The sequence below is a fragment of the Sphingobacterium sp. 2149 genome (assembly GCF_031455655.1).
GTDB lineage: Bacteria > Bacteroidota > Bacteroidia > Sphingobacteriales > Sphingobacteriaceae > Sphingobacterium.
This window is the reverse complement of record NZ_JAVDTD010000005.1, coordinates 1-115,343: the sequence shown is the minus strand read 5'-3', so window position 1 is coordinate 115,343 and position 115,343 is coordinate 1. Positions and strand designations below refer to the sequence as shown.

Below are 115,343 nucleotides of genomic sequence, written 5' to 3'. Positions count from 1 at the left end.
ATGGTTGTTTCAGCGTTCAATCTATGCCATCGGCGGGAACAAAGACTTTTCCGCGGACAATGTTTAATTTATCATCCTTTTCCATTTGCTTCATTGTCCGGATGATTGTTTCTACTCGTAGTCCAGTCATATTAGCCAATTGTTGGCGTGTAAGCATAAGTCGGTTGCATTCCTGACAAACGAGTCTTTTGCTTTCATTTAATTTGTGAATCAGATTGGACAGGATTTCTTCAGGTGAGCGATTGTAAATTAATTTGATCATGAATAGTTTAAAGTGCAGCTCACGGGCGATCTTTTGTGAAATTACATGATGTAGATGACCGTATTCATGCATGATTTCGAAGAATTTTTTCGAACTGATCTTCAACAAAGTACATGAACTGTCTGCAATTGCTGTTACTGTATTCAGTCCGTTGTCTAATATGGCCACTTCACCAAATCCCTCGTTGGCGCAGATCACGTTATGGAGGACTTCTCGACCGTCGGACAAGAAATTAGAAAGACGAACTCGTCCATTTAATACCTGATAATAAAATAACGCCATGCTGTCCTCGTGAAAAAGTATTTCACCAACATCGGCATGTATGGTGCTCGCTCCCTTTTCGAGAAGTATTACGCTTGGAATCATCGTTCGACATTAGTTAAAATTAACTATACGGAATAAAGATATAGCATCATCGAAAAATAGATGTTGATGTTGGTCACAGGAATGAGTGATTAAAATCAATTTCTATTTAATGTGTTTATATATAGTGTTTTATGTCTTTTGATCGGTGGTTTTTTTGAAGCTAAAGCACTTTATGATTTGCCTCATAAAATAGCTACAACCTTCCCCTATACCTTTGGATTACGTAAAACACAATCAAGTTTGAACACAAAACCAAAATAAGATGAGAAAGCTAATTGTATGCTGTTTGATGGGATTATTTATCTACTCCTGTTCATCAAACAATGGCGAGAAAAAAACAGTTGCCAACAGTGCGAACGAAACTGGAGCTACGGCAAATGACGCCAGTGGATATGATCCACACCGAGGTGAGGGAAAATTTGACCAGGTTGAAATCGGTGAACATTTGGATGCGCCAATGGCCGCAGCCGGAAAAATGATTGTTGATTTAAAATGTGCTTCCTGTCATAAGCTTACCGACGAAAAGCTGGTAGGACCCGGGTGGAAAGGCGTGACACAACGGAGAAAGCCACAGTGGATCATGAATTTTATCACGAACCCTGATCCGATGATCGATAAGGATCCTGAATTACAGGCACAACTTGAATTATGTATGGTCCGAATGCCCAACCAGAATCTAACGGATGAGGAAGCCCGAAAGGTATTGGAGTTTATGCGACAAAATGATGGCGTAAAATAATAGAGCTGAATAAGAATCAACAAAGCTGCATAGGTATTAACCTTAAAATAAGAATAGAATGACTTTAACAAAATACATATTGACGAGCTTAATGGCGAGCGCAATGTTGTCGACTTTCCATGCCTGTAAACCCAAAGGAGCGGGATCCGCCGTGAGTGGCGATGCCGCGGAGAAGGTGTATGTTGCCCCAGGGAAATACGATGAATTTTACAATTTTGTATCTGGGGGATTTAGTGGACAGCTCTCCGTTTACGGACTTCCATCCGGCAGATTATTGCGTGTAATCCCCGTTTTTTCACTAGACCCTGAAAAGGGCTGGGGCTTTAGTGAAGAGACTAAACCGATGCTCGAAACGTCCCATGGCAATGTACCCTGGGATGATTTACACCATGTGCAGCTTTCCAAAACAGATGGAAACTACGACGGTCGTTGGGTATTTGTCAATGCTAACAATACCCCCCGTATTGCCCGGATCGATCTGACAACTTTTCGTACGGCAGAAGTCCTCGAGCTCCCGAATAGCGGTGGAAACCACTCCTCACCTTATATAACTGAAAACACCGAATATGTTGTCGCAGGAACCCGATTTTCGGTACCGCTTGACGGCGAGTCTGGCGATGTACCTATCAATACCTTCAAAAAGAACTTTCGCGGAACATTGAGTTTTGTCAGCGTAAGCAAGGATAATGGCAACATGGAATTAGCTTTTCAGATTGAGACACCCGGTGTAAACTATGACCTGAGCCGAGCCGGTAAAGGGACTTCTAATGGCTGGTTTTTCTTCTCCACCTACAATACTGAACAGGCAAATACATTGCTGGAAGTTAATGCCTCCAAAAATGATAAGGACTTTATATTAGCCGTCAACTGGAAAAAAGCCGAAGAATATTTGAAAGCCGGAAGGGGGAGAAAGGTAACTGGTTTGAAGTATGCCCATAACACTTACGACGAGAAGTCCCATACTGCGAAGACAACATTCAACACAGAAACTGTCGTATTGAAGGCGGAGGAACTGGAGGGGCTATGCTACTATATTCCTTGTCCTAAATCTCCGCATGGTGTCGATGTTGATCCTACCGGAGAATACATCGTAGGATCGGGTAAATTGGCTGCTGTCATACCTGTATTTTCATTTGCTAAAATGCAGAAAGCAATCCAGGAAAAGCAATTTGAAGGTAAATTCGGTGGGATCCCAATTATAAAATACGAATCTGCACTGTATGGTGAAGTACAAAAACCTGGTTTAGGCCCACTACATACGGAATTCGATGGTAAAGGAAATGCAATTACCTCATTCTTTGTGTCCTCCGAATTGGTCAAATGGAATATTAAAGATTTAAAGGTGCTAGACCGAACACCAACATTTTACTCAACAGGTCATTTGATGATACCGGGAGGAGATACCAAAAATCCAGACGGCAAATATGTTATTGCGTATAATAAAATCACGAAAGACCGCTTTCTTCCTACTGGACCTGAGTTGGCGCAGAGCGCCCAATTGTTTGATATCTCGGGAGACAAAATGCAGTTGTTGTTAGACTTTCCGACGATTGGGGAACCGCATTATGCGCAAGCTATTAAGGCTGAGAAGGTAAAAGATAAAAGTGTGAAAATCTTTAAAATTGAAGAAAACACCAGCCCATATGTCGCCAAAGGAGATAAAGATGCACGCGTCGAGCGTAAAGGTAATCAGATACATGTATACCTGACATCCATCCGTTCACACTTCACGCCGGATAATATTGAGGGCGTACAGCTTGGCGATGAAGTCTATTTCCATGTGACCAACATTGAACAGGACTGGGATATGCCACATGGTTTTGCTGTCAAAGGTGCAAAGAATGGTGAATTGCTCATTATGCCAGGAGAGACACAGACGTTGAAATGGATTCCGGATAGAGTAGGTGTGTTTCCTTTCTACTGTACTGATTTTTGTAGTGCGCTACATCAAGAGATGCAGGGTTATATCCGCGTATCAAAAAAAGGAAACAACGTTCCGCTGATTTATAGTTTAGGAACTAACCAACCGCAAGAGAAAACCAATTAATGCAACCTATGATGATGAAAACTACAAGTCACATGTCAGCAGTACATCGGATTCTATTGATCCTAAGTGGTCTGGCCCTGGTAGCGGTCATCTTCCTACCCATCTGGCGTATTGAGCTCGACGCAGCACAATACCCAGAAGGGCTAGAACTACAGATCTATAGCAACAAGTTGGCCGGACAAGTTGATATTATCAATGGACTGAACCACTATATCGGGATGAAAACGCTACATGCGGAAGATTTCATAGAATTTAAGGTCTTGCCCTATATCATCTTATTTTTTGCGCTTGCTTTTTTGCTTACCGGTTTCGTGCAGAATAGAAAACTGCTCTATGGCTTATTCTTTTGTTTTCTGCTTTTTGGAGTCGCAGCCCTGGTTGACTTTTATATCTGGGAATACAACTATGGGCATCAGCTCGATCCATCTGCACCGATAAAAGTTCCCGGAATGTCTTATCAGCCACCACTGATCGGATACAAACAGCTTTTAAATTTTGGCGCCTATTCTATACCTGATATCGGGGGATGGATCTTTATACTCTGTGGAATTATCTTGGCCTTTTGTACAGTGCGGGAGTGGCAAAATAATAAAACCCTAAAACTAAAATCATATGAGAAACTATAAATTATTTGCGTTGATCTGTAGTAGTATATTGCTGGTTCTATGTAGTTTGCAGGCCTGTCAGGGCAACAATAAACCCAAGCCTATTAAATACGGTAGCGAGCAATGTGCCCACTGTAAGATGACAATAACGGACGCGCGTTTTGGTACGCAGCTGCAGACAAAAAAGGGACGGGTCTTTAATTTTGATGACGTACAATGTATGATCGCCTTTGTCAAAGGGAACTCGGTCAAAAAAGAAGAGATTGCCGTTTATTACCTGCCGGATTATGTTAGCCATAAGCTCGTACCGGCTGAAGGTGCATATTATCTCAAAAGTGAAGCCTTGAAAAGCCCAATGCGAGGCAATGTTGCTGTATTTGAAAAACGGGTGGAACTGGATAAGGTCAAAGCAGAGATCGGTGGCACGGTGATGACCTGGAATGATCTGTGGAAATAAATGAATAACAATGAAGAATCTAGCTTTAGCGTTGTACTGTGCAATGGCTTGTCTTTGGCTCGTAAACGTGCCTGTATCGGCGACAACCATCCAGGTAGGAAAGGGGCAGTCGGTCAGAACAATAAAGGCTGGCTTAGCACAAGCGAAATCAGGTGATACCGTTTTAGTAGCGGCGGGTGTGTATAAGGAGGGGAATATTGTTATTGATAAGGCAATTTTCCTGAAAGGCCTAGGAAAACCTGTGCTGGACGGCGAGAAAAAATATGAACCGCTCTCGATCAAATCACCGCAGGTTACTGTTCAAGGCTTTTTAATACAGCATTCGGGACATTCTTCCATGAATGATATTGCCGGTATTAAAATTTACAATACAGCGCATATCAAAATTTTTGACAATGAGCTCGTGGACAATTTTTTCGGGATTTATGCGCAGAATGCTACAAACGTTGAAATACGGGGCAATATCCTCAAAGCTTTTGGTACAGCGGAGCAGCTGATTGGTAATGGTATTCATGCTTGGAAATCAGATAGTTTAAGTGTTGAAAATAATGAAGTGTCTGGACATAGGGACGGTATTTATCTTGAGTTTGTGACCCATACTCGAGTACAGGGCAATCTTTCTGAAAAAAATCTGCGCTATGGTCTCCATTTTATGTTTTCCCATGAGAACAGTTACATCTCAAACACCTTTCGCAGCAATGGTGCAGGTGTAGCTGTTATGTATACCAAGCATGTCCATATGGAAAACAATAATTTCGAAGAGAATTGGGGCGATGCCGCCTATGGATTGTTGCTCAAAGATATTTCCGATAGTCAGATCATCAACAATCAGTTTAGCCGCAATACCACGGGTATTTTTATGGAAGGATCGAATCGTATCCATATTGAACATAACAATTTTAAGAGCAACGGATGGGGGCTCAAGATTCAGTCGAGCTGTATGGACAATGTGCTTAAAGACAATAATTTTCTTCAGAATACCTTTGATGTTGCCACCAATGGTACCCTTACACTCAACAGCTTTGTGCATAACTATTGGGACAAATACGAGGGATACGATCTGGACAAAGACGGATTTGGGGATATCCCTTTTCGTCCCGTAAGCCTATTCTCGATGATGGTTGAGCGCTATCCTTCGGCGATGTTACTTTTTCGAAGTTTTATGGCTATGCTGTTTGACCGGACTGAAAAGCTATTACCAAGTCTAACACCCGAGGGGCTTAAAGATGATAAGCCTCGCATGAAATCAATAAAAGTATGATTAGTATCCAACAGTTAACGAAAAGCTTTGGCAAATTCAAGGCATTAAAAGGCATTGATCTGACCTTGAATGGCGGCGAATGCGTTGCCTTAATTGGCCCCAATGGCAGTGGTAAGACTACTTTGATCAAGTCTGTCCTAGGTATGGTCATGCCGAGTGCCGGACGGATCACTTTTGAAGGACAGGACATTGGACAGCAATGGGCTTATCGGAACCATATCGGCTATATGCCGCAGATCGGTCAATATCCTGAGAATATGTCCATCAAACAGGTCCTGGATATGATCAAAGATATCCGTAAACAGCCCCAGGCGGATTCGGATCTTTATCAGGCTTTTGGCGTGGACAAGCTGTTGGAAAAACGGATGGCAACGCTTTCCGGTGGCACAAGACAAAAAGTAAGTGCCTGTATCGCATTTATGTTTGACCCCAAAGTACTCATCCTGGATGAACCTACAGCAGGACTGGATCCTCTGTCTACCGAAATTCTCAAGGATAAAATCAAAAAAGAAATCGGACGCGGTAAACTGATCATCATCAGTTCCCATGTGCTTAGTGATCTCGATGAATTTGTATCGCAGATTGTCTTTCTTCAGGAAGGAGAGCTGAAGTTTCATAAGAGTTTGCAGCAATTAAAAGAAGATACAGGTACTGAAAAGCTATCTAAAGCAATCGCTTATTTGATGCAGAACCGCGACCTGTCTAATTAGAGAAAAGATGAATAAAATTATACGCTACGTTTTTGTGGATCTCTTGCGCAACAAGACCATTTTATGCTACACCATATTACTCTTTGTACTTTCCATGACGGTCTATAGCATGGAGGACAACTATGAAAAGGGATTACTCAGTCTACTGAATATTGTGTTGTTTGTAGTTCCGCTGATGAGTATCATTTTTTCAGGCATCTATATCTACCAGAGTTCCGAGTTTATCAATTGCCTTGTCAGTCAGCCTTTGCAACGGCAAAGCATTTGGGGCAGCCTGTATGTGGGTCTGGCAGGTGCACTTAGTTTAGCTTTTTTTATTGGCGTTGGCATACCAACTTTTATCTATGCATTTAGCTCTTCGGGAATTACTTTGGTCGGTTGCGGACTGTTACTTTCTTTGATTTTCGTTTCGATCGCGATGTGGACATCTGTATTGATCAGAGATAAGTCGAAGGGGATAGGATTGGCAATTTTGCTTTGGCTTTATTTCACGCTGCTTTTTGACGCACTGGTGCTTTTCATCCTATTTCAGTTTGCGGATTATCCCATCGAACATGGAATGGTTGCACTGTCCATGCTCAATCCCATCGATATCTGTCGCATCCTTATTTTATTACAGGTCGATCTATCCGCGATGATGGGCTATACAGGGGCGATATTTCGGGATTTCTTCGGTAATACATTCGGCATTGCGATCACCCTGTTGGTCATGTTGCTTTGGTGCATCATTCCCTTATGGCTATCTATTCGCTATTTTAAGAAAAAGGATTTATAATAATTTATTTACCATTTAATACTATCATCATGATTAAATCACCTTTATTGGAGGTTTTCAATATTGAACCTCGACTCAAACACCCGACCATATTTGATCATTTCGATGCCCTGGATTCAGGTGAGTCATTTATTATCAAAAACGATCATGATCCCAAGCCGCTCTATTATCAGTTGCTGGGTGAACGTGGAAAGGATATCATTTGGAATTATCTGGAATCGGGCCCTGAATACTGGCAGGTTCGCCTTGGCAAACCGCTGGAAAGCGAAACACTAGAAACCGTTGGCAATATTGCGGCCGCGGATATCCGCAAGGCCCAAGTTTTAAAACAGCTCGGAGTAGATTTCTGTTGCGGTGGTAAGCAGACGCTTAAGGAGGCTGCTCATAGTATCGGTCTTGATGAAATCGAATTGCGCAAACGGCTTAATCAATCCGAAGATCTTCCTATATCCGGCCCGCCGTTAAATTTTAAAGATTGGGATATCGATTTTTTAAGTGATTACATTAAGAATGTCCACCATCGGTATGTCCGAGAGAAAGGACCGGTTATCCAAGAACTCGCACATAAAGTGGCCGATGTGCATGCACAGCAACATCCCGAGCTGATCAGCTTGTCCAAAGAACTCGATGCTTTTCTTGATGACCTCTATCATCATTTGGATAAAGAGGAGAAGCTGCTCTTTCCGGCAATCAAGAATGAACAAGAATTGACCAGCAAACAGGTGGATCAGCTCATTCAATTTTTGATTTCAGAACACGAGGATTCAGGAAAGGAACTTCAGCAGCTGCGCAAAATTACCGAAAATTATACATTGCCAGCCAATGCCTGTAATTCCTACACGTCATTATTTTCACAGATCGAATCATTTGAATCCGATCTTCTGCAGCATATCCATCTGGAGAATAATATTTTATTTCCAAAGTTGCTCGCGAGCTACGGTGTTCAAGTGAATTAAAAACTAGAAAAGCCATGCGGATAAACCAGCATACCAAGATTTCAGAACTCATCAGCTATAATGTCTTGAGCATTGAAGCCATTGCCGCTATTGCCAAACCCTTGCGCAAGATCCGTATTCCGGTCTTGCGTCGAATATTGGCCCCTCGGGTCTCCATAGGCGAAGCAGCAAAAATTGGCGGATGTTCGGTTGCAGATTTTCGAGCTGCGCTGGTGCCGCTCGGCTTTGTTTGGATATCAGATGAAGCCGAGAAAACCATAAATTTATTCGATGCAGTAGAAAGGCCAAGTTGGATGGATGAAGCAGCAGTGACGGTTGTATTCGATGTGAGACCCCTCTTGGAAGTGGGGCAAGATCCGTTAAAAGATATTTTTCAGTTGTATCGCTCACTCGCCGCAGGGGGGATTCTTTGCATCAGCAATTCATTTGTCCCCACTCCATTGATCAGGCGAATGGAAGATCGCAAGGTATCAAGCTATACACACGAATGGGCGGAAGGCGAATTCAGAAGTTACTTTTATAAAAATGATACAGCTCTGTCCGTTCAGCCTGCTGAGGACGATTATATTTCATTTGTGCCGAAGGAACTTTTTGAGCAGAAATTAACGAGCCTTTCTCCGCTTCATCTGGTTACATTGGATGTCAGCGAACTTCCTATGCCACAGCCGATGGAATTAATTCTTGAGGCCCTTACCCAACTGAAAGCCGATGATGTGGCTTATATAAAACACAGCAAGATTCCGCTCCATCTGCTGGAAGAACTTGATCATTTATCTTATCGTATTTTCATCTATGATCGACACCCTGGAGAGGTCCATCTGTTAATTTATCCCGTAAAATAAAATGGCCAATATTTCTATTCATAAAGCACCTGAACAATATGTCGTATTGCCATTCTTTATCACTTCAGGCATTTTTTTTCTAATTTTCACGGTCCTGATCGTCATTACCGGAGGGGGGCTCTTTGGACACCATTTTCAACCTAAAGTGCTGGCTATTGTCCACAGTCTTGCACTGGGGTGGGGGACGATGGTCATTTATGGGGCGGCTTATCAGCTGGTGCCGGTTATTTTCGAACGTCCGCTTAGCTCTTCCCGATTGGCATTTTCCACTTATATCCTGTTGACATTGGGAACCTGCTTGTTGATTTATAGTTTCTGGCATTTCAAGATCGGTTTACTCATGTGTCTTGGAGGTTTATTGATTACCCTCAGCTCCTACCTTTACTTCTATACGCTGTGGATGACTACTAAAGATGTGGAGCACCTATTTGAACTACGCCTTTACTTTACGCTATCGGCCTTTTGGCTTTGTTTTACCACAACCTTAGGCCTTTTGCTCGCCATTAATTTATTTCATGGTTTTCTAACTAAAAGTCACCTGGATATTCTAAAGCTACATGCCCACGTTGGTATTGTTGGTTGGTTTTTGCAACTGATCCTGGGAGCAGGGGCAAAGATGCTGCCCATGTTTCTGTTGGGGCGATCTGCCAAAACAAAGTGGCTCTATGTTTCGATCATTTTGATAAACCTTGGCTTGGTCCTTTTTTTATTGGACGGCTATACTCATCCTGTGGGATTAAGATCTCTTATTTTTGGAGGAATTGTGTTATTGGGAGTTATATGCTGGGCTGTTTTTATTGTAGACTGTTATATACACCGTGCACGTAAGATTTTGGATATTCCAATGAAACATAGTTTCATTTCCTTTTTGAGTTTACTTTTCGCTTTCTTCACATTGCCTATGGTTGTGCAGCAGCAGTTTGGTAGTTGGGTTAATTTATATTTCGTATGGTTATTTTTTGGATGGATAACAGGCCTTATTTTGGGAATGACTTTTAAGACGCTGCCGTTTATGATCTGGAACTGGCACTATAAAGATCTCAATGGAACCAAAAAAATACCTATGCCTAAGGAACTTTATAGTCAGCGGCTGCTTTCGATACAATATTACCTTTACCTATTGGCACTTTTTGTTATGGCCATTGCTGTGGCCTTTAAATTCAAGTGGCTACTGTATTGTGCTGCCTGGACTTGGGTAGCACTAGCCGTTGTTTATGTTTTTAATATCGTTAAAGTAGTTTTTCATCGAAGAACACTATAAATAAAGTATGCACCAGTTTGTATAATGAATGAAAGATAATATGAAAATTGATCTAACAAAACCCGAGGCCTTTGAGGAGTTAAAAGCTGTTCAGGCATTGATGCTTGTGATGGATCCCGAACTGGGAATCAATATCGTAGATATGGGTTTAATTTATCATCTTGATTTAACTGATCCGAGTTGCATTGTCGTAACCATGACATTATCTTCTGCATATTGCCCAATGGGTGACTCTATCGTTCAAGGTGTTGAAAACACATTGCAACAGCAATTCCCAAATAAAGCCATAGTTATCAATCTCGTTTGGGAGCCTATTTGGACGCCGGATCGGATTAGTGAGGAGGGAAAGATCCTATTGGATCGCGGATGATCTGATTAAGAATAAATTCAACTTTCCATACACATCATTAAAGGAGTTCCCTAATCGCTGGTCTGCGGCCTGAGGTTTGTATGCTACCGTAAATATTTGTCGATATAAATATTTAGCATTGCCTTTTTGTATGGATTAAGACCTTCGGAAACGGTTGAAATTTCCTTCTGAAATTCCGATTCTCTATTCAGTTTTCTGTATTCTCTTGCTAATTCCAGCCTAATTCTCATCTTCAAAGGCATGTTTCCAAAAGGATCAAAATATGAGTCTATCCGTGAAAAATCTTTCACCCCAGTCCAAGTAAATTTTTCATCCATTACTTTTTCCAATAGCGATAGATAGCTGACAATGCTTTGCTCAGATGAAATACGATTATTGAGTAAAGAATTTTTAGTTTCGAATAACTGTTTCTCCAGCGATTTGTTGTCGCTCAAATAGTCCAAAGCAACACCTATTAATTTTTGATTTACTTTTTTCAGTTGATGTTGCATTCCCAATAAGTTAAATGATAAAATAGCATACGCATCTTGTGTTGTAAAATGTGCCCTTATCTCTTTATCTGTTATGGTACCAAATTTATTCGGTTGAATAATTTCGTATCCATTTTCTTTCAGGTTTTTCTCAATATCATTTTTATGAAAAGCTCCAATTACAACCAGCACTGTATCAGAGCTTTTTTTAATTTCGAGTACTTTTTGTATTCGCTTTGACTGAAGAAAAGTTCGATATAAGAATAAACGTCTAGGAAAGTCGAAGTTAGTTTTTTCAGGGTAGCTTTTATACCATGAAGCAATACTATCAATATGTATTTTTTCATCTGCAAAATACAAACCATTCTCAAAATCTTTCTTCTCGGTGAATGTTGTGAAACCAAGAAATCCAGTATTTTGTCTCACAAATCTATGCACTTCTAATTCTTTTAGACCAAAAGCGAGATCTATATCCTGGTCAGAAGGCAACCAGTCTATAGGATGTAATGTGATGTTTTTTTCTATTGCGTACGGAACTATTGTAAACTGTTGTTCATACGTAAATTCATAAAAATCATTTTTTGAGAATTCTTCCGGAGATCTTTCAATGCAGATCGCAGATGGATTTACTCTGTCAATAAAAGCTCGTATAGCTGCCGGCTGCTGATTGTAATTAATGAGCTGGGAAGAATGGCCAACACCAAGGACCACAACTTTGGCTTTTTGAGCAAGAGCAAAGTTTACCGTTGTCAAAAGGTAAATAAATAATAAAATTTTTTTGTTCGTTTTAATATATACTGCTGAAATTGATTTTATCCTTTCTTATCAAACACCGATTAAGTAGTGTAAAAATACTATAATGATTTTTAGAAACTTGAGATTACGAGCTATTACGCGCAAGTTGCTAAGCTAAGAAAGAGTTACTTTTAAAGCAACCTTTAAATTTAAAGATTTTAATTTCAACAGATCTCTTACACTTTGATGATGATAGGCGCGCTAAAGTAATTTTTAAATTTGAACAATCATCAAGACTGACCTAGTGAATTTGGAGCGCGAGGGTAATACCCCATCTACGCGGTCAAATACCTGTCGGTCTCCGTATAAACCTCCCTTTGCACAATATACTTACCTGTATATTGATTTCATAGCGCATGCGGCATTTTTTTTGGAGCGTATTGTCACCATTAAGGGTAAAACTGAAGATATAAAACTATGGGCTTACAAATAAGTGAGGTAAAGGGAATAAGTACCCTGGCATTGGGAATAGGAAATACGCAATTAACATCGCTATCTTCGCTCAGTTCCAGTTTAGGTATGCAAATCTATGCGAAGATGGAAATGGGTAATCCTAGTGGTAGTGTAAAAGATAGGTCGGCTACAAACATTTTACTTGAAGCCATTCGAAAAGGTGATATTAATAACGAAACGACTATTATTGAATCTTCCTCTGGAAATATGGGTATTGCACTGGCGCGGCTCTGTAAGTTGCTTTGCCTCGATTCTTACATTGTTGTAGACCCGCATATTAACCAGCACGCAAGGAAACTTTTGAATGCTTTCGGTGCAAACATCGTCGAGGTAAATGAAAAAGATGAGAATCAGGGTTACCTCGGCAACCGTCTAAAAAAAGTGCAGGACCTTTTGGATAAAGTTCCCAATAGTTATTGGACGAATCAGTACGGTAATCCAAATGTGCATATTGCGCATGAAGGTATATTTCGTGAAGTAACCAGTCAACTCAATGCCGCCCCCGATTATATGCTGGTTGCCACCAGTACATGTGGTACAATCCGTGGCATTGCCGACGCGATTGAGAAAGCATCTGCTACCACCAAGTTGATTGCCGTTGACGCAGTGGGTAGCATTCTATTTGAAAATAAGCCGAACGCTAGAAATATTCCTGGAATGGGAGCAAGCCATCCCTCTGCGTTTTTGCAAAAACATCAGATTGATCATTATACATTAGTTTCAGATCTTGAAGCTGTAAAAGGTTGTGAATTGTTGCGCGAACGCGAAGGTATGCTCATCGGAGGTTCTTCTGGAGCGCTAGTAGCTGCACTCCATAAATTAAAAAAGCAGATCCCGACAAACTCTTCAGTAGTGCTACTTTTTCCGGATAGTGGCGAGCGCTATCTCGATACCATATACAATGAGGAATGGGTGCAGCAGACATTTAAAGAAGTATTGGTATGATTTGGAATACGCAACACATTAATCCACAACAAGACCTATATTCCTATTATCAAGAACGAGAGCAAAAAAAATTGCAGCAACACGGGGATAATACAATTGCCATTGTTGGGGGTGGGCCGAAGGGCTTGTATGGCCTCAATCATTTCGTTAACCGTGTGCGTATAGACCGAGCTACAAAATTCTATAAAGTGCTATGGTTCAACAACGATGAGCTATTTGGATGCGGCCCAAACTACAGCATACACCAACCTGATTACCTGTTAATTAATTACTGTATTGGCCATTTGAATGCTTTTCATGATAAGTATAGTCAGAAAGAAGATCAACAAAATTTTATGGAGTGGCTCAGTAAGGTGAAGTGTATAGATACAGATGTCCAGCCAACTGACTTTGCTTCGAGAGCTTTGGTGGGCTATTATTTGCAGTGGGTAGCTAAGGAGACGATGCGGCAGCTCCCCGCAAATGTCCAACTTCAGCTTATCGCAGAACCCGTTGTGGCAATAGCGGAACAGAATTCTAAGGCAAGGATTGAAACCAACACGGGGAGTTGGGACGTCGCAAGTATATTGCTCGCTACAGGACATTGTTACAATAACACGCCGCTAATCAATGAATCTGAGGTTCCAGCGGTAAGTTATATCAGAAGTCCGTATCCAGTGTCAAAATATGACGATATCGCTTCGGATTCCAAAGTAGGTATTACCGGCATGGGACTTACTTTCATCGACATTGCATTGGCCCTTACTGAAGGGAGGGGCGGCACCTTTGAGAATGGAGAATATTGTCCTTCAGGAAAGGAGCCATTGATCTATTCCTTTTCAAGAACTTCCCTACCTATACTTTGTCGTGGTCCACAGTATCAAAAAAAACGCCCTCTACATTTATTGAACGCTTCGAAGTTTAAATTATGGATGCAACAGCCAACGAAAATTGATTTTGAGAAAGATGTCCTCCCAATAATCGAGCAGGAAATCCAACTCCGTTATTATGCTGTCCAATTCAACGAGAACGACCTCGAACATCTACAAAGTTTAATCAATGCGATTCCTTTACAACACCGTTTTACATTGCACAAGCTTTTAAAACCCAACTTAACGAGTGAAGAAGAAATATTGCGTTATATTGAGGAGAATATTGAGGAGGCACAACGAGGTGAACAGAATAGCCCATTAATGGCGGCTGCTTCGGTCTGGTCTGAGATATGTCCATCTATTGCTGAATTATATTCTTCCGTAGGGTTTACCGGCAATTCGCAGCAGCAGTTGGATCAGTATTATTTCGGTGCTTTCAACCGCGTAAGCTATGGTCCACCAATTGCCAATATGGAAAAAATATTAGCCTTGGCAAGAGCGGGTATCATCCGTTTCGTGCCGTTAAAAAAGCCGACCATTCGATGGCAAGAAGTGGGGAGTGTTTTCGTCGTTTGTGACGAAAATGGGAAAGCTACATCTTTTAATACCTTAATCGATGCACGCATAGGCAGACCCTCCTTACATCAGCATAATGCTGCTTTATATGATACACTTTTGAGCCAAGGGCTAATTTGTCCCCATCAAAATGAAGCTTATTTCCCTGGTACTTTGTCCATGGACAAGCGCGGCAAGTGCAATACCTTAGCCAGGGTACCCATTTACTGCTATGGCGCGAATACCGAAGGCGTATTCTTCGACAACGACAGCTTGTCACGAACAAAAAACGATACCTCCTGTTATTGGGTAGACGATACAATCCGAACACTATAGAAATACAGCATGAACACAACATTTTTTCCCTTAACACCCATTCTGCATCCTTGGGTAAATCATCTTACCAAAGAGCCGAAAGAACTTTTTGAACGAATTGAACAATACGGATCACCAGTCAATATACATCACTTTAAGCCTCTAAATGAAAATATACATGCTTACCAGACTGTACTAAATAAGTATAATGTCATTCACAAGATATTCTTCGCCCGTAAAGCAAATAAATGCCTGCAACTTGCTCAAGCCGTGGCGGATGCCGGCCAAGGTGTGGATACCGCAAGCTTTAGGGAACTGCAGCAATGCCTTGACGCAGGAATAGCCAGTGAGCAACTCGTGCTGACTGCTGCAGTCAAAAATCGACAGCTCTTTGAATTGGCATTAAAGCATAATGTCACCGTTGTACTGGATAACGAAGATGAGTTGGAATTAGCACAGGATGTTGCCGCAATGTTTGGAAAAACCTTGCTAATTAACATACGTGTAGGAGGATTTCATGTCAATGGCCAACGATTACCAACACGTTTTGGCTTTGCTATCGATAGCGTTGCAGAACGCATTGAAGGTTTGGCAGAAATCTATCCTCACCTCAAATACAACGGACTGCATTTTCATCTTAATGGCTATTCAATTGACGAACGTATCGCTGCCATTGAACAGTCAGTACAGGTGATTGATGCATTGTATGACTTAGGAATACACACGCGATCGCTCGATATTGGCGGAGGTATCCTGATGAATTATCTTAAATCGCACCAAGAATGGTTATCCTTTCATACAGCATTACGTGAAGCCGTACTCGGCAATCGACCTGAACTTACTTACCAGAATGATGCCTTAGGTATGGTCAAGATCGAGGATAAGCTTTATGGCGAACCTACTGTATATCCATATTTCAATGATATCCATAAGGAAAAATTATTAGAGCATATTCTTACAGCCCATTCCAACATCTATGGGCTCCCAATACACCGACTCTTTACAGATCGGAGGCTGGAATTACGCATGGAACCTGGCCGTTCATTGTTGGATCAAGTAGGTTGTACGTTGGCAAAGGTGGCCTTTCGCAAGAAAGATAGCGAGGGTCGTCTGCTTGTGGGGTTGGAAATGAACCGTACACAGTTGCGTAGTTCGAGTGCCGACTTTTTATTGGATCCTCTGCATCTACCCAAACAGCAAGTCGATGATTCAGATGAGCCCTGTTATGCATATCTTGTCGGGAGTTATTGTCTCGAACAAGAGTTGATTCTCAAACGACAAATTAAGCTGCAGAAATATCCGGAAATTGGAGATCTTATCCTTTTTCCCAACACAGCGGGGTACATGATGCACTTTTACGAATCGGAAGCACACCTCTTCGAACTTGCAAAGAATGTATTCATCTAGTCAACATTTAAAGATTTCTATCAAGTAACTAGATGTAGCCCCCGAGTTCCCTGGTAGTGTGGCTAAAGCCGCTTTACTGACATTAGCAATATTTTCTTATGGTAATTGAATTTTTAAAACAAATCACAAATGCTAGTTGTCGATTATTAAACGGTGGATTAGGCAGATAAAACTTTAGGTAAGTTTAAATGAGTGTATTGGAATCGGATATGCAGTATAACTTGTATACAAATCTTTTTGGACATGCGGGGCTACTAAAGCAAGTTTATGAACATTAAAGCAAAACAGGGAAAGAGTTTTTTACAGATGGCTTACTACGGCGAAGTCGAATCATTATTGGCATTATGCTGTCGGTAACGCTTATACTTCCGGTTGTTTTTTTCGTCGGAACAATGATGGAAACGATGTCTTATGGAAAAGCAATTTTGGGTGACGATCGTTATAATGCAAGGATAAGCGACAGCTATATCTATACATTGGTTCTTTTTGGCTTTGCCTTAATGATTGTTACTCCAGTCATTTTTTTTGTAAAAAAAATGATTAATAATTATCCGCAGTCAATTAATTCGCTGTCAGAAACAAGATATGGAAAATCTGTTAAAGGTCAATAATATGGCTCCGTTTTATGAGAAATTTATGCCATCTTATATAATAAAAGAGGGTACTGTGTGCTTTTTTTATCTATTTCAGCATACTACTATTTTTTTTAAAGATATAGTCGCTATTAACGTAAAACATTCTTATTACAAGGGATATACTGCTTCAGTATATATCCAAACGATAGCAAAGACTTATCGTTTTCGCCTAATCGGTAACGTTTTTATAGTGAAAAATCTAACCGATGAAGCCGTTAAAAGCAATCCCGAGATAATTTTAAATAAAGATTGGAATATAGCATAATAGCGTGGATGTAAAGTTATTCGTTATTTATCGCCTTGCGGTGCATCAACAACCATTCATAAATCCAGGGCTCAGTTTCATAGAGGTACTGGATGCTGTGACCTTTTCCTGTAAGACGGTGGAAAATAATTTCACCATTGCACTCCTCTAGAGATTTGACTATCCTTTCTGTTTCATATATGGAGATTTGGTCATCCGCCGTTCCGTGATAGGTCAGGATGGGGATGTCTCTGAGCGTGCAAATGCGAGTAGTATCGCTATCATTTACTCCTCCACACAATGGGACAATTGCCGCAATTTTTTCGGGATGATCCAGTGCTGCAGCGTAGGTTCCATATCCACCCATACTTATTCCAGTCACATAAACGCGACGCTTGTCGATGCGGTAGTTTGAGGTTATTTCATTGTAAAGCGAGTCGAACCAATTTTCCGTAGACCAATATCTACCCTCCGGACATTGTGGTGCAACCATTACAAAATCAAATTCCTTTCCTTGATCTACTAAATACGGTAAGCCATAGATCTTCAATTTTTCAAGATCATTGCCCTTTTGAGATCCTCCGTGAAGATAGATAACCAATGGATGTGTGGACGTATCTGTATGGTAATTTTTAGGGAGATAGGTTAGGTATTTATAATTGACTTTTAGCTTTTCTTGGGCAATAGACTGTGATGTAAAGAGACCGACAACGATTATTGCGATCAGTTGAGGATAAAGATAGAACATCTTACTATAAATTTTGATGGGTTCTTGACAAGTCATACTGGAAGAAGATGAGAAGTTTACTGCAATCTATTCATGTTGTTACCGTAATATCATTCCTATCCTTTCCCGTTCTTTATCCGATAGGGGGATTGCCTGCTCAATGATGGGTAATATCTCTGCTTTACGATCTGTTTGTAGCAAGAGATCCAAGAAGCCTAAGTATGTCCTAATTAAATCAGCTTTGATACCGACAAAAGCACGTGGATTAGCAATGTAGAGCTCCTGCACCAGCTGGAGTAACTTGGCCTTACGATCGCTATCAGAATCAGCATGCCCGTAGTGGGGTAAAAGATTCTTCTGTGTGAGTTCTTCTAATTTGATATCCACCGCTTTTTCGCGGACATATTTCTTCTGTTTCCTTTCCAGCATATCACGTAATTCGGCTAAGAGCTTGCGATATACTACTTGTTGTTCTTTCTCGCTGAATAAGTTTCCTTCAGTAGATAGCGTCATATCTGACATTTCAAAACTGTCAAAAAAAGCAGACTCTACATAAACCGAATGGTGAAATTCAATAGCATTATTATTAAAACTACTCAGCAGTTTGGTTACCTCCACTTTATGACTGTTCAGGAAATAATAATAGTAACGGTCCCCAATAGAATATTTCCATCGGATATAATTAATCTTAAATACGAACGAATTCTCTTGGGGACTATATATCGTGACTGAGGTTTCATCAGTCTCCTGAATCAGCTGCTGATAGGCGATCGGATTACCATTTATGGTGATATTGTAGCCCATCTCCTTATTTAGATACAAGAACCAGCCAAATTCCTGTGCCAGAAAATCCTTAAAATCTTCCGACTCGAATGTCATAGCATTTAGGCCAAATATTCCATCGAGTAAAACAGTAGTTCCTGTATGCTCCGACTGGGATGGGAGCGATTCAGAGCTATCGTATGTTTCTTTAGTATCTCTGTTTATGGTTAATGTGTACGCTATCAGACCCTGACGCTGCGCCACCACAGTATGCCAAGTGGCACGGGTGGCAAAAAGGGAAAATGAGAATCGCCCTTTTCCCTTTTTGCCCCGTGTATAGGAAGTACGTTTGGGTTGCGCTTTCTTGAGTGAATCCAGAAAGTTGCCAAATGAATAGTCCAATGTATCCGGTGCTATCCCTTCTCCATTATCACTGATGCTAATGTGTTCGATGTAGCCAAGTTCATTACTCCTAATAGCAATGGATACTGCTGTAGCCTTAGCATCAAATCCATTCCATATATATTCAGCAATGGCTTGCTTAGCATCCTTTGGTAAACCCGCGGACTCTATGCTTGCATTTGTGATCTTTGTACTATTCTTCATGGTAATTAACCTTTATGTCAAATCTATTAAAATTATCATTTATTTTACCTTTATACTAAAATACTTACTAAAGTGAATTTAACAAAAGTCTACTTTTTTAAAGGTGAATTACTGAATAGCATAACATCATAGCAGACCCTTACTATCTAATGCTACAACTCTAAAAGTATAGACTCTTTCTGGCATAATTTTAGTCACATAGTTGTATGTTATTATAGATTTTCACCAAATTACCGATTTTAAGATTATTTTATGAACATGATGCATAAATACATGATAGTCGCATTTTTATATCTAACGATGGTGGCATGTAAAAAAAAAGATTGTTTCACACCTCCCGAGCTCGTCGTTTTTGAGTTTGTCAATCTTGAAGGAAAGAACTTAATTACAACTGGCCAACTGCATAAAGATAACTTCGAATTTCGCCAAGAACTAGGAAATCGTGAAAACAAACTCGTTGAGTATGAGATACGAAACGACGATCGCGTTATACTTCCTAAAGTGGGGTGGACTGAGGGATTTATACAATATAAATTTCTGTCGACCATAAAATCTTTTCCATTCACAATTAATACGACAAGAAATCAGAATTGTGGTGGGACAACAATTGAGCAACTAAAGCTCGATGACGTCAGCTATCAGCAGAAAGACGGTTATGTCCAAGTAATCCTCGAACGTGAATAATGCCGTTCAGCCTTCGCCAGCTAACCAATACACTAAATGTTAAAATGGAAATTTGGATCAATTATTTTTCCGTAACGTGAGCGTTGTTGATCAGGCTACGAAGAAAAGCGTCGTACTCAAAGATGGGATTTATGTTTTTAAATATGACAATCAAAACGCAGATATTTCGATAAAGTATAGCTTTATTCACGGAACGGTTACTGTAGTGAAGGGAGATGAAAGAACCAAGCATACAATTGAAAAATCAATAGCAAAAAAGTTTACAGTATATGCGGGTGACGTTTTACTTATCGAAGGTGAACGTGATATTGTTAAAGCATATTATAGAGAAGATTATCCTGGTACTGAACAAAAGCTTGAAAGGAGGGGGGCTTTGAATAAAAATAAGCATTGTGGTTTAGCGTCTCAAAAGTATACTATGAAGATGGTCAGATAGCTCATATCGCTAACATGGTGACAGGCACCTTTACTGAATTTTATGCCAATGGAAATGAGAAAAAGAAACAAAGTCCCGCGATCTATGAAACCTTTAATGAGGACGGAACATATGATAACAGTCAATATACTAAAAATAATATTCGTTACGATGACTATTTTTATTAGTGGAAATTATACAGTCGTTCTTACAAAAACAAAGATTCGCTTGAAATAAAGGAATATTATCAGTAATAAATAACTTATACCAAATGAATCACAAATATCTTTTAGTACTACTTTTTCTCACAGTATGCCAATTAGCCTCGGCTCAATTTGCAAAAATCATTGACAAAGAAGGCTATGTAAATGTGAGGAAACAAGCTACAGTTAATAGTGCGATTGTTTCAAAAATTGCTGCTGATGAAATTGTTTATGCATTTACTGATGAAACGTTTGGCGATTGGGTAATTGTTGATTATACCGACAACCATAACAAGAGCATCACTGGATATGTACACAATTCGAGAATTAAATATATCGAATCCTATAAGCAGATCCCTACTGTATTTTCTGATGAAGGCACAGCAAAATTTATGACAAAAGATATAATCGTGCAAATAAATTCAGATCGTTTCGATTATGAAAAAAATAAAGGTGATTTTTCATCGACTCAATATGATGGCTATGCCGTTGTAGATAAATTTAGAGGGCAGCAGGTCTGGGGAACAGATGGCGAAATCCCTACAAGCCATTACACCTCTATTCAAGCTACTATAAAGGGAAGATTTATCCAGATCCCAGCGAAGGAAATTGAAAACCTATTTAATGTAAACAACGAGTTTGCAACATGCTACTATGATGACTCAAATGATATTTTATACATCAGTACTGTAAACGGCGATGGGGCTGGTGGGTATGCAGTTTTATTTGAGATTAAAAAAGGTCAATATAATTCGCGAGTGGTAACCATGCCATTTTAGCAATAGCGATAAATTTACCGAGTTTTACTGACCGTTGTCTAAAGCTCATGGCGGGTGCGCGATATGAAGAGGGGATTGCATTTTTGATTATACTGCTGTTATCTTTAATGAGTTGAAACCGAATTGTCCTGTCATTTTAAAAAATCACTAACTTTGTCCAGCAATAATTGATTAGATACATACAAGAGCGCTAGAATGGTGAAGATTATGGTCGTGGAAGACAATGTACGTGTTGCTTCAAGTGTGAAGAAAGGATTGGCAAGTCAGGGCTACCTGGTCAATGTTTTTGGTGATGCGGAATCAGCGATCAAAGAAGCCAAATCTGTTGACTATGATTTACTTATCATAGACATCATGTTACCAAGAATGAATGGCATAGAGCTCAGTAAACAGATGCGTGCGGCTTACCCCAGAATTCCGATCATCATGCTCACGGCATTGGGCAGTATCGATGAAAAAATATCTGGTTTTGACGCGGGAGCCGATGATTATATGGTGAAACCTTTTGAAATACGTGAACTTTTTGCACGTATCGCTGTCTTGCTCAAGCGGCACAGGGAAATCAGTGAAGAAGAGATTCAAGGTATGCTGACCTATGATCGTATCAGTATTGATCTCCGGAGTAAGCAGGTTCATAGTCAGGGACAACTTATCAAGTTGACTCCCAAAGAGTTTGATCTCCTCCACTTCTTTTTGAAGCATAAGGAAACCATGCTCAGTAAGGATGAGATAGCACGTAATGTCTGGAGCAAAAACTTTGATACTGGAACGAATTATATTGACGTATATATCAATTATTTACGTAAAAAAATAGACCGCGATTTTTCACCAAAATTGATTCATACGAAATCCGGACATGGATTTGTTTTATCCAATAAAGAATGAAGATTGTCAATAGAACCTCCTTGGTATTTACGTTCTCGTCGGCTATCATCTTGTTTCTATTCGCGTATGCGGTTTATTTCTTTTCTGAACTAAATAGAAAGGAAGAATTTGTGGACCGGCTGCGCTATAAGATCATATGGCGCGCAGAAATTATTTTTGATGCTAAAGTACAGGAAAATCAGATCAGAAAAATTCACGAACAAAACAAAAAACTAATCAACGAAGCGCAGATTACTGTTTTCGACCAGCAGAATAGGGTGGTTTTTTCGGATATAGGCGAACCGACATATCCAGATGTTAGATTAGAGTCGATCAAAAGGTCTAGTTTTTTAACTTGGGAAAAAGGTAAAGAATTGTATATGGGCTTGAACTATCAGTTTGAGGGCAAGCCTTTTTTCTTGATCGGACATGCGTACGATCTAACGGGCTTTGCACATATGGAACGGCTAAAAAATATTTTGATAACGATCTATGTTGTTGCCCTGTTTTTTATTTTTTTCTCTTCATTTCTATTTGCACGTTATATTCTTAAGCCAATCAATTACATTATACATCAGATCAAGGATGTGTCCGAACACAACTTGAGCACGCGTGTCAGCTATAGTAATGCGAAAGACGAACTCTCAGAACTTATCGAAACATTCAACAATACGTTCAATCGGTTGGAAAAATCTTTCAACAACCAGCGCCATTTTGTATCCATTATTTCACACGAGTTTAGAACACCTTTGGCAGCTATGATCGCCGAACTGGAGTTGGCGCAGCAGCTGAATACCAATGTGGATGAGTATTGTGCCTCTATTGATAGGGCATTGCTCGATGCGAAAGAGGCTACGGTACTTTCGACAGCCTTGCTGGATTTTGCCCGGGCAAACTACGATAGTTCGCAGGTAAATTTTGAAGAAATCAGACTGGACGAAATACTGCTTGAAGCGAAATTAGTCGTCTTAGAGAAAAATAAAGAATATCGGGTGAGTATCTCTTTTGATGCAGATGCAGCAATCGACGAAGAAGAAATTTGGGTTTCTGCAAATGCCTACCTCTTGAAAGTGGCCTTTGCTAATCTGATCGAGAATGCCTGTAAATATAGTGCCGATCGGCATGCCCAGGTATTGCTCTCCAGAAATAAAACCGTAGCGAAGGTGCAGGTAATAGATCATGGTATCGGAATAGACAGCAAGGATATCCCGCATATCTTTGATTTGTTTTACCGTGTGGCGGGTACGCCTTCAAAAGAGGGACATGGCATCGGTCTCTCAATTGTTCAGCGGATTATTGAGATGCATCAGGGTACCGTATCGGTTAGTTCAACTCTCCATGTAGGAACTGTGTTTTCAGTTGAACTTAAACTTGCCTATGCAAAGGGGCTTGAATAACCTAAAAATTCTAATGGTTTTCTAATAATATCACCGCCATATTCAGCCTAATTTTGACTTATCAAAAAAAACAAAATTAGGTTGAATCATGAATAGAAAACAGCTTACCTTGGCATTGTTCCTCAGTTTGGGACTAGGTAGCGCACAGCTCGCCGAGGCGCAAACCAATGATTTTGGAAATCCAAAACTTACTCATTTCTTAAATAAGGAGCATACACGTTATATCAGCTTCAGCGGGTACGCTGAGCTGTGGGCGAGATATAGCCAGCTCAATCCGGGGAGTTTGGTAAACAACGAATCCGTTTCGAATGTATCTGATCTTTCTCTGCGGCGTGTTAGGGCGAAGATGACTTACAAGCCTACCGAAAATTTACTGTTTGTATTACAGATGGGGCCTACTAATGTAAACGTCAACAGCAAGACGAATACGTATATGGATCTCTTGGATGCCTATGCGGAATATAGTTTCAGTCCCAAACTTGCGATCGGTGGCGGCCGTTCGACCTGGCGTGGTCTTTCCCGATTTACAACAGGACCACTCAATACACTGCTTTACGATTTGCCTTTGTATGCGACATCCAATACTGGGGCGACTGATATGGTGGTGCGTGAAATGAGCATCTATGCAAAAGGGCAGTTTGGAAAATTTGACTATCGGGTGGTACTTGCCGATCCATATTCCGCCGCCAGTGCTGATCCAAAATTAAATAAGGCCACCTTTAGCAAAAATGAAGCGCGCAAAGATGTGTCAGGCTACTTCCGCTACGCATTTCACGATAAAGAGAGTAACGAAACGCCATTTAATTCGGGTACATATCTCGGTAAAAAAGATGTGCTCAGCATAGGGGCTGGATTTGAGTATATGCACAATGCCCTTTGGCATCTGGATGAACAGCAGATGACCAAAAATGACGATATGCGCAATTTTGCAGCGGATATCATCTATGATGCGCCCATCGACAAAGAGAAAGGAACTTCGATTAGTGCCTATGGTATGGCCATGCACAGCGATTATGGTCCTAACTATCTCCGCTTTGCAGGGACAAACAACCCCGCGACAGGTATCGATGCGGCCAATGCAAGCCTGAATGGTGCGGGAAATAGCTTGCCAAATGCTGGCACGGGAAATACATTTTACGCACAGGTCGGCGGTACACTTCCTTATTTCAATCCATCCAAACATAATTTGCAGCTGCAGCCAGCAGTTTCTGTACAAGTAGGGGACTACAACTCGTTGAAAGACAAAAGTCTAATTTATGATGCAGGTATTTCGCTACTGATGCACGGTAATAGTAGCCGGCTGACTTTTGATGCGCAAAATCGTCCGATCTATAATTTAAATGCTGCGGATCAAGCTGTGGTAACTGATCACAAGTGGGCATTTGTGCTTAAATATAGAATTGATTTTAATTAAATAGCAATAACATGAAAAGGAAAGATTTTATCCTTACACTAGGTACTGCTGGTGTTATGAGCTTTGCGTCCACCTCACTGATGGCAAAAGAGAAAAAAGCGAAAACAAAAAAAGTGTATTTCCACTATTTGCTTTTTTGGCTAAAACCTGACTTGTCTGCTGAACAGGTAGAAGAGTTTAAACAGTTTTTTGAAGGTCTTAAAAAGCTTCCCTATGTCAAAAATGTACGTTATGGCAAGCCTGCTGCTTCTTCACCAAGAGCGGTATTGGACAACTCGTTTACCTACAATGCGTCCATGGAATTTGCGACGCTGGAAGAACTGGAGGCTTATGGTAAACTACCGGGCCACCTCGCCCTTGTCGCTAAATACAAACCCTATTTTGAACGGATGATGGTGCACGACACGGTTTATGAATTCTAAAATTAAAACAACAAAATAATAATTTCAAAGATTACAAAATGAAAATGATATCCAAACTAGCTATTGCTTGCGTACTGGCAGCATCAAGCTTAAACGCTGTGAAAGCGCAAGAAGGTCATGGGAAAATTAAGGAGGTAAAGGTGGAAGCTGAAGGTGAAATGCCTGCGGTACGATTGATCAATAATCCAGATGGAACCTGCTCGTTTCAAAAAGGCTTTATTCCAACATTAAAACACGCCAATACGAGTACATTTTGGACAAGCAATAAGACCGAAGAATGGGAGAAAAATGCTCATCCAGCTCCAAGAAGACAATATGTGGTTACGCTAAAGGGTAAAATCAGGTTTAAAGTCAGCGATGGCTCAACTTTTTTGATCAAACCTGGTACAATTCTTTTGGCTGAAGATTTGAAAGGTACTGGGCATAGCTGGCAAATGGTTCATTCAAAAAGCTGGGAAAGATTGTATATCCCTATCAACGAGGGGGCTGATGATCTTTTCGTAGCAAAAAATGACTAATATTTATGTTGTGCCGCAGTCTGACCTGTGGCACAACATTGGCCGTATTTTTATTATTACTTATGAGCACTTATTTTCTTGAGATTTTAAAGGTTTAAAGCTTTTTAACCCATTTTCAGAAAACTTTTCTGCAAAGCGGAGATTAAAAAAGTTTAGAAAAATTACTTATTATTGCCATAGTATATAGTATACAAAGTAGTTTTACGATGAAACTAAAATCTCTCCTTGTTATTTTGGGCTTAAGCGTTTTTCTTTATTCTTGCAAAAACAAGAGTTTAATAAATTCCATTTGGAAAAATTGCGGAGATAATAGCGGACTGTTAGATATTCTTGTTTTTAACGATACGCATAATTTTGTGCGGAATGATACCATCTATCGGAGGATGGTTATTGATTCCCCAATCGCTGTAATTGATCGGATTGATACCTATTATGGCGAAAGAAGATTATATCTAAAAAGGCTCTCTGATCAAAAAAACTATAGATTTTGTGAGCAGTAATAAAAAATCGAGCAGCCTAATGGTCACTTTATTTTGTAAAGCTATATCGAGGGATGTGGCTTTTTTACGTCAAAAGGGCCTGATTCTCATCAGACCCTTTCTCTTAGCATTTATTTGTACAGTATTTTTATGTTTCCTATCGTTTCCTCTTTTTTGTTTCGTCATCCAATGTTTTTAAAGACTATTGGATTTTCACTGTACGACGCCAACTTTTATGTTGAATCTTTCTTTCGAAAGGCTGCTTGTAGCCGCTTTGTATTGGAAGAACAATAGCCAGTTTAAAATAGTTTTATTATTTTTAATAACTGTAGTTTTAATACAAAAAACTTATGCTGTTCGTGAAGTACAGGTGGGTCTAGTAAACATTCGCAGCATCCTTTGTTGTCCTCTTTTACGGATACCCGAAACGGCTGGTTTAGCTTTGCTGTTAAATGGGGCTTTCACTTACTAGAACTTTATGTTTTGCTCCCCATTTACTCAATTTTGCCCATATAGGAACCAGTTCTTTGGCAATTTCTGTCAACTCATAATCCACTCTTGGAGGTACTTCTGCATAAACGGTACGTTTTACCAAGCCATCCTTTTCCATTTCACGTAATTGGAGTGTAAGCATTCGTTCAGTAATTCCATTAATCTGATTGCGTAATTCGCTGAAACGCAATTTCCCATTTTCTAATTTGCAAAGAATAAGCAGTTTCCAACGACCACCAATTTTGCAAATGGCATAAGTCAGATCACAGCTTTCCATGATATAACTCTCATTCAACAAATTAGTCGAATTCTCTTTTCTTTTTCCCATTACTTACAAATTTGTTAGTACCATACAATTAGCTGTATACTATGCAAATTTATTGTTTCAAATTAATTTTGTTCCATCAAAATCAATAAACATGAGAAAAATTTTATTATCGATAATAATTCTTGGAACTATTTCATGTAAGACCACTAGCACAATCAAAAAGGAAACGACTATGCAACTCACACCGAAAATTAAAGAAATCTTAAGTCATTTAGAAACTATACAGGTATTTCAAGGCAAAAACCCTTTAGATATAAGCCGGAAAAGTTATGATGCGATGGCTCAACAATTAAGTGGAGCGAAAGAAGCTGTTTTCAGCATCGAGGAATTTAATATCCCTTCAAAAAATCATCAAATTCCTGTGAGATTATACCGCCCTAAAGGCAAAACATCAAATTCTTCTGCCATTATCTACATTCATGGAGGATGGTTTATTTCTGGTGGTTATGAAACTCATGATGCAATTGCTCGAAAATTGAGTAATGAAACGGAAGCAGTCCTCCTTTTTGTCGATTACCGTCTCGCTCCTGAAAATCCTTTTCCTGCAGGATTAAACGATTGTAAAGATGCTACAGCATGGTTAATCAATAATGCAAAAAATCTTGGAATTGATGTTCAAAAAATCGGGGTCATTGGCGACAGTGCGGGCGGAGCGTTGGCAACAGCCTTATCTCTCGAATTCGGAAGTCAATTAAAATTTCAGGTTTTAATTTATCCTGCTTCTGATAACTCATTAGGTACAGCCTCTTGGGAAAATTATAAAAATGGTCCAATCTTAACTAGAGCGTGGGGATTACAGGCCTGGAATTGGTATTTAAAATCGAAAGAAGACAAGACAAATCCTTTAGCTGTTCCAGTTTTAATCAAAGATTTCAAAGAAACTCCAGAAACTCTGGTCATTTTAGCACAACATGATCCATTAAGAGATGAGGGCGAGAAATTAGCCCAGAACATGAAAAATTCAGAAGTATCCGTTGAAAAAAGTTTATATAAAGACATGGTTCATGGCTTTATGCATATGGGAATTCTTTTGCCTGAAACACAATTAGCAACGAAAGAAATTGCTGAATTTATAACCAAAAGCTTAGAAAAATAGAATTTTAAGATGAAGAAGTACGCATACACAGGAGCATTAGGCTTTTTAGCTATTATAACAACTGAATTTGGTATCATTGGTATTTTGCCGCAAATAGCGGAGCATTACCAAATCGGCATTGATAAGGCTGGCTATCTGTTGGGAGGATTTGCGTTAGCGATTGCGCTTACTGGACCTTTTATGACTTTGTTGTTATCAGGATTTGACCGAAAGAAAGTGATGATGACAGCGATTTTTATTTTTCTGTTAACAGGAATTGTATCGTCATTTTCACCACCATTTTGGCTATTAATGCTTGTAAGGATATTACCTGCATTTTTACAGCCTGTTTATATCGCTACAGCTTTATCCGTAGCGGTTTCACAGGGTAATAAACGGAACGAAAATGAATTGATGAGTATCGTGTTCAGCGGTGTTGCTATTGCAATGGTAACAACTGTTCCGTTCGCTACTTATATTGCCAACATTTTTTCTTGGGAATATTCGTTTATAGTACAGGCTATCATCAGCATTGTGGCATTATTGGCTATTCACTTTGTATTGCCGGCAATGCCTGTGAGAGCAAAAAAATCTTATGGAAGTCAGTTAAAAATATTGAAAAAACCGATGTTCATTGTAAGTACATTAATGAATTTCTTTATGATTGCGGCTTGGTTTTCCACTTATAGTTACTTTGCCGATTATCTAAATAAAGCCAAAGATATGGACGGAACCATGGTCAGCTATATGCTGTTTGTATTCGGTATTATCGGTGTATTTGCTAATTGGACAGCCGGTAAACTATTAAACAAGAACATAACACACACAACTGTTTTTTTTCTTTCGGGGACTATAATAGTTCCTATACTCCTGCATTTTTCGGGAGGCAATACTATGGCTACAATTCTGGTAATCGTATTATGGGGTTTTCTATATTCTCCAAGTTTCTTAAATGCCTCTACTTATATGATTTCATCTGCACCAGAGGCGATGGAATTTGCCAATAGTTTGGCTACATCATTTGGCAACTTAGGCGTAACGCTAGGAACCACCGTAGGTGGTTTGATCATTGTGTCTAAGGGCGTACAGTTTACGCCCTGGATAACCGTTTTATTTGGTATGTTGGCTTTTTTTATGATCGGTCTAAGATCCCGATTGGAAAAGAAGCCAGCATAATCCAGACCTTAAAGGTCTGTGATACTGTTGATGCTGAAGTATGGTACAATCAGAACTGTTCTATATTCGTAAACTTTCACCTCCCCATTCCCGCCATTCACCGAGTTTTCTTGGTCATTAGTCTAAAGCCGATAGGTTAGGGGCGTATTGCGTTGTAGTTTTGAATCAACAAATAAGAAAAGATAAAAAAAACTAACACAATAAAATAAAGACATTATGAAGGCATTAGTAAAAACATTCGCAGCAGCAGCTTTAATCGCAGTATCCACTTTCGCTATGGCAGCTGAAGGACCTGGAGCAAAAGCAACAAAAACAAATGTTAACCTTTCTACAGCAGACTTCGCTTTAGCGCACTATGTGGCGGTAACTACGGAGGGCGAATCAGCAGGAGTAGAGCAATTGTTCGCCGAAGATTTTAATCAAAAGATCCAAGCTACCAACGCGCAGTCTAACAACCGTAGCGAAGTTGTTAAATCCTTGAAAAAACAAAAAGGCGAAAAGCTAAACTGTACAGTAAGCTCTGATATCATCGAGGAATCGGCAGACTATATGGTTTCTAAAGTGACTCTAAAATTTGAAAATTTCACCAAAACAGATTTAGTTACTTTGGAGCGCGTGGGCAATGACTGGAAAGTATCCAAATCAATCAATTCGTATAAATAGTATCTAATAACTAGTTGTCTACTCGGGCAAATCGGTAGCAGACAACTAATGAATAATATGTTTATTAAGGCCACGTCGTGAGACGTGGCTTTTTACGTCAAAAGGGCCTAATTCTCATCAGACCCTTTCACTTAGCGTTTATTTGTATAGTAGTTTCTATGTTTCCTATCGTTTCCTATTTTTATTTCGTCATCCAATGTTTTAGAAGACAATTGGATTTCCAAGGTGTAACGTCAATGAAATATTGGGTATTGCTCGCTATAATATCGCTTTCAAATTTGTGTTGTCCAAACCTTTGTCTTTAAAAAAAGCTTCGAATGGTATGCCATTAATTTTCTTTGTTTTATACCAAAGGTTCAGTTTTCTATTGAGCTGTTTATCGGGCATATAAATTAACTGAGCTCTTTTAAAATAGTCCAAAAAATTGCCGTTTAATATTCCATTGTCCCAATAGAACTCAAAATCTCCAATTCCTTCTACTGCATACCAGTCACTACCTTTATTTAAACCGGCACTTTTTGTAAAAGGAATGTGAGGTTCATTTGTCCAAAATCTGTCTATCATTATAGTTCGGCCTTGATTATTTAAATTTATGGTAGTATCTTTTATTATTCCCCCTTTTAGGGTATTTAACCTTCCAGTAGAGAGATAACTTTGTTTTGAAAAACTCCTACTCTGCAGATATATTCCCGCTGCATTAATTCTATATGGCTCCATATTGCCTTTACCTATAAAATAGGACTCGGTTAAGGTCTCGTTGTCAACTAAAAAATATTCATTTTTTCGTTTGATCACGATTTTATAATCCGTTCTCTTCAAATTGAGGGATGGCGTCTCTGAAAAAATACCTAAAGGTGCATAAGTTGCATAAAATATATCTTTCGCTGTGGTTCGCAACAGGCTATCCAAAGAAATTAAGTTTATATCCTTGTTAATAATGGCTTTCGAGATATTTTTCACCTCAAATTTAGACCTTGTCAGCGGCGTTAGTGTAACTAAGATATCAACGGGCAAATCTTTCCCTTCACGCTCAAAGCTTATAAAATTCTGAAATACTTTTTGATTTGAATCATCAGGAATTATGCTTTTTTTAAACAGAAAATTGTAAATAGTCAGATTTGGGAAATTGGTACTGTCGGATCCGATCTCTGCATATGTTCTTTTGCAGAATAAATGCCCATTCAATGAATCGGTTAGTTTGTCTTGATCAAATACAACATACTTGGTTTGAGCAAAGCAGTTACTAATAAGTTGAAAAGCTGATACGGCTAAGAAAGTAAATAAGATTATTATTTTGCACATGATATATTTTAATTATTTAAGAATCCATTGGGTCCTATGACACAGCTGTTATTAAACTCCATTTTTTATTAGTATTTCGTTTTTATCCAACATAGAAGGTTTATATATGTCTTTAAAAGTAATTATATTTTTAAGATTGTTCAAAAAATTCCACACACAAGCATAACTTTTAAATTTGAATTTGACCGTGTATGAAGAAGTGCTCGAAGTTCCGCCGCGCCACCTGTCGGAGAGGGAATATTTGGATAATCTTTCTGTTCGTTGCATGGATAAGAATTTTCTCCCGTATACTGATTTTCTTATATTTGGAGTATCACTTTTAACAATGCCTAAATATGAATTTTATAATGAAATATCTTTTTTCAAGTCTATCAGTTTTGTTTTTAAACTTTGCACAAGCTCAAACCTCGATTAAGACAGAACTCTACATCATTGGCACGGTGCATGATTCCTCCGCTATTTTGAGTCCAGATATGCTATTTGAAATTATAGATAAGATCAGACCAGATATACTTTTGCAAGAAAATGATAGCGAACAGATGAAAGATTACGCAAAGGAAATCCGTCTAACTTCCAACGAGCAGAATGCTACATTAAGATATCTTAAAAAATATCCTGAGACACGCAATTTGCCATTCGAATTTGAGGGTAGAAATCAGTACCGAATAGATAGGGGGATGGTGCCGGCTGATTACCTTACAGTAAAGCTTATCGATAGCTTGTATCTAGTCGGTAAGTTAAGTGACACCAATAAAGCCATCTATGAGAAATATAAAGAAGCGAATAATGCGCTGTTAAACTTTTCAAAAACAGATATAAAGACATTGAATTCAGTCGCTTTTGAAACTTTAAACAGATATAGACAAACTCTTCAGCATCATGAGGTTCCCAAAATAGCTAATTCCGAAGTGATTTTTGAAGAGAAATATGTAGTAAAGCCAAACGGTCAAAAGATTTCTTACCGAGATGGTTATCAGCTTTGGTGTAATTTTTGGGATTTAAGAAATAATACAATGGCTATTAATATCATCAAACACGCTAATCAGTATAGTGGAAAAAAAATAGTTGTCTTGACCGGAGTACAGCACAAGTATTATTTAAAAGAACTGCTCGATAAATACCAAGATGGCAGTTATCGTGTTATTGAATACTTCCAATAACATGATATATATGTTGTGGGGCCATATCGCGAGATGTGGCTTTTTTCCGTCAAAAGGGCCTGATTCTCATCAGACCCTTTCTCTTAGCGTTTATTTGTACAGTAATTTTTATGTTTCCTATCGTTTCCTCTTTTTTGTTTCGTCATCCAATGTTTTTAAAGACTATTGGATTTTCACTGTACGACGCCAATTTTTATGTTGAACCCTTCTTTCGAAAGGTAGCTTGTAGCCGTTTTGTATTGTAAGAACAGCTGTCGATTTAAAATATTTTTAAAAATAAATGTTTCGATGTTTTAAATTGACATTTTTGAAATAAGCTCTTACTGGTTAGACATTATTATCGAATTTCTAATTTAAATATCTCTTCGCTGTTTTTTCTATTAGCAATTTGATATCATCATAGCGGGCGATGCTCGAAAGCCAATCTTCAGGTATACTTTCCAGCCCATAGTACAAACCAGCTAATCCGCCCGCGATCGCAGCCCCGGTGTCTGTATCTTCACCAAGGTTTACAATAGATAATACAGTGTCTCTATAGTTGTCTTTTTCCATAAAAAGCCATAGGCTTGATTCTAGACTATCGATCACATAACCGCTGGACCTTAATTGATTATGTGTCTTAGAACGGATGTCATGCAAAATGGTGCTATTAAAATGAATTATTTCTGACTCAGGGAAATTGATGTCCGTCCAGAACTTTGAAACTTGATTCCGCATTTCAGCATAAGCCTGCTCTTTGGCCAAACCTAGCAAAATGAGTTCGGCTAATTTAAGATAGATAAAACATGCCATTGCAGCGCGTATGTGCTTATGCGTTAGGGCGGAAACTTCCCAAATTTTCTCGAATTGTTCCGACGGACTAAGTCCCTTGATCTCAAATAAAAGGGGTAATATTCTCATTAATGAACCATTGCCGTTGTCTTGTTCTTTCGCCCGATATTTTAGCAAATGTAGCTCTCCGATTTGCCCGGATCTGATAATATCTTTAAGCTCACCGATCGATTTAGCCGTGGTGATACCGATATCAAAGACTTCTCCTCTTGCTGTCCACAGCTTATCTTCCTTCCAAGCTATAAATTTTTTGGAGATATCTACCAAATCATATCCACCTAACAGCGAGTCTGCAAGACACAACGTTAAAGATGTATCATCTGACCAGGTACCCATAGGTTGATTATGGCTGCCAAATCCGATCATTTCGGTAGCTGGATTTTTTAGCATTTCTTCTTTCGATCTGAATTCAAATGGTACACCAAATGCATCACCAACCGCGATGCCAAACAATGCTCCATACATTTTATTTTTCCCTTGATTAGCAGCTGTATTAGACTGTATATTCATAAATAATTTGATCATTGATTCATATCAATATAATAAAAAATATTCACCTCCCCATTCCCACCATTCACCGAGTTTTCCCGATCGTTAATCTAAAGCAGATAGGCTGGGAGCCTATTGTGTCGTAGTTTTGAGTCAACAAATAAGAACAACAGAACTAACACAATAAAATAAAGACATTATGAGAACACTAGTAAAAACATTCGCAGCAGCAGCCTTAATCGCAGTATCTACATTCGCTATGGCAGCTGAAGGAGCTGGAGCAAAATCGTCAAAAGCAAACGTTAACCTTTCCACCGCAGATTTCGCTTTAGAGCACTACGTTGCGGTAACTACAGAGGGAGAATCAGCAGGAGTGGAGCAGTTATTCGCCGAAGATTTTAATCAAAAGATCCAAGCTACCAATGCTCAGTCTAACAGCTGTATCGAAGTGGTTAAATCCTTGAAAAAACAAAAAGGAGAGAAGTTAAACTGTACAGTAAGGACAGCTATCATCGAGGAATCGGCAGACTATATGGTCGCTAAAGTGACGTTGAAATTTGAGAACTTCACCAAGACTGATTTAGTTACCTTGGAGCGTGTGGGTAATGACTGGAAAGTATCCAAATCGATCAATTCGTATAAATAGTACCTTATCACTGGTGGTTTGCCAGTCATAAAAGACAAACCACTAGTGAATCATATGTTTATTAAGGCCAGGTCGCGAGATCTGGCTTTTTGTGTTTTATGATTGCCCATCGGCTCAACTGTTCGGTAGATGTATTCTACCGCTTACATTGGATTCTTTTCGCTCAAATAGCCCTTGAATGAAGCCTAAGTTTGTGTAAGAATTAACAATAACAGCATTATGGAAAATCAAATACTTTAAAAAAAGCACGATCCTATCTCACAAGTCGGTTAAAATAGAATTACTTCTAATCGGATAATTAAATATTGTATTAATTGTCTATATTCGAAAACGGCCTATATTCTTATGGCAATAATTTTATAAATAATCTAAATTTTATTTTATGTGGAGTTTAATTTTATACTTTTTATTTGGTATTGGCCAGCCTGCCAATACACAATTTCGTTCAGATGTAGCGACTATTCAAACAAAAGAGGTAGATGGTGATACAGGAGGAGAAACAGGCACACCAAGACCTCCAAAAGGTAAATAACAATAATTTTTTAAATTGAAATCTTTAATCTATGTGGAGCTTAATTTTATACCTTTTGTTTGGTATTGGCCAGCCTGCCAATACACAATTTCGTTCAGATGTAGCGATTATTCAAACAACAGAGGTAGATGGTGATACTGGAGGAGAAACAGGCACACCAAGACCTCCAAAAGGTAAATAACAATAATTTTTTAAATTGAAATCTTTAATCTATGTGGAGCTTAATTTTATACTTTTTGTTTGGTATTGGCCAACCTGCCAATACAAATTCATCTACAAACAGTTCTATAATCAATGTAAATGCAGATGATATTCATGATGACGGTGATGGTGGCGATAAAGGGAATCCTCCTCCTAAAGGATAATCATAATTAGTAATTAATATCAAAGATCAATCAGAACTATGTGGAGTTTAATTTTATACCTTTTGTTTGGTATTGGCCAACCTGCCAATATAAATTCGTCAGGAAACAGTTCTACGGTTAATATAACAGCGGACGATAATCCTAATGATGGCGACGGAGGAGATTTTGGTACCATCCGTCCTCCTAAAGGGAAGTAGCAGTAATTTTAATATCAATTAATATGTGGAGTTTAATTTTATACATTTTATTCGGTATTGGTCAGCCTGCCAATGCTCAGACACCGACTGTAAAGGCGGCGGTTTCATCCGAAGCGGATCAACCAGGTGATAATGGTGGTGATACGGGAACGGTTCGTCCTCCAAGAAAGTAAAGTGATTACTAAGGCTATATTTGCAAAAAATAGCCTTAGTAATTATGTCGATATCATAGGATGGCGATGTCCCAAGGTAAGCTGTTCAATCTGTTTTTGATTAGGTTTAATTTTTCTAAAATCAGGTAATCAGGAGGAAGCTGGCCAGATTCAAAGATGCTAAATTTCGTACTATAAACTTGACTAAAATGGGTATCCCAGTTTTCATTCAATTTATGGAAAAATAAACTGTCAACAGGCTGGTATTTAAGCCAATGATTGTTATTTCTCAAGCTTTTTGCATCTCTATTGGCTACATTTAGCAGCATTTTAAAAAAGTCCTCGGACTGAAGGAAATGCTGAAATTTCTCATATTGCAACAAGTAATATAAGTCGTAAACATGTTTGACCTTTTTGCTCAGATTAATAATCGGATCATCTGAGTATGAAAATCGGACAAGGCTCATGATTTTTTCACAGAATGTTCTGAATGGATCCAGTACATTCATCTCAAACGGGAAAAGCTGATATTGATTAATAGTAGCCTTTTGATCGGTTTCTTGTAATGCATCACCTATAAGGGAATTGAATGAATATTTACTATGAGGGTTGGATTCGCCCAGCCAGCTATAATCGATAGTAACAAGATTGCTTTCAGGGCAGAAGTTCTCATTATGAAGTTTCCAATAGGAATGAGCAGTTTTACGGTTCATCCCCATTTTTTTCGTTAGACCTTCTATTTGAATTTCAGGTAACTCCTTACATAGGATACTACCTATTCTTTTTAATTTAGATTTTAATCTGCTGTCTGTTTCGCCTTTTTTTCTCGCGACTACAAAATCGATATCTTCAGGAGTTCTTTTTATGAGTTTGAAACATTTTGATAGAGCAATTCCGCCTTTCACTATGATATCTTCACTTAATGAATCCTGTTGAATTAAGTATAATATAAATGTTTGCCAGTAATCTCTTTCAACGTATCTGGATTGTATATTAAGTAGATTAGAGATGTAATGAATATTTTTTTTAAAATGATAGGGTGTTTGTGTAATTCCATTGTGATACAGATTGGTGTTATAAGTAAGTTAATACAACGGTTAAAATTTTTAATTATTGGAGACTGATTAACTTCACCTCCCTATTCCCGTCATTCACCGAGTTTTCCTGAGCGTTGTTCTAAAGCCCGTAGGTTAAGGGCCTATTGTGTTGTAGTTTTGAGTCAACAAATAAGAACTAAAAACTAACACTATAAGAAAAGACATTATGAACCATCATGAGTGCTTAAAAATGGCACTCATGATAGCTTTATCACCAATCAAAAAACAAATCATTTCGATAAAAAACTTTAGTAAAAACATTCGCAGCAGCAGCTTTAATCGCAGTATCAACTTTCGCTATGGCAGCTGAAGGACCTGGAGTAAAAGCAACAAAAGCTAACATTAACCTTTCCACAGCAGATTTTGCTTTAGAGCATTATGTTGCGGTAACCACAGAGGGCGAATCAGCAGGAGTAGAGAAGTTATTCGCTGATGATTTCAATCAAAAGATCCAAGCTTCCAATGCGCAGTCTAACAGCCGTAGCGAAGTGGTTAAATCCTTGAAAAAACAAAAAGGCAAAAAGCTAAACTGTACAGTAAGCACCGACATCTTAGAAGAATCAGCTGACTATATGGTTGTTAAAGTGACTTTGAAATTTGAGGATTTCACCAAGACTGATCTGGTTACCTTAGAGCGGGAAGGTAATGATTGGAAAGTATCCAAATCGATCAATTCGTATAAATAGAATTTCGCAACTGGTGGTTTGCCGTTAATAAAAGACAAACCACTAGTGAATCATATGTCTATTTAAGGCCACGTCGGGAGATGTGGCTTTTTTTATGCAGCTAAGGAACCTATTCCTTTTGTTTCTGCATTATTCCAAATTGAACCTGTTGATTGCTGTCTGGCGTTATACTTACATAGGTGTCCCAAATATGTTTTGTCACAGCTTTTAAAGATTTATTGAGTCGGACTGGGTGATATCCCGGGCCTGTAAAAAACTCAACTTCATTGTCGATTTTTGAATACCAGATATTCCCAATGTCTTTCACCCTTAAGATGTCAGGCGGTGTGATTTTACGAAAATGCTCTAGTCTATCCTGATCTAATCCAATAACCTGATACGCTTGTGTTTTGTCTTGGCAATCGACCTGAATATATTTTTCGCCATCCCAGCACATGCAATCTTTGGGAGTCAAAAAATCTATTGTAATAAAAATAGCAATAATGAAAGAAGCAGCTCCGGTAAATCTTAAGGTATGTCTATTTAAAAATGGTTTTTTCTGCGAGCCTGATTCATTTTTATTTATTTGGCTTTCATCAACCCCCTCTGGACTAATTACCTTACTTGTGTCAACATAGTCTATATCCACATTGGTTTTCTCATGATCTCTTTTCGAAATAATAGACTCATCTTGGCTATTACCTTCTAGGTTAATAGATGTGGAGGGGCCCTTTTTAGCATCATCTTCAACAGGTGGATCATTCTTTCCGAAAGGTGGGTCATTCTCAATTTGTATAGGCTTATCATCATAATTAAGGCGAAATGGACGCGGTTGATAATCCACAAGTACAGCTAATAGTTTGACAAGAAGCTCATCTGGGTTTTCTGTTTCCCGTAAAATAAACTTCTGTAAAGCTCTTAACCATCCTGTTTTATAATTGTAGATAGCATCTTCTAAACTTTTTTCCTTTTTAAGTGGATCAAAGAATTTTTGTAAGACCTGAATATCGGTTTCTGGTAACCCTTCGGATAATCTAATTAAGCAGTAATCTCTCAAGTTTGCAGGTGAGGGGCTGGCCAATAATTCATCCATTTCTTGTTTGCTTTTCTTTTCCTCATAGAGGGAAAGAACCCTTTCTTTAAATATGTTAAACGTCGGCATAGCTACAAATTTAGGTTCTATTTCTATCAGTATTTACGGAATCCCGTAAGTCAACACCTTATCAATATATCGGTATTTACCGAATTTTTAGAATTTTATCAGTCTTTCCCGTATTGTCGGAATCATTTGATAAAAAGGGTTTTAACGACTATAACTTTGTTCTCGAAGTCAGATGATGGATCGATTAAAATATAAACTAAGATACTAATCTGATTTCACAATGAGAAGATCTCGCGGTAGTCTTTAGCCGGTTTGGGAAGCAGCTTCTGCCTCCCGCGATTGACACTCTTACTTCCCAAAAAATTCAGAAGGCCTTCTGAAAACATTTGTAGCAATCCCGTGCATGGGGCACGGGACCTACCAAGTTTTTGACTTTTAATTTTTTGAGTTATGTGGAGTTTAATATTATATTTTCTATTTGGAATCGGTCAACCGTCTAATTCACAGCCAAGCGCAGGAACACCAACAGTACAAACGGCAGATACTCCGCCACCAAACCCTGGTGATGATGGAGATGGTGGCGACAAAGGAAGTACAAGACCCCCTTTGCCATAGTTTAACTCTTAGAAATTTAAGGAGTAGTATTCACTACTCCTTTTTTGTTTGGGGTAATTTAGCGTTGCTTTATTCGCCGAAAATGAATAATTTAGGTTAAAATTTTAGCCGTGTTTAGATTACCTTTAGTCCTCTTCTTTTTATTTGCGTTTATTATATCTTGCCGACAGGAGGATAATGTAATTCCTTTGAACTCGACAAATGAGTATTTAAATAGGGCAAAGTGGTCTTTGAAAAATGGTCATATGGATAGTTCTTTTTTATATTTTGAAAAAGCTAAAGAGCAATTTTTATTAGCGAAGGATGATTTTAACGCAGCTAAATGTTTGATCCATATGGGAGTTAATCTATATGAAGTTGGTGATTATTTCGGAGCCCAAGAAACTTCTCTAGAAGCAGCTAAATATCTAAACTCTAGAATCGCTGAACAGCGAGCGTTGCTATCCCATGCCTATAACAACATTGCCAATGCAACGGATGATTTGAGAAATTATGATCATGCTATTCCGTATTATCTTTTAGCGATACAATATTCCGCAAGTAGGGAGAACATCTTAACATATAAGAACAATTTGGCTGTCTGTTTAAGAAATGCTAAACGCTATCCCGAATCAATTAAGCTTTCCGAAGAAATCTTGTCAAAAGTCCCGAGTGGAACAACGGACTACGCCAAGTTTTTAAATAATTTAGCCAAAACAAAATGGATTGCAGACAACAGCTATAATCCCGTACCGGATTATCATAAAGCTTTAACGATACGGACTAGTCAAAAAGATCGTTGGGGTCAGAATTCAAGTTATGCGAGTTTAGCTAAATATTATGACCATAGAAAACCAGATTCATCTATTTATTATCTACATAAGCAATATGAAATAGCAACTGAAATAAATAGCGCAGATGATAAATTGAATGCCTTGAGAGGATTGATTCAATCAAATTCCTCCAATTCTCAACGTTATCTGTCTACCTATTTGGCACTCAACGACAGCATCCAACAAGCCCGAGCAGCGGCCAAAAACCAGTTCGCCCTGATCCGCTACGAAGTCGAAAAAAATAAAGCCGATAATCTGCGGCTGGAAAAAGAAAATGCTGAAAAGCAGAACCGGCTTGTCAGACAACGTGCAATTACAGGTGCAAGTATTTTTTTACTCCTATTAGCTGTTGGTGGAGGAACGCTTTGGTACAAACGTCGCAAGCAACGTCTCGAACTCGAAGCACAGAACCGCGTCAAAGAGACGCAGCTACATCTTTCTAAAAAGATTCACGATGTGGTCGCCAATGGCATCTACCGAGTGATGTCGGAAATCGAACATGGCGATGAGGTGGACCGCGATGGTGTACTCGATAAACTGGAAAATATGTACCACCAGTCGCGCGATATCTCGCACGATGTCGAACAGGAAACGATCACAGAGATACCTTATAACGAGCAACTGGCCAGCTTACTCAAATCCTTTGCCGCTGACCATCGGAAGGTATTAATCGCCGGTAATGATGCCGAACAATGGGACGATATCAGTAAACGAATTAAAGATGAAGTCAAACATGTGCTTCAGGAGCTGATGGTCAATATGAAGAAACATAGTCAGGCCGAACAGGTCGTCGTACGTTTTGAAATATCAGACCAACAGCTTAACATATTCTATAAGGATAACGGTATAGGAATCCCAAAAGAAAAATCGAAAGGAAAAGGACTAGCAAATACGGTTTCCCGTATTGAAAGCCTGGGTGGTAAAATTACCTTTGTCAATGAACCGGGAAAAGGGCTCAATATCACGACCGTTATCCCATTATAAAAAGACAATAATGTATGTTTAAGAAAGTACTCATTGCCGAAGACCACGAGATAGCCAACATTTCTGTGCAGAAAACCCTGCACGACCTCGGTATTCACAATACCAAATACGTTTATTATTGCGACCATGCTCTGAACTGGATCAAAAATGCGATCCGCGATGATGAACCATATGACCTACTCATTACGGATATAGAATTTGAAGATGATGATAGTCCGCAGGAGATAAAAGATGGGCTTTCACTGATCAAAGCTGTCAAACTTGTACAACCAGATATCAAAGTTATTGTCCTGACGGCCAAGGACCGTTCGTCCCTGATCAATGATATGTTCAAGAACAATGAGATTGATGGCCTTGTTCGCAAAGCGCGCCGCGATGGCCAACATCTGCGCGAGGCATTGCAAGCTGTTGATCAGAACCGCACGTACCAATCGCCCGACAGTAAAAAATTTATTCAGGAGCAGAATTCGCATGAGTTTACGCAGTTTGACCTGCATATCATTAAACTCTTGTACGAAGGTGTATCCCAAAAGGAAATGCCCGAGTATCTCCAGCAACGAGACATTCGTCCGTCGAGCCTGAGTAGTATTGAGAAACGGCTCAACCTCATGAAGGATGTACTTGGATATACTAAAAACGAACAGCTTGTTGCGTACTGTAAAGAATTGGGCTTTATATAACAATCGTCGATATTGGATTACGGTTTTCCGTAAAGACTCTTGGGGGTATCGTGCTACCTTTGTGAAAGCAAGATAAATAACGAGGTAGGATTATTTGCTGAAAACGATATCTAATGCATTCAAGATATTTAGTGCCATATTTTAACCAATGAGATGATGAGAAAAGGCTATCGTAGGATAGCCTTTATCTGTTTCGTTATTATTTATAAAAGCTGGACTTATGATTGTCCCGGCTGAATTCACTCTTTTTAATCAGCCTGATTTGAAAACGTATTGATTGAGTTTAGTGCATAGTAAGCGATCCCATTATCAGGATATTGTTTCAGAATTTCTTCGTAGAGCGCTTTTGCTTTTTCGGCTTGCCCGGCCTGCACATAGCAGAATGCAATATTACAGAGCGCCATTTCCCGATAACACATTTTTGACGCACTCAACATCGTCACTGCACGATACTTGTCTACCCATGCGTTTCTAGTAAAAAAATCAAGACTCAGCTCAAAATGTTCTAAAGCCGCTTTGAAATCCTTCTGTTTGATAGCCTTCATTCCTTTGTTATGGCTTGAGGGAATAAGCTGTTGCAACAAAATAAATAACCCAGAAAATAAAACCACACCTATGAAAATTCCATGTTTTTGGAATAGAATAGTAAAAAATGCTATAAAAACAGCCCATACCAAGATGATGATTAGTATAGCAGACTGGGATACTTGCCGAACAATAGGAACATTTGCGCTCATACCGATGAATATATTGTTGGTTTTTATTTTTCTAAAGGTATCAAAATTCTCAAGAAATTCTCTTCTTCTTATCTCGATTACCTTAAGTTTTATAGATTTTTTTATCTGATGTACCTCATGAGGTGTCTTTACGGGAAACCGTAGAATTAACCCGTAAGCATCCGCTAGATTTGCTGTCAACGTAGACTGATCGTATAAAATTAATCTAATATGAATATAAGCAAATACGGAATAATGGCATCGCTGGCTCTTTCATTGGGTCTCCTCTTTTACAGCTGTGCCCCAAAATCAATATTGATTGAAAAGTTGGAAGAACTAAGTGCGGATGGTACGCTGGATTGCCAAGATTTGGAGCAATTAACAATGTATGTTCAGCAGAATAAAGAAGACCGTTCTTTTAAAAAATTAATCAAGAATGGTCAAGCTGATAAAATAGCGATCCAAAACTATATGCGCAAAAATGCGAATAAGGCTAAACTAAATATTGATCAATGTGGAGAAGTCAAAACAGCACCCACTTTCGCCATTTATTTAGAAAATTCAGCAAGTATGGATGGTTATGTTAGTGGTGTTTCGAATTTCGAATCTGTACTGTCGGATATTCTGATAGGCCTAAATTATCATTATGATAAGAATAACATTAAGTTCAATTTTATCAACTCAGAAATATATCCGGCGGAAGTTTCTAATGTCAATACATTCTTTAGCTCACTTGAGCCCGGTAAAGCTCCTTTTAAAGTGGGAAATCAATTTGTATCCGAATTAAATCAATGCTTTGAAAAGGTATTATCGGAGACGAAGGATAACGGGGTTTCCATTTTTGTTTCCGATTGTATCTATTCCCTGGGAAAAGGACGCTCTACCCAGCAAGGCCTCATTTTAGAAGAAAATATGACCAAAAGTGCCTTTATGCAAAGTTTGAAACAATCTGATCTTTCAACCTGCATCCTTCAGTTTACTTCTGGTTTTAATGGCACATATTACGACTATAATAATCAAAAGACCAAATTACAGCATGCCGAACGACCATATTATATCTGGATCATAGGAGCGGATAATAGCGTTCAGAATCTTCTCAGCAAAGTTCGATTTGCTGACATGAAAGGTTATCAAAATAGTTATTTCCTAAAAGGGAATCATGGCACGGAGCCCTCCACTCAGTATTTATCAGGTACCAATAGAATTGGCCGAGCAGTATATCGCTCTCAGGAGCCTAAGGATATCAAGGAAATTCAATTTGTGAATGGTGTATTTCAATACAGCATTGCCGCAGATATGAGTTCTTTCCCTGATAGAATGTCCGTCCTTGAAAATCGCAATTATGTCTTAAGCCCAGGAGCGACACTCGTAAGCGTTCAGGAAATCCCGTTCAATAACCAGCCTACTTTAATCCATCAAAACGATTGGCAGCGTATTAAAGACAATAAATTCACCCACCTGATCACAGTAAAAGTTAATCAAAAGGAATTCCCTGATGAACTGACTATTGCTTATAAAAATACGATGCCCTCCTGGGTGGACCGCTCATCCAATACGGACGATTCAGCTATCAAACAAACCACACAACAGACTTTTGGATTACGTAATCTAATTCACGGAGTCACTGAGGCTTACAAAACGCATAACAACAATCAAGATATATTATTTCAAATTAATTATAACCTAGCAATTAAGTAATCATGAACGATTTATTTGCCCTATTTTATGAGAAGTTTTATTACGAGACAGACTTCTCTTTAGAAATGTTTGATAGGTTCCTCTATCAAAAGTATGCCGTCATAGCTATTATAAGCGCGGCGGTATTTTCACTGGTCTTTTATTTTTTATTGGATAGACCTCGCTTCGCTAAAATTGGACTTTGGTTTATTCTCCTCACAGTCGCATCATTTGTAAGTGCGGCATACCTGTATAATGACTGTAAATCGATCATGGAGCAGCAAAATCTTGTTTTCCCAAGTGAAGCCTATTTCGGTGTAGCCATTGGAAGTTTTGTGCTTACCTTATTTATTTTCTTTATACTCTCACTATTCCTCCGAAAACTATCTAAAAACCTTTCTAGGACACCATTTTAGTTATGCCAAAATTATACGTTTTTGCTATTGGCGGGACAGGGTCCCGTGTAGTCAAGTCATTGACCATGTTATTGGCTGCTGGTGTTTCAACAGGATACGAAGTCGTTCCGATTATTCTGGATCCGGATTCTTCGGCGGCTGACGTCGCTAAAACGGAACATTTGCTTAATGAGTACCGAAGTATTCATAAAGCTATCGCGCCTAACAACGAGAAAGTGTTTTTTAAGAACAAAATCGAATCCTTGGGCGAGGTGATAGGTGCTGTAGGGACAAATGCATTAGGTAATGAATTCCGTCTTGGAATTGAAGGGCTTAATGGCGGTAAGTTCAAAGATTTTATCGACTATAATTTATTGGAAGACGGAGGTAGTAACCAGGCTCTCGTTGATGTACTTTTCTCCGAATCCAACTTGAATCTTGATCTGGAAGTTGGTTTTCAGGGCAATCCGAATATCGGATCTGTTGTGCTCAATAAATTTACCGAATCGGAAGAGTTCAACCTCTTTGCAAATAGTTTCAGTAATAACGACCGAATTTTTATTATCTCTTCCATATTTGGGGGAACGGGAGCCGCTGGATTCCCTTTGATATTAAAAAATATCCGGCATGGGCTGGTCAATGGGAAGCATTATGATCATCTCCGTAATGCGGTCGTTGGTGCTATTACGGTTATGCCTTATTTTAAGCTGGATGGGGACAATACAGATAACATTCAAAGTTCGACGTTTTATTCTAAGACCAAAGCGGCGCTGCACTACTATCACAAAAATATTAGTGAGAGCAAAGATATCAACGCGCTATATTATATCGCCGATGATAATAACAATGTGTACAAAAATGTTGTCGGTGGTACAGGACAAAAAAATGATAGTCATTTTGTCGAGCTGGCTGCTGCTTTGGCGATCGTAGACTTTGCAAATGATGGTTCTTTAAGCACACATGAGGGGAATGCTCAGAATCCTAAATACAAGGAATTTGGTGTCAACGATCTCTCGGCGTCAAATCCGGTGATCACGTTTAAGGATCTTTCCCATGAGACCCAAAATCAGATACAGCTCAATTTGACACAGCTCCTATTTTTCTCTCTTTATCTGGAGAGTGAACTAAAAGATAAATTGACTGCTCCTTTTGCCAAAGAGACTGCACCAGTTATTGACCAGAACTTTTTGAGCTCGGTATTTTATGGAAGGTTGTTGCACTTCTTAGATCAATACCGTATCTGGCTTGGAGAGATGAAACGCAATAAGATCAGCTTTTCACCTTATAATATCGCCGAGTTAATCGACAATCAGGGCGCTATTATCGGAGTTACCCCTCAAAATGCAGATTTAATGCAGCTTGTTTCTGGTTTTGCCCAGCGGAGTAGCATATTCAAATTATTCAAGGAGAAAAGCTATGACCTGATGACTGCGGCGCTAAATGAGCATCGTAAGAAAAAATACCCGACCGTAGAAAACAAACTGATGGTTCAATCGCATGATGCGACGGCAGAAATCATAACCAAATATTTATTCTAATCAACATGGCAAAAGTTTTTAGACTTTTTGACGATACGCCAATGACGCATTGGCAATCTCGCAGCACCGACTACAGCAGTGTTATTATCGAAAAGATCATTAGTCCCGATGGAGATCAAAGTTCGATATTGCCTACTTCGATACCTTCGCCTTTTGCTCGTCTAGATTTGTTTAATACTGCTTTTCGTTACTTTAACGATGCAAATAATAGGCTTGATGGCTATACGAATAACCATAAATTGGTCAGCGACTGCCTCGATTTGCTTGAACTACTTTATAATAAGGATTCCATCAACGGAGAGTTGACAATCAAGGTGTGGGACAAACAGCGTGACTTGGCTAAGTTAACCGATTCCAGCTATTCTCGTCACCAATTACTTGGCCGTACTTTGGACCTATTTCTTAAGCAAGATGATGAAGCATTCAACTTCGATCAGCTGCATCGCATCTATATTTTTTATTTCAATCACAAGATTATCGGCGCGACATCGCCTAAAACCATGGTGTTCACATCTGCCAATGATCTGGGGTTTGCGCAGGTCACTTTGCATGACCGCAAACTATTCACTGAACCGGCGTCACTCAAAAATAGAGATGAAGATTTTATTTTCTATTTGATGGCTTTTTTTAAAGAAAATCCGTCTTTGAGCAGATATATGCCAACGTTTTATGATTACGTCAAACGCAATGTCAAGGAGAAGATGGAACAGGATAAGACTTTTGTGGCTGCAATAAATGCGCTGGATGTTCAATTTTTGGAAAATAAGACGACGATTGATGGAAATGATTATGTAGTTGAAGTATTTAATGTACCGTTTCGGACCAAAAGTGTAAAAAACATTCAGGAGCGTATCGGTCGAGAATCACAATTTTTAATCCATGCTTCTAAAACAGTGTCGGGACTTCCTCCCATGGTACTCGCGACCAACGGGAATTTAGGGATGCTGGATTATTTGTACCAGGGCGTCAAATGGGATGTCAACACCAAGGTTCCTCCTCCAGCAGACGAAATGTTGGATGTACGAATCCTTCCCGGAAAAGATGTGAAATACCCTTATTTGACTGTAGATGATTTTTTGGAACAGGATATTTATGAAACACCTTATGAGATTAATAAAGACGCTTTTTTTGATGGAAATTTCACAAATGAGTCCGATCAGCAAGGTATTGGCTATCTTCTTCCCTTAAAGAAGACATTTTTTACTTATTTCAGCGAGGAGGATCTGATCAAGCGTAGCTTCTCCGGGAAAAAAATAATTGAGATTATTAAAAAGAAGAGTTCAGTCAATGTAAAGCTGCGAATACCGATTGACGGAGGCCGCCATGTGGTCGAACTGGAGAAAAAATATGAAACTACGGATATAAATCCTCAAAAAGGCAAGATTATACCTTGTGCTAAGTATTTTCAGCTATTTCCAATTCAAAAAGCAATTGTCAATCCCAATTACTACATGCAGGTAGTTGATGGGGGGGTGAATGATTATAGTCATTCCTTTCAACTTGCTTTTGATGGGAGACAGGCTGATTTTCGAAGTATGAAAGCAAAGCGTGATAGCCGTAATGGATCATTTTATAATACCTACTATTTCAGATTTAAAGAGGACTTTAATGCCATTTCTTTCAAAGAAGAAGATAGTGATAATGCTAATTATCTCATACCGCTATGGCGGAACGAACGTCATACAGGAGGTGCGTACACCTTTGCAATTGACTTTGGAACATCGAATACACACGTAGAGTATTCAGTTAATAATAGTGCTCCTTCGCCTTTAAATCTCCCATCAGATAAGAATGGTTTCGCAACATCTTTTAATAAACTTGACACCAGCATTAGTAGTTTACATGAGATCCAAAATCACAAGGATATTGAATTCATTGTTGAAAATATTTCGAGCGAGTCGAATTACAATTTTCCGATACGCACCGTAATATTAGACTATAATAATTTTGATCCGACCAATTTCCAGACAATTCTGGATTATAACATCGGTTTTACTTATGAAAAAACTAGTATGCCGAGCCTCAATAATGTAAAGGCTATCACTAATTTAAAATGGGTAAATGGAATTGAGGATATAGAAGGTGAAGCTAGAATGCGTTCTTTTTTGGAACAACTTATCATCATGTGTAAAACCAAGGTACTCGTAGAGCGGGGAGATATCTCTAAAACCAGATTTACCTGGACATATCCATTAAGTTACGGACAGTATAAAATCAATTTGATGGCTGGCTTAATGGAGGAGCTTGCCGAACAGCATTTTGGTCCAGGGATAGAGTGCATTAAGCTTTCGGAATCTATTGCTCCATTCTATTCCATCGCAAGTACAGGTAAGATTTTGGGAACTTCAAATACCATCCTATCATTAGATATAGGAGGAGGAACTATTGATAGCGTTGTTTATCAGAATCGTAAAGTTATTACTATTTCATCCGTCCTATTTGGGGCTAATTACCTTTATTCTGCAGGCTATACTACTGATCTAAGATCCAATGGGTTTTATAGACTTGGGTCGAAGTTTTTTACGGGATTATCAAATGTCAATAGCTATCATAATTTGAAAGAAATAGGGGAGACAATTGAACAGAGTGGAAAGATTGATGATATCATCGCTTATTATTTTTCTCTCGATAAAAAGAAAGAGCTGCAAAATGTAAATAATAAAAGCTTCAATGCTTTCTTGGCGATGCATGCCAATGAACGAGCTGTATTCCTGTTTTATCTTGCGTCAATAATTTATAACAGTGTTACTGCTATGAAAATTGCAGGCATATCTGCGCCTAGCTACTTGACTTTTTCGGGTACAGGATCGAAGTTCCTGTCTATTATTGATAAATCAAGTTCAAAAGAAAGCATCGTGATCTATGCGACGGCAATTATTAATGCAGTATACGGATTGCAAGATTCTTCTGAAAAAATGAGAGTGAAAGTACTCGTCCCAGATAGTCCCAAAGAACTTACTTCTAAAGGAGCAATAAATGTTCTCGAAGAAGGAGAAGAGGTGCTTGCAGAACTTTCTATCAATAGTTTGGATGAAAAGTTTAGGAGCTATCTAGGAGACAAAGAGCAAACTATAATTTCGAATGATAATCGATTGACCTATGAGGATTTGGGAAGCCAGTTCAATGAAAGTGTATATCAAGCATATTCAGAATTTGTGTCTTTATTCTTTCAGCTACCGGGAATTAATTATAAAAATGATTTCGGTATCGATTATGATCTTAAACGGAAATTCGAAAGCATCCTGTTAGACAAGAAGGTCGCAATAGAATTCTTAGAAGCAGGTTTAGCGCAGCGTACAAAGCAAGTTTCAGCCACAGATATCGTATCGGACAATTTGTCTTTCTATATAGTGAGAGGCATGCTTGGTGAAATGTTAAATAAATTACAAGAAGATGAAAACTGGTAAAATATATAAAAGTTTAATCATACTAGGATTTCCATTGATTATGGCTCCATGTATGGTCATTGCCCAACAGGCCGGTGCACAGGGGCGAACAACATTTGTATCCGACTCGACTCTACAGTGGATCGTGATCGTATTGTTAATAACGGTATTTGTTATTTTGATGATGTTAATCTTTCAGGGAATAGGCAAGAACAAGGCAATTTCTAGATTAAATAGAAGGATTGACGTAATTGTAAATTTACAAAATAGTGAAAACCAGATGCAGCTAAGACCCCAGGTATCCTCGAGTTTACCTCGATATAACGAGGTGGCGGACGAAAAATTGAAAAATCAGCTTAATGAACTGACGCGAAAGCTAGAGGAATTGAATAAAAAGGTCGATGCAAACCAAACAAAATCTATCCAGATAAACTCTCTGGATAAACTTAATGTTGATGAAATCCAATCTGCTGATCTGGTTTTGGAAACAGTCGTTCCGCAAGATCAGGATACCCTATCGGAACCGATAACACTTTCGATCCCTCAGCAACAAGAATTTGTTTCAAATTGTATGACAGCGGGTGCCTTTCAAGAACTGCTTCCTATAAGCAAAAAGAGTAGACATACGCCTTATATTATTTCAAAACGGGAAAATGAATACTATTTCCGTTTGGATGAGTCTAATTTGGATGCGATAACAACTGCAATCCAATATCGAAACAGTTATATAGATGGCTTCTGTGAGTCCCTGAATAATTATTTTCCTGGAGCAAAATCCTTTACACAGGAATCTAAACTCGGTAAACTCCAACTTGTGGAAGGCAAGCTGCAAGTAGTAGAAAAAATAAAGATCAGATATAGTTAATAACAGATGGACTGGATACATATTATTTTAGAATTAGCGGTTGTTGGTTATTTTATTTCACAGCAAGTTAAGACAGGGATTCAGCTTCGAGCTGCCATCGTTCAATTTGGTCGTTTTATTCCATACAAAGATTATTTTAATACCCAAAGCATCACGGTTTCCAAGATTCTTTTACAAGAAGGCCGGGTTGGCGAAATTTTTGAAACTATAAAAAACGATGAACAGACCGATTCGATACCCCAAAAAGGTTCGGTACAGGTTACGCTTATCAATCCAAGTACGACGTCGGGCACCTACTTTGACAACATTATTGAGTCACTGAATATCTATTTACTAAAAAACAATGGGGGTATAGCCGATTTTAATATTGTCAAAGATCTCGTGGAGCGCAATGTGAATGTTGAAGAAGATGATATTAAAGAAACTATCAATAAGCCCCTTTATCTGGGGCTTATGGCAACCATCGTCGGGATTATTTTTGGACTATTTGCCATGTTGATTAAGCTTTGGAACACGGATAATTCAGCGACTTCAGATTTGGTCAAACAGCTTGACCTGAATGATTTCCTTTTGGCAGTGTGTATTGCCATGGTTTCCAGTTTTCTGGGATTATTTATTACTTCGTTTATCGGATTAAATTCTTTTAAGAAAGCAAAGCGGGCAGTAGAGCAGAATAAAAATGAATTTTACAATTTCGTACAGACGGATTTGCTACCCGTAGTAAGCCAGGACTTTGGTTCATCCATCACCAAATTGACTAATACCATGAACTCATTCAACCTGGAATTTACAGCTAATATCAATACCCTGAACCATCTGTTTCAGAAGAATTATGATACCTTAAAAGTTCAGGATACAGTTTTGGGTCGGCTAGAACAATTGAATGCCAATGATTTCGTTAAGATGAACGCGAATGTATTGCTGCGTCTTGAAAAAGCAACCAATAGTTTTGACAAGTTTAACGTTTTTATGGAAAGTCTCAATAGCAGGCTGTCAGAAACACGTGTACTGAGCGATAGTATAGCGAAGTTACTTGACCGCGCAAATAATTTTGATAGTATTGCACACAAGATCGATGCCCGGGTAGACGATACCAATGCGATTATCTCTTTCCTTCAGCAACAATTTTCTAGTCTAGATGCCATGTCTTCGCGGTATAAAGAGATGATTTTGCGCGTGGACGATAACTTAGACGAGACACTCAAGGTTTTTGAAAATCATGTGATTATGAAACGTGAGGGACTGACCAATCTGATTACCGAGCAGCATGATCTCTTAGAAAAGGCTTATACAGAAAATGTAACTAAATTTGATAAATTGGATCTACTGGACAATCTGAACGTGTTGCCAGCAATCAAATCTGGTTTTGATAAGCATCAATCGGACATGCGGTCAGAACAGATCAATCATATCAATACCGTAAGCAAACTTGGAGCAGAAGTAAAGATCAATAAGGAACAGATCAGTACAATCCAAAAAACGCTGAAGGAAGTCAATGTCAAGGTTTCGGACGCTTCTGACAGAAGGGAGGAGATAAACAAGTTGAATACCATATCTACGGTGCTCAGTAAATTGAAAGAAGAAGTCGAGAAAAGCAACGAGAGTATTTTTAAACGCATTTTCGGAAAAAAATAGGTCATGGCAAAAAAAGAAGGAAACAATATTTTCTGGGTCAGCTTTTCCGATCTGATGACGAGCCTGTTTTTTATTGTACTGGTTCTATTTGTTGTAACCTATGTAAACAACCGCAATACAATTATTGCCCAGGATGAACAGTTGCAGGTATACAAAGAAGTAGAGGATTCACTAATGCCGTTGAAAAATAACAGTTCATTTCGGTATGAGGATAAGTACAAGCGATTCCTGCTCAATTTTGAAGTTAAATTCAAGCCCTCTGCTTTCGAGATTCAGGAGGGCAATTTGGAAAACTACGCGGTCACGCGCGCGAAAGTCATTGATGCCGGTAAAAAGCTTAAGGAAGTACTTGATGCGGTCGTCAGATCCGCAAAGGAGCAGAACCGTGTTGATGGAGAGAAGGTATCTTACCTTGTTATAATTTCCGGTTACGCCTCCAAATTGTACAATGCGGATACCTCGCCCTTGGGACGGAAAAAAGAGTATGAGCTGAGCTATAATCGGGCCTATGCCCTGTCTAAATTCTGGAAAGCCCAGGGAATAGATTTTGAGGAGCAAGCTTACGGTGAATTGATTGATCTCCAGTTGTCCGGAAATGGCTGGGGCGGAGTGGGGCGCGATCAAGCTAATGAGGATAATAACCAACGCTTTATTATTCAGATCGTACCAAAAATATCCAATCGAAACCTCTAAAAACTTCCAAAAAAATAGCTTAAGTAAACACTTAAGCTATTTTTTAGTCTTTCTTGTCCGTCGATTTAAATTGATCAATAGCCATATTGCCGTAGCGACATCAACGATGTTCCAGATTAATCTTCCCAATGGTAACCGAAGGATGGGTTGAAACAAAATAATCAGTACGATGCAGATTATAAATTCACTGTTCCGGGAATGTCGCTTGGTTTTGGGTATATTGATAAGCTGTAGGATAAAAACCAAGCAACCAAATATGCGAAGAATGGTAAAGTAACCATATGGTAAGGGTAAGAGGGCCAATATGAGGCCGCAGATCAAGGCAATTTTTAGTGATTTCAGATTCATTCAGTGATATTTTTGGACCAAAGTCCCAGACCTTTTTCCCGCGCATAATGTTGAGCCTCCTGAAAGCGCTGTTCATATTTTACATTAGGAGCAATCGTCATCAGGATGGCATAGCCATCTTTGACGATTTTTTCATTGATAAAAGTACCATCTATTAAATAGGCATAGGCCAAGGTTCTTCCATATTGGTCGAGCGAATCTACATCAAATTCCAGTCTGATTGTTTTATGCAACAGTAGATCTGTGGCGTACCGGGATGCTTCTTTTCCGAAAACCTGCTCTTTCTTGCGAAAATAATTGCGGGGCTCCGGCGCATCTATTCCGATGAGCCGTATTTTGATTCGTTGCTCCCTGTCATCTTTGCACCAAAACGTATCCCCATCCGATACCTTTGTGACGCGGTATATGCCATTTGGAAGGTTTTTATTGTCCTTGATCCCACTAGATGAGAACCCTAACATTTTCTGTTTGCAATCTTCTGATTTGGACTGGCAGCTGACCAATGGCGATGATATCAGGAGAAGAGAGCCGAATACGAAGCTCCATTTTCGATAAGTACTTTGCATAGGACGTGTTTATTTACCTTCTTTTTCCTTTTCTTTTTTCTGCCGAATTGCGGCAACGTTCAGAGCAATAGGATTTGCCGAACATAAACGTGAGTACCTTCATAGTGAAGCCTTTCCCTTTATAACTCTTTTTTTCGTTTCCGGACTTAATTTCTTTGTTGCACCACGCGCATGGATCATACATGTTTTAATTATTTAAAGGTGAATTATAGGATCAATTATATGGCTCAAAATTAGGATTTACATTTTTCTGGATTTATGGTTTCCCGTAAAAAGCCCTCGTAGTGAGTAGCTACTTTTGGACTATCAGAAATAAATAATTTAAACGCTGTATAGCAAAATCAAATAAGCCATTTATTAAAAATTAAAAACCATGGATTTTAAAGATGAGATTCGTCAATTTGCCAAGCGCGTTGACCGACTTTTACCACAGATCAAAACAGAGGAAGCCACAAAGACATCCTTAGTGATGCCGTTTTTGAAGATATTGGGATACGATGTGTTTGATCCGTTTGAGGTACAACCCGAGTTTATTGCCGATATCGGTATCAAGAAAGGGGAGAAGGTTGACTATGCGATATTACGTGAAGACAAACCTGTTATCTTAATTGAATGCAAACATTATGCGGACGGGCTTGATCCACACAATTCACAATTGTTCCGTTATTTCCATACCACAGAAGCTAAATTTGGTTTGCTGACGAACGGCGTAGAATACCGGTTTTACACCGATCTGGTTACACCGAATAAGATGGACGAGAAACCATTTTTCGAGTTCAAGATTATGGACATCAAAGACAATGAGGTATCCGAATTGCGCAAATTCCATAAGACAGAATTTGATCTCGAAAGCATTTCCAGCGTTGCGAGCGAATTAAAGTACTTTAATGAGCTGACGATTTTAGCGATGGCAGAAATGCAGAATCCGAGTGATGATTTCGTTCGTTTTTTTGCGAAGCAAGCCTATCCAAGTGTTGTTACAGCAAAGGTTTTGGAACAGTTTACGCCATTGGTAAAGCGCGTGTTTACACAGATTGTCAATGACCAGATCGCCGAAAGACTAAAAAGCGCACTGAAAAAAGAAACTGAAGCCGAAGAAAAGAGCGCTGCAATTGCACCGACACAACCCGATGCCTTGATTGTCACCACGGAGGAAGAGATTGAGGGATACCTGATTATTAAATCTATTTTGCGTAAAGAGATCGAGGTAGGTCGCATATTTATGCGTGATAATCAGTCCTACTGTGGCATCTTACTAGATGATAACAATCGCAAACCAATTTGTCGATTCTATTTTACGCCTAATCGCCTGCGTATCGGGTTGTTTGACAAAGACAAAAAGGAGGCTAAATATGATCTAGATTCATTGGATGATATCTACAAATATTCAGAGCAGATCGTGGAAACCGTCATTAACTATTAATCAGCTGTGTTATGAAAAAGTATCTATTGTTATTTCTTATTTCATTTTTATCTATGGCCTGTAAAAAAGCTGAATCGGAATACGATACATATGGTTATGAAACAGAATGTGATGAATGTGACATTAACTATGTTGATGATCTAGGGGCTACGGTGTATGTGAATGGTCATAAAGGAACATGGAAGAAAGATTTTGCACGCTCGGTATTCACAGAGATGAAAGTGACCGTCACTGCGCGACAATCGAATTCGAATACTGTGTCTGCTCATATTATAAAAGACGGTAAGCGGCTGGTTTCGAAGTCAGGCAATTCCAGTGTTACTGTTAGACACATCGTAAAAAGTTCGGGATCAACTAAACCTGTTTCGAGCATCTGTGGTGCTCCAACCCAAAAAGGAGGACCGTGTCAGCGAAAAGTGTCAGGTGGGGGAAGGTGCTGGCAGCATAAATAAAGATTCAGGACTGAATAAAGGTTGTTCAATAAAGCCTTATTGAACAACCTTTAAAAAGCCAATTACCTACATTCGGAGAGGTTTAACAGATTATTGTTTACAGTGTATATGACTTTCTCAGTTATCTTCGGCTTTTTGTATTGATTTAGTTCGCAAAAATACAGATAGGTATGCTTTTTAAGTTCCATCCCTAAACTATTTACAACAACCTCTCCGCGATCTCCGCCTCGCCAACCACTACACCGCCTTTCAGGTACATCATCCGCTCACCACTTTTATAATCCGTGATTATGTCAAAGTGACCATTACAGGTTCTCATGCGTGAAAGCAATGCTTTCCTACCTGCCCTAAAGCCTTCATGTTTAGTTACGTCAAATACATATTTAGAGCAGCTATGCCTAAATATACACTTACGTCTTCTTTCAGGTGGGATGATCAACCAATACAACCGGATCGCGGTTAATAGGAGAGACTTCATGGCCTTGAAAATACCACCATCTGTCTTGCCGTCGTATATCCAGGTTTATTATTAAAACAACCATTTTCGGCATGTACATAAGTTGTGACGCTTTCTAGTCTTACATAGTTCCATCCTCCTGATGCACCCTGATTAATCAGGTTTTCTAATTGTTCTGCTACTTGATCCGATGTGCCTGTCCTTGGGTCTATCGATGCTACAAAAGGTACTACTTTGTATTCCATAATATCAGTATTTGATTGGGTTAATGATTTAATTAAAGCTATATAGTAAAATATTGAAAATCATTGTGTTTTGAGTTTTATTGCAATCCATTTTACAATATTGTCAATTTTAAGAATAAAAAATTACAGATTATTACGGCTTCCCGTAAAAGTTATGCCTGTGCACCCGGTGGCTAGCTACTGTATTAAAGAACATGTCAAGATGAGGAATGCTTTTGCATTTTATCTGACCTCTGGAGACTGGCTTTTACGAACCAAGATCAGTATTTTAATACACTGAGTTTTGCCAATGAGCAGTTTTACGATCCTATCAAGGGCACTTTGCAGTTTGATGTGTCCGATCTGGTGCTGATTAAGCCCAGCGGGCGAAATCAGGTCCGCTTGTAAAGGCTGAAAAACAAATTGGATAAGCAAGAGATCGATGGCATCAAAAGATCGATTTTGGCCATTGGCGATGCTCCGGTTGTCTTAGGTGACTGGCAACAATGGGTGTATTTTTTGTAGAGCGGAGGATCTCGGCGGGTCAATTCAGATAACATGATATCAATTTGAGTTTTTTATATCCATTTCTTTAAAATCAGGAATAACGGTATTATGCTTGTTTTCGAAAAGACTTACTTGTTTATATATTTCTTTATTATCGGCGAAAAACGCCGATAATATAAGTTTTGTTAAATAAATTAGTTTATGTATATTTGATTTATCGGCGTTTTTCGCCGATAAATTTAAATAGTTTAAACATGAATATGTATTCTCAGAGAAGGAAAGATGTGTTAAAATTAGTGCCGGAGGGAGCTTTGGTTACCAGATCTTGGCTACAGCAGAATGATCTCACAGGCCATGCGATCGATAATTTATTGAAGAGCCGACTATTGGAAACTGTGAAAAATGGAGTATATAAACGTGAAGGGGCAGAAGTGGAATGGGGGGATATTGTCTATTTCCTGCAGAAACAGCTGAATACAGATCTAACCATTGGAGGCCTATCGGCTTTAGAACTTCAGAAACTGACCCATTATCTCCCGATGTCTAATCAACGCTTGATTCATTTATATGGCCGGGATAATCTTCCCATATGGATAAATAACCTTACAACAGGGATCAAATTTCTTAAGCATAGTTCTGGCTATTTATTTGGTAATAGTTTTGAAGATGAAAGGCCGCTAGCATTACTTGAGTTTACTAGAGCTTTCAGTTGGAAAAATACAAAGGAAGGCTTACGTATATCCATTCCTGAAAGAGCTATTTTGGAAGTGATGAATCAAGTTCCCCAAAATATATCATTTGAACATGCGGATGAATTAATGCAGGGATTAAATACGCTTTCTCCTAGGACACTCCAAAGATTATTGGAACTGTGCACAAATATCAAAGTTCGCAGGCTTTTCTTTTACCTTGCCGAGCGTCAAAATCATACCTGGTTTACAAAACTTCAATCTGAGAAAATAGATTTTGGATCTGGTAATCGTGTGATCGTCACAGGTGGGAAACTAAATAAGAAATATAAAATAACTGTTCCTGATTTTTATGAGTAAGAAAGAAGAATATGCCGAGCAGGTCCGTTTATTGATCCGATTGTTACCTATAATCGATAAAGAAGACTGTTTTGCACTTAAAGGCGGTACGGCTATTAATTTGTTTTATAGAGATTTGCCAAGGCTTTCCGTAGACATCGATTTGTTGTATCTGCCAATGGAGGATCGCGACGCCTCTCTTGAAAATATCAGAGCTGCATTAGCGAGAATAACAGATTCCATAAAGAAATCGATTGCAGGTGCCCAAGTTCAAAATACAACACTACAACAGGATAATTCTTTACGAATAATAGTTTCACTTAATGATGTTCGTGTTAAAATAGAACTATCTCCTGTTATACGTGGAAGCCTTTTCCCAGCTGTCAGAATGGAAGTGCGACCGCAGGTTGAAAAAGAATTTGGTTATGCTGAAATGCTAGTTGCATCACACCCAGATCTGTATGCTGGTAAACTTTGCGCTGCCCTAGATCGTCAACATCCCCGTGATTTGTTTGATGTAAAACAGTTATACGAAAATGAAGGATTAACGGAAGAATTACGAAAAACATTTCTTGTATTTTTAATAAGTCATTTTCGACCGATGGCAGAACTGCTTAATCCAAACCGAAAAGATATCTCAGGTATATATGAAATGGAGTTTGCGCAAATGGCAGAAATTGAAGTTTCTTTAGAGGAGCTACTTTCTGTACGGGAGAAACTGATTGCAGATATCAACAAGGAGATGACTGATAGTGAACGTAAATTTTTACTCTCTGTCAAAAATAAGACACCTGATTGGGCACTCTTAGGATTGGAAGCAGCTTTAGTCTCGGAACTTCCTTCAGTGAAATGGAGATTAATCAATTTAAATAAAATGTCAGAGAATAAACACGTGACCGCTTACAAAAATCTAGAAGCTGTCCTATATCCTTAAAGTCAAGCTGAATATGAGAGATATGGCTTTTTTACGTCAAAAGGGCCTGATTTTCATCAGACCCTTTCTCTTAGCGTTTATTTGTACAGTAATTTTTATGTTTCCTATCGTTTCCTCTTTTTTGTTTCGTCATCCAATGCTTTTAAAGACTATTGGATTTTCACTGTACGACGCCAATTTTTATGTTGAACCTTTCTTTCGAAAGATAGCTTGTAGCCGGTTTGTATTGTAAGAACAACAGTCAATTTGAAATAGTTTTATTGGAGTAATTTTTTTTGATAACTTGAATTAAAATGGATACAGTCTTATATCATCAAAAGCTTTTAGAACACTATACCTATAATTGGGGAAAGGAATATAAGATATTGACTTGGCAGAAAGGTTTTTATGATGATTTAGGTGATCATTTTCGGATCCTGGAATTTCCCCCAATAACCGAACGCAATATGTGGATTTATGCTACTGTGGGTATGTCTTGTTTGGAAGATGAATTTGGACTCGAACTGCACATGTTTTCTGGTGAGCAAGATCAAATGCTAGTTGAATCATTAATAGGTTGCTAAGTTTATCTAAAAATGATAAAGAAAAATAAACTTAGATAGACTCAAGATAGATATTTGATGTGGTAATTTTTATTTTTATTTGTCTTATAGTGACTTAAGTTTGTCTAAAAAGTGATAGGAAAATAAATTTAGATAAACTTTTAGATATTCTAAAACACGTTTGACGTCTGCGATAGTACAGATACAGGTGGGCGGCTCTGTTTAAGCAGAGCCGCCCACCTGTATCTGTACCTTACGATTGTTTTTTTCCTTCCATGAAACTATCGAAGATAGTTTCAGTGGTGTTGAAGAACCAAAGAGATAATATCATTCCATTAAAAAGATGTCTCTTCTTTTTCTAGAAAAAAAAGTCCCTAAATATATTTGTGAATTGTGTTTATCACTATTGTAGAATATAAATTCCGATCTAATTCTGAGAAATTATATTACCAGCAAAATCTAGTTCATATACATGCGATCCGAAATCAATAAGTTGTATGCTTTTGGGTAATACTGTCAATTCTTGATGGCCATTATTATTTACCCAGATATCGCGTCCTCCAAATTGCCATTTTATTTCTCCGAGTTTTGTTATTCTTGTGATTTCGAGTTCACCATGAACGAGCAGATCATCTTCTATTTTCTGAACACTAAAATTCGTTACATAATCTACTTGTCCTGTCCATTTGAGCGTCAAGTCTGGTATATTTAAATAGTACAGTTTATTCCCAACGCAAATATAAAGCACACGCTCCTCGATTATAAAGGAGGATTCGCTCAATCCTGTGAAAACCCCGGTATGACAAAGAATATCACTAGCCACTTCATCATGACCATGCTTTACTAAAATGGCAACGTTAGATACGTTGCTATACCGATCGCAAGAATCATCGACATATACCCGGTTGTAGCGTCTGAGATTATCAGCGGATTCAACTGTATATTGGTGATCGGTATAGATGAATACTTTATATTGTTGATGGGCAATTTCAATCATTTGGACTTGTAGAAGCTTTTGCTATTAAAGATAGCAGTTAGAGTCTGATTATCGAAAATTCAGTGCATTATTCTAAGCCTTTTCACCTCCCCATTTCCGCCATTCACCGAGTTTTCCTGATTGTTGGTCTAAAGCAAGTAGGCTAGGGGCCTATTGTGTCGTAGTTTTGAGTCAACAAATAAGAACAACAGAACTAACACAATAAAAAAAGACATTATGAAAGCATTAGTAAAAACATTCGCAGCAGCAGCTTTAATCGCCGTATCAACATTCGCTATGGCAGCAGAAGGACCAGGAGCAAAAGCAACAAAAGCAACCGTTAACCTTTCTACCGCAGATTTCGCTTTAGCGCACTATGTTGCGGTAACCATAGAGGGAGAATCAGCAGGAGTAGATCAGTTATTTGCTGAGGATTTTAATCAAAAGATCCAGGCTACCAATGCACAAAATCACAGCCGTAGCGAAGTGGTTAAATCCTTGAAAAAACAAAAAGGAGAGAAGCTGAACTGTACAGTAAGCACTGATATAATCGAAGAATCTGCTGATTATATGGTCGCTAAAGTGACGTTGAAATTTGAGAACTTTAGGAAAATAGATCTAGTTACTTTGGAGCGTGTGGGCAATGACTGGAAAGTATGCCAATCGATCAATTCGTATAAATAGTATCCAATAACTGGTGGTTTGCCAGTAAAAGAAGGTAGATCACTAGTGAATCACCTATTTATTAAGGCCACGTCGAGAGATGTGGCTTTTGCAGTTTACTGATTTTCAAGAATTTTCAACAGTTTTTGATTTAAGTACAGTTTTTCCTTTCCGACTTTTACGGATTCAAGAATTCCATTCTGCTCCAATGCGATTAGATAATTTCCAACAGTTTTCGCATTTCCTAAATTGTCGTCAATCAAATTTTGACGTTTTGTATAAGGTAATCTAAATAATATCTCAACTAAATCTTTTGAATACATTTTAGGAAGTTTCGTTTTGATGTTAGTACTCATTTCCTCTATCGCTTGTGTGATTAGATTTAATCGTTTGAGACTTTTTGATGCTGTTTGTTCGATCATATCTAACATATATAAGATGTAATCTTCCCAATTTTCATTTTCTGTTACTCCCCTGAGTTTGGTATAATAATCATTTTTATTCTGAATGATGTATTCGCTTAGATAAATTACTGGAACTTCTAATAGTCCGGAAAGTTTTAAGTAGAGCAAAAGTAGAATTCTTCCAGTTCTACCATTTCCATCTACAAAAGGGTGGATTGCTTCAAACTGGTAATGTAATAACGCCATTTTGATCAATGGATCAATGTTGCTTTCTTCATTGATGAATTTTTCTAAATTAGCGAGTTTCTCTCTAATGATTGTTTCTCCACTTGGCGGTGTGTAGATAATTTCACCGCGATTGTTGCTTAGCGTTGTTCCTGGTGTAACCCGAATGGATGCATTATTTTGTTTAATACATTGAACTATTTTAATGCAAAGGTTTGTAGTAATAAAAGGTTTAGCTTTGAGTTCTTCAAGACCTAGCCATAGCGCTTTTTTATAACTTAAAACTTCTTTTGTTGATAAATTTTCAATTTTCTTGTCAGCAACAAATGATTTGTATAATTCATCATTTGTTGTAATGATATTTTCAACTTCCGAACTTGCTTTTGCTTCTTGTAAGTAAATTGTATCAAGAAATAGCGTCGGATTTGGTAAATTTAATAAAGTACCATTTAGTTGGGCCAGTACACGACCAGCAGAAATAGTTTTCCGCAGAATTTTTTTTGTTTCGATATCCTTGGTTGGTGGCAATAATGGTAAATCGTTATAGGAATATTTTCGGTCAAATTTATTCATTCCTTCGAGTGTAAATTTTACTTCTGTGTGTGTTACGAGTGTAAAAATAGTAAAAAATTACTCCTGTTTCTTGTTTAGGTTTAAAATATGCTCTTATTTTATTTCACCTCCCTATTCCCGCCATTCACCGAGTTTTCCCGATCGTTAGTCTAAAGTCAATAGGCTAGGGGCTTATTGTGTCGTAGTTTTGAGTCAACAAATAAGAACTAAAAACTAACAATATAAAAAAGACATTATGAATACGCTAGTAAAAACATTCGCCGCAGCAGCCTTAATCGCAGTATCAACATTTGCTATGGCGGCAGAAGGACCAGGAGCAAAAGCAACAAAAGCAAACGTTAACCTTTCTACCGCAGATTTCTCTTTAGCGTACTATGTTGCGGTAACTGCTGAAGGAGAATCAGCAGGAGTAGAGCAATTGTTCGCCGAAGATTTCAATCAAAAGATCCAAGCTACCAATGCACAAAGCAACAGCCGTAGCGAAGTGCTTAAATCCTTGAAAAAACAAAAAGGCGAAAGGCTAAACTGTACAGTAAGCACCGACATCTTAGAAGAATCAGCTGACTTTATGGTCGCTAAAGTAACCTTAAAATTTGAGAATTTCAGCAAAACAGACCTAGTTACCTTGGAGCGCGTGGGCGATGACTGGAAAGTATCCAAATCAATCAATTCGTATAAATAAGTGCCATCTTAAATAAATATATATGTTGTGAAGCCACGTCATGAGATGTGGCTTTTTTATGATCTATTTAATAACGAGTTGTCTCGGGGATAACGTGGTGAGTCGAGCTCAATCAGAAAAATTAAGTAGAAGGAATAGATAAATTTAGTAGAAAGATTAGGTAATTTAAGGAGAAGAAATAGGAGAAGAACATAAAGGAATATACAGTTACAATGCTCGTACAATAGGTTGTGGGCTGTTTTAGAAGGGAAAGAGTAAATATTTTAGGGAAAGGAATAGGGAAAGGAATAGGGAAAGATTAGGAGAAGAAGAAGTAGAAAATAAGTAGAAGAATTAGTAGAAATATAGGGGGGCGCCTTGTTTATAGATCTTGATTGTTCTAGAGTAGATTATGTAGTTTAATCACACCTTTCCCTCCAACACATCATACAACGAAGCATTAATAAACTGGATAGCCTTTGCCTTTAACTTACCATAGCCTGCATGGTTATGACCGAAAACATGGTTCCCGGTGATAGTTCCAATACAAACTCACGGATTTCCGCACTGCCATAAACATTTTCCAAGTTACCCGATAGCGGATAGTGTGATACCATAATATCAACTTCTACACCCAATCCACAGGGTGAAAATAGGGAAAACCACTTATACCCATGATTTGGATGCCATTGACCCTAACCGAAGAATCGTTTAGCCAATGGATTCCTTCGGGTACGAATTTTTTGCTTCGTTGCGGTGCCAGTTCAAAGGGAAGATCATGATTTCCATGGACAAATACCTTGTGTGGTATGGGAAGCCCTGCATACCTCACGAAGAAATCCGATAGCTAACCAATATCACCCGCATCGCAGATATCGCCACAATGGATGATGATATCGATTCCCTCAGGAATATCCAGTTGACGTTGGAGGCCATACCCATTAGAAAATATGAACATGTTTTGTCACGGATGGATTAATAATATCTTTTAATTTATTAAATCATTTTCGAACGATCGATAAATAGATGCTATTAAGGTTGTTAGGCCCTCTAAGTTTGTAGCCGAAGTGTCACTCTTTTTCAATTCATTAAATGGTATTACAACAAAAAGCTCGTAACCGAATGATAAATCGAATTGAGTTTTATTCGTCTTAAGAACCTTTTCCTGCCAATTTAATTCTTCTCTCCAGTTATAATCTGGTGCGAAATAATCGTCAAACAGTTTTTCTAAAGCGTTCCAATCACCTTTACTTTTTACGTTTCTTCCGGTATAATAGTGATAGTTTTCTGTAGAATATAGACCTGGTTTCTTAAAAGCGTCGTCACCTACCCACAATCCAGCAAAGAATTTTTGAAATGAGGTTAACTTTATATGATATCTTTGATTTACAGTGTAATCTATCCCATCAATTTTTAAATCTTTCGCTATACGAACTTCTTTTGAAAATATGTGCCATCCTTGTCCCTTTGTGTTACCCGCATATACAGTTATTTCTAAATTGCCATTTTCAGCTATATGAAATAAAATCTCTTGAGCCCAAGGTTTAGTGAATAATAAACCTAATCGATCACTGTAAGTTAACTTTTTAAAATCTGATTTTATGTCTAGATAATTAAGCGCTGATTCGACACGCCGACGAATGCCTGTAGTTTGATTTGATAATAGTGCCGCTATTGGAGTTTCTGGTAACCAATTAGGATTGTGGCCCTTTACAAGATTGATAAAATCTAAAGTTAGGCGATTAACCTGTCCTACTGTCTTTTGAAAAGAATACACTTTGGATGCTATTTGCATCAACTTTTTCCAATTCAAATCTACTGGAGTTACAATGTTATTAAAGTTTTCCGTGTTATTATTATTTCTAAGGATGTTATAGGCTTGATTAAATAGTTGAGCCGTACAATCTACATTATCGCGCTTAGCCTCTACTATAATTACAATTTCGTTCAATATTATGACGATATCACAAATTGGATCATTTTGTGTTAAATTAGCCTGACTTTTAAAATTTTCAATATTCATTTCAATCTCAGAGAGCGACACAGCGATTATTTTATCATAAGTCTTTATTTTCGATGAGCTTTCTTGAATATTTATATATACCCTGTTTTCTGTCTCTACATTGCTTAAAAGTAATTCAAGTTCTTTATCGTCATTGAAAATCACTTTCAAAACCTCGTGAAAAAACAAAGCGTCTTCTTGCAGGCAAATAGCGAAAGCGCGTGTTAAATCATTTTCTAGCTGGTAAGTACGCTCTTCTTTACTAAAAGTCTTAAATATGTTTAAATGAGAATTCATATGCGTTAAATAGGGATTTTTACAAAGTTTTTAATGTTTACCATAGTCTTTTCCAAAGTTCAAAAATTATAGTATTCCCATATTATCCATTTGCTTTTGGAACAATTATATGGTAACAAAATTCTTTTTTGATAAATTTTGAGTTGGTCAATAACTTTTTAAAAGTGGCAAATTTATTTTTTCTAATGTAAGGTTTTTAATAGTATAGACAGCATTACGCTATCGTTTTCTTTCAATATTGTTCATAACACCAAAGCTAACAACCGGTGTAACCTGAGTCAATACTTATTTGGTCGAATGGTTGAGATAGCTTAAGGTGTAACCTTAAATGGTCTTACAATAACTAAAAATCATTTCCGAACAGCAATAATGGATGATCACTTGCGCTTTTTAAGAATTTTCTTCTCCTAATATTGATGCTTAAAGGGAGATATTCCTATGACTATAATATTATATGACAAATTAGGTCGTCTCATAATCACTTATGAGACGACCTTTAATAATGATATTTCTGTAATTCATTCAAAGGATATAAACCTGAAAATTGATATCAGGTTCTTGCTAATGTATCGACTATAAAAATTGGCTCGTCAAAAATTTCATCATCTTCCAGATACCCAGAATAATTGGCTCCGTTAAATTCTTCTATTTCTTTATAAGCGATTTCTCGTGGTAACCATTCAACATCTATGAATGGAATGACGACCATTGTATAAATACAATCAATAATATTTGATTCACCCTGTTCAATATATGTTTTCGAAGAAAAAGGAATTTCATTACCTAATTTCCAGGCGAGAAAAAAGTTAAAAATACTTACCCAGATCACATAGACCTCTGATGCTCCAATACGTATTTCAAAATTAATCCCACGATCTTCTTTAATGAAAGGACTAAACCTCTTGATCTGATATTGTGGGAAATCGTTGTGAAACTTATCCAAAATTTTATTCACAAGATCAGGATTTTCCTGTTCGAATTTGTCACTCCTTTTATAGATATCTATTAATTTAGGAGATCCATTTTCATAGTGTTTCCAAAAGAAATCCCTATCAAAATAATTATTAATTATGTTCTTAATTTTTTCCATATATAAATTATTGACAACCTGTCATTGGTGTTTTGGCTACCGTGCGGCCGCTCAGACTCGAAGATACTTTTGCTTCTGGATATATTTTTTTTATCTGCAATACCATTTCCGCTATGAAATATACGGGAAATTTTCCTAGTTCCATTTGTCTCTTAACAGCTTTATAAGAATACTTTTTTAAAATATTATTCATAGCAGTATTGGCTGCCTCAGCCGCCACTAGTGATGCTTGCGTACTGGGTCTATCTCCGCTAACACCGATTTCAAGATTAAATGTTGATGAAACGATAGGAGTACCTGTTGTAACAACTGTCCATATATTTTCAAAATAGCTATCTGCAATTGTATTAACAGTAACACCTTTTAACGATGCTTCTTTCCACCCTGGAAGCCCACTTCCAGCCTCTACCATACTTGTAAAAGCAAAAGACTGTGGACAAATACGATTGATTAAAAGTTGCTGCTGCTGTTCAGGGGATAAGTAGTCATTTATTTCGTCGGGACTCTGGTTTGAACCTCCTCCAGGGCTACCTGCCGAAGGGGGGATATTAGAATAGTCTTTTGGTCCCCCAGACATCCACTGTTCGTAGTCATCATCTCCACCTGTCGAGCAATAAACAGCATTCAATATACCTGCTACATATGCATATATGCAAGGTTCTCTCTGGGGCGGGAAGCCTGCAATTGAACCATTACTATTGATATCGCCTTTATATTCCCTAATTATAACTTTGTTAGAAGAAAGAAATTTTGTTACAATTTTCCCTTGGAAATGTTCACGTGTAGCTTCTGAATTTGGTAGGAAAGAAATAAATGAATACCCCCATTTGTTATCCTTTTTCTGTGCTTTCAACCAAAAATAGTCAGCTAGATTTATTGAATACGTTGAGTCACCATAATAAATCGGATCTGCACTGCTTATCTTTATATATATGTTGTTTTCATCTTTAGTTACAACAGAGTCCCATTTTATATAACTTGTGAAGCTGGAGTTGAAAAAATTTTCATTGTCAGCGAGGGGATTTTGAGCGTAAAACTCCCTTTTGATTTCAACTATGCTATCGGTACTGGGAGAAAGCTGATTTTTCTCTTTGTTACAAGAAAGAATTAAAACAGATATCAGAATTGGTATAATAAGATGTTTTAATTTAAAGATAGCATGATTTAATGTAATGATGTTCTTTTTTATTATTTTGTGTTAGTGTTAATAATAGGTCTAATATAGTAATTAATTTAATAATAAAGCTTTATTTATCATTTTTTTTATCGTAATTTTTCGTTTTTATTATAAGTTTCTGTTTTTCAGTCTTTGACGCGAAGAAAATCCAATTAAGATTAGTTCATTTGATTTGGGGACTATCGCTTATTTTCATCAGATCATGTTAGATTAAGAGTTGCTTCAATCTATAGTTTTATTTCTGAAAAAAATGTTATTCAACGTTAAAATTTGCGCTTAGATTAATTTGTTTACGTATGAATCTTTCGTGAATTGGAAGGATATTTATTAACATAGTGAGCAGAAAGACCAAAAAATCGTTAAAAATTTATAGTAAATAAGAGCAAAGTCATTTCAAATTAAAGGATACCCTTCAATCATAAATTAGAAAACATCGTTAGACGATGAGGATTTCTTTTTCCGTTAGCTTATAATTCGCATAATTAAAAATAATGAATCCAAAAAGTCTATTTTGAAGTGAACATTTGACATGTTTAAAAAAGGGAACTTGAAGAATAAATGTATGTCAGAATTTTAGAAATACCACTCAGTATGAAGCAATAGTAAGCAAGATAAAAAAACACAAAGTCAAAAATTACTGCTTTGATGGCATAAGTTTTGACAATAGGTAAGGTCCGCCCACTATGGCATTTTGCAAGATGATCTGACCATTCAACCCTTTATGACTTTATACCAATTTGGTTAATTAATTAAATTTTTATATCTTAAGATTATAAATAGATCAACCATATCACTGGCTGATCTTTAAGCTATATTGATTATAAACCGATATGATTACCTACAGCACCGCTTCAGGAATCTAAAAACCCTAATGCATTATGAATTCAGCCTCTGCAGATACGCATCCAGTATTACAAGTATTTCTCAGCGATAAAATGGATACTCCTAAGCAACATTCCGATTTTTATCTGTCAGATTCGTTCCCGATCTTTAATTTCCACGAGCATATTTTCGATGACGCTACCATCAAATGCCACGAACTTTACGGAAGGAATATAACAGCACGATTCTCCAACTGCTTTATGGAGGATGAAAAAGAGATATACGCTATTCCCGCTCAGCCTATAGTCACATTTCATATACAGTTGTCTGCTGACTGCCTTACTCGATTTGTTAACGAACAAAATCAAAGTTGTTATAACGAACTAAAATGTCGGTTATTTTGGCAGAGTGATCTTTCTTTAGCATATCTATTACCGCAGACCGAATCTGATTACTTGGAACTGTATATCCGGCCGAGTCATTTTTTGGATATGGCGGATCGTCACCCCATATTTCGCGAATTGGCCAGGGAAGTTACTACAGCAAATCAAAGTTCGCTAGATTTTGTTGTAGGTAATGTTGATCAGCAACTAGGTGACTTTATCGATACTGTGTTCAATGAAATCAGGTACTATCAAGTAAGCGACCTGCGATTTACCCATCTTTGTGAATGTCTTTTGCTCCAGAGCATGGGCATTTCCGTACATGTAGATCCCTTGCCAAATGATGCGGTCAAAAGACCTTACGACAGCGCTTTTGCTCATTTGGAAGATGATGTATTTTCCGAGGAACAGAATAATTTTTTAAAAATTACTTCGCGTTGTTACAACCGGGAACAGCTCATAGAAAAGTTTTATGAAGTCAAGCAAGAATATTTAGAAGATAAAGCGTACCGCAATAGAATTAGTGCTATTAATCGGGATGTCAAAGCATGCTATGATGAAGTTATGGGCGACTCTGCCGATCTTTTGGCCGAAACCTACTTTTGGATGGCCCAACAGTTAGATGAACATAAGAATAAATTTAGCCTGACTGAAGAAGAGAATCAAACTTTGACAGAGGCGATCATTACGGTCTGCGATCAAGCTTTTGAACTTTGTAGACCTAATGCAGCTCAGCTCGAATTTTATACAGGCTACACCAGACAGCCTTATATGAGTGCTCTGGGGATGCAAGAATTTGGGCAGTTATTAAATATGGTCATCCCCAACATGGATCTGCCCCTGGATAAACTGGACGATAGTAGAGAGAGCGAAGCTATCTTAGGGCAATATCTGCGGGATCGTCTCGGCTTTTTACCCTTATCGCATATGACGGAGAAAGGTGAAGGTGACAAGCCCAAAAAAGTAGTTGAGCTTTATCATACTCTTATGCACCATATGACTGATGAATTTACCATCACCGATACATCTGACATCAGGAAGAGCGATTTAATACGTATTCTAGATCATGCCTATGAGCAGAATGATGTTATTATGCTGCTGTTGTCTGAAATCGAGCAGCTCACAGATCAGGAAGAATATGTCAAGAGCCAAAAGTTTAATAAAATATGTGCGTGGATAATAGCACTTGAGGAAGTCCTTGAGTATCGCTATAATCAACCCAAAAGCGAACAGGACGCGCTAACTACTTATTTAGTGCATGTTTATATGGCCGAAGGAAATGATAAGAAAGCTGTTGAGCGGAAAGTGCGAGAAACCAAGTCGATATATGACCAAATGGTACCGGCGCTTCTTCATGTTGGCTATGGGATAGAAACTCTGACTAAAAAGAAGATGTTTATGCTTGTGGCAGAATCATTGATTATCGCTGCTACCCAAGACCCTTTTGAGGAAAGGAAGACTTAAATATGAAAAGGAAAAATAAATTTAGAGGCACTCAAGATAGATGTTTGATGTTGGTGTTGCTGTAATTATCTATTTTATAAGTATTTAAGTTTTTCTAAAAAAGTAATATAAAAATAAATTTGGACAAAATTTTAAATATTCGAAGCCAGGACTCTTCGATAATTTTTTATTTCTGTGCTATAGCCTCAATACATTGCTCCCTTATTTCCCAGAGCTCATCTAAAGTGTATGGAATCTTATTGATCTCGATCCAGCGCGATAAGTAATCTTTGTGATATTGCACTTTAAAGTCAGTAATTTGGTCGGGGTTGATTTCGATTTCTTCTAAAAGGTCCAGCTCAAATTCGTTTACATTAACACCGATGCCAGTAAAGTCCAAGATCTGATTATGATTTCGCAGATAATTGTGAGCTTCTGGAATATATTTTAAATCATAGGTGGATAGAAGGCCTTTTATCGCAGGAGTATTTTTACTATTCATGGTAAAAATGCCTAATACAAGCCTCAGGCTGCTTTCCCTATTTTCATCCGACAATCTTTTCAATAGTGCATGTTTTGTACTGCATGTTCCGCATAACTCATCAAACACAACCAGTTCATTGTTTTTATTATTATTACGTCTATAATCGAGTTTTTCCACCCATTTACAAGCTTCCGCAAAGTTGCTTATAGCTAAATTGATGAATGATCTCGAAATCATTCCATTCATGCCTAAAATTTCAAAATCAGGTGCTTTCATTCGTTTATCGACTGATATATGTTGATGATCTTTCATGATTGGTGACATTAAAATGATAGACTAATTTAAGTAAATTTGCTGCAAAATATCGTCTGTCGGTAATTACTGTAGCGCAAACCCACGTATTTCCGTACTGCTCCAGGCATTAATTTCCCGTTCAGAGACTGGACAAGTTCTGCTGGGTGTCTGTACATTATCTATTGATGATTCGAACGTGGCACGAATTTGATACGAATCAGACTTACCTCCCTATTCCCTCCATTCACCGAGTTTTCCCGATCGTTAGTCTAATGCCGATAGGCTAGGAGCGTATTGTGTTGTAGTTTTGAGTCAACAAATAAGAACAACAGAACTAACACTATAAAATAAAGACATTATGAAAACTCTAATAAAAACATTCGCAGCAGCAGCTTTAATCGCAGTATCAACATTTGCTATGGCAGCTGAAGGACCAGGAGCAAAAGCAACAAAAGCAAGCGTTAACCTTTCCACAGCTGACTTCGCTTTAGCGCACTATGTTGCGGTAACCACTGAGGGGGAATCAGCAGGTGTAGAGCAGTTATTTGCCGAAGATTTCAGCCAAAAGATCCAATCTTCCAATGCACAGTCTAACAGCCGTACTGGAGTGGTCAAACTATTGAAAAAGCAAAAAGGCGAAAAGCTGAACTGTACAGTAAGCACTGATATCCTTGAAGAATCGTCAGACTATATGGTTGCTAAAGTGACTCTAAAATTTGACAACTTCACCAAGACTGATCTCGTAACATTGGAGCGTGTGGGTAATGACTGGAAAGTATCCAAATCGATCAATTCGTATAAGTAGTATTCAATAACTGGTGGTTTGTCAATTATAAAAAGGTAGACCACTAGTGAATAATATGTTTATTAAGGCCACGTCGTGAGATGTGGCTTTTTTATGGTTTATCTATTTTTATTTAGTACGTTTTATTATCCTAAATAATCTTGTCTGGGATTTGACTTAACTGTGAAACTAAATAATTAATGGGGACGGTCAATTCAGATTGGTTACAATTGTATTGATCAATAACGCCGTAGATTTCAAACGGTGATATATTAAAGCCTTCTTCGATGTCATTATAGTAAATTATTTGATTTCCAAATAAAGCGACCACCCAAAAGCCCCCACTTTCATCTCCAAATGATTTTTCTCGCCACTTATGAGGAGTTACTTTGATGAGATTCCACAGGTTTAAAGCTTTATAATCCATTGTCAGTTCTGCTTGCAAAATAAGAAGTCCTATTTTGTCAATTGATATCGGTGGCCACATGCTCTAAGATAATAAAAATTTTAAAGTGAGTTATCTATCTCGGAGTCTATAGCTTCATTGAATCGGTAATTCGAACGATAACTTTCATCTCCCCATTCCCGCCATTCACCGAGTTTTCCTGAGCGTTAGTCTAAAGTCCATAGGCTAGGGGCCTATTGTGTTGTAGTTTTGAGTCAACAAATAAGAACAACAGAACTAACACAATAAAATAAAGACATTATGAACCATCATGAGTGCTTAAAAATGGCACTCATGATAGCTTTATCACCAATCAAAAAACAAATCATTTCGATAAAAAACTCTAGTAAAAACATTCGCAGCAGCAGCTTTAATCGCCGTATCAACTTTCGCTATGGCAGCTGAGGGACCTGGAGCAAAAGCAACAAAAGCAAACGTTAACCTTTCCACAGCGGACTTCGCTTTAGAGCACTATGTTGCAGTAACTACAGAGGGCGAATCAGCAGGAGTAGAGCAGTTATTAGCCGAAGATTTTAATCAAAAGATCCAAGCTACCAATGCGCAAAGCAACAGCCGTAGCGAAGTGGTTAAATCCTTGAAAAAACAAAAAGGCGAAAAGCTGAACTGTACAGTGAACACGGATATTGTAGAAGAATCCGCAGACTATATGGTCGCTAAGGTCACTTTGAAATTTGAAAACTTCACCAAAACAGACTTAGTTACTTTGGAGCGTGAGGGCAATGACTGGAAAGTATCCAAATCAATCAATTCATATAAATAAGAGCCATCCCTAACAAATATATAAGTTGTGAAGCCATGTCGAGAGATGTGGCTTTTATTTTTTGCGTATCATTGTATGTCGATGGATAATAGACGATCAATTTTGAATTGAGTATATGGTACAATATAATATCAAATGGCTAACAGATAGATTTGAAAATGGAGATAGCTTCAAATTTCTCTTCTTTTGGGGGCATGCAGCTAAGCAAAATCAGGAAGTTGGAAAATTTGTTTTCAGTCAATGGTATGAGAGTCCGTTTACAGTAGATAGTATTACCTATAGGACTGCGGAGCATTGGATGATGGCCCAAAAAGCATTGCTTTTTGATGATAAAAAGAATTTCGAGAAAATTATAAACTGTATTAAACCGGGGGAGGCCAAAGAGTTGGGAAGGCAAGTTATAGGCTATGATGATCAGATTTGGAACGAACGAAAATTTGAGATCGTCAGGAACGGAAACATCCATAAATTTAATCAACATTGGGAGCTGGCAGAATATCTGTTAAAGACAGAAAATAGAGTTCTCGTTGAGGCAAGCCCCGTTGATGCCATCTGGGGTATTGGACTTGCACAAGATAACATTGATATTGAAAACATCTATTTTTGGCGTGGTCAAAATTTATTAGGCTTTGCGTTGATGGAAGTACGAGATTTTCTAGGCCAATTTGGACAATTTCAAGCACTTCAAAACGCTATGCAAGCCCTTGGTCGAAGTTTTCCGATAAGGATAGTGGCGACATGTTTTGGAGAATGGGAGCTGGAGAGGAATATTTGAGTGAATTCGGTGCTTTTTATGATAATCTGTCTGAAAGAGAACAAATGATATATCAGCTCAGCCATCCTTGTCCTTATTCATGGATGGATTTTTATTAACTTCCTATAAATAGAGTTTTACGACTGGTGGGGTTTGCCAGTAATAAAAGACAAACCACTAGTGAATCATCTATTTATTAAGGCCACGTCGGGAGATGTGGCTTATATTATTTTGAAACCAGAAAATTAGGTATACTCGGGCTCTTCTGAATTTATATCTGTGACGTGTTTCCCTGTCAGAATTTTATATTCATTCTTTTGAAGCCAGTCTTACCCCAATAACTGAATTTAATCTTTCCCGTGATTTGATTCCTAGCGATGCAGCCTATGTATCTGCTGTCAAGCGCATTATCTCTGCTATCGCCCAATACAAAAATACTATCTGTCGGAACAACGAAATCATTCATATTCTTTATACCATTATCGAACTCTTCTTTACTTTTATAGATGCGATGACTGTGTCCATTTGGAAATGTCTCTTCCAATTCAGAAAAGTTTATACCTTCTACATTTCTGTCTGCAATAAATTTGGATTTACTTAGCTTGTTATTTATCGATACAATATTGTCTTTAAGTGAGATCGTGTCATTGGGTAGACCAACTATACGATACATGAATAACTGACCATCTTCTTTCGTAAACGTAACCAGATCTCCAATTTTAGGTGTGTTTTTTTCATAGGCTTTTGTATCTGTTACAATCCAGTCGCCTACCAGAATCGTTGGATTATTGGCTGTTGTTTGAGCAATGTAAGATTGTATGCCTATCATTTTTTTCATATCAAACACAAAGGTCATTGTGGAGATAAAGATGGCGATCAATACGTAGTTATACCATTTGTTGTAAGGTTTGAGAGTATAAAATTTTTGTTTTTTTGCATTCAGTATAGCATCCACTACCATAACTAAAAGGAATGATATACCGATCGCCATAAAAATGATCACGCCGGTAAAGGAGGTTGCCCAACGGGTGACAGCAAAAATTGCAGGGATTAGATAACTTAGGGCAAAATAAAGAATACCTTTCTTTATCTGTCCATTATAGACTTGCCCTAGGCCAGGAAAAACTAAAGAAAATACACCTGCCAAAAGAGCATTTCTTGGATGTGACTGAGGTACATCAATTGTCGTTGGATCTTCCATAAAAGAATAATAGGTATAATTACAGCGTGGTGATTGACTGCCTGCATATAGGACGCCTTTCCCGGCAATAAAATTAATCATTTATTTTTTGAATGTGGCTGGCAATCCTAAAAACTTTATCAGGTATTCTGTACCGGATTCGTGCTATACGTTTACCTTCTCATTGCCGCCATTCACCGAGTTTTCCAGATCGTTGGTCTAAAGGCCGTAGGCTAGGAGCCTGCTGTGTTGTAGTTTTGAGTCAACAAATAAGAACAACAGAACTAACACAATAAAATAAAGACATTATGAACTCATTAGTAAAAACATTCGCAGCAGCAGCCCTAATCGCAGTATCAACTTTCGCTATGGCAGCTGAAGGACCTGGCGCAAAAACAACAAAAAATGTTAACCTTTCTACAGCAGACTTCGCTTTAGCGCACTATGTGGCGGTAACGACTGAAGGAGAATCAGCAGGAGTAGAGCAGTTATTTGCGGCTGATTTTAACCAAAAGATTCAAGCAACTAATGCGCAGTCTCACAGCAGTGAAGCGGTCATTAAATCTTTGAAAAAGCAAAAAGGCGAAAAGCTGAACTGTACAGTAAGGACAGACATCATCGAGGAATCAGCAGACTATATGGTGGCTAAAGTGACGTTGAAATTTGAAAACTTCACCAAAACGGACTTAGTTACTTTGGAGCGTGTGGGCAATGACTGGAAAGTTTCCAAATCAATCAATTCTTATAAATAGTATCCAATAACTAGTGGTTTGCCAATAATAAAAGACAAACCACTAGTGAATCATATGTTTAAGTTTAGTTTAGAAGCCAGATCCTGAAATCTGGCTTTTTTACGTCAAAAGGGCCTGATTCTCATCAGACCCTTTCTCTTAGCGTTTATTTGTACAGCAATTTTTATGTTTCTTATCGTTTCCTCTTTTTTGTTTCGTCATCCATTGTGTTTTGAATACTATTGGATTTTCACTGTACGGCGCCAATTTTATGTTGAACCTTTCTTTCGAAAGGTAGCTTGTAGCCGCTTTGTATTGGAAGAACACCTGTCCATTTAAAATAGTTTTATTGGAGTAGATTATTTTTGATAAATTGAGTTAAAATGGAGACAGTGTTATATCATCAAAAGCTTTTAGAACACTATACCTGTAATTGGGGACAGGAATATAAGATATTGACTTGGCAGCGAGGTTCTTATAATGATTTAGGTGATCATTTTCGGATCCTGGAATCTCCCCCAATAACCGAACGCAATATGTGGATTTATGCTACTTTGGGTATGTCTTGTTTGGAAGATGAATTTGCACTCGAACTGCACATGTTTTCTGGTGAGCAAGATCAAATGATAGTTGAATCATTAATAGTCGTAGCACATTATCATAGATTTGGCGCAAGTTTGGGACATTGGCATACCATCAACTGGGGAAGAGGGTGGCGCATGGATTCTTCTTGCTCTTATGGCCTTATTTCGCAGCCTTATCTTGACGGACCCAAACTGGAAATTCTCACCCTAGATAACAATAAATCAGTCCATTTCTATTGGTTGCTGCCTATTACTGAAGAGGAAGTAGCTTTTAAAAAGGAAAATGGTGCAGAAAAGCTGGAGGAAATATTCGAAGAACGAGGACTAAATTATTTAGATCCTTTTAGGAACACTTTGGTTTGAATGCAATAACATCCGGGGATTTAATAGTCGGAAAATACCAACTTTTCTAAAAAATATATAGCTATGAAACTACTACGAAATTTTGAATTACACGATATTCTGTTTGATTTAGAATCTGGCAAAGAGTTTAAAAATTTGGAGCCAGTCACCAATATTTATGGATGGTACAGACAGATTGAAGATGTTTTGACAGCTTTGTATGTAGAGAAAAATGAACTTTACTTTTTGTTTGGTACAACAAAGTTTCAAGTGGGAGAGGATTGCAAAGTGGAGTTGATACAACTCGTGGAAAATACGAAGGAGCTTCTCATTTACCATAAAGAAGATCTGCCTGTTAGATTTTCTTTTCAATTTGCTCCTAAATTCAACTATCCAGCGCCATTTGACTATCTAAATGATTTGGAACAAGATTGGGGATTATTCATTCAAGAAATCTTTAATAATCCAGTACGGAGGAGGAATATGATCTCAAATCTTATGGAACGACAGTAGCAAGCATTTCTTACAGTTAGTCTAAGCCTGTAAGCTCCGAGCGTATGTATCCGATCATAGGAGATATCGAAAAAAATGGGGAAATTGTTTCAAATATTATTCCTGAAATAAGGTGAAATTACTTTATAATGTAAAGTATGATAAGTTTTACCTCCATGATTTTCTCAAAATATATAATTATAGGGATCTGTTCGTTAGAAATATGCTGTTGAACGATTTAATTTTTTAAAATTACAACTATGTTCTATTTTACTTTAAGTGGGTGAGTTTGCAAGGATGTCAATGGTGGTTATGAAGAAGCTTATAATAACTGGGCAGATTGTTATGAAAGAGGCAAAGGGATTCGACAAGATTTAAAGATTAGTTATGAATTATATAAAAAAGTAGTTGAACTCAACTAGTGCAAAATCAAAATTGAAAATATTTGAAAAGGTAAATTTTCACCTCCCCATTCCCGCCATTCACCGAGTTTTCCCGATCGTTGGTCTAAAGTCGATAGGCTATGGGCCTATTGTGTCGTAGTTTTGAGTCAACAAATAAGAACAACAGAACTAACACAATAAAATAAAGACATTATGAAAGCATTAGTAAAAACATTCGCAGCAGCAGCTCTAATCGCAGTATCAACTTTCGCTATGGCAGCTGAAGGACCTGGAGCAAAAGCAACAAAAGCAAAAGTTAACCTTTCCACAGCAGACTTGGCTTTGGATCACTATGTTGCGGTAACGACTGAAGGAGAATCAGCAGGAGTAGAGCAGTTATTCGCTGATGATTTTAATCAAAAGATCCAAGCTACAAATGCGCAGTCTAACAGCCGTAGCGAAGTCGTTAAATCTTTGAAAAAGCAAAAAGGAGAGAAGCTGAACTGTACAGTAAACACAGACATCCTTGAAGAATCAGCAGACTATATGGTGGCTAAAGTGACTTTGAAATTTGAAAACTTCACCAAGACTGATCTGGTTACTTTGGAGCGTGTAGGTAATGATTGGAAAGTATCCAAATCAATCAATTCGTATAAATAGGAGCGATTTCAAATAAATATATATGTTGTAGAGCCACATCGAGAGATGTGGCTTTTTGCTTTCATTCCTAAACAATATTTCGGATATTTGGGCAAAGGCCAGTTTTTAGGTAAAAGATTTTATCATGTCGGATATTCAGCAGTTAATAACACAGATCAGAGCATTCAGAGATGCAAGAGATTGGGAGCAGTTTCACAATTCCAAGGATCTTGCGTTGGCATTGAGCATTGAAGCTTCGGAGCTTCTGGAGCTTTTCCTGTGGAAGGGAAATGAAGATGCCAGTCCTGATAAGCTGAAGAATGAGCTAGCCGATGTGCTGATGTATGCCTTATTGCTTGCCGATAAGCATGGACTTGATATCAAGCAGATCGTCGAGGACAAGATGAAACTTAACAACGAAAAATATCCCGTAGAAAAAGCCAAAGGATCTGCAAAAAAATATAACGAACTCTAATGCCCAAGCAGTTTCAGATCATTCCCTATCCGTTCGATTCCCAATTGGAGTTTACCTTGGCTCATCAGCAGCGCGATTACCTTTCCTGGCCAATCGTCTATTTTCTGCAGAATACACAAGAGGCCTACGTTGGCGAGACCACCGATATGGTCACCCGTATGAAAGCTCATCTCAAAACAGAAAATAAGCAACAGCTCAAATCTGTATCCTTGATATTAAGCGATCTCTTCAACAAGTCTGCCACATTGGATTTAGAATCCAACCTGATCCGCTACATTGCGGCAGATGGCCAGTTTAACTTATTAAATGGCAACTTAGGCCTATCTGATCACAAATTTTATCAGCAGAAGGAAATTTACTGGGAGCTGTTTCGTGATATCTGGTCCGAGTTGCGGTCACTTGGCATCGCCCGGCATTCCTTAGAATATATCGATAATTCCGACCTGTTCAAATATTCGCCCTACAAAACTCTCTCGCGTGAACAGACCAATGGGCTGAAGATGATCCTCAACTGCCTGCTGGATGATCAGGCTAAAGTCAGTCTGATCCATGGCGGGGCAGGTACCGGAAAGTCTATCTTAGCCATCTTTTTATTTAAATTGCTCAAAACCGATCTGAAAGATTTTAACAGAGCCGATTTTGACGAGTCCGACGAGGAGCTGTTTGAGCTTGTGGAGGCCGTTCGCAATAAATATGGGGAGCTCGACATAGGGTTGGTCATACCCATGCAATCCTTTCGTAAAACGATTTCCAAAGTATTTAAAAATATCAAAGGTTTATCTCCCAAGATGGTTATTGGTCCTGCGGAGGTGGCCAAGAGAAAATACGATCTCCTGATTGTGGACGAAGGGCACCGGCTGCGGCAATGGAAAAATCTAGCAGCCTATTATGGTACTTTCCGAAAGGCATCCCAGCAATTGGGATTTGATGAACTGACTTGTTCTGAACTGGATTGGATCGAACAGCAAGCCGACCGTTCCATTATATTCTACGACGAGTTTCAGTCTATTAAGCCGTCGGATGTCAACGCACAGCGATTTATCGATCTCCAGCTCAAAAGCAGTACCCGTATTGAGCGCTTGCGTTCACAATTTCGCGTCAGGGGCGGGGCACCCTATATGGATCTTATCCATGGGATCTTTAAAGATGGAGCAGCGATGCCAGCCAAACTTTTCGAAAGTGTCCATTATGATTTTAAGCTTTTTGACGATCTTGATGAAATGGTCGCTACGATCAAGAGTAAAAATGAGCAAGAAGGATTATGCCGTATGGTGGCGGGATTTGCATGGGAATGGATTTCCAAAAATGACCGCACGCTCAACGATATTGTTATTGGAGAGAGTCAGCTGCAATGGAATAGTACGGATGTAGATTGGGTCAATTCGCCCAATGCAATCAATGAGGTCGGCTGTATCCATACCACCCAAGGTTATGATCTTAACTATACCGGGTTGATCATCGGCCCAGAGTTGGATTATGACTTTACGACCAAGAGCTTCGTTGTCCATAAAGATAGATACAAAGATAAAAATGGGAAGAACTCCATTAGCGATCCTAAAGTTCTTAAAAATTATATCCTCAATATCTACCGTACAATCCTATTTCGAGGGATCCGGGGAACCTATGTCTACGTCTGTAATGATAATCTTAGAGCATACCTTTCGCAGTTTATCAAACGACAGCAGAAACAAGGTGCAGAACAAGAGGATGGGGTGTTGATCAGTGCTGTTCCTTGCGCCCATAGTGTACCTTTTTATGATTTAGCGGTTGCAGCAGGTAATTTTTCCGAATTGCAGCAAAGTGAGACTTTGCAGTATGTTGACGTTGAAGAACGCTATCAAGATCCACAACGTTATTTTGCCTGTAAAGTGGTCGGGGAATCTATGAATAAGATTATTCCCAATGGTTCGATCTGTTTATTTGAGCGCTATCAGGGAGGTTCCAGAAATGGCCTTATCTGTTTGGTTGGATCCAGTAGTTTTGAAGATCGCGATTTTGGAGCCAATTATACCATTAAAGAATATTCTAGTAAAAAGACCATTACGGAAGAGGGCTGGCAACATCAGGAAATTATTCTCCTACCCAAGTCTTCAGATGACTCCTATAGTCCCATTGTACTGAAAGATGAGGAGACGGTAGATCTTCAGGTGATCGGCGTATTTAGACTGGTGCTATAGATCTATTTTTGCTCGATTAATCAATTATATGGAAACCCGTACATTGTTATTTTTTGTCTGGCGCTGAAGCTTGCTTAAAGGAATCTTTGATGATGGATTGTAAAGCTATGGCATAGGTAATTCATTATATGTATTTCCTAGCATTTCTCTTATTACTCTTTCCTGCTCTGTTATTCCTAAACTACATAATTTATTTATTAACATATATCCACTAATTTCAGGGTATTCAAAGTGTTCAAATGTTAATGTACCGATTTTTCTCTGTGCAATATATGTGTAGGTTTTGTATCGTTGATTACTTTCTAGAGGTTCAATTGTTTTAGATGCTTTATCATACGTTCTAGCGCCTGCAAATCCAAAAGATCCAGTTGGATGTTCAGTAAGTAAAATCGGGATCACGTTTAAACATGTTATTAAAACATTTCCGATATCTCCTTTATTAGTTATCAAAGAATATTTTTTATCTGTTTTTTTATAGCATTTTGGATAAAACTTAATCGAGAAAAAATCGTGCGTATGACAGTCTGCTAATAGTACATAATTCAGTTTTGTTTTAGGTGAATAGAACTTGTATATATACGAAAAAAGATGATCGGAACCATCTTTTATGTTTTTCTTTTGTATGAATTTTAATTCATACCCTGGGAAATTAAAGTCCAATATTAAGGAATTAAGAAATTTTTAGAATTAAAATCACATGTAGATCTTTGACCAGAAGTAACTTCTGAAAAAACTTTTGACCCTTTAATGTTTAATTTTTCAACAGTCACAGTTTTTACCTCCTTAACAGAAGTCCAATTCAATCTAACCCCTTTTGGTGTTGTTTTGGTTTTCATTGCGCGTTGCATTTTCTTCTTCTTGTGTATGTTATTAATTTAATCCACTTATTAAACTACTGTGTCCTGTAAAAGGTTTAACATAGTAATAAGTATGTATTTAGAGGACACATTAATCACTTAATCAACTCTTGTACTTAACTATATAACAAGTTTAATGTATAATTTTCAAATAAACAAATCTCTAGTCTACACACCTGATGACGCTGGCACTAGTATAATTATGATTCTAATAGTGACTGTAAAATACAGATAGATACACTTTTTAGCCCTGTAGAAAAGTTTGCGCAATATTGTTGATGACCAAACATATTTAAATAAAATATACTAATACAAATAATTTAAATAATGTTACACAAAGTGTAGAGACGTTATTCACATAATAAAAATTAATTGTCAAAAATTTATGACATTATATTTATGTAACACGCTAGTCTTATTAATATTTTTGATAAGCCCAAGTCACAAGCCCTTTTTCAAAAATATCGCCAGGAAGCTTCGTCTATTTCATAGATATCGTTGAATAGTGCTTTGCACTTTTCTTCAACGATCCTCGTTCAACTCGCAGGACGGCGAGCGATGAATAATTAATTAAAAATGAGCGTGAAATGGATTTCTATTAAAAAGGTTGCTTAATATATTGAGATATAAAAATTTAAAATTAATTATACTCCAATTCATATTCTTTGTTAGCAATGTTTATAGTTGCTCTAACTTTCCATTTTTCTGCTTTTTCTTGAGTTGGGTACCAATTTCTGTTAGGACTTGAAATAACAAATAAAGCGTCATCACAACCAACAGCAACAAAATCATCTTTTCGGGGGCCTTTCATAAAAAAATCAATTTCCTTTTGATGAATTATCTCATTCCCAGTTTGAATAGGCATGTCTGTAACAAGCCCTATTTCATTAATATTTAAAATCTGCTCTATCGAAAAAGGATTGTCATTATTGTTGTTTAAATCACTTCTACTTATAAGCTCCAAAATGTTTTTATTATTATCAAAAAAATAGATTGCTTTTGCTCTCCAGTTATCAAATTCCGTTACATATGAATTCTCTGCAAAAATTAAATTTGTTTTTTGTAATATCCATTCCAATGCTTCTTCTATTTTGTTTGAAGGAATATTGAAAGCGAAATGGTATTTTGGACTGTGCTTGATATCTGTTAATTCGAAAGTCAATTTTGAAGTTCCAACGATAAATGAGATACTTTTTTTTGTTTCTTTAACTATATCAAAACCAATTTTTTGCGAGTAAAATAATTTTGTCTCCGATATGTTATTTGTCAATAGTAACAGTTCTTGAATTTTCATTTTTTTGATATGATTTGTGATTCCAGTTATTATTTAGACTTATGGAGTGAATATACAAATAGTTTTATCCAGCTTGAAGAACAATCTTTACTCATTACTTAAGAAAAGGCCTAATAGCCATACACTTTCTAATAGAATAGGGGATATTACCCGATGGATTACACATCCATATTATTCCAACTCACTTTTGTTTTATATTATACCATTAGCGTCCTAAATGTGATTTAAAAAGTGGTGGTGAATGATATAGCAGGGAATGCTATATTTAGTTTGCTAAAACAGATCACCCCCATGGTAAATATAAACGTATTTTCTCAGATTCTCTCGCTTATCGACCGCGAGCGTTTCAATTTTTTGGTGCGCAAGCATAATTCAGACAAGCACCATAAAGGTATCAACAGCTGGACACATTTGGTAAGCATGCTTTTCTGCCATTTATCGTCTGCAGATTCGGTTAGAGACATCAGTAACGGTTTGCGGAGTACAACGGGCAATATGCGCTACATGGGTATCATCAGGGTGCCCAGCAAGTCCAATCTGTCCTACATGAATGCGCATCGTGAACACGTGTTGTTTCAAGACCTGTATGTGGAGTTATTGGACAAACTCTGGCAGAAGCAGACGTATCTTCGCTCAGAACTGCGGGTGCTGAAACGCAAAGTGCTGTTGATGGATGCCACTGTGATCCCGCTTTGCCTGTCAGTGTTTGATTGGGCAAAGTTCCGAAGTGCCAAAGGTGCTGTGAAGCTGCATACGATACTGGATTACGATGGTTGTATGCCTAGCTTCGTGCATATTACCGATGGCAAAACACATGAATCCACCCTGGCAAAGACCCTATGCTTTCCCAAAGGATGTGTGGTAGTGGTGGATCGGGGTTATGTCGATTACGCCTGGATGAACGTTTTGGACAGCACTGGCTGCTTTTTCGTAACAAGGAGCAAATCCAATATGAAATATACGGTATTGAAGTCTTGGCAAAACGATGAACTGAAAGAAGCAGGGGTGATTGAAGATCAAGTTATTGCCTTAGATGGCGTCTCAGCAGCTCGGTACGGAGATAAGAAGATGCGTCTTGTGCGGATTTGGGACAGCATCAAAAATGTGGAATACGATAGTGTCCGACAATCTAAAGTCCGCGGTCAATAGATCGAGCAGATACGAAGCGGACATCAACCGTAGCTTCAATGACTTTGCCCGCCATTATAACTGTGTCATCAACCCGACTCGTAGTTACGCTCCACAGGACAAAGCGATGGTTGAGAATGCGGTGCATCTGGCCTATCAGCGTATCTATTACCTATTACGAGAAATGACTTTCTTCTCGCTGGAAGATCTCAATAGAGAAATTGCAGTACTACTGGAGCGTTATAACAATCTATTGTTCAAACGAAAAGAATCGAGCCGTATCGAGCTCTTCCAGAGTATTGAACGAGAATATCTCAAAGCCCTTCCCGCTGATACATATGAACTGAAAGATTACAAAAGGGCCAAAGTACAGAAAATGGGTTACGTATACTTTTCTCCCGAGAAGTGTTATTATAGTGTTCCATACCGGTATATCGGAAAGGAAACAATGATCCATTACACCAGAAGTCGTATTGAGATCTTTTATAATCATGAAAGAATTGCGCTACACCCGCGCAATCTGACCAAAGGCAGCTACATCACCAACGCAGATCACCTGAGCAGCACACATAAGTTCTATTCGGAATGGAGCCCTGAGTTCTTTAGAAAAAAAGCGCTGCCACATGGGGAATATGTCCTGGCATGCATCGAAAAGATACTTGCTTCCCATGATTATCCCGAAATAAACTATAAACGCTCCCTTGGAATTATCCACCTGCACCGAGCCTATGGATCCGGGCGTCTGAACAATGCGTGTAAAAGAGCATTGGATACAGATAGCTGCTCCTATCTACGGATAAAGAATATCCTGAAAAACAATATGGACAGGCTGCTTTTATCTGTGAATGAGCTTGAGCCCCAAAAACCACATATACCTTTTCACAGCAATATACGCGGTGCTTCCGCATATGAATAATAAACAAAAATCAAGAAAATGAACAATCAGACAGTTGAAAAACTACGCGACATGCGTTCATTCCTTTGGCATACATTCTCAATACGTGTCCCTGAAGCTGTTCAGTGATGATTAATTGTCTTTTATGTACTACTTTCGGCTCAAACGTGCCGGATCTATCAGGGCCTGTTTCTAGCTCAAATGTTCCGGTATTGAGACCTCGGGCAGTCTTTTTTGTCTTGCTATTTCAACGGTTGCTATTACCTGACGCTTTTTCTTCGTTCAGATGATTCTTTAGCTCACCATCCATCATCGATTCCAACAGATGCTTCATTGACGGCGCAAGGACGCCATTATTGGGAGACAAACTTTTACCTTCGTAAAGACCCTGCATGGCTTCTGCCTTGAAGCGTTCAAAACGGCGAAGCCCTCTTGAGTTCCTTTAAAAACAAACACTAACGAAAAATCAAATGGGTCTTTTTCTTTCATGACCGTGTCGTTTGAATAATTGAATATAAATAATCATATTGAATTATTCCTCTGACACGAACTATGTTCAAATGCAAGAAAAATTCGAAGTTTTTTCTTTCTTCGAGATATATCCATCAATGTATATCTATTCTGCTTTACAGATAGCAAATGCTTGCCTCACTAATTTATTGGCAACTGCTATTAGAGCTACCTTGGAAGGCTTCCCCTTTGCTTTTAATCGCTGATAGGTTTCCCGGCAAGCCTGATTATAACGAATTGCAGACCACGAGGCAATGTAAAGTAAGGAGCGCAGGTCAGAATCACCATTTCTGTTAATTGTTCCTTTTATATTGATAGATGTACCCGACTGTTGATAAGTAGGGCAAATTCCAATATACCTGGATAGCTGCTTGGGATTTTCAAACTGAGTAAAGCCGGCAGTGGAAATGATCAGTGAAGTAGCCAATGTTATTCCTATGCCCTTGACAGAAGTCAGAGACTTGATTTGTTTACTAAATTCCTCATTAGCGATGTTGACTATATCTGCTTCCAAGCCTCCAATCTGTTTCTCTATAAAGGCTATTGTTTTATCTAATGCCTTCAGACTGTTTTTATCTATCCGCGGAAGCACAGTAAAAGAGCCTCTAAGGTTTGTTAATGACGTTAATTGCTTCTTGAGCTGTCTTAAAACCACTTTTTTGTGCTTCATCAGGATAACTGCTTCTGCTGGCACCTTGTAGACGGGAGGGTGCATCTTTTCTCCATATAACGCTATCAGTCTGGCATCAACGTCATCCGTCTTGGTAACTGCCATCATCATTCTGGCAAAGTGCTTGATCTGTTTAGGATTGACAAGGCTGGCTGCTATATTCTGCTCGCAGAGCATGTAGAGCAATAAGGTGCCATAGTTTCCCGTGGCCTCCAGCACACATTGGTGATCCGCAACGGACAAAGAGCTAATGAACTTTTTTACCCCCTTTATGTCATTCGTGTACGTGTGGGTTTGGTAACCTTTTAGCTGAGGGTAAGCTGCTACAAATGTACTTTTTGAAATGTCGATTCCAATAAATTTCATAACCTTAGGATTGAACAAAAATTACACATCTAATAAACTATCGTCGCATACACAGGCTCTTAGCCTACCGAACTATTCAGTTTTTAGATGTAAAAACGCATGGGAGCAGAACGTGTCAGACGGTATTTTATACCAACAGTTCATCGGCTTTATTCCATGCGCTTTCTATCTTATTTATTCAAATGTACGACAGTTCAGATTACAGTCTCGTGAGACACGATTATTTACTTTTATACCCCCTTGAATAATTTTGGTGTCTCACTTATAATCATCCCACCCACTTGAAACTTTGGGGTTTCGTGAGTGGGACTTATAATGGAAAAACCAATTTGATAGTTATCAATCAGAAGCAATTTTCATTTCAACGACAATAAAATGTTCGATTTTATACTTTTCCCACCATTTTTCGGGAGGAATTCCATAAGCTGTTAATTCGCAATAAAATAAATATCCCGGTCGTTTTGGATCTTCATATGGTAAAGAATAAATGAATAAAGGCAGCGTTTTATTGATTGGAATGTTCTTAAACTTTTCATTTGTCACCAAACCGTCTCTTAGACTGTAATCGCCTCGAGGAATCCGTTTATAATTCACTTTGAAGTCGGCTCCCAATAATTTATAGTGAAAGGCCACACTATCCCCCTTTGGTTTAGTTAATAGGGATAAGATAGTTGTTGAATCTACATTTTCAAAATTAAAATACTCTTTTGCGAGTTCTTTTTGGAGAAGAGTATCATTTTTCAAAACAACTCCTTTCCAATATTCTTTACTATTAATCAGCAGATATGAATTTTTCTTTAACTTCTTGGGGAGAAAGCTAACTTTATAATAATCGATATCATCAATATCCATTAACATCCGGACATCTTCAATTTTAGATCCGTATTCAGCTCTAGCACTTATACTGTCTATATGCTGCCCTTTTACGATATTGATAGTGAAGAAAACTATCAAAAGAGAGAATGGAAGTTTTATATATATCATTATTTATTGGTTTGGTAATATGGCATTCCGTTTCGGAATTTATGCCATTAAGATACGCCAAATTTTATAAATATGAAACCTTACTTCATAAAATTTCATATTTATAGCTTCGCTGTTTGTCATACTTAATGTTTTATAAATTTATCAACTTCATAAAAACTCTTTTGTCTTTTGAATAAGCATTGCATGCACATTCAAAATCCAACCGCTTTTAGAGTTTGGCTCGCCTGCTGTTCTCTCAGGCTTCGCTCTTGTCACTATTTTTGATAAGCCCAGGTCACCAGCCCCTTTTTCAAAAATATCGCCAATTTAATCCCAGATCATGATCAAAAGATATGATTGACGGAATCCCGTTTTTGGATATATAGGCAATATTCCTATGAGTAGTTGGAATATAATATTATATGAAAAATTAGATATAAACCTGAAAATTGATATCAGGTTCTTGCTAATGTATCGACTATAAAAATTGGCTCGTTAGAAATTTCATGGTCCTCCAAATAACCAGAATAATTGGCTCCGTTAAATTCTTCTATCTCTTTATAAGCGATTTCCCGTGGTAACCATTCAACATCTATGAATGGAATGACGACCATTGTATAAATACAATCAATAATATTTGATTCACCCTGTTCAATATATGTTTTCGAAGAAAAAGGAATTTCATTACCTAATTTCCAGGCGAGAAAAAAGTTAAAAATACTTACCCAGATCACATAGACCTCTGATGCTCCAATACGTATTTCAAAATTAATCCCACGATCTTCTTTAATGAAAGGCCTAAACCTCTTGATCTGATATTGTGGGAAATCGTTGTGAAACTTATCCAAAATTTTATTCACAAGATCAGGATTTTCCTGTTCGAATTTGTCACTCCTTTTATAGATATCTATTAATTTAGGAGATCCATTTTCATAGTGTTTCCAAAAGAAATCCTTATCAAAATAATTACTAATTATGTTCTTAATCTTTTCCATATATAAATTATTGACAACCTGTCGTTGGTGTTTTGGCGACCGTGCGGCCACTTAGATTCGAAGATACTGTTGCTTCTGGATATATTTTTTTTATCTGCAATACCATTTCCGCTATGAAATATACGGGAAATTTTCCTAGTTCCATTTGTCTCTTAACAGCTTTATAAGAATACTTTTTTAAAATATTATTCATAGCAGTATTGGCTGCCTCAGCCGCCACTAGTGATGCTTGTGTACTGGGCCTATCTCCGCTAACACCGATTTCAAGATTAAATGTTGATGAAACTATAGGGGTACCTGTTGTAACTACTGTCCATATATTTTCAAAATAGCTATCTGCAATTGTATTAACAGTAACACCTTTTAACGATGCTTCTTTCCACCCTGGAATGGCAGCTGAAGGACCTGGAGCAAAAGGAACAAAATCAAAAGTTAACCTTTCTACAGCAGACTTTGCTTTAGAGCACTATGTAGCGGTAACCACTGTGGGAGAATCGGCAGGGGTAGAGCAGTTATTTGCCGCTGATTTTAAGCAAAAGATCCAAGCTACAAATGCACAAACCCACGGCCGTGAAGCTATAGTTAAACTATTGAAAAAACAAAAAGGTGAAAAGCTAAACTGTACAGTAAGCACTGATATCATCGAGGAATCGGCAGATTATATGGTGGCTAAAGTGACTTTGAAATTTGAAAACTTCACCAAGACTGATCTGGTTACTTTGGAGCGTGTGGGTAATGACTGGAAAGTATCTAAATCGATCAATTCATATAAGTAGTATCCAATAACTGGTGGTTTGTCAATTATAAAAAGGTAGACCACTAGTGAATCATATGTTTATTTAAGGCCACGTCGTGAGATGTGGCTTTTTTTATCATCTATTTAAAATAACGAGATGTCTCCGGGATAACGAAGTTAGTGGGGCTCAATTAGAATAATTAAGTAGAAAGAATAGGTAATTTAAGTAGAAGAAATAGGAGATAGATCGCTAATAACAGCTTTTAAATATTTAAAAACCAATTATTACTTGAAAAGTTAGTAGTAAGTTAAGTAGAAGGATGCGTTTTTTAGTAAATAATCTATTTGATTCTTGTCACAGATATTTACAAAAGTTGTGACAGAGTATAAGTGTTTTTGTAGGTTAATATGTTGTTTTGTAGAGTTATATGGTTTGATTTAGTTTACTGATTAAAGTTTTTATTGCGCTGAAGGTTTCTTTCTAAATTTAAAGAATACAATTCTGAACAATCGTTTTAATGGCAAAATGATTAAAAATTTTTTCGTTTTTAAAAATATTGATTAATTTAATGTCGCCATATTATAGGATATACCTGCAGGAATTCTATATAATGTAAATGTTATTTAATTACGGCTTCCCGTATCGGCTTGTTTCCTAGAAGTGGGATATTGTGAGAAAAATGAAGATGGTTGCCTCCTCGAAATAACAGTACAAAATTTGATGTGAATATAACGGAAGCAGGATGCCAACTAAAGATATTATTGCATATATCTTTAAATATTTTGGTGAAAATAATATAGAGACTAACATCAAATCTTTACAAGAGGAATAAAGGTAAAAATGATTTATTAGAAGATTTTGCATTCAGTATTATGTTAAAAAAGAAGAGTTTAAAAGAATATCTAAACGATATTAACGTGTGGTATACTTGGAGAGATAATTATAGAAATTTCGTTCCTAAATTTGTTGAAGAAGCTAAAAAGGGGTTAGATTACTCAGAATGGAACAGGGATATTTTTTACGAATTCTTTGAAAGATCTAACGATCAATGTGTGTCGAGTTTAAGACAGGGGTATTTTAATTCTGAAGAGAAAGTTTCTATTAAAAATAATTGGGGGGAAATATCCCCGATCTTGAAAACAATAGCAGAAGCAAGTGACGTAGCCCCGTTCGATGATTATGAAAAACTTAAGAAAATAATTCGAAAATATACTACTCAGGATAGGAGGGCTGCAACGAATAGATTGATAGCATCTATACAACCAAAATTCTTATGTACTATTGTTAATCATGGAAATCTAAATACATTAATCTCATATTTGAATGCTAATGTATTAAATGCAAATATAACCTTACAGAATAACTGGTTTGAAAGTAGTAATGAGGTTTTAAATTTTTTCTTGAAAGAAGGCGAGTTTGAGAATGTCTATGATATGATTACCTACCCTTGGCAATTGTTTGAATATTTTAATGAAAATAATCATGTAGAAAGTACTGATATGGGTAAGGACAAAGTAGATAATGAAATTGTTGGTCTTTTAAAATATAAAAAACAGATCATTTTACAGGGCCCTCCAGGAACTGGAAAGACAAGGGAAGCTAAGATAATAGCAAAAGATTTGATAGGATCCGTCGGCTTTGATCAATCCGATATGTCATTAATTATGGCGGGTGAGTATTTTAAAACTAAAACTGACAAAGTTCCATTTTTAATAAAAGGTGTTTCTGAAAGCCAGAATTATTTTAAGGTAAAATCTGATAATGCTTCAAATGAATATACAGTAAATTTTAAACAAGTAATAGATTGTCTAAATGCTAAGGGATGGGAGGATCCTACAGACAAATGGAATTCTCATGGCAACTCTTCTTATTTACAAGTTATTGCGAAGATTATATATGAGAGAAAAGTTGAAAAAAAGATATTGGATCAAGTAAAAGTCATCCAGTTCCATCCAAGTTATACCTATGAAGATTTTGTACGCGGGATAGTTGCGAAACCAAGCGGTGATGGAATTATTTATGAAGCGGAGAATAAGGTCATCGGTATGTTTGCTCAAATAGCTTTAGATAATTACTTGGCTTCTAAAGAGAATCATGTAGGTTCAGACGAAACGGATGTTTTTAACGCTTTTATAGACTCAGTTAAAGAGCAAATGGCCCAAAGTGAGGACCACAAATTTAATATCACAGACCGCGTTTACTTATTTTCAGCAGATGAAACTCGATTCAAGTATAAAGGTGATAATTGGGTTGCTCATGACAGGGGATTAAATATGAAGTTCTCTGAATTAAAGAAAATCATAGTTTCAGGAGCAGGGGAGAGACAAGACATAAAAAAGATATCAGGTTTAGAGGAGCTAACTAGACAGCATGCGACTTATTTCAATAAGGTAGTAGAAAAGTATTATGAATTTAAGAAGAAATTCGATAAATCAGATCTTCCTCAAGAGAATGAAAAACTTAAAAATTATGTTCTTATCATAGATGAAATTAACCGCGCTAATTTATCATCTGTCTTAGGCGAATTGATTTATGCATTAGAATACCGGGGGGAGTCAGTTGAAAGTATGTATGCAATTGATGGGGCAAACAAACTTGTATTACCTCCTAATCTTTATATTATTGGAACAATGAATACTGCAGACCGTTCCGTTGGCCATATTGACTATGCAATTCGTCGTCGTTTTGCGTTCGTCGATATAATACCGAAAGATTTATCTGAAGAAGAGGGGATCATATTTGATACAGAATTGTTTAACGGTGTATCTAAACTCTTTGATAAGTATCTCTCCCCTGAGTTTGAAAAGAAAGATGTTCAGTTGGGGCATTCATATTTTATTGACAAATCTGAAGAGGGAGGTTCTATGCTTATTCGTTTGGAATATGAAATAAAGCCGATCTTATTAGAATATGTGAAAGATGGCGTATTGATTGGAGACGGCATTCAACAAGCTATTCAAGATCTAAAATCCTCTATGTAATGGGCATTCGCTTATCGGAACATAAATCGTACTGGATTCGTCTTGCAGAGTCGGAAGAAGATGTTAAATCCTCTTTAGAAGGATTGACTGTCTTGTCGTCTGATTTTATGAGCTATGATAGTGTGATATCAAAGCGATTTAATAATAGCAGTCATTGTTTTGTCTTTGAAAAGAAAGAAAGCTATTATGAGCTCAAGGCTGATTACTGCATCGGTGTTGACTGGTTAGGTCATACAAATAGATCAATTTATGTCGAACCTAAAATAAATAATTCTAATATCAGTTCATTTATTAAAGCGTTAGAGGACGAGGAAGTCGAAAGTACTGAACAAAATTCTCAAAATAGCGTTTTTGAGTTAGATTATCTGAAGATGTTACTGGAGGTCACATCCACTTCCGAGAGTAATTCAGAATTAGAGGCTTTGGTACAAATAGACTGGGATTCAAAACAAATACCTATAGAGCAAAAAGATGATAAGCTGACTCCATTTTTAATAGTTCGTTTTCTACAGATTTTAAAAATGATTGTAAGAAAGGGACTGAAGAAAGGCTATTATAAAGTACAAGAAAATCTAAATAATCGCATTAAGGGGAAGGTTTTGGTTGGGCAACATATTAAGCAAAATATACTAAAGAATAAGTTTACTTCTACATATTGTGAATATCAAGTATTCGATATCGACCACACTGAAAATAGCTTTTTAAAGAAAGTATTAGATTTTGTTGTTAGTTATGTAGAATCTCACAAGTTATTGTTGAAGGAAAATCTTCAACAAATCCAAGAGACGATTTACTATTGTAGGCCTGCATTCGAATTGGTTTCCAACACTATTCAAGAATCTGATTTAAAGAATATAAAACACAACCCATTCTATAAAGATTATAAAGATGCCTTAAAAATAGGTAGCTATATTTTGAGGCGTTTCGCATACAATATAACTAAGACATCGGATCAGAAAGTTTATACTCCTCCGTTTTGGATTGATATGCCTCGATTATTCGAATTGTATGTATATAGCAAAATGATTGAGCATAATATTAAATGGAAAAAAGAAATACATTTTCAATTCAGTACCTATGGAAATGCTCTCGATATTTTAGTGTCGCACCCTCTCTATCAGATGGTCATCGATGCAAAGTATAAGTTGATATATCAAACAGGACATTTACATCAGGATATTCGGCAGGTAGCAGGGTATGCTCGTTTAAATAGAGTTAGAGAGAAGCTAAAACTTAAGGTTGATGAAGACCGGAATATTAACTGCCTAATAATTTATCCGGATATAATTGATGGAGAAGTAGATTTGTCTCTTGAAAACATATATGAAACGAAGCAACCTATTGAGGCATATTATAATCTTTATAAGATTGGTGTTAAACTGCCAATTATCAACTAGTATAATTAACAATTATTATTATGAAATTTAATAAAACCAATCCAACAATAGCATACGAAGAGTTTTATTATTTGGTTTGCTCTGTTGATCAATTCGGAAGCTTGACTGGAAAGAAGTATAATGTACTATCTACCGAAAATCACGTAATGAGTTTTTTACGAGTTTCAACAGGTAAAAAATGGTCCATGAATTTAAAAGAAGTGCATCGGGCATATTTGGAATTAACTGATTTTAAAACTATTAATTTTAAACCATATGTACCACGTACACATTCTCCAGCTTTGGGACTTTTAATACATTTGGAATTATTAACGAGGTAAGTCAATATTTTTGAATAACCAGATATGAAATCTATTGATAAAGAATTTGATGATGTCTTTCATAAGGATATAGAAACTCTATCACATAAGTTTGATCAAGTTCGAAGTAAAAAGCATATTTTAAAATGGATCAATAATTTTGATGAAGATAATAAGATATACGCTTTAGATTTATTAGGATCTTTAACATACATTTCACAGGAAGATGTGCGATCTCAATGTGCTTCTATTATGCGAGAAATTCTAGAATTATCAAAAAGCCATTTACATATTTACATGATACCAATAGGGAATTATGGAAAAAGTTCCTCCTTAATTGCATACTATTTGAGAAAAACAAATGCTTTTAAAGAATTAGAAGATATTAAAAAAATTAGTTTTTTAGAAAATGAGTCATTGCTAGAGACATTAATCTTTTATAAAGGAGATAAGATTATATTTTATGATGACTTTTTTGGTACGGGATATTCCTTAATTAAGGATCTTCGTAAATATGGAAAGCATTCCAATAAATCTTTTGTTAAGACACTTGATAGTGCTGAAGCATATGGATTATTCTATATGAAACAATGTTTGGAAAATCTAAAAGCTTCGAATTACTCGATTTCTATGCATGCCCACTTGCATCATCCAATTTTTGGGAAATCTCCTAGATTTTTTGAAAATGATTTTATAACAGTGAAGTATAAAGCTATTAGTCAAAATGTAGCTGAAAAAAAAGGGCTATTTACTACTTTAAGGAATAAGTATAGCTTAGGTTACAAGAATTCCGAAGCATTTATTTCATTTGCTCATACAACGCCAAATAATACACTCCCAATAATATGGTCTAATAAAGCTAAATGGTTTCCAATTTTTGGCGCAACTGACGATATTCTGTTCAATATATTAAAGGAAAAGAAAATGGTAATGGCTAAGTTGGCTTTAGATAATAAATTTTCCATAACATTTGATCAATCGTTTGAAGGGAAATTCCAACTCACTAACTATTTGTTATTCGGAATAATTTATTGTATAGATAAAAAATGGGCTGAGCCTAGGATTATGACTTTATTGGGTATGGACTTGCAAACTTTCGATTTAATATTAGAAATCGGAAAAAATAAAAAACTAATAAGTGAAAACAATGGTTTAACTTTGACAGCAAAAGGACTAGAGTTTTTGAAAGAAATAAATTTTCAGATTTTAGAATCAAAAAATTATAAAAAAATACCTACTACCCTGAAAAAAGATTATATTGCAAAAGAATTTTCAGGGTAAGGTATGTTGTTAGCGTATTTTTCACTAAATAGTGAACGATAGTGCAATAGTGCTATTGACAAGAAACGGGACTTATTAAAATAATAAGTTCTATTGATTTAGTAGTTTTCGAATATTTAACAATGAGTAACAGCATACCAACCCCTGAATCTGAAAAAATTGAAGTTTTAGCAAAAAATATTGGTCGAGATGATATCTTTATTCAAGATATAGTTTCTTATTCAAAGAATCTTGAAAGACGAGGACTTCCTATTTTGTTTTCGTTAAAGCATTTTTGTTTAATTTCCAATTTGAATTATGAAAATATCATAAAAATACACCAAAACAGGGACCAATTATACCTTAATAAATTTTTAAAAAAGAAACGTTATGGATTTAGACATATAAGAATACCTTCAGAAAATCTTAGGATCATCCATAAATGGATCAAAGAACATATTCTTGGAAAAGTAGAAATGCCTTCATACGTAACGGCTTACTGTAAAAATAGATCAATAATAGATAACGCTACCTTACACCTGAACAGTCAATTATTAATTAAAATGGATCTTTCTGATTTCTATGATCATATTGATACGAAGATCGTCTATAAGATATTTAGAAGGTTAGGTTATGGAAAGTCTGTTTCTATATATATGTCTGAATTTTGTTGTGTATTTGATGGAAAGTTAGGTAAATTTGTATTACCACAGGGAGCCAGTACTTCACCTATATTGTCTAATATGGCTTGTAAGAATATGGATTTAAGATTAAATGCATATGCAAAGCAAAATGGATTTAGATACTCAAGATATAGTGATGATATTACCTTTTCTTCCACAGAAAAACTTAAAATTAGTTATAAAGAGATTATAAAGATTATAGCTGAATCTGGCTTCCGAGTCAATACAAAAAAAACTCGCTTTCTGACAAAAAAAAATAGGCAAACTGTTACTGGCCTAAATATTAATAATGGCCTTTCTATTTCAAAAAGATATCGTAAGAATATATCTACGCACGTACATAATTGTGTTCGATTCGGTGTTAAACATCATCTGGAAAAATTGGGACTGCAAAGAGTTAATTATAGAGAATGGTTATTGGGTAATATATTTTATATTGCATCGGTACACCCAAATCAAGGAAAATCTTTAAAGCAAAAATTTGATTTAATTAACTGGGTTTATTGAACAATTATTGTTTTATTGTCAACGAAATGTAATTAAAATAACCGTGCTTTTGGGAAAACTTCAAGATACGATGTATGTAAGGTCTTTAATCAATATTAAGGTTGAAAAGTAAGATCTATTTTTTATTTTTAATTAGAGGAAATCTTGGAAGAAATTAAAGAGCTAACAAAAGAGAATTTCATAAAATTTATCAAAGAACATTCTTTTGAATATAAGACGGCTCAGAAAAGTCTATGCTTTGCTATTATCGAGAGAATGTATAGAAGGTGTAAAATGGATTACTACTTTAAGGATGTTAAGGTTTGCTCCGAAAAAGGTATAGTAGTTGATGGAAATCACAGATATTTGGCATATCTTCTGGCGGGAGTTAGCTATGATGTTGTACAATGGACTAGTTCAAGATCCGATGAACCCGTAGAGTATAAAAGTCTGGTTATTGATCTTTCGAAGGATTGGGACTGCAATGGTAATCAAAAGTTTATTGATGATGGAGAATGGTTAAAGGAATTTAAAAGGGAGGAGAAATTATGATTATTTTTTTAGATATTGATGGAGTGATGGTTCATGCTAATCCAATGAGAAAAGTGGAATTAGAAGAGGACGGCTTTTATAAATTTAATCCAAAAGCCGTTCAAATTCTTCAGGCAACAGTATATTCCACTAAAGATAAAATAATCCTCTCTACATCCCATAGATTTAAATATAGTATTGCCGAATGGAAAGAAATATTTGAAAGACGAGGTTTGAATTTTAAAAATCTTAATATTTTGGATTTGAAGGACATTGATTTAAGTGAATCTGATTTTAGTTCTAGCAATATCAAAATCAGTAGAAAGAATGAGATATTTAATTGGATTAAAATTCATAAACTCAAGTTTGAAGATTTCATCATTATTGATGATGATAAATCATTAAATGATCTACCTCCAAAATTCAAGGAAAGATTAGTCTTAACCAATTCCTACGTTGGTTTGAATGATCAAAATGATTTAAAAATCGTTTTAAAACGTAAAGTAAAGAAAATAATAAATGAAAGCAACACTAGGAGTATAAATCAGGAAGTGTAATTAAATTGTGTCTATATTAAATGTAACCTCCTCTAAGGCCTCGATGGAAGCATATCGAGAACCCAAGAGGAGAATGAATTATATTTGATTTTTAATTAAGTAATCCAGATTTAATTCCAACCCCACTTATCGACAAGTGTTGAACAGCCCTGCTAGCTGCTACATAGAATAATGACTTTTCTGTTCTAAGGATCTGCGATTTTTCAATTTCTGATAAGCTAGTATACTCAAAAGGTAATCTGGGGAATGTACGATCATTCACATCCACTAGAAAAACATGCTTAAATTCCAATCCTTTTAGACCGTGAAAAGTAGCAATTCTAATTCCATCATTCTTAGAATTGAGCAGATGTTTGTCTACATAAGGAATTCCGTTCTGATGAAGATAATTTCTAAAATCATTGGCACTATCTCTGGTTCTCGCTGCTATTACTATTTCATTGTAATGCACACCTAGTTCTAAAAGCGATATGATTTCTTCTTTGACAACTGCAAGTTCTTCCTCTTTGGATGAATAAAGTTTATAAACTGGTTTTGGACCATGAAAGAGTGATAAATATCCCGCCTTAGATTCCTCATCACCATCGAAATCGTCATATTTCTCCTCTAAGATTACTGACATCGCTAAGTTCTGAATTTCTTCGGTGGTGCGGTAATTAATACGCAAACGCTTGCTTCTGTTTCCACGAATGTTGATGCCAGCTTTGGAAAAATTAATTTTACGATCATATATATTCTGCAATGGATCACCAACGAGAAATAAATCATTTTCTCCCTCTGCAGTCAATGATCGAATGAAATTTAGTTCAACATTTGAAAAATCCTGCAATTCATCTACTATTACATGAGAAAAAACGATTCGTCCGGTCTCTTTTATATAACTTGAAACCATATTGTAGATTTCCTCCTTATAATATAATCTGCTAGATAATTTCTTAGCCAGAAAAAGTTCAATGAGCTCCCATATTTCCAATCGTTGTTTTCGAGAAATTGCTTTCCCTCTGCCCACGCGACTCGCTTTAAGGTAATCGATACTTGTATGCACATTTTGTACCAATATGACTTCTTCGAATTCTTGCTTCAGGAAATTCTCATCAAAAGATGCCAAATGTTCCGCTAATACCTCTTCCCAAATTTCTTCTGGCTTTTTAACAGCGTTCATGCCGAAAACTTTATCCTTTGGTTGGCGCAAATTAAAGTCTTGTGCCAACTGAAATGCTAAAGCATCAATATTAAAAATATTATAGCGCTGTTGAGGAATTTCTAAATCATTGGCCAAAGAAGACAGGTTTTCACTTAATTCTTTGGTAAATGTGGTAAACAGGATAGGTAAATCTGAGGAGCTCTGTGCAGCTAAATACTTTAATCTATGTAATGCAGCTACTGTTTTTCCAGTGCCAGCACCACCTGATATTTTTGTTGCACCTTTAAAGTCGCCATTGACTACAGCCGATTGCGAGGGGTGCAAATAATATTTCCATTTATGTAATGATCCACGAAGCGCTTCATTCAGAATCTCGTCATCCGTTAGCTCTATGAATGAACGCGCATTGTTTTTACTTCCCAATGCATCTTCGTCCTGCTTCCCTTGTATGATATCCGTTTTCAAACTTTCAATAGAAGCACCATCCAGTAGGTAAAAGAGATTTTCAAAAGAATCTACAGGAAGATAATTTTCTAATTTTTCTAGCCCTGAAAAATCTTCGACTTTCAATACAGCAGGCATTAACACTTCAGGAACACCAATGGCAATTAAATCATCCTCTGTATAAAGACCCATAAACAAAGCTTTTTCCGATGTAGGCGTGTTTGATTTCTCAATGGTTACCGTATCGTCGATACTGAATACCTGATACGCTTGAGTCTGTTCATTCCAATCAATTACCTTATTTTTGGCCCAATCCATTGCCTCATCGTGATTGTCAACCCAAACCAGTAAATATAATTCTCCGGGAATAACTTCCTTTAAAATAGCACGATATTTCTGATCAACTCTTGCTGTGCGCAGTGATTGATCTTTGAATGTATTGATCGATTCAAGGTTCAGTGCTGAACTTTTAGAATTTGTTCTGAATTTACTTATAAACTCAGTTATCTTACTTTGTGTTCCTTTATTAATATTTAGGAATGCATCCCAAAATTTATCATATATAAATAACTTCATAATTTAATCGTGTTAATTTCTTCGGGATTATAAATAGTAAATCCTGCTTCTTGTAATATTTTTTTCGATTCTTGTGATGTTGGATTTACCACTATTTTCAAACTTGGCAAAATAAAATCTGCATCTGCTAATACATTTCCATCATCATCTAACCAAGAATCCAGGTAATCAGAATTTGTTTGATTGATAAAGCCTTTTGCAATAGCTTGATTGATTAAGGAATGGAGATAAGAATCATACATTTCCAATACATCATTTTCCCATGTTTTAGAGTATTCATCTTCTGTTTGTTCATTATTTAAATCTTCGAAATCAGAAGACTGGAATAAATTAAACAAACTCCAATAAAATTGCCATTGCGATTTGTCTATATCTTCAAATGAACTATTATTTATAAGATGAATGATTTGTTGTTTGCCAATATTCACCCAAATCTTCCATTCAGCAAAAGAATAGGTATAATCATACTGAACTGGAACCAAAGCATTAAGGTCCTTCACTCTATTTTCCTTAATATAATTACCTTGAGTCAACTGATTTCTAAAAACTAAATCAATTTTTTCTGGGTTAAAAGAAGGTTCTAAGAAATTATTCGTCCAGGTTCCTAAATAATAAAACCATGATTTACTCCAAATGGAAGTTGGATGTGTCAACGCAAATAAAATCCGATCAACACTGTTCGATGCCAACGCATAGTTTACCCGATCATCGACATTGATCGTCTGCAATAACTTCGTATAATGTGGTAAGAAATCGCTTTTATACTTATCAGCAATTTCATCCAATGCTAATTTATTCCCTTCTAGTTGCCTCTGAAATAGATTTAAGTCTTCCCAGGTTAATGTCCAAGTTGTAAATTCAGGTTGGTCAACTATAGCTTTTCTAATATTGATATCTCTTTCAAAAACATTATGTTCTTTCGATGCGTGATATTGAAAACCATCCAAATAAATGGCTATTTTTTTAATACAACCTTGGTATTCCTGGCCTTTGTAGCAATAACTCCCGCATACTATCAAAAAATCTGTCCTTGTGCTATAAGCAATACCATCTTTTGGACCCAAAACGACTTGAGGTCGTATCCAATACACAGCATCAATATCATTTTTACTGATTTTTATTTCATAGAAAATAATTCCTGCTTCTCTCTTTTCTGAAAACGAATAACCATCTTGCTGCTCCACGTAAACGGACAATAATTTGATAAACCTTTCCTCTAATTCAGACTCTTCAATTTTTCCTGAATTGGTAATAGAGGTTAATCCATGATCATTCTTTACCCATTCTTCTGTTTTTTCAACTATTTTCGCAAACCATTGCTCTGCGCGGCATCGGCTAAGATCTTCTCTATTGTATTGATTCCCATAGCTGTAGATGCATTTATAGCAGCCGTCATGCCCTGTCAACTGGCAAGAGCAATCTCGTATTGCTTCATAACTCCTTTGAAGTAACAAAGTAAATTCTTCATAATCAAATAATTGCTCTAAGTATCCGGTGCCGCCTGGTATGGTATCGAATAACAAAAGAAAGCGGTCAAATTTATCTGTGCGCTGATTAAATTCCCGATAAGGTTGAATATGGATATGTCCAGGATTTCCTTTAAAATACTTCTTCAAACCAAGTTCCAACCCAGCTTGAAACATCCGAATATCTGTTTCGCTATTAAATTCCTGTATCGGTAAAACTATCTTCAAAACTTCGGTTTGCATTTCTCGAAAAAAGTAAACTTCTTCAAATACCCCTACCTTATTTGGGTCGTATCGGACGTCACGATGCTTACAATAACCATAATGAAATTCCCGAGCTTCTCTAACTGAATGTACAGCAGATATAGACTTACCACAATGCTTACAGGTGACAAATCCTCTTGTTAATGCTTCCGTATCATTAATTTTAATTTTACGAGCATCGCTGCCATCACTTCGACCATAATTTACGGAGGTTATCGTCGCACTTCTCACATACTCAATACCAAAAGGAATATCCTTTAATACCCAAGCTCCTGCAGATGTGTTTTTATCAAACAATACATGATTCATTACTTGATACTGCTGTTTGTCACGATCGTCATTTGTATCGCTCAGGGTAGCCTTAGCTGCATTATTTAATGATTTGACATTCGTCATCTTCACAAAGGAATGCACATTAGAAGACGATGCCCACGACAAATCGCCACATTTCGGACAATTTCCGGTTTTGGCCAAAGATGCCAACTCGATGTGATCACATTTTGAACAAAACCTTTTCTTGTGAAAGTTTTCCAGATCAGCCCAGTCAAAGGTATTGACACCCGAAATTTCAAATCGGTAACCTTGTGTATAAAAATAATTCTCTGGAGCTAACTCCTTAATGGCTTGTGAAGCTGAACGTACCAACTCGAAATCTTTGTCGGGATGACGATTCGTACTTCCTTCAACTTTACCATTTAACAAATGTGCATTTAACCGAACCCCCGTTTCCGGAAAGGCATAATTAGGCAAAACACCGACATTGGTCATATGCTCAAGAATATTGCGGGCTGCAATCGATTTTTTAATACCATTAAGATTCTTTTTTTCTTTTACATATTCATCATATAAGGGATCTCCTGTAGCTAGATTAAGTGTTTTTACTTCATCGTCAATATCTTTTTTACGCTTTTCAACGTCGAGTATTTCTGTTTTTATTTGTATAAATACATCCAATAGTTTGCTATAAAAACTGCCTGACTGTAAAGCATTTTGTATTTCTGGGAATATATTTTCCTTAATACGTACATCGTACTGTTTCAGAAATTTGGTGACCAATAAAATAGAATGTTCAGCTATAAATTTCGATAAGCGATTGATAAAAAAATCAGCAGCTGTCAAATCTTTGCTTTGTAACTTGAGGTCACGTACAAATGTCGGAATCGTATTGTCGTTTGGATTTTGAGAAGTCCAATTGTCAAAACAATAAGCCGTAAAATGTCTTCTCAAAATATCCTTCGCCTCTAAATAGCATCCTGGCGTGTTTACTTCCCCAATCATCATTTCTAATGGATCGGTAAAGTAGTACAAATCGTGGTTTTGATTTTTTGCAAAATTTACAATCACAGCCGAACCGGAGCTACGACCAGCACGCCCCACACGTTGCAAGAAATTAGACGGAAGTGGCGGAATACTATTGTTATAAGCTGTATTCAAATTACCAATATCAATACCCATCTCCAAAGTACTAGTCGCTACCAACGCATTCACTGAATTGAATCTCGGTTTTTTCTTAAAATCGATTTCCAATCGTTCTCTGACACTTCTTTCCAGCAAACCTGTGTGTTCTTTTGCAAAAACCCGTGGAGTACGTGTTCGGTTATAAACGTCTTTATAGTAATTATTTTTTTGTTGCGAGGTGAGTTCATAATGCCCAGTACAACGGTAGCTAACGCAACTTCCATTGGCAATTACATTTTCCTCGTCGTAAGTATATTGAGTGTCTTCACATACATCGCAATTATACATTTTGATATTTTTATGCACCCAGATTGCTTCGGGTGAAATGCTGTAATTCAGTTGGTCGCCAGCAGTCGCACTATTAAATATACCTACTGCCAAAAGCGCTTGTGTCCATTGTTCAAAAAATTCATTGATAAAATCGACCGTAACAGCTGCTTGCGGAAAACTTTTCTGAAAATAGGAATGAAACCAATTGGAGGTTTTTGCTCGTGTGGTATCCAATAAATTATCTCTCGATTGCTGATTGGTCAACAACTTTGGAAAACGAGAACGGGTTCCAAAATGTGGATTAAGAAAATGTCGCCCATCTTTTTGCCAGTTCAAATCCCAAAGACTGAATCTATCATTTCTAAATTTTGAAAGATAATGATGATCTATTGCTCCTCTGTTACGAGCTCTATGCAAAATAAGGTTTGTCAAGCGAATGGTACCCTCTTTGTTTATTGTACCACTCATATCGTTAGCTTCAATCCATTCAGATAGATGGTCCCAAGTGTTTGCTAATTTCTCTTTGTCAAAATATACGGATGATGCCCCCGTTTTTTCTAACGTACGACCAATTTTGGAATTAAATCCAAATTCGGAATAGATTTCCCAACGTACACGTTCATCAAATTCTTTCAGAAAATGAGAGGCGTAATTTTCACCTATTAGATAATCTTTCGGAGAAGATTTCCCGATATAATCTTTGGGATAAAAACGGTACAAATAAGCAGCCAATGATTCCTGTCCAGATTCATCAGCATGTTGTTTCCAATAGTCGATAAAAGTAGTCGCCAAGGCATCCAATCGCAAAGCACCATTTTGTTCATTAATCACTTTCTGAATTGAACCTCTTAATGCAAAACGGTAATTTCTGCCTTCTACAAATCCTGCTTGATGCGCCGCATCTTGAACAGAATTAGTAAAGGCTAATACTTTACGCCCGTTGTCGTTTGATTTATCCAAATCTGTAGCTAGGGTTTGACTGATTGCGATCGAACTCAATGTCGGTATTTTCGTGCCCACAATGGCGACTGTTCCCGTAGAATTACAACATGGACATATTTCTTCTATTTTGTTTTCTTTCAGTTTCCTTAGGGCCTGTATGACCAAGCCGTTTTCACTATCGTCTATAATCTTGAGCGTAATCGGATTGATTTTAATGGAAAGATTATCATCGGGCTGATAACCGGTTGCTTGAAAATCTTCATACTTCAATTCATCTTTAGGTAGTATAAAATAGACATTTTTGTTTCTGGAAAAGTATTTTTCATAAACCTCATTGATGTCCTTAGTAAAGGCATCACTGTTATCTAATTTTACACCTAACCAACCTGAGTTATTACATTCCCTACAATACCATGCTGGTAGGGCAGCAAGTTCTTGGTTAGCATCTACCTGATCGCGGAAAGAAAATTTAGCCTGCTCTTCCAAAGTATATTGTACACCACTCAACTCTCGTATCCACAATTGAATTTGTAGATACATAAAAGGAGAATTCGGATTGTCAATATCTTTTGCTTCGGAAATTAAGGCTAATAAGGATTCCAAAACACGCTCTTTAGGACTGTATTGATGTTCAGCATCCCATTGTGGTAGTTTCCGATATGATTCATTAATAATGGAAAGTTCCCTAATGATGTCGCTTATCGTTTTGATACCATTCCCTTTGTTGACCGTCAAGACCAAATCCCGTACAATCTTTAACTGCAAAAGTCCTTGTGCTAATTGATCCGTGTCTTGTTGCCATATTTCGATATGCTTTTGGATAAAAGCTTCAAAACCATCTTCTTCCTGGTATGATAAATCTTTGAGTCTGTTCGGCAAAGGAATAAAGTCATTAAGCGATTCTTCGTCACCAAAAAACTGATGTGGTGTAATTCTGTTTTCTGTGATGATGGCATCAGTTGTAATCTGTTCGCCAAAAACCTTACTTGCATATTCTGCCAACAAGACAGGTGCATCTGCTCCTGAACCAATGGTTGCTGAAGTACCCACTGCACAAAGATAATCGGCAGGTAAAGCTAACTTTAATTTTAAACGGCGAATCAAATTGGCAACGTCTGTACCTTGTGCTCCATCATAAGTATGCAATTCGTCTAATACCAAAAACTGAAACAAAGAAGTGTCGCTTAAATTATGCATCCACAAACGGTGGAAATTATGTTTCATCAAGGCATAATCCAACATCTTGAAGTTGGTCAAAAGAATATCTGGCGGCGAATCCAAAATGCTGTCGCGATGTTCTATAATGTGATTGGCACCCATCACTTTTGGAAATTGCCCTTTAGGACCATTGCCTTCGCCGATGAATAATCCTGCCCGTATCTTTCCTTTCAATCGAGGATCTTCATCGATCATTTCTGCCAAGCGTTTTGCCTGATCGGTTGCCAAGGCATTCATCGGATATAAAATGATGACTTTAATACCCGGGCGATGCTGGTTTTGAAAACAATAATCCAACATGGGGTAGAGAAACGATTCGGTTTTCCCTGAACCTGTTCCGGTGGTTACAATTGTGGCCTCAGGCTTTTTGTTTTTGGTAGACAAACGTGTCCAAGCTTTTACCTGATGATCGTAAGGCGGCCATACGGGTTTTATAGTCAGCGGAATGGCTTCAATTTCTGCTGCGTCTGCTTTTACAAAACGAAGTTTTAAGGACACATAAGGTCCTTTAAACATCCCCTGCGTGGGATGTTCTATAAAATCATCAAATGCTTTGGCTACCTGCTTTTTCCGAAAGGTAAAAGTAGCTTGTAAATACGATTTGATCGATTCACGTATTTCTATGGCTTGCTGTAAACTTAGCATGACTGTTATTCTTTATTTAAATTGCTCTTCAAAATGCGCCCACGCACGTTTGTAATCTTCCACACGATCTTGTTTGGTAAACGGTGCGTGGTAGATGATTTTTTCACCTTGGTACAATTCCGATTTGGTGATGGTATGTTCATAGGTTTCTCCTGCCGGCAGATCTTTTATCTTTTCCCAATCGGGGCGGTCTAAACCAACGCCTACCAAACCTTTGCTGCACGTAAACACAATATTTCCTTTAGTATCGTACCAAGTGTCATCTTCGTTTTGTTGCAATACAGGAAACTGAATGTTGTACATCAAAATCAATTCTTCTAAGGTCAGGTTCAAAGCCATTGCTGTAATTACATCAATTTCCACCAACGCCATACGGCGTTCAAAATAATTGCGCAACGGAATATTCCAAGACCATTCTTTGGTTAAAGAAGAAAATGCTTTTAAACGATTATCTTCAATTGACCAAGTTTCCTGCGTAAATGCTTCTTGAAAACTGTCTTCCCAAAGTGGTGCATAATATTTATTTAAACTATTGAGTTTTAAGGTGCGGACGAATAAGGCTGGCTTGTATTTATCGGCAATTCCCAATGGAAATGATTTAATCGTTTCATCGTATAAATTGGATTTCCCTAATGTTTTTAAGAAAAAATCCATCACCAATGAACTAGTTAAACCTGAAAACTCTACCAAACTTGATTGTTCTTTAAAAATTAAACTTATCAAACCATTGACGTGAGCAGATTTTGGAGGAATAATAGCTCCGCTCAAAGTTCTTTCTCCAGAAATTGGAATCATTTTTCTGAAGGCCACTTTATAATAATCCAACCAACTATCATACGAACCATCGGCTTGTTTAAAACCTTTGATGGTATTGGCATAACCTGCCGTTACATTTTGGGGAACGTAATTGGTTCGAGGACTATAACATTCATTAATCTTAGTTAAATCTATATTGTCGTAGCTTTTATTTGTATCGCAAATCCTTCTAGGTGTTTTATAAATTGGGTTTCCAACAAATAAATGGGGTCCCGAATAGACCATTTCGAATTCATCAACTTTTGGATATTTAGTTTCTCTTCTTATATTTCCAGCATTTACATCATTGGTTTCATCCCAACAAACCGATATTTTCGTTTCCACATCCGCTACTGAACTTGGAAATGCACCAATTTTTTCAATTACATCCACAATTTCTTGTGCGTGGATGCTCACCAATTTTGCACCTTCCCAATCTGTGGTATTTTCAAAGGTTTTTCCAATCACTTTTAAAACCTTTTTATTTATTCCAACAATTCTAGATATGTGCGGATTTATATTCCACTCAAAAGTTCCAGTTTGTTCATTTTTGATTTTATATCCTCCTACTATTCCACTTCCATTATGTGTAAAACAAGCATCAATTGTTGATGGATGAAATAAATTATTAATCGATACGAATTCAGCATCCTTTTTTAAACCGCTATATATGTTAAGACTATATAGTGTTTGATTATGAACCTCTTGAAAAAGTTTTATTTCATTGATAAACTGAAAATGAAATTTCAGACGTCGGTAAATTTCTTTACGCAATTCATAACCATTTGGGTCGTCATAAACGCCTTCGGGATGTATCAATCCTAAATATCCTTTTTCGCCAATCCAATGCAAACCGTTTTCCAATATACATTTGTACAGGTTGGTTTGTTGTCCTTTCAGCAACGGATAATTTTGCACGGCATTCATAAAAATACCCGATATGTCGCTTTCTATATTCTCGGCAAAATATAGATTGCGGCGGTTTTCCTCACTCAGGAAATCAGCTTGCAGCTTTTTCACTTGCGGTGCAGTTACTTTACGAATTTCCAGTTCCGGATAGATTTCGCTCATCAATCCTTTTTCTTCAAACTGAACTTTCAACCACGGCGGATTTCCGACGGCAACATCAAAACCGTTGTTTTCTCTGAATACTTCTATAAATTCCAGTTCGTAATGGAAAAATTTATATCGCTGGGCATAACCTTGCACCAAATCTGACCGCTCATTGGAAAACAGCGATGTGGTGGATTGTTTCAAGGCATTCGACAATTCGTTTTCTAATTGTTTTTTGTCTTTCCGGTAATCACGAACGGCTTCTTCATCTGCTGTTTCTGTATTTTCTTCTTTGGGCGTGGCTGCAGCCAAATCAATATTGAGCAATTGTTCCAAATCATCGTACCATTGAGCTCTTGAAGGCAAATGTTCTGCATCACGTACATCCCAAAACCACAAACTGCACCAGTAATCCATCATCTGTTTTAGTTTGTAATAAGGGGCATTGGGCTTCAAACGGTTTTTAGCAAATTCTTCTTTTTCGTGATATGAAGTATGCACCAATTTTGCTTGTTCGGCTGCATTGTATGCGCCAAAAAAATCACCTTTAGTCAGCGTAAGCTGATTGATGTTTTTCTGAATTTCATAATGTTCCAACAGCAACATATCAATGGCTTTAGAAATGCGCTGCACGCGTTGAAATTCGTCATTTCGTAAAGGTGCGCAAAATTCCTTTCGCCATTCGCTGATGCGTTTCGCTCTTTCGGGAAAAGCCTCTTTCAATAATTTGATGCTGCCCGAAGAAGCCATTCCGGCATCGGGCAAGATGAAGTGATAAATTTCGTCTTCGCGCCGCAAAATTCCCTTTTTACCAAATTGCAAATGTTTAGGTGCTTGCGTCCACCATTCTTTTTTTATGAATTTACTTTCGGTTTTTCCAACAGGCTCAAACGAAAAGTCTTTATGCTTAAAAACTTTTAACCAAGAACCCACAACGGCATTTCCTACACCCAAACGGTAACCAAAGAAAGGCGTTTGCATATCTTTGTGAATCACGTTGAGCCACAAAGAGAGTTTTCCCAATTCAATCGCCGTCGGATTTAAATCGACACCATACACATTGTTGAGTGCGATGTAAGCTTTTATTTTCTGGATTTCTTCCTGGTATTTATTTGGATCTACCTGTTTTTTTAATTCCTGCTGGCGATAGGTCAAATAAGCTTGTGCCAATTGGTTAATAACCTCATTATGAAAAGCAGCAGCGCCCATAGCAGGCTCTAATATTTTGAGCTGCAATAAGTCTAAAGCTGAAATCTCTTTGTTTTCCAGCCGCTCTAAAATAGGTTTTAAGGTATATTTTACCGTGGTTTGTGTCAACACTTCCGGCGTATAATACGAAGCCGATTTCTGACGATCACGACCGCTCAGGCGATAAATAAACGTGCCTTTAGGAATGACTTTCAGCTCTTCTTCGCCATCGACTTTTTCGGTATGATAAACTTCCTTCGGATCAAAATCATCCAACCGATGACGTGGCACTAAATAGGACCCATCGGAATTGACCACTTTTTCGGAAGATTCATTCGCTTTGCGTTTGCGATGTACTTCTATATAATCGGTTTCCGCCAGAAAACCACGGAATGCCAACAGGCTTTCGTAAACCGAGCCCAATTGGTTGATGCCTAAATTGGCATACGAGATACGTCCGCGACTTTTTTTGTTTTGTTTTTTAGAAAGGGATAACTCACAAATAACATCTTGCCAAACCTGATTTCTGATTTTCACCTGGTTTAGATAATGGAGTAAGTTGTTATCAAACATCGGCGAATCTAAATGTCGGATTTTGAATCCCTTATTTAATCCTTCATTTTCGTGGTAACCTTTGTTGAGCAAATCGAACAATTGAAACAAGGATTGATGGAAGAAATAACCATTCAAACTGGATTCAGTGATTAAAGGGACTTGTTCCAAATCGCGCAACATTTCTAAAGAATAGCCACGTTCGTAAACTTCATCATTTGAAGGCAGAATATCTAAATCTTCTCTGGACTCGGCATAAAACAGAAATAAAAGGCGATACACCATATTCAAGCAATCGTCTTTCAGTTTAGATGCGTCAATATCGGCAGGCTGCACACCTTCCGTTTGCAAATCGCGTACGGCTTCGTTCGCCAAACTTTCTACCGCATGGATAACGCCTTCTTTTAAATCTTTGGTTACTTCGTAAGCAGCTTTGTGCGAATCTTCGTCCAACTGATCCATCAAAACCATTTCGGCAGTTGGCGCCAATAAATCTTTGCCCAACAAGAGATAGAAAATGCTGTAATAATCTTTGGTAATCGCCGCATCATCAAATAAAGCTTCCAGATCCAATTGCAAATAAGAACCACGGAACCATTTTTCTGCTTCCAATAAAAAATACTGGTTGCCGGCACACAGCAACACATAATGTGGACGGCGTTGTTCGGGCAATAAAAAGAGTTCGTTTACCGCCTGATTGATAATCATCGGCGAAATACTTACTTCATCACTTACCGTGAAAATATCTGCCCATTGCGAGCGGTGATATTTCTGCTCTTTTGTCGATTTTTCGTCACCATCCTGCTGGCTGGTGTAAGACTGTTCAAAAAGTCCGTCGGGTTCTTCCTCATCTTTGGTTTTGATCATGGCGTGCATTTCCATGACCATCAGATGCGGTCGATCACCGCGATACAAAATATGGCGAATAGGCAAAACCGACTTATCATTGATTGGGAATAAATCGTGATATTGCGTATGGTCGGCATCGTAACCTAATGCACGTAATACTTTGCTATGAAAATCGTGCGAAAGATTAATTTTATCTTTCACTCGTAAATGATTTTCTATAAACCGCTGCTTGAGTTTAAAATACTCCGGTTTTAACTGATTAATGTTTTGGTTAATCTCTTTGATAGCATCGGTACTAAAGCCCGACTTTTCGATCACTTTTTTGCTAAAGTTTTCGTCGAAATAGTTAGATGCAAAGAAATCGCCTATGTTATGAAGAAAATGAATCATTGTTTAATCGTCTATTTGTTATAAAACACCGCTACCACTTTTAGAAAGGGATTACCGTTAAGGCTGGTTAAATCCTTGAAATATTGACTGGAATTGTTGAGAATGGTTTCCATTTCATATTCTTTGTCCTGCATCCTTTTCTTTACGAAACCTGTGATGTTTTTATCGGCAAACTCTAACGCCATTTGTTGCCGTTTACTCTGGTGCCAGTTTTTCAATTTTTCCTCATACACGGCCAATTTTTTTTCCATTTCGAATTGTAATTTTTGCTGCTCTTGGCCCATGTGAAGCTGGTGTGCAAATTCAATGGTACTCGGCAATAGGTCTTGTAATTGCTGGATATCTGTGTTTGGAATCTCCAATGTGTATAAATCATCTTTCAAATTATACTGCTCCATAAAATCTTCAAAAGCAAAAGGTTTCCCTTTTAAACCGCCATCTATATTCATGGGGACCACAAAGAAATCTGACAGGATGGATTGCCCTAGATTATTGGCGACAATACCTTGAATTAAAAAATAGGCTGTATCGTTTGGCAACCGATCCAATTTCATAACCAAAGCAACATCTTTATCAACAGATGCTTCCAATTGCGTCATCAGGTAGCGAACAACCGGATGTAATTCATATAAAATTTGGAATTTTGCCCATTCGCCTTTTTTCTTTCGAGCGTCGGTAATGGATTTTTGTACGTCGTCTTTATCTAATGAAAGTTGATAAACATCGCCCAACTTAGCTGGTTTTGCTTCAGATGGAAGATCAAACAAAATCCGGTTGAGCTCTTTGGTCTGTTTAACTTCTAAAATATTGCCTTCAAACTGGGCTTCATCATTTTTCAAATACTGGTCTGTTTTCAATTGTTCAATCAGGGCTTGATAATAAGCTTTATCATTTTGAAACAAGGAAACATTTTCTGCTACTGGATTTTCAACTTCTAATTTCGGCGTAGCGTCGTCGAATAAAGCATCAAAGAAATCATCGTCCATTTCTTCATCTTCCGGATTTTCCAATAAAGCAGGATTATTACTAGCCAATGCTTTGGTAACTAAATCTTCTTCGGCACTAGCTTCATACAATTTATATACAGAGGCGGCATCACCTAAAGATTCATATACGGTTTCTTCTTTTTCTTTCAGCTTATTGACAATGTGTAAATCGTCCTTTAAGCCTTCCAAATCGGAAGTGGCAATCATATAATGAATGTACGGTGTCTTTTTCTGTCCATATCGGTCGATGCGTCCATTTCTTTGTTCCAAAGTAATCAATGACCACGGAATATCGTAGTTGAACATGTGATTACAATAATAATGAAGGTTTACACCTTGTGCGCCTGCGTCAGAAGTTAATAAAACGCGGTAGTCTGAATCTTCCTTTCCAAAATCTTCGATAATACGATGTTGCTCCATATCCGTAAGCGAACCATGAAAATCGGCGATGACCTTTTCATCTAAATCGAAATCTTTTTGCAACTTCTTTTTTAATGCTTTCAAGGTTTCAATCCGTTCTGCAAAAACAACAATACGGAAGTCCTTTTTACGGCCGTTCCATTTCAAACGAATCAATTCGTTTCTGAAAGCCGTGTACTTTGCATCCTGTCGTAAATCTATGATGGTTAATAGCTGTTTTTCTAAGTTTTCCAAAACAGCCAAATTTTGCTCTGCAACATCTTCACGATTGGTGATTTCTTCTAGCTTTTTAATCCTATTTTGGATAGAATTTAAAGCGGCCTCCGGTGAAGACATATAGGATTTGAACAGTCCTATTGCAAACAATAAATCACGTTTGACTTTATGCTTTGTCTTTTTACCAAATAGATCTAACGTGACATCTTTTTCACTTAATCCTGCTAAAGCAGTGAATTTTATCTTTTGCTGCATTTCAAGAAATGCATTTTCAGCACCTGTTAGTTCCGCGTGTATTGAAACGATTTTTCTTTCTTGAAAATTAGAGCGTACATTTTCATCGTCGATATCATTTTTGAATCGACGCACATAATAGGGTAATATATCTTCTTTGCCATACTGCTGTTCATCTTTTATGGCCAAAGGTTCAATCATATTGATGAGGTTGGCAAAATTTTGCTTTTTCCCGTTATGCGGAGTAGCCGAAGTGAGCACCAAAGATTCACACTTGGTACTTAATAATTGAGCCAAACTACCTCTTAAAGAATTAGAATTTGCTACTGTATGGCATTCATCAATTACGATAATATCCCATCTTGTTTTTTCTATATAATGTTGGAATTTCGCATTGTTTTTCAACGTATCGATCGAAACAATGGTTTTGTCATAGTAATCGAACGGATTTTTATTGGCAGGTAATTCTGATTTAATTTTTGAAATCCCCTCTGAATCCAATCGAACAAGGGGAATAGCAAAACGGTTCCATATTTCTTGCTGGAATTGTGCAAGAATGGACTTTAAAGCTAGCACCATGATGCGTTTACCTTTCCCACGTTTTATCATTTCCGCTAAAAATATCCCAACCTCAACTGTTTTACCTAAACCCACACCGTCTGCAATTAATATGCGGGGTCTGGGCAATTCAAAAGCCTTTAAAGTAGGTTCTAACTGATATTGAGACAAATTGAAAGCAGCTTTTTGAGCCACCGTAATTTGTTTACTGTATATAGCCGAATTCCGAATCTGGTTTTCGACAAATAGTTTTGTTTTCCGATAACCATAATCAGTATCTGCAACCAATTGCGTTTTCTTAGGATCTAAAACACGAATATCTGTATCAATGTTGGTATCAAAAATATAACGTTTGCCTTTGACTAGCTCAGAAATTCCTTCGACTTTTAAAATCCATTTCCCGTTATTTTCTACGACATCATTAATGATAAAATCTTCGTCACGATTGGTTATTCGTTGTCCTGGAGTAAAATTAATATTCATTTTTATGGCTTACTTACTAGAGTTAATCAATTCTTTCACATCTACATCCAATTGTTTGGCAATCTCCAAGAAAGTCTCCATTGAAGGTTGCACCTCATTGGTTACCCATCGAGAGACGGTAACTTCACTCTTTCCAAGTCGCTCTGCAAGCCATTTGTTTGTCTTTTCCGTTTCTGCCAATACTATTTTTAAACGATTAATTTTCATTTTGTGATTATTGATTAACATCTTATGTTAAAAATAATACTAATCTGGAGAATAAAAAAGGCAAAATTGCTATAGTTTTGTTCTATAACCATTTGTAGAGTAAAAATAGAGTTTGATTTCGTATCCGCGAGTTTAAAGACTACTGTAATTTAATTTATTTATACTCTCTTTTCAGAAAAGCAAATAAGGCTCCCAGTGAATATAGCAAGGAAAGAAAAAATGCAAAACCTAAATAAATTATAAATATTCTCAAAGCTATGGCTATTATTGCATTAAGTGCAAGAAGGCTTGATTTAAAGTCAATCTGTTGAGTTGAGTCAACGAATTTAAGCGAATATAAGTCTAGAGACATGTAATCAGGAAATACCAGAATCAATAACATTACAGCTATCAATATCGTTGATACTAGAAGATTTTTTCCTGTTATAGAAGTAAATTGACGGATGAAATTTTTAATTTTTTTATCTTCTATTTCCTGTAAGTGTGTTGCGTTTTCGCCTAGCTTTGGTATTGCCAAAAACCTACCATACATAGTAATTATTAGAGAAGAAAATAAACCAATAAATATTGATAATGCAGCAATAGCATAACCAACGGCATCTTGATCGATTCCTTTTTTGAGAAAAAGACAAATCAAAACAGTTGGTGTTAAAAGTATCGATCTTTTGATCCAAGAGTAATTTCTAATTTGCTTATCTGTTGCTGGTGAGTTTTGGTTTAATAAATCGCTAAACTCCCACTTACGCCCTTCCTGTAAAAGTACTCTTAAATATTCTTTGACTTTAAGATAGCTCATTGTTTTCAGGATAGACTTCTACTTTTATTTCTTCCAGTAAGTTTAGACAATAATCATGCAAACTTTTCCAATCTGGTGTTTCATCATCTTGGAGCTTGATTCTGTCTTTTAAATATATAGTAGGTTTAATGTTAATATCACTGTCTAGCTCAAATGAGCTCTGGTGGCTACCATTATACAATACACCTATCTGCCTATTAAAATCTTCTAAAGACAATGGATTATCCTTTTTACCAAATGCGAGTTCGCGAACTGTATTTACAAGAGCATTCAGTTTGGAAATTTTTTTTCCTCCGTCTTTGGCTCTAACTGAAATATTAATAGAAAATTCTTCGGTTGAGATCCCATCTTCAGTTTCGATATCTGATATTAAGATATCCTTTGTAAACTTCAATTCCTTTACTGCGCTTGATTCTTTAAATTCTTCTTGAAGTTTGGTTGGACAATAAGTATCTATAGTCGGCCTGAAATAGCCTTTACCGCTCAGATTATCTTTTAACCAATTTAAAAAAACGTCATTGATTTGATCGTCTGTGTAGCTTTGGATCATCAATATACCTTTATTACTCTTAAACGGAATATACAAAAGAAAATAGAAGGTATCCATTACAATATCAGTTTGGGCAACTTTGGTATATTTCTTTTTCGGATTGTTCGTATATCCAATTGATCTGTTTTGACCATATCGTCCTCCTTTTATGGTACCGTGAATAATTTGCTTAGTGGATCCTATTTTGATCGACTTTTCGATAGGGTTTGTTGACTCATCTATTCTTAAGCCCTTTTTGTTTGTGTTATTTAATACAAAGTTGGTATCTATGGAAGTGATAAGTGTCTGCAAAAGTTTTTTAAATCCCTCAGCATAAGTAAGAGGTTCATCAGTATCCGCCCTACCAAGTACATATTTTCTGAGCGATGTATAATGCGGAGCTTTGCTAAATGAGCAAAGAAGAAAAAAGAATACAGATGTTTGCCC

Annotated in this window: 110 protein-coding genes and 1 pseudogene; 73 read left to right on the top strand and 38 right to left on the bottom strand. The window is 37.3% G+C overall.

The window, feature by feature from the left end:
• Positions 1-16: 16 nt before the first annotated feature.
• Positions 17-628 (bottom strand): Crp/Fnr family transcriptional regulator, encoded by a 612-nt coding sequence (locus J2X77_RS08955; RefSeq protein WP_310080348.1) that lies wholly within the window; start codon positions 626-628, stop codon positions 17-19.
• Positions 629-890: 262 nt separating this feature from the next.
• Between J2X77_RS08955 and J2X77_RS08950 the strand changes: the two genes are divergently transcribed.
• From J2X77_RS08950 to J2X77_RS08900, 11 genes are read left to right on the top strand one after another with little or no spacing between them, the layout of a single operon-like run.
• A complete protein-coding gene (locus tag J2X77_RS08950; RefSeq protein ID WP_293955680.1) occupies positions 891-1,367 on the top strand; it encodes a c-type cytochrome in 477 nt (158 codons plus the stop codon).
• 58 nt (positions 1,368-1,425) lie between these two features.
• Entirely contained in the window at positions 1,426-3,414 is a 1,989-nt protein-coding gene (gene nosZ, locus J2X77_RS08945) for a Sec-dependent nitrous-oxide reductase (RefSeq protein ID WP_310080345.1), read from the top strand.
• A gap of 32 nt (positions 3,415-3,446) precedes the next feature.
• On the top strand, positions 3,447-4,040 hold the full coding sequence (locus J2X77_RS08940; RefSeq protein ID WP_310080342.1) for a hypothetical protein: 594 nt from the start codon (positions 3,447-3,449) through the stop codon (positions 4,038-4,040).
• Entirely contained in the window at positions 4,027-4,476 is a 450-nt protein-coding gene (locus tag J2X77_RS08935; RefSeq protein WP_083295915.1) for a nitrous oxide reductase accessory protein NosL, read from the top strand. Before J2X77_RS08940 ends, J2X77_RS08935 begins: the two co-directional genes overlap by 14 nt.
• Positions 4,477-4,486: 10 nt before the next feature.
• On the top strand, positions 4,487-5,737 hold the full coding sequence (locus J2X77_RS08930) for a nitrous oxide reductase family maturation protein NosD (protein ID WP_070565743.1): 1,251 nt from the start codon (positions 4,487-4,489) through the stop codon (positions 5,735-5,737).
• Complete coding sequence (locus J2X77_RS08925) at positions 5,734-6,447, top strand: ABC transporter ATP-binding protein (RefSeq protein ID WP_310080331.1); 714 nt, start codon at positions 5,734-5,736, stop codon at positions 6,445-6,447. Before J2X77_RS08930 ends, J2X77_RS08925 begins: the two co-directional genes overlap by 4 nt.
• A 7-nt stretch (positions 6,448-6,454) precedes the next feature.
• The gene (locus J2X77_RS08920; protein ID WP_310080329.1) at positions 6,455-7,222 is read left to right on the top strand and encodes an ABC transporter permease subunit; all 768 of its coding nucleotides are present in this window, start codon (positions 6,455-6,457) and stop codon (positions 7,220-7,222) included.
• Positions 7,223-7,251: 29 nt separating this feature from the next.
• A complete protein-coding gene (gene ric / locus J2X77_RS08915; RefSeq protein ID WP_294347492.1) occupies positions 7,252-8,178 on the top strand; it encodes an iron-sulfur cluster repair di-iron protein in 927 nt (308 codons plus the stop codon).
• Between the two features lie 14 nt (positions 8,179-8,192).
• The gene (locus J2X77_RS08910) at positions 8,193-9,020 is read left to right on the top strand and encodes a DUF2249 domain-containing protein (RefSeq protein WP_310080326.1); all 828 of its coding nucleotides are present in this window, start codon (positions 8,193-8,195) and stop codon (positions 9,018-9,020) included.
• 1 nt (position 9,021) lies between these two features.
• Entirely contained in the window at positions 9,022-10,281 is a 1,260-nt protein-coding gene (locus J2X77_RS08905; protein ID WP_310080323.1) for a hypothetical protein, read from the top strand.
• 40 nt (positions 10,282-10,321) lie between these two features.
• Positions 10,322-10,651 carry a metal-sulfur cluster assembly factor gene (locus J2X77_RS08900; protein WP_293885470.1) on the top strand — a complete coding sequence of 110 codons (330 nt, stop codon included), beginning with the start codon at positions 10,322-10,324 and terminating at the stop codon, positions 10,649-10,651.
• Positions 10,652-10,734: 83 nt separating this feature from the next.
• Here the strand turns inward: J2X77_RS08900 and J2X77_RS08895 are convergent, their stop codons facing one another.
• Positions 10,735-11,874, bottom strand: coding sequence for a hypothetical protein (locus J2X77_RS08895; RefSeq protein WP_310080320.1), 1,140 nt, complete (start codon positions 11,872-11,874; stop codon positions 10,735-10,737).
• A gap of 459 nt (positions 11,875-12,333) precedes the next feature.
• Here J2X77_RS08895 and sbnA point away from each other — a divergent pair, with 459 nt between their 5' ends.
• The 5 genes from sbnA to J2X77_RS08870 all read left to right on the top strand — a co-directional run bounded on the left by sbnA (position 12,334) and on the right by J2X77_RS08870 (position 17,342).
• Positions 12,334-13,314: a 2,3-diaminopropionate biosynthesis protein SbnA gene (gene sbnA, locus J2X77_RS08890; RefSeq protein ID WP_310080317.1), complete on the top strand. Its 981-nt coding sequence runs from the start codon at positions 12,334-12,336 to the stop codon at positions 13,312-13,314.
• On the top strand, positions 13,311-15,056 hold the full coding sequence (locus J2X77_RS08885) for an FAD/NAD(P)-binding protein (protein WP_310080314.1): 1,746 nt from the start codon (positions 13,311-13,313) through the stop codon (positions 15,054-15,056). The genes sbnA and J2X77_RS08885 overlap by 4 nt, the downstream gene beginning before the upstream one ends.
• 9 nt (positions 15,057-15,065) lie before the next feature.
• Complete coding sequence (locus tag J2X77_RS08880; RefSeq protein WP_310080312.1) at positions 15,066-16,442, top strand: alanine racemase; 1,377 nt, start codon at positions 15,066-15,068, stop codon at positions 16,440-16,442.
• Positions 16,443-16,786: 344 nt separating this feature from the next.
• Positions 16,787-17,053 (top strand): hypothetical protein, encoded by a 267-nt coding sequence (locus J2X77_RS08875; RefSeq protein ID WP_310080310.1) that lies wholly within the window; start codon positions 16,787-16,789, stop codon positions 17,051-17,053.
• A gap of 1 nt (position 17,054) precedes the next feature.
• Positions 17,055-17,342, top strand: coding sequence for a hypothetical protein (locus J2X77_RS08870; RefSeq protein ID WP_310080307.1), 288 nt, complete (start codon positions 17,055-17,057; stop codon positions 17,340-17,342).
• A gap of 16 nt (positions 17,343-17,358) precedes the next feature.
• Here J2X77_RS08870 and J2X77_RS08865 read toward each other — a convergent pair whose 3' ends face one another.
• Together J2X77_RS08865 and J2X77_RS08860 are read right to left on the bottom strand one after the other, a co-directional pair.
• Entirely contained in the window at positions 17,359-18,105 is a 747-nt protein-coding gene (locus J2X77_RS08865) for an alpha/beta hydrolase-fold protein (RefSeq protein ID WP_310080304.1), read from the bottom strand.
• Between the two features lie 42 nt (positions 18,106-18,147).
• Entirely contained in the window at positions 18,148-19,416 is a 1,269-nt protein-coding gene (locus J2X77_RS08860) for an ATP-binding protein (RefSeq protein ID WP_307187345.1), read from the bottom strand.
• Positions 19,417-19,689: 273 nt separating this feature from the next.
• On the opposite strand from J2X77_RS08860, the gene J2X77_RS08855 reads away from it, so the two are divergent.
• The 9 genes from J2X77_RS08855 (at position 19,690) to J2X77_RS08815 (ending at position 26,112) form a co-directional block, all read left to right on the top strand.
• Positions 19,690-20,100 (top strand): hypothetical protein, encoded by a 411-nt coding sequence (locus J2X77_RS08855; RefSeq protein WP_310080300.1) that lies wholly within the window; start codon positions 19,690-19,692, stop codon positions 20,098-20,100.
• A gap of 52 nt (positions 20,101-20,152) precedes the next feature.
• Positions 20,153-20,536: a hypothetical protein gene (locus J2X77_RS08850; protein ID WP_307187343.1), complete on the top strand. Its 384-nt coding sequence runs from the start codon at positions 20,153-20,155 to the stop codon at positions 20,534-20,536.
• 14 nt (positions 20,537-20,550) lie between these two features.
• A complete protein-coding gene (locus J2X77_RS08845) occupies positions 20,551-20,703 on the top strand; it encodes a hypothetical protein (RefSeq protein WP_310080297.1) in 153 nt (50 codons plus the stop codon).
• Between the two features lie 83 nt (positions 20,704-20,786).
• Positions 20,787-21,497 carry a hypothetical protein gene (locus J2X77_RS08840; RefSeq protein ID WP_310080296.1) on the top strand — a complete coding sequence of 237 codons (711 nt, stop codon included), beginning with the start codon at positions 20,787-20,789 and terminating at the stop codon, positions 21,495-21,497.
• A gap of 195 nt (positions 21,498-21,692) precedes the next feature.
• Positions 21,693-22,382: a response regulator transcription factor gene (locus J2X77_RS08835; protein ID WP_307187341.1), complete on the top strand. Its 690-nt coding sequence runs from the start codon at positions 21,693-21,695 to the stop codon at positions 22,380-22,382.
• Positions 22,379-23,758, top strand: coding sequence for a HAMP domain-containing sensor histidine kinase (locus J2X77_RS08830; protein WP_310080289.1), 1,380 nt, complete (start codon positions 22,379-22,381; stop codon positions 23,756-23,758). The genes J2X77_RS08835 and J2X77_RS08830 overlap by 4 nt, the downstream gene beginning before the upstream one ends.
• Positions 23,759-23,846: 88 nt before the next feature.
• Positions 23,847-25,172 carry a hypothetical protein gene (locus J2X77_RS08825; RefSeq protein ID WP_209576428.1) on the top strand — a complete coding sequence of 442 codons (1,326 nt, stop codon included), beginning with the start codon at positions 23,847-23,849 and terminating at the stop codon, positions 25,170-25,172.
• A gap of 11 nt (positions 25,173-25,183) precedes the next feature.
• A complete protein-coding gene (locus J2X77_RS08820; RefSeq protein WP_209576425.1) occupies positions 25,184-25,594 on the top strand; it encodes a Dabb family protein in 411 nt (136 codons plus the stop codon).
• Positions 25,595-25,632: 38 nt separating this feature from the next.
• A complete protein-coding gene (locus J2X77_RS08815; protein WP_293881451.1) occupies positions 25,633-26,112 on the top strand; it encodes a hypothetical protein in 480 nt (159 codons plus the stop codon).
• Between the two features lie 927 nt (positions 26,113-27,039).
• On the opposite strand, the gene J2X77_RS08810 is transcribed toward J2X77_RS08815, so the two are convergent.
• Positions 27,040-27,411, bottom strand: a complete 372-nt coding sequence (locus J2X77_RS08810; protein ID WP_209576423.1) for a helix-turn-helix domain-containing protein — start codon at positions 27,409-27,411, stop codon at positions 27,040-27,042.
• A 91-nt stretch (positions 27,412-27,502) separates the two neighbouring features.
• On the opposite strand from J2X77_RS08810, the gene J2X77_RS08805 reads away from it, so the two are divergent.
• The 3 genes from J2X77_RS08805 (at position 27,503) to J2X77_RS08795 (ending at position 30,325) form a co-directional block, all read left to right on the top strand.
• Complete coding sequence (locus tag J2X77_RS08805; RefSeq protein WP_209576421.1) at positions 27,503-28,507, top strand: alpha/beta hydrolase; 1,005 nt, start codon at positions 27,503-27,505, stop codon at positions 28,505-28,507.
• Between the two features lie 9 nt (positions 28,508-28,516).
• On the top strand, positions 28,517-29,662 hold the full coding sequence (locus J2X77_RS08800; protein WP_209576419.1) for an MFS transporter: 1,146 nt from the start codon (positions 28,517-28,519) through the stop codon (positions 29,660-29,662).
• A 216-nt stretch (positions 29,663-29,878) separates the two neighbouring features.
• Positions 29,879-30,325 (top strand): hypothetical protein, encoded by a 447-nt coding sequence (locus tag J2X77_RS08795; RefSeq protein WP_209576418.1) that lies wholly within the window; start codon positions 29,879-29,881, stop codon positions 30,323-30,325.
• Positions 30,326-30,583: 258 nt separating this feature from the next.
• On the opposite strand, the gene J2X77_RS08790 is transcribed toward J2X77_RS08795, so the two are convergent.
• Positions 30,584-31,627, bottom strand: a complete 1,044-nt coding sequence (locus J2X77_RS08790) for a hypothetical protein (RefSeq protein WP_209576416.1) — start codon at positions 31,625-31,627, stop codon at positions 30,584-30,586.
• Positions 31,628-31,962: 335 nt separating this feature from the next.
• Here J2X77_RS08790 and J2X77_RS08785 point away from each other — a divergent pair, with 335 nt between their 5' ends.
• Positions 31,963-32,787, top strand: coding sequence for a hypothetical protein (locus J2X77_RS08785; protein WP_209576414.1), 825 nt, complete (start codon positions 31,963-31,965; stop codon positions 32,785-32,787).
• A 348-nt stretch (positions 32,788-33,135) separates the two neighbouring features.
• On the opposite strand, the gene J2X77_RS08780 is transcribed toward J2X77_RS08785, so the two are convergent.
• Positions 33,136-34,143: an ADP-ribosylglycohydrolase family protein gene (locus tag J2X77_RS08780; RefSeq protein ID WP_209576412.1), complete on the bottom strand. Its 1,008-nt coding sequence runs from the start codon at positions 34,141-34,143 to the stop codon at positions 33,136-33,138.
• A gap of 163 nt (positions 34,144-34,306) precedes the next feature.
• Between J2X77_RS08780 and J2X77_RS08775 the strand changes: the two genes are divergently transcribed.
• From J2X77_RS08775 to J2X77_RS08750, 6 genes are all read left to right on the top strand, one after another.
• Positions 34,307-34,753, top strand: coding sequence for a nuclear transport factor 2 family protein (locus tag J2X77_RS08775; RefSeq protein WP_209576410.1), 447 nt, complete (start codon positions 34,307-34,309; stop codon positions 34,751-34,753).
• A 382-nt stretch (positions 34,754-35,135) separates the two neighbouring features.
• Positions 35,136-35,285 carry a hypothetical protein gene (locus J2X77_RS08770; RefSeq protein ID WP_209576408.1) on the top strand — a complete coding sequence of 50 codons (150 nt, stop codon included), beginning with the start codon at positions 35,136-35,138 and terminating at the stop codon, positions 35,283-35,285.
• 31 nt (positions 35,286-35,316) lie between these two features.
• The gene (locus tag J2X77_RS08765; RefSeq protein WP_209576406.1) at positions 35,317-35,466 is read left to right on the top strand and encodes a hypothetical protein; all 150 of its coding nucleotides are present in this window, start codon (positions 35,317-35,319) and stop codon (positions 35,464-35,466) included.
• Positions 35,467-35,497: 31 nt separating this feature from the next.
• Positions 35,498-35,650, top strand: a complete 153-nt coding sequence (locus J2X77_RS08760) for a hypothetical protein (protein WP_209576404.1) — start codon at positions 35,498-35,500, stop codon at positions 35,648-35,650.
• Positions 35,651-35,688: 38 nt separating this feature from the next.
• Entirely contained in the window at positions 35,689-35,847 is a 159-nt protein-coding gene (locus tag J2X77_RS08755) for a hypothetical protein (RefSeq protein ID WP_209576403.1), read from the top strand.
• Between the two features lie 23 nt (positions 35,848-35,870).
• A complete protein-coding gene (locus tag J2X77_RS08750; protein ID WP_209576401.1) occupies positions 35,871-36,020 on the top strand; it encodes a hypothetical protein in 150 nt (49 codons plus the stop codon).
• A gap of 53 nt (positions 36,021-36,073) precedes the next feature.
• Here the strand turns inward: J2X77_RS08750 and J2X77_RS08745 are convergent, their stop codons facing one another.
• On the bottom strand, positions 36,074-36,937 hold the full coding sequence (locus tag J2X77_RS08745; protein ID WP_307188042.1) for a nucleotidyl transferase AbiEii/AbiGii toxin family protein: 864 nt from the start codon (positions 36,935-36,937) through the stop codon (positions 36,074-36,076).
• A gap of 458 nt (positions 36,938-37,395) precedes the next feature.
• Here J2X77_RS08745 and J2X77_RS08740 point away from each other — a divergent pair, with 458 nt between their 5' ends.
• Positions 37,396-37,782, top strand: coding sequence for a nuclear transport factor 2 family protein (locus tag J2X77_RS08740; RefSeq protein WP_209576397.1), 387 nt, complete (start codon positions 37,396-37,398; stop codon positions 37,780-37,782).
• Positions 37,783-37,891: 109 nt separating this feature from the next.
• Here J2X77_RS08740 and J2X77_RS08735 read toward each other — a convergent pair whose 3' ends face one another.
• On the bottom strand, positions 37,892-38,923 hold the full coding sequence (locus tag J2X77_RS08735) for a hypothetical protein (RefSeq protein WP_209576395.1): 1,032 nt from the start codon (positions 38,921-38,923) through the stop codon (positions 37,892-37,894).
• Positions 38,924-39,313: 390 nt separating this feature from the next.
• Between J2X77_RS08735 and J2X77_RS08730 the strand changes: the two genes are divergently transcribed.
• The 3 genes from J2X77_RS08730 (at position 39,314) to J2X77_RS08720 (ending at position 41,954) form a co-directional block, all read left to right on the top strand.
• A complete protein-coding gene (locus J2X77_RS08730) occupies positions 39,314-39,478 on the top strand; it encodes a hypothetical protein (protein WP_209576392.1) in 165 nt (54 codons plus the stop codon).
• Between the two features lie 245 nt (positions 39,479-39,723).
• A complete protein-coding gene (locus tag J2X77_RS08725) occupies positions 39,724-41,274 on the top strand; it encodes an ATP-binding protein (RefSeq protein WP_209576390.1) in 1,551 nt (516 codons plus the stop codon).
• 14 nt (positions 41,275-41,288) lie between these two features.
• The gene (locus tag J2X77_RS08720) at positions 41,289-41,954 is read left to right on the top strand and encodes a response regulator (protein WP_209576387.1); all 666 of its coding nucleotides are present in this window, start codon (positions 41,289-41,291) and stop codon (positions 41,952-41,954) included.
• A gap of 248 nt (positions 41,955-42,202) precedes the next feature.
• On the opposite strand, the gene J2X77_RS08715 is transcribed toward J2X77_RS08720, so the two are convergent.
• The gene (locus tag J2X77_RS08715; protein WP_209576385.1) at positions 42,203-42,691 is read right to left on the bottom strand and encodes a tol-pal system YbgF family protein; all 489 of its coding nucleotides are present in this window, start codon (positions 42,689-42,691) and stop codon (positions 42,203-42,205) included.
• Between the two features lie 210 nt (positions 42,692-42,901).
• Between J2X77_RS08715 and J2X77_RS08710 the strand changes: the two genes are divergently transcribed.
• The 7 genes from J2X77_RS08710 to J2X77_RS08680 are packed head-to-tail and all read left to right on the top strand — an operon-like array spanning position 42,902 to position 52,859.
• Positions 42,902-44,368 carry a hypothetical protein gene (locus tag J2X77_RS08710; protein WP_209576383.1) on the top strand — a complete coding sequence of 489 codons (1,467 nt, stop codon included), beginning with the start codon at positions 42,902-42,904 and terminating at the stop codon, positions 44,366-44,368.
• Positions 44,369-44,370: 2 nt separating this feature from the next.
• The gene (locus J2X77_RS08705; protein WP_209576381.1) at positions 44,371-44,763 is read left to right on the top strand and encodes a hypothetical protein; all 393 of its coding nucleotides are present in this window, start codon (positions 44,371-44,373) and stop codon (positions 44,761-44,763) included.
• A 2-nt stretch (positions 44,764-44,765) separates the two neighbouring features.
• Positions 44,766-46,280: a hypothetical protein gene (locus tag J2X77_RS08700; protein WP_209576379.1), complete on the top strand. Its 1,515-nt coding sequence runs from the start codon at positions 44,766-44,768 to the stop codon at positions 46,278-46,280.
• Between the two features lie 5 nt (positions 46,281-46,285).
• Positions 46,286-49,687: a hypothetical protein gene (locus tag J2X77_RS08695; RefSeq protein ID WP_209576377.1), complete on the top strand. Its 3,402-nt coding sequence runs from the start codon at positions 46,286-46,288 to the stop codon at positions 49,685-49,687.
• Positions 49,674-50,531 (top strand): hypothetical protein, encoded by an 858-nt coding sequence (locus J2X77_RS08690; RefSeq protein WP_209576375.1) that lies wholly within the window; start codon positions 49,674-49,676, stop codon positions 50,529-50,531. Before J2X77_RS08695 ends, J2X77_RS08690 begins: the two co-directional genes overlap by 14 nt.
• Positions 50,532-50,537: 6 nt before the next feature.
• Complete coding sequence (locus J2X77_RS08685) at positions 50,538-52,166, top strand: hypothetical protein (RefSeq protein ID WP_209576373.1); 1,629 nt, start codon at positions 50,538-50,540, stop codon at positions 52,164-52,166.
• 3 nt (positions 52,167-52,169) lie between these two features.
• Entirely contained in the window at positions 52,170-52,859 is a 690-nt protein-coding gene (locus J2X77_RS08680) for a flagellar motor protein MotB (protein ID WP_209576371.1), read from the top strand.
• A 36-nt stretch (positions 52,860-52,895) separates the two neighbouring features.
• On the opposite strand, the gene J2X77_RS23730 is transcribed toward J2X77_RS08680, so the two are convergent.
• Both J2X77_RS23730 and J2X77_RS08675 read right to left on the bottom strand, forming a co-directional pair.
• Positions 52,896-53,207 carry a DUF6804 family protein gene (locus tag J2X77_RS23730; protein ID WP_307187326.1) on the bottom strand — a complete coding sequence of 104 codons (312 nt, stop codon included), beginning with the start codon at positions 53,205-53,207 and terminating at the stop codon, positions 52,896-52,898.
• Complete coding sequence (locus tag J2X77_RS08675) at positions 53,204-53,773, bottom strand: thermonuclease family protein (protein WP_209576369.1); 570 nt, start codon at positions 53,771-53,773, stop codon at positions 53,204-53,206. The genes J2X77_RS23730 and J2X77_RS08675 overlap by 4 nt, the downstream gene beginning before the upstream one ends.
• Positions 53,774-54,146: 373 nt before the next feature.
• Here J2X77_RS08675 and J2X77_RS08670 point away from each other — a divergent pair, with 373 nt between their 5' ends.
• A complete protein-coding gene (locus J2X77_RS08670; protein ID WP_209576367.1) occupies positions 54,147-55,196 on the top strand; it encodes a type I restriction endonuclease in 1,050 nt (349 codons plus the stop codon).
• 11 nt (positions 55,197-55,207) lie between these two features.
• Positions 55,208-55,648: a hypothetical protein gene (locus J2X77_RS08665; RefSeq protein WP_209576365.1), complete on the top strand. Its 441-nt coding sequence runs from the start codon at positions 55,208-55,210 to the stop codon at positions 55,646-55,648.
• 199 nt (positions 55,649-55,847) lie between these two features.
• Here J2X77_RS08665 and yidD read toward each other — a convergent pair whose 3' ends face one another.
• Positions 55,848-56,126 (bottom strand): membrane protein insertion efficiency factor YidD, encoded by a 279-nt coding sequence (yidD, locus tag J2X77_RS08660; protein WP_120335546.1) that lies wholly within the window; start codon positions 56,124-56,126, stop codon positions 55,848-55,850.
• The gene (locus tag J2X77_RS08655) at positions 56,123-56,350 is read right to left on the bottom strand and encodes a hypothetical protein (RefSeq protein ID WP_070570510.1); all 228 of its coding nucleotides are present in this window, start codon (positions 56,348-56,350) and stop codon (positions 56,123-56,125) included. The genes yidD and J2X77_RS08655 overlap by 4 nt, the downstream gene beginning before the upstream one ends.
• A 740-nt stretch (positions 56,351-57,090) precedes the next feature.
• Between J2X77_RS08655 and J2X77_RS08650 the strand changes: the two genes are divergently transcribed.
• From J2X77_RS08650 to J2X77_RS08640, 3 genes are all read left to right on the top strand, one after another.
• A complete protein-coding gene (locus J2X77_RS08650; RefSeq protein WP_209576363.1) occupies positions 57,091-57,885 on the top strand; it encodes a type IV toxin-antitoxin system AbiEi family antitoxin domain-containing protein in 795 nt (264 codons plus the stop codon).
• Positions 57,878-58,798 carry a nucleotidyl transferase AbiEii/AbiGii toxin family protein gene (locus J2X77_RS08645; RefSeq protein ID WP_310080275.1) on the top strand — a complete coding sequence of 307 codons (921 nt, stop codon included), beginning with the start codon at positions 57,878-57,880 and terminating at the stop codon, positions 58,796-58,798. Before J2X77_RS08650 ends, J2X77_RS08645 begins: the two co-directional genes overlap by 8 nt.
• 293 nt (positions 58,799-59,091) lie before the next feature.
• The gene (locus tag J2X77_RS08640; protein ID WP_209576361.1) at positions 59,092-59,361 is read left to right on the top strand and encodes a hypothetical protein; all 270 of its coding nucleotides are present in this window, start codon (positions 59,092-59,094) and stop codon (positions 59,359-59,361) included.
• A gap of 406 nt (positions 59,362-59,767) precedes the next feature.
• On the opposite strand, the gene J2X77_RS08635 is transcribed toward J2X77_RS08640, so the two are convergent.
• Complete coding sequence (locus tag J2X77_RS08635) at positions 59,768-60,337, bottom strand: hypothetical protein (protein WP_209576360.1); 570 nt, start codon at positions 60,335-60,337, stop codon at positions 59,768-59,770.
• A 216-nt stretch (positions 60,338-60,553) separates the two neighbouring features.
• Here J2X77_RS08635 and J2X77_RS08630 point away from each other — a divergent pair, with 216 nt between their 5' ends.
• Positions 60,554-61,000, top strand: coding sequence for a nuclear transport factor 2 family protein (locus tag J2X77_RS08630; RefSeq protein WP_209576358.1), 447 nt, complete (start codon positions 60,554-60,556; stop codon positions 60,998-61,000).
• A 95-nt stretch (positions 61,001-61,095) separates the two neighbouring features.
• On the opposite strand, the gene J2X77_RS08625 is transcribed toward J2X77_RS08630, so the two are convergent.
• Complete coding sequence (locus J2X77_RS08625; RefSeq protein ID WP_209576356.1) at positions 61,096-62,181, bottom strand: Fic/DOC family N-terminal domain-containing protein; 1,086 nt, start codon at positions 62,179-62,181, stop codon at positions 61,096-61,098.
• 235 nt (positions 62,182-62,416) lie between these two features.
• Between J2X77_RS08625 and J2X77_RS08620 the strand changes: the two genes are divergently transcribed.
• A complete protein-coding gene (locus J2X77_RS08620; RefSeq protein ID WP_310080272.1) occupies positions 62,417-62,863 on the top strand; it encodes a nuclear transport factor 2 family protein in 447 nt (148 codons plus the stop codon).
• Between the two features lie 464 nt (positions 62,864-63,327).
• Here the strand turns inward: J2X77_RS08620 and J2X77_RS08615 are convergent, their stop codons facing one another.
• The 4 genes from J2X77_RS08615 to J2X77_RS08600 form a co-directional block, all read right to left on the bottom strand.
• A complete protein-coding gene (locus J2X77_RS08615) occupies positions 63,328-63,459 on the bottom strand; it encodes a hypothetical protein (protein WP_310080270.1) in 132 nt (43 codons plus the stop codon).
• Between the two features lie 371 nt (positions 63,460-63,830).
• Positions 63,831-65,141 (bottom strand): hypothetical protein, encoded by a 1,311-nt coding sequence (locus J2X77_RS08610; protein WP_310080268.1) that lies wholly within the window; start codon positions 65,139-65,141, stop codon positions 63,831-63,833.
• A 550-nt stretch (positions 65,142-65,691) separates the two neighbouring features.
• Positions 65,692-66,231: a hypothetical protein gene (locus J2X77_RS08605; RefSeq protein ID WP_310080267.1), complete on the bottom strand. Its 540-nt coding sequence runs from the start codon at positions 66,229-66,231 to the stop codon at positions 65,692-65,694.
• 7 nt (positions 66,232-66,238) lie between these two features.
• The gene (locus J2X77_RS08600) at positions 66,239-67,084 is read right to left on the bottom strand and encodes a hypothetical protein (protein ID WP_310080266.1); all 846 of its coding nucleotides are present in this window, start codon (positions 67,082-67,084) and stop codon (positions 66,239-66,241) included.
• Between the two features lie 1,202 nt (positions 67,085-68,286).
• Between J2X77_RS08600 and J2X77_RS08595 the strand changes: the two genes are divergently transcribed.
• Positions 68,287-70,077 carry a hypothetical protein gene (locus J2X77_RS08595; protein WP_310080264.1) on the top strand — a complete coding sequence of 597 codons (1,791 nt, stop codon included), beginning with the start codon at positions 68,287-68,289 and terminating at the stop codon, positions 70,075-70,077.
• A 166-nt stretch (positions 70,078-70,243) separates the two neighbouring features.
• Here J2X77_RS08595 and J2X77_RS08590 read toward each other — a convergent pair whose 3' ends face one another.
• The gene (locus J2X77_RS08590) at positions 70,244-70,852 is read right to left on the bottom strand and encodes a hypothetical protein (RefSeq protein WP_209576342.1); all 609 of its coding nucleotides are present in this window, start codon (positions 70,850-70,852) and stop codon (positions 70,244-70,246) included.
• Between the two features lie 340 nt (positions 70,853-71,192).
• Here J2X77_RS08590 and J2X77_RS08585 point away from each other — a divergent pair, with 340 nt between their 5' ends.
• Entirely contained in the window at positions 71,193-71,639 is a 447-nt protein-coding gene (locus tag J2X77_RS08585) for a hypothetical protein (RefSeq protein ID WP_209576340.1), read from the top strand.
• Positions 71,640-71,769: 130 nt separating this feature from the next.
• Here the strand turns inward: J2X77_RS08585 and J2X77_RS08580 are convergent, their stop codons facing one another.
• The gene (locus J2X77_RS08580; RefSeq protein WP_307187286.1) at positions 71,770-72,105 is read right to left on the bottom strand and encodes a hypothetical protein; all 336 of its coding nucleotides are present in this window, start codon (positions 72,103-72,105) and stop codon (positions 71,770-71,772) included.
• A gap of 352 nt (positions 72,106-72,457) precedes the next feature.
• Between J2X77_RS08580 and J2X77_RS08575 the strand changes: the two genes are divergently transcribed.
• Positions 72,458-72,844 (top strand): nuclear transport factor 2 family protein, encoded by a 387-nt coding sequence (locus J2X77_RS08575; RefSeq protein ID WP_209576338.1) that lies wholly within the window; start codon positions 72,458-72,460, stop codon positions 72,842-72,844.
• A gap of 115 nt (positions 72,845-72,959) precedes the next feature.
• Entirely contained in the window at positions 72,960-73,619 is a 660-nt protein-coding gene (locus J2X77_RS08570) for an NADAR family protein (protein WP_209576337.1), read from the top strand.
• A 274-nt stretch (positions 73,620-73,893) separates the two neighbouring features.
• On the opposite strand, the gene lepB is transcribed toward J2X77_RS08570, so the two are convergent.
• Positions 73,894-74,880 (bottom strand): signal peptidase I, encoded by a 987-nt coding sequence (gene lepB, locus J2X77_RS08565; protein ID WP_209576335.1) that lies wholly within the window; start codon positions 74,878-74,880, stop codon positions 73,894-73,896.
• Positions 74,881-75,086: 206 nt separating this feature from the next.
• On the opposite strand from lepB, the gene J2X77_RS08560 reads away from it, so the two are divergent.
• From J2X77_RS08560 to J2X77_RS08535, 6 genes are all read left to right on the top strand, one after another.
• Positions 75,087-75,530 (top strand): nuclear transport factor 2 family protein, encoded by a 444-nt coding sequence (locus tag J2X77_RS08560; RefSeq protein WP_209576333.1) that lies wholly within the window; start codon positions 75,087-75,089, stop codon positions 75,528-75,530.
• A 362-nt stretch (positions 75,531-75,892) separates the two neighbouring features.
• Positions 75,893-76,456, top strand: a complete 564-nt coding sequence (locus tag J2X77_RS08555) for a suppressor of fused domain protein (RefSeq protein ID WP_209576331.1) — start codon at positions 75,893-75,895, stop codon at positions 76,454-76,456.
• A gap of 63 nt (positions 76,457-76,519) precedes the next feature.
• Entirely contained in the window at positions 76,520-76,948 is a 429-nt protein-coding gene (locus J2X77_RS08550; RefSeq protein ID WP_209576329.1) for a hypothetical protein, read from the top strand.
• 575 nt (positions 76,949-77,523) lie between these two features.
• The gene (locus J2X77_RS08545; RefSeq protein WP_209576327.1) at positions 77,524-77,970 is read left to right on the top strand and encodes a nuclear transport factor 2 family protein; all 447 of its coding nucleotides are present in this window, start codon (positions 77,524-77,526) and stop codon (positions 77,968-77,970) included.
• Positions 77,971-78,094: 124 nt separating this feature from the next.
• Positions 78,095-78,424 carry a nucleotide pyrophosphohydrolase gene (locus J2X77_RS08540; RefSeq protein WP_209576325.1) on the top strand — a complete coding sequence of 110 codons (330 nt, stop codon included), beginning with the start codon at positions 78,095-78,097 and terminating at the stop codon, positions 78,422-78,424.
• On the top strand, positions 78,424-80,601 hold the full coding sequence (locus J2X77_RS08535; RefSeq protein ID WP_310080256.1) for a DNA/RNA helicase domain-containing protein: 2,178 nt from the start codon (positions 78,424-78,426) through the stop codon (positions 80,599-80,601). Before J2X77_RS08540 ends, J2X77_RS08535 begins: the two co-directional genes overlap by 1 nt.
• Before the next feature lie 105 nt (positions 80,602-80,706).
• Here the strand turns inward: J2X77_RS08535 and J2X77_RS08530 are convergent, their stop codons facing one another.
• The 3 genes from J2X77_RS08530 to J2X77_RS08520 form a co-directional block, all read right to left on the bottom strand.
• On the bottom strand, positions 80,707-81,051 hold the full coding sequence (locus tag J2X77_RS08530; protein WP_310080254.1) for a hypothetical protein: 345 nt from the start codon (positions 81,049-81,051) through the stop codon (positions 80,707-80,709).
• Positions 81,052-81,263: 212 nt separating this feature from the next.
• Positions 81,264-81,437, bottom strand: coding sequence for a hypothetical protein (locus J2X77_RS08525; RefSeq protein WP_209576318.1), 174 nt, complete (start codon positions 81,435-81,437; stop codon positions 81,264-81,266).
• 661 nt (positions 81,438-82,098) lie between these two features.
• The gene (locus tag J2X77_RS08520) at positions 82,099-82,752 is read right to left on the bottom strand and encodes a hypothetical protein (protein WP_310080252.1); all 654 of its coding nucleotides are present in this window, start codon (positions 82,750-82,752) and stop codon (positions 82,099-82,101) included.
• A 291-nt stretch (positions 82,753-83,043) separates the two neighbouring features.
• On the opposite strand from J2X77_RS08520, the gene J2X77_RS08515 reads away from it, so the two are divergent.
• Positions 83,044-83,901, top strand: a complete 858-nt coding sequence (locus tag J2X77_RS08515) for an IS4 family transposase (RefSeq protein WP_310080250.1) — start codon at positions 83,044-83,046, stop codon at positions 83,899-83,901.
• Entirely contained in the window at positions 83,855-84,796 is a 942-nt protein-coding gene (locus J2X77_RS08510; protein ID WP_310080248.1) for a Mu transposase domain-containing protein, read from the top strand. Before J2X77_RS08515 ends, J2X77_RS08510 begins: the two co-directional genes overlap by 47 nt.
• Positions 84,797-84,806: 10 nt before the next feature.
• Here J2X77_RS08510 and J2X77_RS23725 read toward each other — a convergent pair.
• The 5 genes and pseudogenes from J2X77_RS23725 to J2X77_RS08490 form a co-directional block, all read right to left on the bottom strand.
• A pseudogene (locus J2X77_RS23725) lies at positions 84,807-84,929 on the bottom strand (hypothetical protein); the annotation flags it as partial.
• 93 nt (positions 84,930-85,022) lie between these two features.
• On the bottom strand, positions 85,023-85,169 hold the full coding sequence (locus tag J2X77_RS08505; protein ID WP_310080246.1) for a hypothetical protein: 147 nt from the start codon (positions 85,167-85,169) through the stop codon (positions 85,023-85,025).
• Positions 85,170-85,391: 222 nt separating this feature from the next.
• Positions 85,392-86,321: an IS110 family transposase gene (locus tag J2X77_RS08500; RefSeq protein WP_310080243.1), complete on the bottom strand. Its 930-nt coding sequence runs from the start codon at positions 86,319-86,321 to the stop codon at positions 85,392-85,394.
• A 339-nt stretch (positions 86,322-86,660) separates the two neighbouring features.
• Positions 86,661-87,305 (bottom strand): hypothetical protein, encoded by a 645-nt coding sequence (locus J2X77_RS08495; RefSeq protein ID WP_310080241.1) that lies wholly within the window; start codon positions 87,303-87,305, stop codon positions 86,661-86,663.
• Positions 87,306-87,742: 437 nt separating this feature from the next.
• Entirely contained in the window at positions 87,743-88,282 is a 540-nt protein-coding gene (locus J2X77_RS08490) for a hypothetical protein (RefSeq protein WP_310080239.1), read from the bottom strand.
• A gap of 389 nt (positions 88,283-88,671) precedes the next feature.
• Here J2X77_RS08490 and J2X77_RS08485 point away from each other — a divergent pair, with 389 nt between their 5' ends.
• From J2X77_RS08485 to J2X77_RS08450, 8 genes are all read left to right on the top strand, one after another.
• The gene (locus J2X77_RS08485) at positions 88,672-89,058 is read left to right on the top strand and encodes a nuclear transport factor 2 family protein (RefSeq protein ID WP_310080237.1); all 387 of its coding nucleotides are present in this window, start codon (positions 88,672-88,674) and stop codon (positions 89,056-89,058) included.
• Between the two features lie 833 nt (positions 89,059-89,891).
• Positions 89,892-92,000, top strand: coding sequence for an AAA family ATPase (locus J2X77_RS08480; protein ID WP_310080235.1), 2,109 nt, complete (start codon positions 89,892-89,894; stop codon positions 91,998-92,000).
• The gene (locus J2X77_RS08475) at positions 92,000-93,397 is read left to right on the top strand and encodes a 5-methylcytosine restriction system specificity protein McrC (RefSeq protein ID WP_310080233.1); all 1,398 of its coding nucleotides are present in this window, start codon (positions 92,000-92,002) and stop codon (positions 93,395-93,397) included. The genes J2X77_RS08480 and J2X77_RS08475 overlap by 1 nt, the downstream gene beginning before the upstream one ends.
• A gap of 20 nt (positions 93,398-93,417) precedes the next feature.
• Positions 93,418-93,717 carry a hypothetical protein gene (locus tag J2X77_RS08470; protein WP_310080231.1) on the top strand — a complete coding sequence of 100 codons (300 nt, stop codon included), beginning with the start codon at positions 93,418-93,420 and terminating at the stop codon, positions 93,715-93,717.
• A gap of 24 nt (positions 93,718-93,741) precedes the next feature.
• Positions 93,742-94,977 carry a hypothetical protein gene (locus tag J2X77_RS08465; RefSeq protein ID WP_310080230.1) on the top strand — a complete coding sequence of 412 codons (1,236 nt, stop codon included), beginning with the start codon at positions 93,742-93,744 and terminating at the stop codon, positions 94,975-94,977.
• Positions 94,978-95,099: 122 nt separating this feature from the next.
• The gene (locus J2X77_RS08460) at positions 95,100-96,146 is read left to right on the top strand and encodes a reverse transcriptase family protein (protein WP_310080228.1); all 1,047 of its coding nucleotides are present in this window, start codon (positions 95,100-95,102) and stop codon (positions 96,144-96,146) included.
• Between the two features lie 144 nt (positions 96,147-96,290).
• Positions 96,291-96,677 (top strand): hypothetical protein, encoded by a 387-nt coding sequence (locus J2X77_RS08455; RefSeq protein ID WP_310080226.1) that lies wholly within the window; start codon positions 96,291-96,293, stop codon positions 96,675-96,677.
• On the top strand, positions 96,674-97,213 hold the full coding sequence (locus tag J2X77_RS08450) for an HAD domain-containing protein (protein WP_310080224.1): 540 nt from the start codon (positions 96,674-96,676) through the stop codon (positions 97,211-97,213). Before J2X77_RS08455 ends, J2X77_RS08450 begins: the two co-directional genes overlap by 4 nt.
• 91 nt (positions 97,214-97,304) lie before the next feature.
• Here the strand turns inward: J2X77_RS08450 and J2X77_RS08445 are convergent, their stop codons facing one another.
• From J2X77_RS08445 to J2X77_RS08415, 7 genes are all read right to left on the bottom strand, one after another.
• Positions 97,305-99,377, bottom strand: coding sequence for a 3'-5' exonuclease (locus tag J2X77_RS08445; protein WP_310080222.1), 2,073 nt, complete (start codon positions 99,375-99,377; stop codon positions 97,305-97,307).
• The gene (locus J2X77_RS08440; RefSeq protein ID WP_310080220.1) at positions 99,374-105,640 is read right to left on the bottom strand and encodes a DEAD/DEAH box helicase; all 6,267 of its coding nucleotides are present in this window, start codon (positions 105,638-105,640) and stop codon (positions 99,374-99,376) included. Before J2X77_RS08440 ends, J2X77_RS08445 begins: the two co-directional genes overlap by 4 nt.
• A 12-nt stretch (positions 105,641-105,652) precedes the next feature.
• Entirely contained in the window at positions 105,653-110,467 is a 4,815-nt protein-coding gene (locus tag J2X77_RS08435) for an Eco57I restriction-modification methylase domain-containing protein (RefSeq protein ID WP_310080218.1), read from the bottom strand.
• An 11-nt stretch (positions 110,468-110,478) separates the two neighbouring features.
• Positions 110,479-113,364 carry a helicase-related protein gene (locus tag J2X77_RS08430; protein WP_310080216.1) on the bottom strand — a complete coding sequence of 962 codons (2,886 nt, stop codon included), beginning with the start codon at positions 113,362-113,364 and terminating at the stop codon, positions 110,479-110,481.
• A gap of 9 nt (positions 113,365-113,373) precedes the next feature.
• Complete coding sequence (locus J2X77_RS08425) at positions 113,374-113,571, bottom strand: helix-turn-helix transcriptional regulator (protein ID WP_310080214.1); 198 nt, start codon at positions 113,569-113,571, stop codon at positions 113,374-113,376.
• Positions 113,572-113,725: 154 nt separating this feature from the next.
• Positions 113,726-114,367 carry a hypothetical protein gene (locus J2X77_RS08420; protein WP_310080213.1) on the bottom strand — a complete coding sequence of 214 codons (642 nt, stop codon included), beginning with the start codon at positions 114,365-114,367 and terminating at the stop codon, positions 113,726-113,728.
• The coding region (locus tag J2X77_RS08415; protein ID WP_310080212.1) for a hypothetical protein at positions 114,354-115,343 on the bottom strand (990 nt) is incomplete at its 5' end. The genes J2X77_RS08420 and J2X77_RS08415, both read right to left, overlap by 14 nt.

Excerpts from the sequence above, each read along its gene's own strand:
- nosZ (WP_310080345.1), top strand. The coding sequence starts at position 1,426 with ATGACTTTAACAAAATACATATTGACGAGCTTAATGGCGAGCGCAATG.
- J2X77_RS08650 (WP_209576363.1), top strand. The coding sequence starts at position 57,091 with ATGAATATGTATTCTCAGAGAAGGAAAGATGTGTTAAAATTAGTGCCG.
- J2X77_RS08515 (WP_310080250.1), top strand. The coding sequence starts at position 83,044 with ATGGTAAATATAAACGTATTTTCTCAGATTCTCTCGCTTATCGACCGC.
- J2X77_RS08715 (WP_209576385.1), bottom strand. The coding sequence starts at position 42,691 with ATGAGCGCAAATGTTCCTATTGTTCGGCAAGTATCCCAGTCTGCTATA.
- J2X77_RS08865 (WP_310080304.1), bottom strand. The coding sequence starts at position 18,105 with ATGACTTGTCAAGAACCCATCAAAATTTATAGTAAGATGTTCTATCTT.
- J2X77_RS08695 (WP_209576377.1), top strand. The coding sequence starts at position 46,286 with ATGGCAAAAGTTTTTAGACTTTTTGACGATACGCCAATGACGCATTGG.
- J2X77_RS08705 (WP_209576381.1), top strand. The coding sequence starts at position 44,371 with ATGAACGATTTATTTGCCCTATTTTATGAGAAGTTTTATTACGAGACA.
- J2X77_RS08550 (WP_209576329.1), top strand. The coding sequence starts at position 76,520 with ATGAAACTACTACGAAATTTTGAATTACACGATATTCTGTTTGATTTA.
- J2X77_RS08610 (WP_310080268.1), bottom strand. The coding sequence starts at position 65,141 with ATGAATTCTCATTTAAACATATTTAAGACTTTTAGTAAAGAAGAGCGT.
- J2X77_RS08605 (WP_310080267.1), bottom strand. The coding sequence starts at position 66,231 with ATGGAAAAAATTAAGAACATAATTAATAATTATTTTGATAGGGATTTC.
- J2X77_RS08480 (WP_310080235.1), top strand. The coding sequence starts at position 89,892 with ATGTTAAAAAAGAAGAGTTTAAAAGAATATCTAAACGATATTAACGTG.
- J2X77_RS08685 (WP_209576373.1), top strand. The coding sequence starts at position 50,538 with ATGGACTGGATACATATTATTTTAGAATTAGCGGTTGTTGGTTATTTT.
- J2X77_RS08820 (WP_209576425.1), top strand. The coding sequence starts at position 25,184 with ATGAAAAGGAAAGATTTTATCCTTACACTAGGTACTGCTGGTGTTATG.
- sbnA (WP_310080317.1), top strand. The coding sequence starts at position 12,334 with ATGGGCTTACAAATAAGTGAGGTAAAGGGAATAAGTACCCTGGCATTG.
- J2X77_RS08465 (WP_310080230.1), top strand. The coding sequence starts at position 93,742 with ATGAAATCTATTGATAAAGAATTTGATGATGTCTTTCATAAGGATATA.
- J2X77_RS08790 (WP_209576416.1), bottom strand. The coding sequence starts at position 31,627 with ATGTGCAAAATAATAATCTTATTTACTTTCTTAGCCGTATCAGCTTTT.
- J2X77_RS08870 (WP_310080307.1), top strand. The coding sequence starts at position 17,055 with ATGGCTCCGTTTTATGAGAAATTTATGCCATCTTATATAATAAAAGAG.
- J2X77_RS08555 (WP_209576331.1), top strand. The coding sequence starts at position 75,893 with ATGGAGACAGTGTTATATCATCAAAAGCTTTTAGAACACTATACCTGT.
- J2X77_RS08845 (WP_310080297.1), top strand. The coding sequence starts at position 20,551 with ATGGTGACAGGCACCTTTACTGAATTTTATGCCAATGGAAATGAGAAA.
- J2X77_RS08570 (WP_209576337.1), top strand. The coding sequence starts at position 72,960 with ATGGTACAATATAATATCAAATGGCTAACAGATAGATTTGAAAATGGA.
- J2X77_RS08595 (WP_310080264.1), top strand. The coding sequence starts at position 68,287 with ATGAATTCAGCCTCTGCAGATACGCATCCAGTATTACAAGTATTTCTC.
- J2X77_RS08940 (WP_310080342.1), top strand. The coding sequence starts at position 3,447 with ATGTCAGCAGTACATCGGATTCTATTGATCCTAAGTGGTCTGGCCCTG.
- J2X77_RS08435 (WP_310080218.1), bottom strand. The coding sequence starts at position 110,467 with ATGATTCATTTTCTTCATAACATAGGCGATTTCTTTGCATCTAACTAT.
- J2X77_RS08485 (WP_310080237.1), top strand. The coding sequence starts at position 88,672 with ATGGCAGCTGAAGGACCTGGAGCAAAAGGAACAAAATCAAAAGTTAAC.
- J2X77_RS08755 (WP_209576403.1), top strand. The coding sequence starts at position 35,689 with ATGTGGAGTTTAATTTTATACCTTTTGTTTGGTATTGGCCAACCTGCC.
- J2X77_RS08430 (WP_310080216.1), bottom strand. The coding sequence starts at position 113,364 with ATGAATATTAATTTTACTCCAGGACAACGAATAACCAATCGTGACGAA.
- J2X77_RS08800 (WP_209576419.1), top strand. The coding sequence starts at position 28,517 with ATGAAGAAGTACGCATACACAGGAGCATTAGGCTTTTTAGCTATTATA.
- J2X77_RS08440 (WP_310080220.1), bottom strand. The coding sequence starts at position 105,640 with ATGCTAAGTTTACAGCAAGCCATAGAAATACGTGAATCGATCAAATCG.
- J2X77_RS08655 (WP_070570510.1), bottom strand. The coding sequence starts at position 56,350 with ATGGAATACAAAGTAGTACCTTTTGTAGCATCGATAGACCCAAGGACA.
- J2X77_RS08630 (WP_209576358.1), top strand. The coding sequence starts at position 60,554 with ATGAAAGCATTAGTAAAAACATTCGCAGCAGCAGCTTTAATCGCCGTA.
- J2X77_RS08775 (WP_209576410.1), top strand. The coding sequence starts at position 34,307 with ATGAGAACACTAGTAAAAACATTCGCAGCAGCAGCCTTAATCGCAGTA.
- J2X77_RS08920 (WP_310080329.1), top strand. The coding sequence starts at position 6,455 with ATGAATAAAATTATACGCTACGTTTTTGTGGATCTCTTGCGCAACAAG.
- J2X77_RS08560 (WP_209576333.1), top strand. The coding sequence starts at position 75,087 with ATGAACTCATTAGTAAAAACATTCGCAGCAGCAGCCCTAATCGCAGTA.
- J2X77_RS08720 (WP_209576387.1), top strand. The coding sequence starts at position 41,289 with ATGTTTAAGAAAGTACTCATTGCCGAAGACCACGAGATAGCCAACATT.
- J2X77_RS23730 (WP_307187326.1), bottom strand. The coding sequence starts at position 53,207 with ATGAATCTGAAATCACTAAAAATTGCCTTGATCTGCGGCCTCATATTG.
- J2X77_RS08780 (WP_209576412.1), bottom strand. The coding sequence starts at position 34,143 with ATGATCAAATTATTTATGAATATACAGTCTAATACAGCTGCTAATCAA.
- J2X77_RS08620 (WP_310080272.1), top strand. The coding sequence starts at position 62,417 with ATGAATACGCTAGTAAAAACATTCGCCGCAGCAGCCTTAATCGCAGTA.
- J2X77_RS08425 (WP_310080214.1), bottom strand. The coding sequence starts at position 113,571 with ATGAAAATTAATCGTTTAAAAATAGTATTGGCAGAAACGGAAAAGACA.
- J2X77_RS08855 (WP_310080300.1), top strand. The coding sequence starts at position 19,690 with ATGATAGTCGCATTTTTATATCTAACGATGGTGGCATGTAAAAAAAAA.
- J2X77_RS08635 (WP_209576360.1), bottom strand. The coding sequence starts at position 60,337 with ATGATTGAAATTGCCCATCAACAATATAAAGTATTCATCTATACCGAT.
- J2X77_RS08880 (WP_310080312.1), top strand. The coding sequence starts at position 15,066 with ATGAACACAACATTTTTTCCCTTAACACCCATTCTGCATCCTTGGGTA.
- J2X77_RS08735 (WP_209576395.1), bottom strand. The coding sequence starts at position 38,923 with ATGCCGACGTTTAACATATTTAAAGAAAGGGTTCTTTCCCTCTATGAG.
- yidD (WP_120335546.1), bottom strand. The coding sequence starts at position 56,126 with ATGAAGTCTCTCCTATTAACCGCGATCCGGTTGTATTGGTTGATCATC.
- J2X77_RS08585 (WP_209576340.1), top strand. The coding sequence starts at position 71,193 with ATGAAAACTCTAATAAAAACATTCGCAGCAGCAGCTTTAATCGCAGTA.
- J2X77_RS08955 (WP_310080348.1), bottom strand. The coding sequence starts at position 628 with ATGATTCCAAGCGTAATACTTCTCGAAAAGGGAGCGAGCACCATACAT.
- J2X77_RS08690 (WP_209576375.1), top strand. The coding sequence starts at position 49,674 with ATGAAAACTGGTAAAATATATAAAAGTTTAATCATACTAGGATTTCCA.
- J2X77_RS08760 (WP_209576404.1), top strand. The coding sequence starts at position 35,498 with ATGTGGAGCTTAATTTTATACTTTTTGTTTGGTATTGGCCAACCTGCC.
- J2X77_RS08420 (WP_310080213.1), bottom strand. The coding sequence starts at position 114,367 with ATGAGCTATCTTAAAGTCAAAGAATATTTAAGAGTACTTTTACAGGAA.
- J2X77_RS08950 (WP_293955680.1), top strand. The coding sequence starts at position 891 with ATGAGAAAGCTAATTGTATGCTGTTTGATGGGATTATTTATCTACTCC.
- J2X77_RS08765 (WP_209576406.1), top strand. The coding sequence starts at position 35,317 with ATGTGGAGCTTAATTTTATACCTTTTGTTTGGTATTGGCCAGCCTGCC.
- J2X77_RS08900 (WP_293885470.1), top strand. The coding sequence starts at position 10,322 with ATGAAAATTGATCTAACAAAACCCGAGGCCTTTGAGGAGTTAAAAGCT.
- J2X77_RS08535 (WP_310080256.1), top strand. The coding sequence starts at position 78,424 with ATGCCCAAGCAGTTTCAGATCATTCCCTATCCGTTCGATTCCCAATTG.
- J2X77_RS08520 (WP_310080252.1), bottom strand. The coding sequence starts at position 82,752 with ATGAAAATTCAAGAACTGTTACTATTGACAAATAACATATCGGAGACA.
- J2X77_RS08675 (WP_209576369.1), bottom strand. The coding sequence starts at position 53,773 with ATGCAAAGTACTTATCGAAAATGGAGCTTCGTATTCGGCTCTCTTCTC.
- J2X77_RS08925 (WP_310080331.1), top strand. The coding sequence starts at position 5,734 with ATGATTAGTATCCAACAGTTAACGAAAAGCTTTGGCAAATTCAAGGCA.
- J2X77_RS08785 (WP_209576414.1), top strand. The coding sequence starts at position 31,963 with ATGAATTTTATAATGAAATATCTTTTTTCAAGTCTATCAGTTTTGTTT.
- J2X77_RS08905 (WP_310080323.1), top strand. The coding sequence starts at position 9,022 with ATGGCCAATATTTCTATTCATAAAGCACCTGAACAATATGTCGTATTG.
- J2X77_RS08750 (WP_209576401.1), top strand. The coding sequence starts at position 35,871 with ATGTGGAGTTTAATTTTATACATTTTATTCGGTATTGGTCAGCCTGCC.
- J2X77_RS08860 (WP_307187345.1), bottom strand. The coding sequence starts at position 19,416 with ATGAAGAATAGTACAAAGATCACAAATGCAAGCATAGAGTCCGCGGGT.
- J2X77_RS08495 (WP_310080241.1), bottom strand. The coding sequence starts at position 87,305 with ATGATATATATAAAACTTCCATTCTCTCTTTTGATAGTTTTCTTCACT.
- J2X77_RS08640 (WP_209576361.1), top strand. The coding sequence starts at position 59,092 with ATGGATACAGTCTTATATCATCAAAAGCTTTTAGAACACTATACCTAT.
- J2X77_RS08450 (WP_310080224.1), top strand. The coding sequence starts at position 96,674 with ATGATTATTTTTTTAGATATTGATGGAGTGATGGTTCATGCTAATCCA.
- J2X77_RS08830 (WP_310080289.1), top strand. The coding sequence starts at position 22,379 with ATGAAGATTGTCAATAGAACCTCCTTGGTATTTACGTTCTCGTCGGCT.
- J2X77_RS08710 (WP_209576383.1), top strand. The coding sequence starts at position 42,902 with ATGAATATAAGCAAATACGGAATAATGGCATCGCTGGCTCTTTCATTG.
- ric (WP_294347492.1), top strand. The coding sequence starts at position 7,252 with ATGATTAAATCACCTTTATTGGAGGTTTTCAATATTGAACCTCGACTC.
- J2X77_RS08910 (WP_310080326.1), top strand. The coding sequence starts at position 8,193 with ATGCGGATAAACCAGCATACCAAGATTTCAGAACTCATCAGCTATAAT.
- J2X77_RS08510 (WP_310080248.1), top strand. The coding sequence starts at position 83,855 with ATGTGGAATACGATAGTGTCCGACAATCTAAAGTCCGCGGTCAATAGA.
- J2X77_RS08545 (WP_209576327.1), top strand. The coding sequence starts at position 77,524 with ATGAAAGCATTAGTAAAAACATTCGCAGCAGCAGCTCTAATCGCAGTA.
- J2X77_RS08475 (WP_310080233.1), top strand. The coding sequence starts at position 92,000 with ATGGGCATTCGCTTATCGGAACATAAATCGTACTGGATTCGTCTTGCA.
- J2X77_RS08930 (WP_070565743.1), top strand. The coding sequence starts at position 4,487 with ATGAAGAATCTAGCTTTAGCGTTGTACTGTGCAATGGCTTGTCTTTGG.
- J2X77_RS08835 (WP_307187341.1), top strand. The coding sequence starts at position 21,693 with ATGGTGAAGATTATGGTCGTGGAAGACAATGTACGTGTTGCTTCAAGT.
- J2X77_RS08540 (WP_209576325.1), top strand. The coding sequence starts at position 78,095 with ATGTCGGATATTCAGCAGTTAATAACACAGATCAGAGCATTCAGAGAT.
- J2X77_RS08935 (WP_083295915.1), top strand. The coding sequence starts at position 4,027 with ATGAGAAACTATAAATTATTTGCGTTGATCTGTAGTAGTATATTGCTG.
- J2X77_RS08725 (WP_209576390.1), top strand. The coding sequence starts at position 39,724 with ATGGATAGTTCTTTTTTATATTTTGAAAAAGCTAAAGAGCAATTTTTA.
- J2X77_RS08575 (WP_209576338.1), top strand. The coding sequence starts at position 72,458 with ATGGCAGCTGAGGGACCTGGAGCAAAAGCAACAAAAGCAAACGTTAAC.
- lepB (WP_209576335.1), bottom strand. The coding sequence starts at position 74,880 with ATGATTAATTTTATTGCCGGGAAAGGCGTCCTATATGCAGGCAGTCAA.
- J2X77_RS08730 (WP_209576392.1), top strand. The coding sequence starts at position 39,314 with ATGTGGAGTTTAATATTATATTTTCTATTTGGAATCGGTCAACCGTCT.
- J2X77_RS08490 (WP_310080239.1), bottom strand. The coding sequence starts at position 88,282 with ATGGAAAAGATTAAGAACATAATTAGTAATTATTTTGATAAGGATTTC.
- J2X77_RS08505 (WP_310080246.1), bottom strand. The coding sequence starts at position 85,169 with ATGCAGGGTCTTTACGAAGGTAAAAGTTTGTCTCCCAATAATGGCGTC.
- J2X77_RS08500 (WP_310080243.1), bottom strand. The coding sequence starts at position 86,321 with ATGAAATTTATTGGAATCGACATTTCAAAAAGTACATTTGTAGCAGCT.
- J2X77_RS08825 (WP_209576428.1), top strand. The coding sequence starts at position 23,847 with ATGAATAGAAAACAGCTTACCTTGGCATTGTTCCTCAGTTTGGGACTA.
- J2X77_RS08815 (WP_293881451.1), top strand. The coding sequence starts at position 25,633 with ATGAAAATGATATCCAAACTAGCTATTGCTTGCGTACTGGCAGCATCA.
- J2X77_RS08645 (WP_310080275.1), top strand. The coding sequence starts at position 57,878 with ATGAGTAAGAAAGAAGAATATGCCGAGCAGGTCCGTTTATTGATCCGA.
- J2X77_RS08460 (WP_310080228.1), top strand. The coding sequence starts at position 95,100 with ATGAGTAACAGCATACCAACCCCTGAATCTGAAAAAATTGAAGTTTTA.
- J2X77_RS08795 (WP_209576418.1), top strand. The coding sequence starts at position 29,879 with ATGAAGGCATTAGTAAAAACATTCGCAGCAGCAGCTTTAATCGCAGTA.
- J2X77_RS08885 (WP_310080314.1), top strand. The coding sequence starts at position 13,311 with ATGATTTGGAATACGCAACACATTAATCCACAACAAGACCTATATTCC.
- J2X77_RS08580 (WP_307187286.1), bottom strand. The coding sequence starts at position 72,105 with ATGTGGCCACCGATATCAATTGACAAAATAGGACTTCTTATTTTGCAA.
- J2X77_RS08670 (WP_209576367.1), top strand. The coding sequence starts at position 54,147 with ATGGATTTTAAAGATGAGATTCGTCAATTTGCCAAGCGCGTTGACCGA.
- J2X77_RS08700 (WP_209576379.1), top strand. The coding sequence starts at position 44,766 with ATGCCAAAATTATACGTTTTTGCTATTGGCGGGACAGGGTCCCGTGTA.
- J2X77_RS08770 (WP_209576408.1), top strand. The coding sequence starts at position 35,136 with ATGTGGAGTTTAATTTTATACTTTTTATTTGGTATTGGCCAGCCTGCC.
- J2X77_RS08590 (WP_209576342.1), bottom strand. The coding sequence starts at position 70,852 with ATGAAAGATCATCAACATATATCAGTCGATAAACGAATGAAAGCACCT.
- J2X77_RS08445 (WP_310080222.1), bottom strand. The coding sequence starts at position 99,377 with ATGAAGTTATTTATATATGATAAATTTTGGGATGCATTCCTAAATATT.
- J2X77_RS08875 (WP_310080310.1), top strand. The coding sequence starts at position 16,787 with ATGCTGTCGGTAACGCTTATACTTCCGGTTGTTTTTTTCGTCGGAACA.
- J2X77_RS08805 (WP_209576421.1), top strand. The coding sequence starts at position 27,503 with ATGAGAAAAATTTTATTATCGATAATAATTCTTGGAACTATTTCATGT.
- J2X77_RS08470 (WP_310080231.1), top strand. The coding sequence starts at position 93,418 with ATGAAATTTAATAAAACCAATCCAACAATAGCATACGAAGAGTTTTAT.
- J2X77_RS08680 (WP_209576371.1), top strand. The coding sequence starts at position 52,170 with ATGGCAAAAAAAGAAGGAAACAATATTTTCTGGGTCAGCTTTTCCGAT.
- J2X77_RS08615 (WP_310080270.1), bottom strand. The coding sequence starts at position 63,459 with ATGGTATCACACTATCCGCTATCGGGTAACTTGGAAAATGTTTATGGC.
- J2X77_RS08665 (WP_209576365.1), top strand. The coding sequence starts at position 55,208 with ATGAAAAAGTATCTATTGTTATTTCTTATTTCATTTTTATCTATGGCC.
- J2X77_RS08810 (WP_209576423.1), bottom strand. The coding sequence starts at position 27,411 with ATGGGAAAAAGAAAAGAGAATTCGACTAATTTGTTGAATGAGAGTTAT.
- J2X77_RS08625 (WP_209576356.1), bottom strand. The coding sequence starts at position 62,181 with ATGAATAAATTTGACCGAAAATATTCCTATAACGATTTACCATTATTG.
- J2X77_RS08840 (WP_310080296.1), top strand. The coding sequence starts at position 20,787 with ATGAATCACAAATATCTTTTAGTACTACTTTTTCTCACAGTATGCCAA.
- J2X77_RS08525 (WP_209576318.1), bottom strand. The coding sequence starts at position 81,437 with ATGAAAACCAAAACAACACCAAAAGGGGTTAGATTGAATTGGACTTCT.
- J2X77_RS08740 (WP_209576397.1), top strand. The coding sequence starts at position 37,396 with ATGGCAGCTGAAGGACCTGGAGTAAAAGCAACAAAAGCTAACATTAAC.